Annotated in this window: 102 protein-coding genes and 1 tRNA gene (2 of these 103 only partly in view); 55 read left to right on the plus strand and 48 right to left on the minus strand. The window is 61.4% G+C overall.

What is annotated here, in order from left to right; all coding sequences use genetic code 11:
* Window positions 1-685, plus strand: partial view of an HAD-IC family P-type ATPase gene (locus L0U82_RS19895; protein WP_233833773.1) — the 3' portion only. 2,105 nt of this gene lie to the left of the window's left edge; the window shows 685 of its 2,790 coding nt (coding positions 2,106-2,790); its start codon lies beyond the left edge, outside the window; the stop codon is at window positions 683-685.
* A gap of 1 nt (window position 686) precedes the next feature.
* Here L0U82_RS19895 and L0U82_RS19900 read toward each other — a convergent pair whose 3' ends face one another.
* A complete protein-coding gene (locus tag L0U82_RS19900; RefSeq protein WP_233833775.1) occupies window positions 687-1,958 on the minus strand; it encodes an RNA polymerase sigma factor in 1,272 nt (423 codons plus the stop codon).
* Window positions 1,955-2,326, minus strand: coding sequence for a YciI family protein (locus L0U82_RS19905; RefSeq protein ID WP_233833776.1), 372 nt, complete (start codon window positions 2,324-2,326; stop codon window positions 1,955-1,957). Before L0U82_RS19905 ends, L0U82_RS19900 begins: the two co-directional genes overlap by 4 nt.
* Window positions 2,327-2,742: 416 nt before the next feature.
* On the opposite strand from L0U82_RS19905, the gene L0U82_RS19910 reads away from it, so the two are divergent.
* Window positions 2,743-3,648, plus strand: coding sequence for a lipid A biosynthesis lauroyl acyltransferase (locus tag L0U82_RS19910; RefSeq protein WP_233833778.1), 906 nt, complete (start codon window positions 2,743-2,745; stop codon window positions 3,646-3,648).
* Window positions 3,649-4,300: 652 nt separating this feature from the next.
* Window positions 4,301-5,095 carry an SDR family NAD(P)-dependent oxidoreductase gene (locus tag L0U82_RS19915; RefSeq protein WP_233833780.1) on the plus strand — a complete coding sequence of 265 codons (795 nt, stop codon included), beginning with the start codon at window positions 4,301-4,303 and terminating at the stop codon, window positions 5,093-5,095.
* Window positions 5,096-5,293: 198 nt separating this feature from the next.
* Here the strand turns inward: L0U82_RS19915 and L0U82_RS19920 are convergent, their stop codons facing one another.
* Window positions 5,294-5,626 carry a YciI family protein gene (locus tag L0U82_RS19920; protein WP_233833782.1) on the minus strand — a complete coding sequence of 111 codons (333 nt, stop codon included), beginning with the start codon at window positions 5,624-5,626 and terminating at the stop codon, window positions 5,294-5,296.
* Window positions 5,627-5,965: 339 nt separating this feature from the next.
* Between L0U82_RS19920 and L0U82_RS19925 the strand changes: the two genes are divergently transcribed.
* Window positions 5,966-6,598 carry a LysE family translocator gene (locus tag L0U82_RS19925; protein WP_233833784.1) on the plus strand — a complete coding sequence of 211 codons (633 nt, stop codon included), beginning with the start codon at window positions 5,966-5,968 and terminating at the stop codon, window positions 6,596-6,598.
* 82 nt (window positions 6,599-6,680) lie between these two features.
* Here the strand turns inward: L0U82_RS19925 and L0U82_RS19930 are convergent, their stop codons facing one another.
* A complete protein-coding gene (locus L0U82_RS19930) occupies window positions 6,681-7,019 on the minus strand; it encodes a hypothetical protein (protein WP_233833786.1) in 339 nt (112 codons plus the stop codon).
* Window positions 7,020-7,292: 273 nt separating this feature from the next.
* Here L0U82_RS19930 and L0U82_RS19935 point away from each other — a divergent pair, with 273 nt between their 5' ends.
* Entirely contained in the window at window positions 7,293-7,796 is a 504-nt protein-coding gene (locus L0U82_RS19935) for a hypothetical protein (RefSeq protein ID WP_233833788.1), read from the plus strand.
* 210 nt (window positions 7,797-8,006) lie between these two features.
* Window positions 8,007-8,825 (plus strand): class I SAM-dependent methyltransferase, encoded by an 819-nt coding sequence (locus L0U82_RS19940; protein ID WP_233833790.1) that lies wholly within the window; start codon window positions 8,007-8,009, stop codon window positions 8,823-8,825.
* A gap of 164 nt (window positions 8,826-8,989) precedes the next feature.
* Here the strand turns inward: L0U82_RS19940 and L0U82_RS19945 are convergent, their stop codons facing one another.
* Window positions 8,990-9,913 carry a hypothetical protein gene (locus L0U82_RS19945; protein WP_233837420.1) on the minus strand — a complete coding sequence of 308 codons (924 nt, stop codon included), beginning with the start codon at window positions 9,911-9,913 and terminating at the stop codon, window positions 8,990-8,992.
* Window positions 9,914-10,337: 424 nt separating this feature from the next.
* Here L0U82_RS19945 and L0U82_RS19950 point away from each other — a divergent pair, with 424 nt between their 5' ends.
* Window positions 10,338-11,441, plus strand: a complete 1,104-nt coding sequence (locus tag L0U82_RS19950; RefSeq protein ID WP_233833792.1) for an AI-2E family transporter — start codon at window positions 10,338-10,340, stop codon at window positions 11,439-11,441.
* A 111-nt stretch (window positions 11,442-11,552) separates the two neighbouring features.
* Here the strand turns inward: L0U82_RS19950 and L0U82_RS19955 are convergent, their stop codons facing one another.
* Window positions 11,553-12,539: a TRAP transporter substrate-binding protein gene (locus L0U82_RS19955; RefSeq protein WP_442793690.1), complete on the minus strand. Its 987-nt coding sequence runs from the start codon at window positions 12,537-12,539 to the stop codon at window positions 11,553-11,555.
* A 497-nt stretch (window positions 12,540-13,036) separates the two neighbouring features.
* A complete protein-coding gene (locus L0U82_RS19960; protein WP_233833795.1) occupies window positions 13,037-13,945 on the minus strand; it encodes a LysR family transcriptional regulator in 909 nt (302 codons plus the stop codon).
* Window positions 13,946-14,096: 151 nt separating this feature from the next.
* On the opposite strand from L0U82_RS19960, the gene metE reads away from it, so the two are divergent.
* The 3 genes from metE (at window position 14,097) to L0U82_RS19975 (ending at window position 18,846) form a co-directional block, all read left to right on the plus strand.
* On the plus strand, window positions 14,097-16,391 hold the full coding sequence (gene metE / locus L0U82_RS19965; protein WP_233833797.1) for a 5-methyltetrahydropteroyltriglutamate--homocysteine S-methyltransferase: 2,295 nt from the start codon (window positions 14,097-14,099) through the stop codon (window positions 16,389-16,391).
* A gap of 336 nt (window positions 16,392-16,727) precedes the next feature.
* Window positions 16,728-17,696, plus strand: a complete 969-nt coding sequence (locus L0U82_RS19970) for an alpha/beta hydrolase (protein WP_233833799.1) — start codon at window positions 16,728-16,730, stop codon at window positions 17,694-17,696.
* A 4-nt stretch (window positions 17,697-17,700) separates the two neighbouring features.
* On the plus strand, window positions 17,701-18,846 hold the full coding sequence (locus L0U82_RS19975) for a serine hydrolase domain-containing protein (RefSeq protein WP_233833801.1): 1,146 nt from the start codon (window positions 17,701-17,703) through the stop codon (window positions 18,844-18,846).
* A gap of 26 nt (window positions 18,847-18,872) precedes the next feature.
* Here L0U82_RS19975 and L0U82_RS19980 read toward each other — a convergent pair whose 3' ends face one another.
* On the minus strand, window positions 18,873-19,412 hold the full coding sequence (locus tag L0U82_RS19980) for a Spy/CpxP family protein refolding chaperone (RefSeq protein ID WP_233833803.1): 540 nt from the start codon (window positions 19,410-19,412) through the stop codon (window positions 18,873-18,875).
* A gap of 171 nt (window positions 19,413-19,583) precedes the next feature.
* A complete protein-coding gene (locus L0U82_RS19985; protein ID WP_233833805.1) occupies window positions 19,584-19,928 on the minus strand; it encodes a hypothetical protein in 345 nt (114 codons plus the stop codon).
* 328 nt (window positions 19,929-20,256) lie between these two features.
* Here L0U82_RS19985 and L0U82_RS19990 point away from each other — a divergent pair, with 328 nt between their 5' ends.
* Window positions 20,257-22,155 (plus strand): alkaline phosphatase family protein, encoded by a 1,899-nt coding sequence (locus L0U82_RS19990; protein ID WP_233833807.1) that lies wholly within the window; start codon window positions 20,257-20,259, stop codon window positions 22,153-22,155.
* A 223-nt stretch (window positions 22,156-22,378) separates the two neighbouring features.
* Window positions 22,379-23,491 (plus strand): cytochrome-c peroxidase, encoded by a 1,113-nt coding sequence (locus L0U82_RS19995; RefSeq protein WP_326489771.1) that lies wholly within the window; start codon window positions 22,379-22,381, stop codon window positions 23,489-23,491.
* A 79-nt stretch (window positions 23,492-23,570) separates the two neighbouring features.
* Here the strand turns inward: L0U82_RS19995 and L0U82_RS20000 are convergent, their stop codons facing one another.
* The 3 genes from L0U82_RS20000 to L0U82_RS20010 all read right to left on the minus strand — a co-directional run bounded on the left by L0U82_RS20000 (window position 23,571) and on the right by L0U82_RS20010 (window position 25,415).
* Window positions 23,571-23,831, minus strand: a complete 261-nt coding sequence (locus L0U82_RS20000) for a hypothetical protein (protein WP_233837424.1) — start codon at window positions 23,829-23,831, stop codon at window positions 23,571-23,573.
* Between the two features lie 66 nt (window positions 23,832-23,897).
* A complete protein-coding gene (locus L0U82_RS20005; protein ID WP_233833809.1) occupies window positions 23,898-24,374 on the minus strand; it encodes a RidA family protein in 477 nt (158 codons plus the stop codon).
* A gap of 93 nt (window positions 24,375-24,467) precedes the next feature.
* Complete coding sequence (locus tag L0U82_RS20010; RefSeq protein WP_233833811.1) at window positions 24,468-25,415, minus strand: LysR family transcriptional regulator; 948 nt, start codon at window positions 25,413-25,415, stop codon at window positions 24,468-24,470.
* Window positions 25,416-25,534: 119 nt separating this feature from the next.
* Between L0U82_RS20010 and L0U82_RS20015 the strand changes: the two genes are divergently transcribed.
* Window positions 25,535-26,356, plus strand: a complete 822-nt coding sequence (locus L0U82_RS20015) for an aldo/keto reductase (RefSeq protein ID WP_233833813.1) — start codon at window positions 25,535-25,537, stop codon at window positions 26,354-26,356.
* 151 nt (window positions 26,357-26,507) lie between these two features.
* On the opposite strand, the gene L0U82_RS20020 is transcribed toward L0U82_RS20015, so the two are convergent.
* The 3 genes from L0U82_RS20020 to L0U82_RS20030 form a co-directional block, all read right to left on the minus strand.
* Window positions 26,508-26,843 carry a hypothetical protein gene (locus L0U82_RS20020; RefSeq protein WP_233833815.1) on the minus strand — a complete coding sequence of 112 codons (336 nt, stop codon included), beginning with the start codon at window positions 26,841-26,843 and terminating at the stop codon, window positions 26,508-26,510.
* Window positions 26,844-26,918: 75 nt separating this feature from the next.
* On the minus strand, window positions 26,919-28,106 hold the full coding sequence (locus tag L0U82_RS20025) for a GGDEF domain-containing protein (protein WP_233833817.1): 1,188 nt from the start codon (window positions 28,104-28,106) through the stop codon (window positions 26,919-26,921).
* A gap of 248 nt (window positions 28,107-28,354) precedes the next feature.
* Complete coding sequence (locus L0U82_RS20030) at window positions 28,355-28,762, minus strand: GFA family protein (protein ID WP_233833819.1); 408 nt, start codon at window positions 28,760-28,762, stop codon at window positions 28,355-28,357.
* 515 nt (window positions 28,763-29,277) lie between these two features.
* Here L0U82_RS20030 and L0U82_RS20035 point away from each other — a divergent pair.
* The 6 genes from L0U82_RS20035 (at window position 29,278) to L0U82_RS20060 (ending at window position 38,528) form a co-directional block, all read left to right on the plus strand.
* Entirely contained in the window at window positions 29,278-30,774 is a 1,497-nt protein-coding gene (locus L0U82_RS20035; RefSeq protein WP_233833821.1) for a phospholipase D-like domain-containing protein, read from the plus strand.
* 421 nt (window positions 30,775-31,195) lie between these two features.
* Complete coding sequence (locus tag L0U82_RS20040; protein WP_233833822.1) at window positions 31,196-31,852, plus strand: peroxiredoxin; 657 nt, start codon at window positions 31,196-31,198, stop codon at window positions 31,850-31,852.
* A gap of 61 nt (window positions 31,853-31,913) precedes the next feature.
* Complete coding sequence (locus L0U82_RS20045; RefSeq protein ID WP_233833824.1) at window positions 31,914-32,978, plus strand: rhodanese-like domain-containing protein; 1,065 nt, start codon at window positions 31,914-31,916, stop codon at window positions 32,976-32,978.
* 703 nt (window positions 32,979-33,681) lie between these two features.
* Entirely contained in the window at window positions 33,682-36,018 is a 2,337-nt protein-coding gene (locus L0U82_RS20050; RefSeq protein WP_233833826.1) for an alkaline phosphatase family protein, read from the plus strand.
* A 198-nt stretch (window positions 36,019-36,216) separates the two neighbouring features.
* A complete protein-coding gene (locus tag L0U82_RS20055) occupies window positions 36,217-37,701 on the plus strand; it encodes a cytochrome-c peroxidase (protein ID WP_233833828.1) in 1,485 nt (494 codons plus the stop codon).
* A gap of 155 nt (window positions 37,702-37,856) precedes the next feature.
* Window positions 37,857-38,528 carry a hypothetical protein gene (locus L0U82_RS20060; protein WP_233833830.1) on the plus strand — a complete coding sequence of 224 codons (672 nt, stop codon included), beginning with the start codon at window positions 37,857-37,859 and terminating at the stop codon, window positions 38,526-38,528.
* A 126-nt stretch (window positions 38,529-38,654) separates the two neighbouring features.
* Here L0U82_RS20060 and L0U82_RS20065 read toward each other — a convergent pair whose 3' ends face one another.
* The gene (locus tag L0U82_RS20065; RefSeq protein ID WP_233833832.1) at window positions 38,655-39,542 is read right to left on the minus strand and encodes a 2OG-Fe(II) oxygenase; all 888 of its coding nucleotides are present in this window, start codon (window positions 39,540-39,542) and stop codon (window positions 38,655-38,657) included.
* 308 nt (window positions 39,543-39,850) lie between these two features.
* Between L0U82_RS20065 and L0U82_RS20070 the strand changes: the two genes are divergently transcribed.
* From L0U82_RS20070 to L0U82_RS20095, 6 genes are all read left to right on the plus strand, one after another.
* Window positions 39,851-41,188, plus strand: a complete 1,338-nt coding sequence (locus tag L0U82_RS20070; protein WP_233833834.1) for a hypothetical protein — start codon at window positions 39,851-39,853, stop codon at window positions 41,186-41,188.
* Window positions 41,189-41,529: 341 nt separating this feature from the next.
* The gene (locus L0U82_RS20075; protein WP_233833836.1) at window positions 41,530-41,931 is read left to right on the plus strand and encodes a hypothetical protein; all 402 of its coding nucleotides are present in this window, start codon (window positions 41,530-41,532) and stop codon (window positions 41,929-41,931) included.
* Between the two features lie 291 nt (window positions 41,932-42,222).
* On the plus strand, window positions 42,223-42,474 hold the full coding sequence (locus L0U82_RS20080; RefSeq protein WP_233833838.1) for a PAAR domain-containing protein: 252 nt from the start codon (window positions 42,223-42,225) through the stop codon (window positions 42,472-42,474).
* 7 nt (window positions 42,475-42,481) lie between these two features.
* Entirely contained in the window at window positions 42,482-46,447 is a 3,966-nt protein-coding gene (locus L0U82_RS20085) for a type VI secretion system Vgr family protein (RefSeq protein ID WP_233833840.1), read from the plus strand.
* A gap of 28 nt (window positions 46,448-46,475) precedes the next feature.
* Window positions 46,476-47,072, plus strand: a complete 597-nt coding sequence (locus L0U82_RS20090; protein WP_233833842.1) for a hypothetical protein — start codon at window positions 46,476-46,478, stop codon at window positions 47,070-47,072.
* A gap of 82 nt (window positions 47,073-47,154) precedes the next feature.
* Complete coding sequence (locus L0U82_RS20095; protein ID WP_233833844.1) at window positions 47,155-47,391, plus strand: type II toxin-antitoxin system ParD family antitoxin; 237 nt, start codon at window positions 47,155-47,157, stop codon at window positions 47,389-47,391.
* A 28-nt stretch (window positions 47,392-47,419) separates the two neighbouring features.
* Here L0U82_RS20095 and L0U82_RS20100 read toward each other — a convergent pair whose 3' ends face one another.
* Both L0U82_RS20100 and L0U82_RS20105 read right to left on the minus strand, forming a co-directional pair.
* A complete protein-coding gene (locus tag L0U82_RS20100) occupies window positions 47,420-49,372 on the minus strand; it encodes a sensor histidine kinase (protein WP_233833846.1) in 1,953 nt (650 codons plus the stop codon).
* A 221-nt stretch (window positions 49,373-49,593) separates the two neighbouring features.
* The gene (locus L0U82_RS20105) at window positions 49,594-50,295 is read right to left on the minus strand and encodes a response regulator transcription factor (RefSeq protein WP_233833848.1); all 702 of its coding nucleotides are present in this window, start codon (window positions 50,293-50,295) and stop codon (window positions 49,594-49,596) included.
* A 397-nt stretch (window positions 50,296-50,692) separates the two neighbouring features.
* On the opposite strand from L0U82_RS20105, the gene L0U82_RS20110 reads away from it, so the two are divergent.
* The 6 genes from L0U82_RS20110 to L0U82_RS20135 all read left to right on the plus strand — a co-directional run bounded on the left by L0U82_RS20110 (window position 50,693) and on the right by L0U82_RS20135 (window position 61,379).
* Entirely contained in the window at window positions 50,693-51,928 is a 1,236-nt protein-coding gene (locus L0U82_RS20110) for an efflux RND transporter periplasmic adaptor subunit (protein ID WP_233833850.1), read from the plus strand.
* A gap of 15 nt (window positions 51,929-51,943) precedes the next feature.
* Window positions 51,944-55,096, plus strand: coding sequence for an efflux RND transporter permease subunit (locus L0U82_RS20115; protein ID WP_233833852.1), 3,153 nt, complete (start codon window positions 51,944-51,946; stop codon window positions 55,094-55,096).
* Window positions 55,093-58,413, plus strand: a complete 3,321-nt coding sequence (locus L0U82_RS20120) for an efflux RND transporter permease subunit (RefSeq protein ID WP_233833853.1) — start codon at window positions 55,093-55,095, stop codon at window positions 58,411-58,413. The genes L0U82_RS20115 and L0U82_RS20120 overlap by 4 nt, the downstream gene beginning before the upstream one ends.
* Window positions 58,410-60,053, plus strand: a complete 1,644-nt coding sequence (locus L0U82_RS20125; protein WP_442793643.1) for an efflux transporter outer membrane subunit — start codon at window positions 58,410-58,412, stop codon at window positions 60,051-60,053. The genes L0U82_RS20120 and L0U82_RS20125 overlap by 4 nt, the downstream gene beginning before the upstream one ends.
* Window positions 60,054-60,155: 102 nt before the next feature.
* Window positions 60,156-60,782, plus strand: coding sequence for a chromate transporter (locus L0U82_RS20130; RefSeq protein ID WP_233833855.1), 627 nt, complete (start codon window positions 60,156-60,158; stop codon window positions 60,780-60,782).
* Window positions 60,783-60,842: 60 nt separating this feature from the next.
* Window positions 60,843-61,379 (plus strand): chromate transporter, encoded by a 537-nt coding sequence (locus L0U82_RS20135; protein ID WP_233833857.1) that lies wholly within the window; start codon window positions 60,843-60,845, stop codon window positions 61,377-61,379.
* 376 nt (window positions 61,380-61,755) lie between these two features.
* On the opposite strand, the gene L0U82_RS20140 is transcribed toward L0U82_RS20135, so the two are convergent.
* Complete coding sequence (locus tag L0U82_RS20140) at window positions 61,756-62,001, minus strand: hypothetical protein (RefSeq protein WP_233833859.1); 246 nt, start codon at window positions 61,999-62,001, stop codon at window positions 61,756-61,758.
* Between the two features lie 135 nt (window positions 62,002-62,136).
* Between L0U82_RS20140 and L0U82_RS20145 the strand changes: the two genes are divergently transcribed.
* Window positions 62,137-63,750 carry a hypothetical protein gene (locus tag L0U82_RS20145; protein ID WP_233833861.1) on the plus strand — a complete coding sequence of 538 codons (1,614 nt, stop codon included), beginning with the start codon at window positions 62,137-62,139 and terminating at the stop codon, window positions 63,748-63,750.
* A 35-nt stretch (window positions 63,751-63,785) separates the two neighbouring features.
* Complete coding sequence (locus tag L0U82_RS39745) at window positions 63,786-64,001, plus strand: 2Fe-2S iron-sulfur cluster-binding protein (protein ID WP_267929664.1); 216 nt, start codon at window positions 63,786-63,788, stop codon at window positions 63,999-64,001.
* On the opposite strand, the gene L0U82_RS20155 is transcribed toward L0U82_RS39745, so the two are convergent.
* The 7 genes from L0U82_RS20155 to coxB form a co-directional block, all read right to left on the minus strand.
* Window positions 63,998-64,402 (minus strand): YunG family protein, encoded by a 405-nt coding sequence (locus L0U82_RS20155; protein WP_233833863.1) that lies wholly within the window; start codon window positions 64,400-64,402, stop codon window positions 63,998-64,000. The genes L0U82_RS39745 and L0U82_RS20155 overlap by 4 nt on opposite strands.
* A 272-nt stretch (window positions 64,403-64,674) precedes the next feature.
* On the minus strand, window positions 64,675-65,391 hold the full coding sequence (locus tag L0U82_RS20160) for a hypothetical protein (RefSeq protein WP_233833865.1): 717 nt from the start codon (window positions 65,389-65,391) through the stop codon (window positions 64,675-64,677).
* A gap of 20 nt (window positions 65,392-65,411) precedes the next feature.
* Window positions 65,412-66,179, minus strand: coding sequence for a hypothetical protein (locus L0U82_RS20165; protein ID WP_233833867.1), 768 nt, complete (start codon window positions 66,177-66,179; stop codon window positions 65,412-65,414).
* Between the two features lie 213 nt (window positions 66,180-66,392).
* On the minus strand, window positions 66,393-67,718 hold the full coding sequence (locus L0U82_RS20170) for a ferredoxin reductase family protein (protein ID WP_233833869.1): 1,326 nt from the start codon (window positions 67,716-67,718) through the stop codon (window positions 66,393-66,395).
* 53 nt (window positions 67,719-67,771) lie between these two features.
* Window positions 67,772-68,110: a hypothetical protein gene (locus L0U82_RS20175; protein ID WP_233833871.1), complete on the minus strand. Its 339-nt coding sequence runs from the start codon at window positions 68,108-68,110 to the stop codon at window positions 67,772-67,774.
* A complete protein-coding gene (ctaD, locus tag L0U82_RS20180; protein ID WP_233833873.1) occupies window positions 68,107-70,644 on the minus strand; it encodes a cytochrome c oxidase subunit I in 2,538 nt (845 codons plus the stop codon). The genes L0U82_RS20175 and ctaD overlap by 4 nt, the downstream gene beginning before the upstream one ends.
* On the minus strand, window positions 70,641-71,294 hold the full coding sequence (coxB, locus tag L0U82_RS20185; protein WP_233833875.1) for a cytochrome c oxidase subunit II: 654 nt from the start codon (window positions 71,292-71,294) through the stop codon (window positions 70,641-70,643). The genes ctaD and coxB overlap by 4 nt, the downstream gene beginning before the upstream one ends.
* Window positions 71,295-71,378: 84 nt before the next feature.
* Between coxB and L0U82_RS20190 the strand changes: the two genes are divergently transcribed.
* Entirely contained in the window at window positions 71,379-71,891 is a 513-nt protein-coding gene (locus L0U82_RS20190) for a DUF2231 domain-containing protein (RefSeq protein ID WP_233833877.1), read from the plus strand.
* Here the strand turns inward: L0U82_RS20190 and L0U82_RS20195 are convergent.
* The 4 genes from L0U82_RS20195 to L0U82_RS20210 form a co-directional block, all read right to left on the minus strand.
* Entirely contained in the window at window positions 71,855-72,367 is a 513-nt protein-coding gene (locus L0U82_RS20195) for a CopD family protein (RefSeq protein WP_233833879.1), read from the minus strand. The two genes, L0U82_RS20190 and L0U82_RS20195, sit on opposite strands and share 37 nt — an antisense overlap.
* A complete protein-coding gene (locus L0U82_RS20200) occupies window positions 72,364-73,089 on the minus strand; it encodes a cytochrome c oxidase assembly protein (protein ID WP_233833881.1) in 726 nt (241 codons plus the stop codon). The genes L0U82_RS20195 and L0U82_RS20200 overlap by 4 nt, the downstream gene beginning before the upstream one ends.
* Window positions 73,090-73,642: 553 nt before the next feature.
* Complete coding sequence (yfcF, locus tag L0U82_RS20205) at window positions 73,643-74,287, minus strand: glutathione transferase (RefSeq protein ID WP_442793644.1); 645 nt, start codon at window positions 74,285-74,287, stop codon at window positions 73,643-73,645.
* A gap of 71 nt (window positions 74,288-74,358) precedes the next feature.
* Entirely contained in the window at window positions 74,359-74,766 is a 408-nt protein-coding gene (locus L0U82_RS20210; RefSeq protein ID WP_233833885.1) for a nuclear transport factor 2 family protein, read from the minus strand.
* Between the two features lie 103 nt (window positions 74,767-74,869).
* On the opposite strand from L0U82_RS20210, the gene L0U82_RS20215 reads away from it, so the two are divergent.
* Window positions 74,870-74,954, plus strand: a tRNA-Leu gene (locus L0U82_RS20215).
* A gap of 89 nt (window positions 74,955-75,043) precedes the next feature.
* Here L0U82_RS20215 and L0U82_RS20220 read toward each other — a convergent pair.
* A complete protein-coding gene (locus L0U82_RS20220) occupies window positions 75,044-75,997 on the minus strand; it encodes a LysR substrate-binding domain-containing protein (RefSeq protein ID WP_233833887.1) in 954 nt (317 codons plus the stop codon).
* A gap of 207 nt (window positions 75,998-76,204) precedes the next feature.
* Between L0U82_RS20220 and L0U82_RS20225 the strand changes: the two genes are divergently transcribed.
* A complete protein-coding gene (locus tag L0U82_RS20225) occupies window positions 76,205-77,110 on the plus strand; it encodes an MBL fold metallo-hydrolase (RefSeq protein ID WP_233833889.1) in 906 nt (301 codons plus the stop codon).
* 103 nt (window positions 77,111-77,213) lie between these two features.
* On the plus strand, window positions 77,214-78,395 hold the full coding sequence (locus L0U82_RS20230) for a porin (protein ID WP_233833890.1): 1,182 nt from the start codon (window positions 77,214-77,216) through the stop codon (window positions 78,393-78,395).
* A 36-nt stretch (window positions 78,396-78,431) separates the two neighbouring features.
* Here the strand turns inward: L0U82_RS20230 and L0U82_RS20235 are convergent, their stop codons facing one another.
* From L0U82_RS20235 to L0U82_RS20245, 3 genes are all read right to left on the minus strand, one after another.
* Entirely contained in the window at window positions 78,432-79,451 is a 1,020-nt protein-coding gene (locus tag L0U82_RS20235) for a D-cysteine desulfhydrase family protein (RefSeq protein ID WP_233833892.1), read from the minus strand.
* Between the two features lie 96 nt (window positions 79,452-79,547).
* Entirely contained in the window at window positions 79,548-80,849 is a 1,302-nt protein-coding gene (locus L0U82_RS20240) for a UDP-N-acetylglucosamine 1-carboxyvinyltransferase (RefSeq protein WP_233833894.1), read from the minus strand.
* Between the two features lie 190 nt (window positions 80,850-81,039).
* Complete coding sequence (locus L0U82_RS20245) at window positions 81,040-82,335, minus strand: L-fuconate dehydratase (RefSeq protein ID WP_233833896.1); 1,296 nt, start codon at window positions 82,333-82,335, stop codon at window positions 81,040-81,042.
* A 147-nt stretch (window positions 82,336-82,482) separates the two neighbouring features.
* On the opposite strand from L0U82_RS20245, the gene L0U82_RS20250 reads away from it, so the two are divergent.
* The 9 genes from L0U82_RS20250 to L0U82_RS20290 all read left to right on the plus strand — a co-directional run bounded on the left by L0U82_RS20250 (window position 82,483) and on the right by L0U82_RS20290 (window position 92,766).
* Window positions 82,483-83,244: a GntR family transcriptional regulator gene (locus tag L0U82_RS20250; protein WP_233833897.1), complete on the plus strand. Its 762-nt coding sequence runs from the start codon at window positions 82,483-82,485 to the stop codon at window positions 83,242-83,244.
* Between the two features lie 102 nt (window positions 83,245-83,346).
* Window positions 83,347-84,864, plus strand: a complete 1,518-nt coding sequence (locus L0U82_RS20255; RefSeq protein WP_233833899.1) for a sugar ABC transporter ATP-binding protein — start codon at window positions 83,347-83,349, stop codon at window positions 84,862-84,864.
* A 13-nt stretch (window positions 84,865-84,877) separates the two neighbouring features.
* Window positions 84,878-85,906, plus strand: coding sequence for an ABC transporter permease (locus L0U82_RS20260; RefSeq protein ID WP_233833901.1), 1,029 nt, complete (start codon window positions 84,878-84,880; stop codon window positions 85,904-85,906).
* Between the two features lie 109 nt (window positions 85,907-86,015).
* A complete protein-coding gene (locus tag L0U82_RS20265; RefSeq protein WP_233833902.1) occupies window positions 86,016-86,957 on the plus strand; it encodes an ABC transporter substrate-binding protein in 942 nt (313 codons plus the stop codon).
* Between the two features lie 366 nt (window positions 86,958-87,323).
* Window positions 87,324-89,273, plus strand: coding sequence for a putative bifunctional diguanylate cyclase/phosphodiesterase (locus tag L0U82_RS20270; protein WP_233833904.1), 1,950 nt, complete (start codon window positions 87,324-87,326; stop codon window positions 89,271-89,273).
* 20 nt (window positions 89,274-89,293) lie between these two features.
* The gene (locus L0U82_RS20275; protein ID WP_233833906.1) at window positions 89,294-89,713 is read left to right on the plus strand and encodes a hypothetical protein; all 420 of its coding nucleotides are present in this window, start codon (window positions 89,294-89,296) and stop codon (window positions 89,711-89,713) included.
* A 140-nt stretch (window positions 89,714-89,853) separates the two neighbouring features.
* Window positions 89,854-90,078 carry a hypothetical protein gene (locus tag L0U82_RS20280; RefSeq protein ID WP_233833907.1) on the plus strand — a complete coding sequence of 75 codons (225 nt, stop codon included), beginning with the start codon at window positions 89,854-89,856 and terminating at the stop codon, window positions 90,076-90,078.
* 306 nt (window positions 90,079-90,384) lie between these two features.
* Complete coding sequence (locus tag L0U82_RS20285; RefSeq protein WP_233833909.1) at window positions 90,385-92,091, plus strand: purple acid phosphatase family protein; 1,707 nt, start codon at window positions 90,385-90,387, stop codon at window positions 92,089-92,091.
* 225 nt (window positions 92,092-92,316) lie between these two features.
* The gene (locus L0U82_RS20290; protein WP_233833910.1) at window positions 92,317-92,766 is read left to right on the plus strand and encodes a hypothetical protein; all 450 of its coding nucleotides are present in this window, start codon (window positions 92,317-92,319) and stop codon (window positions 92,764-92,766) included.
* Window positions 92,767-92,880: 114 nt separating this feature from the next.
* Here L0U82_RS20290 and L0U82_RS20295 read toward each other — a convergent pair whose 3' ends face one another.
* Window positions 92,881-94,032 (minus strand): peptidyl-alpha-hydroxyglycine alpha-amidating lyase family protein, encoded by a 1,152-nt coding sequence (locus L0U82_RS20295; protein ID WP_233833912.1) that lies wholly within the window; start codon window positions 94,030-94,032, stop codon window positions 92,881-92,883.
* Window positions 94,033-94,204: 172 nt separating this feature from the next.
* Complete coding sequence (locus L0U82_RS20300) at window positions 94,205-95,095, minus strand: LysR family transcriptional regulator (RefSeq protein ID WP_233833914.1); 891 nt, start codon at window positions 95,093-95,095, stop codon at window positions 94,205-94,207.
* 112 nt (window positions 95,096-95,207) lie between these two features.
* Here L0U82_RS20300 and L0U82_RS20305 point away from each other — a divergent pair, with 112 nt between their 5' ends.
* Both L0U82_RS20305 and L0U82_RS20310 read left to right on the plus strand, forming a co-directional pair.
* A complete protein-coding gene (locus tag L0U82_RS20305) occupies window positions 95,208-96,287 on the plus strand; it encodes a nitrilase-related carbon-nitrogen hydrolase (RefSeq protein ID WP_442793691.1) in 1,080 nt (359 codons plus the stop codon).
* Between the two features lie 76 nt (window positions 96,288-96,363).
* Window positions 96,364-96,657 (plus strand): DUF1330 domain-containing protein, encoded by a 294-nt coding sequence (locus L0U82_RS20310; protein ID WP_233833917.1) that lies wholly within the window; start codon window positions 96,364-96,366, stop codon window positions 96,655-96,657.
* A gap of 124 nt (window positions 96,658-96,781) precedes the next feature.
* On the opposite strand, the gene L0U82_RS20315 is transcribed toward L0U82_RS20310, so the two are convergent.
* The 3 genes from L0U82_RS20315 to L0U82_RS20325 form a co-directional block, all read right to left on the minus strand.
* A complete protein-coding gene (locus tag L0U82_RS20315; RefSeq protein ID WP_233833919.1) occupies window positions 96,782-97,633 on the minus strand; it encodes a carbohydrate ABC transporter permease in 852 nt (283 codons plus the stop codon).
* Complete coding sequence (locus L0U82_RS20320) at window positions 97,630-98,520, minus strand: carbohydrate ABC transporter permease (RefSeq protein WP_233833920.1); 891 nt, start codon at window positions 98,518-98,520, stop codon at window positions 97,630-97,632. The genes L0U82_RS20315 and L0U82_RS20320 overlap by 4 nt, the downstream gene beginning before the upstream one ends.
* A 213-nt stretch (window positions 98,521-98,733) precedes the next feature.
* The gene (locus L0U82_RS20325) at window positions 98,734-99,966 is read right to left on the minus strand and encodes an ABC transporter substrate-binding protein (RefSeq protein WP_233833922.1); all 1,233 of its coding nucleotides are present in this window, start codon (window positions 99,964-99,966) and stop codon (window positions 98,734-98,736) included.
* Between the two features lie 390 nt (window positions 99,967-100,356).
* Here L0U82_RS20325 and L0U82_RS20330 point away from each other — a divergent pair, with 390 nt between their 5' ends.
* From L0U82_RS20330 to L0U82_RS20340, 3 genes are all read left to right on the plus strand, one after another.
* Window positions 100,357-101,130, plus strand: coding sequence for an SDR family oxidoreductase (locus L0U82_RS20330; RefSeq protein WP_233833924.1), 774 nt, complete (start codon window positions 100,357-100,359; stop codon window positions 101,128-101,130).
* An 82-nt stretch (window positions 101,131-101,212) separates the two neighbouring features.
* Window positions 101,213-102,295 carry an ABC transporter ATP-binding protein gene (locus L0U82_RS20335; protein WP_233833925.1) on the plus strand — a complete coding sequence of 361 codons (1,083 nt, stop codon included), beginning with the start codon at window positions 101,213-101,215 and terminating at the stop codon, window positions 102,293-102,295.
* A gap of 108 nt (window positions 102,296-102,403) precedes the next feature.
* Complete coding sequence (locus tag L0U82_RS20340; RefSeq protein ID WP_233833927.1) at window positions 102,404-103,267, plus strand: MurR/RpiR family transcriptional regulator; 864 nt, start codon at window positions 102,404-102,406, stop codon at window positions 103,265-103,267.
* 55 nt (window positions 103,268-103,322) lie between these two features.
* Here L0U82_RS20340 and L0U82_RS20345 read toward each other — a convergent pair whose 3' ends face one another.
* The 4 genes from L0U82_RS20345 to L0U82_RS20360 all read right to left on the minus strand — a co-directional run bounded on the left by L0U82_RS20345 (window position 103,323) and on the right by L0U82_RS20360 (window position 106,315).
* Window positions 103,323-104,165, minus strand: coding sequence for an IclR family transcriptional regulator (locus tag L0U82_RS20345; RefSeq protein ID WP_233833929.1), 843 nt, complete (start codon window positions 104,163-104,165; stop codon window positions 103,323-103,325).
* Window positions 104,166-104,178: 13 nt separating this feature from the next.
* Window positions 104,179-105,069, minus strand: coding sequence for an IclR family transcriptional regulator (locus L0U82_RS20350; protein WP_233833930.1), 891 nt, complete (start codon window positions 105,067-105,069; stop codon window positions 104,179-104,181).
* 189 nt (window positions 105,070-105,258) lie between these two features.
* Entirely contained in the window at window positions 105,259-105,564 is a 306-nt protein-coding gene (locus L0U82_RS20355; RefSeq protein WP_233833931.1) for a hypothetical protein, read from the minus strand.
* Window position 105,565: 1 nt separating this feature from the next.
* Complete coding sequence (locus tag L0U82_RS20360; protein WP_233833933.1) at window positions 105,566-106,315, minus strand: hypothetical protein; 750 nt, start codon at window positions 106,313-106,315, stop codon at window positions 105,566-105,568.
* A 319-nt stretch (window positions 106,316-106,634) separates the two neighbouring features.
* Between L0U82_RS20360 and L0U82_RS20365 the strand changes: the two genes are divergently transcribed.
* The 3 genes from L0U82_RS20365 to L0U82_RS20375 all read left to right on the plus strand — a co-directional run bounded on the left by L0U82_RS20365 (window position 106,635) and on the right by L0U82_RS20375 (window position 109,699).
* On the plus strand, window positions 106,635-107,594 hold the full coding sequence (locus tag L0U82_RS20365) for an MBL fold metallo-hydrolase (protein WP_233833935.1): 960 nt from the start codon (window positions 106,635-106,637) through the stop codon (window positions 107,592-107,594).
* Window positions 107,595-107,656: 62 nt separating this feature from the next.
* Window positions 107,657-109,477 (plus strand): FAD-dependent oxidoreductase, encoded by a 1,821-nt coding sequence (locus tag L0U82_RS20370; RefSeq protein WP_233833936.1) that lies wholly within the window; start codon window positions 107,657-107,659, stop codon window positions 109,475-109,477.
* A gap of 21 nt (window positions 109,478-109,498) precedes the next feature.
* Window positions 109,499-109,699 (plus strand): DUF2783 domain-containing protein, encoded by a 201-nt coding sequence (locus L0U82_RS20375; protein WP_233833938.1) that lies wholly within the window; start codon window positions 109,499-109,501, stop codon window positions 109,697-109,699.
* A 98-nt stretch (window positions 109,700-109,797) separates the two neighbouring features.
* On the opposite strand, the gene L0U82_RS20380 is transcribed toward L0U82_RS20375, so the two are convergent.
* Window positions 109,798-110,277 (minus strand): hypothetical protein, encoded by a 480-nt coding sequence (locus L0U82_RS20380; protein ID WP_233833939.1) that lies wholly within the window; start codon window positions 110,275-110,277, stop codon window positions 109,798-109,800.
* Between the two features lie 345 nt (window positions 110,278-110,622).
* Between L0U82_RS20380 and L0U82_RS20385 the strand changes: the two genes are divergently transcribed.
* Entirely contained in the window at window positions 110,623-111,855 is a 1,233-nt protein-coding gene (locus tag L0U82_RS20385; RefSeq protein WP_233833941.1) for a YbfB/YjiJ family MFS transporter, read from the plus strand.
* Window positions 111,856-111,880: 25 nt separating this feature from the next.
* Here L0U82_RS20385 and L0U82_RS20390 read toward each other — a convergent pair whose 3' ends face one another.
* The 4 genes in view from L0U82_RS20390 to L0U82_RS20405 are tightly spaced (at most 16 nt apart) and all read right to left on the minus strand, a layout consistent with a single transcriptional unit that may run on beyond the window.
* Window positions 111,881-112,255, minus strand: coding sequence for a GtrA family protein (locus L0U82_RS20390; RefSeq protein ID WP_233833943.1), 375 nt, complete (start codon window positions 112,253-112,255; stop codon window positions 111,881-111,883).
* Window positions 112,248-113,000: a class I SAM-dependent methyltransferase gene (locus tag L0U82_RS20395; protein WP_233833945.1), complete on the minus strand. Its 753-nt coding sequence runs from the start codon at window positions 112,998-113,000 to the stop codon at window positions 112,248-112,250. The genes L0U82_RS20390 and L0U82_RS20395 overlap by 8 nt, the downstream gene beginning before the upstream one ends.
* Window positions 113,001-113,016: 16 nt before the next feature.
* The gene (locus L0U82_RS20400; RefSeq protein WP_233833947.1) at window positions 113,017-114,090 is read right to left on the minus strand and encodes a glycosyltransferase family 2 protein; all 1,074 of its coding nucleotides are present in this window, start codon (window positions 114,088-114,090) and stop codon (window positions 113,017-113,019) included.
* Window positions 114,091-114,103: 13 nt separating this feature from the next.
* Window positions 114,104-115,343 carry the 3' portion of a glycosyltransferase family 87 protein gene (locus tag L0U82_RS20405; RefSeq protein ID WP_233833949.1) on the minus strand. It continues 47 nt past the right edge of the window, so only the last 1,240 of its 1,287 coding nucleotides appear in the window; the start codon falls outside the window, past its right edge — the gene reads right to left on this strand; it ends in the stop codon at window positions 114,104-114,106.

Genomic DNA, 115,343 nt, shown 5'->3' on the forward strand with positions numbered 1-115,343 from the left:
GATGCTGTTCATGCTGCCGACCAACATCGCCCAGGGCGCGGTGATCGCGGTGGCGATCCTGTTCGCGTTCACGCTGCCGATCACCGCGCCGCAGATTCTGTGGGTCAACATGATCACATCGGTTGCGCTCGGCCTGACCATTTCGTTCGAGCCGCACGAGGCCGACGTGATGCGCCGGCCGCCACGTGCGATCGACCGGCCGATCGTCACGCGCTTCGGCATCTGGCGCATTCTGTTCGTCGGCGCGGCGCTCGTGCTCTATACGCTGTCGACGTTCTTCTGGATGAAGGCGCAGGGCGCATCGGACCCGATGGCGCGCACCGCTGCCGTCAACGCGATCACGCTCGGCCAGGTGTTCTATCTGCTCAACATCCGCTATCTGCTCGACTCGTCGTTGTCGGTGCGCGCGCACATGGGCAATCGTTATCTGTGGTACGGCATCGCCGGCGTCGTGGTGCTGCAACTGCTGTTCACGTACGCGCTGCCGTTCAATGCGATCTTCGATACCGAGGGGTTGCCGTTGTCGGCGTGGGGGTGGCTCATCGCCGGAGGATGCGTGTTCTTCCTCGTCGTAGAGGTCGAGAAGCTCGTTATTCGTTCGATACCCGCGTTGCGGCACAGGGTGACGTCGCAGCAGGCGGGCGAGGCGATGCATATGACCGCTTCGCACGGCTCCAGGAGCTAGTCTAGCTGCCTGGAGCCGTCGATAGCGCCATGCGTCTGCGCTGCAGGAATCTCCGCGCCGCCGGATCGCGTTCGAGGCCGATCGCGAGATCGTAGGCACCGAGCGCTTCGGCCGTCGCGCCGGCGCGCGCAAGCAGATCGGCGCGCGCGGCCCAGTACGGTTGATAGTCGGCGAGCCGGGGATCGTCCGCATACGGTTCGAGCGCGGTGAGCGCCGCCCGCGGGCCGTCCCGTTCCGCCAGCGCGAGTGCACGGTTGACCGCGACCACCGGCGACGCGGCAATCGCGAACAACGCATCGTAGAGCTGCACGATCTCGGCCCAGTTCGGCCGCTGCGTGCGGCAGCGATAGATATGCGCCGACTGCAGCGCGGCTTCGAGCTGGAAGCGTCCGATCGAGTGGAACGCGCTGGCGCGCCGCAGCAGTGCGTCGGCGGCGTCGATCATCGGCGCGTTCCAGCTCGCGGGATCCTGCGCCGACAGCGGCACGTAGTCGCCAGCCGCGTTACGGCGCGCGGCGCAGCGCGCCTGCGCGTACAGCATCAGCGCGAGCAGGCCCAGCGACTCGGGTTCGTCGGGCAGTAACTCGGCGAGCAGTTGCGCGAGAAACAGCGCCTCGCCGGCGAGATCTCGGCGTTCGGTATCGCCGCCGAGCGGATCGGTCCAGCCTTCCGCGTACACCGCATAGACGGCCTCCAGCACCGCGGCGAGACGCTCGGGCAACTCCTCGCGTTCGGGCACGTTGAACGGAATGCCGGCCTCGCGGATCTTGGTTTTGGCGCGCACGAGGCGCTTGCTCATCGCGGCGGGCGACATCAGGAACGCCGACGCAATCGTCTTCGCGTCGAGCCCCAGCACGACCTGCAACATCAGCGGCGTGCGAATCGCGAGTTCGAGCGCGGGGTGCGTGCAGGCGAACAGCAACGCGAGCCGCTGATCGGGCAATGCGCCGGCGTCGCGTTCGTCGATTTCGTCGGCGAGGATCGCTAACTGATTCGTCACTTCGTCGCCGACCCGGCGATGGCGCGCGCCGTCGATCGCCCGGCGGCGCGCCACCGTCATCAGCCATGCTTCGGGATTGGCCGGGCAGCCGCGCGCCGGCCAGTCCGCGAGCGCGGCCGCGAACGCGTCGGCTAAAGCGTCTTCGGCGGCGGCGACGTCGCGCGTGCGCATCGCCAGCAGCGCGACGAGCTTGCCGTAGCTGCGGCGAGCGACTGCTTCGGCCACCGCGTGCGCGGCGGCGTCGGCGTCACGCTCGCCGCCGGCCGAACTCATGCGGTATAGCGCGCATCGGCACACGCAACCCAGATCGGGCGCACTTCCATCTGCCCATGCGCGGCGCCAGGACAGCGCGACGCCCACGCGATCGCCGCGTCCAGGTTGGGCACGTCGATCAGGTAGTAGCCGGCCAGTTGCTCTTTCGAATCGGAAAACGGTCCGTCGAGCACCTGCGGCTTGCCGTCGACGAGCCGCACGGTGGTCGCGTTGCTGGTGTGCTGCAAGCGGTTGGAGCCGACCAGCACGCCCGCCTTCGTCAGCGATTCGGTGTACGCCTGATACGCGGCGACGCCTTGCTGGCGCTCGGCGTCGGTCATCTTGTTCCAGCCGGATTCTTCCGAATAGATCATCAACAGGTATTGCATATGAGCCTCCGTCATGGGTTGAGGCGGTGGATTGCACCGAGCCGCCATTTCAATGACGCTCGGAAGATGGGCCGACGGACAAGGGGGCGAAAAAATAGTGGAATCCCGACAATTCTGGCGAGGATAGCCGAGTTTGAGCCGCCCCGGTTCTGCCGTCGCCCCCATGCGAACTCGGCGGCGGCTTTCATAGTAGACCGGCCGCCTAGTGGTCTATTGGTGGTGCGAGCGCTCGCTGGCTATGCGCAGTTGTTTTCGCCAGGGAGAACCCTTGGCGCGCCCACTTGGGTAGCCCGTCACAAAGTAGTGCGTGCGATACTTCTCCGTCATCGCTATCCTGCGCGCGCATTCCATACGACGCCGCCAGGCTCTAGGACGTTGCTAGACATCCGTAAGTATTCATATTTTTCCGAGTCGCGATGAGCGATTCTCACGAGCGGGGGAGACTCTTGCGGCGATTGGGCTATGTCTTGGTTGTGGTGGTGCTGCGCGTCTTCGCGGTTCTTCCCTATGCGCTCGTCGCAAGGCTCGGCAGCGCGCTTGGGGCGGCGTTATATGCACTTCCAGGTTCCCGAAAACATATCGCTCTCGTCAATCTGCGTCTCTGTTTTCCGGGCAAGAGCGAGTGCGAGTACGACGACCTTGCTAAAAACCATTTTCGCCACGTCGTTCGAAGCTATTTCGAACGAGGCATTCAATGGTTTGGCAGCGCGCAGAGGATAGAGAAGCTGGTGCACATCGAAAGTCGAATCGATCTGGAAGACAGGAATGCTCCACCAACCATCTTTCTGGGCTTCCATTTCGTGAGCATCGAGGTCGGCTGCATACTCTACTCAACGCGCCTGCCCGCCGCCTCACTTTATACGCGCATGTCAAACAGGCGCCTTTGCAATCTGGCCAAGCGGCAACGCGGCAGATTTGGCGCCGAGATGATTGAACGTTCGACAAGCGCCAGAAAGATTGTCGGCTTACTTCGGTCAGGCAAACCAGTGATGCTGGCTGCCGATATGGACCACGGCATACACAACTCCGTTTTTGTGCCGTTTTTTGGCGTCCCCGCGTGCACGCTCACTTCGGTTTCGCGCCTTGCCCGACTGGCCCATGCGCGGGTTGTACCATTCGTGACTGAAGTATTGCCCGATTACCGCGGATATAAGCTGACCATCTTTGAGCCGCTCAGCGAATTTCCTTCAGAAAGTGAGACGATCGACGCGCGCCGAATGAATGAGTTTCTTGAGACGCAGATCAATCAGTGTCCAGAGCAATATTACTGGGTACATCGACGCTTCAAGAATCGTCCCCCGGGCATACCAGGCGTGTACTGAGCACACCGTCCGTAAGGCATGAAACCATTCTTGGTTGTGTGCTTCCGTGAGGTAACGCGGTGAGCGTGACTGACAGGCATAGGTCCGCTATCTGAGTGGACCGGACGGTTGAGTGTCCGTCCGAATACTCGAGCGTATGGCCGCTCATGACCGAACCCGATCCGACGCTTCCGGCTAAGTTCGACCCACCGCGGACGGCCACATTTCTCCAGAGCGATCGTTCAAACGCCGCCACTGTTTGCCAAGGGACGACCTCATGACAACGCCGAGGTGCGTTCACTGGACATCGTGCAAGAGCGCAAGACGCGACGGGCTCTCCTGGATAGCCAGACGTTTTCTTATTGCGGCGGAGCCTACAAACGCCGCTTCGGGTTTGAAAATCCATCTTTCGCGGGCTGCCGGCCGGCCCCGAGGCGCAGCGGGTCGTCCATCAGCTTGACCACTGGCCCCATGTCGCTTGCTCGGCGGCGTTGTATTCGAAACGCACGACGACGAGCACGTCTTTGCGGATCGCCACCTTCTCGTAGACAATGCGTCATCTGGGCGTCAGACGGGCGGACGCCACGAAGCCGGACCTGCTTAGCTCATAAGAAACCTCGCATGGCGCACAGCCGGTCTCGTCGTCGCAGCGATTAATCAATACGGGATGTGAATGGCAACTTCTACCGAAAAATATTCGGGACAAGCACGTTACGCGAGCTATCCCAGCCTGGTCGACCGGGTCGTGCTCATTACGGGCGGCGCGAGTGGCATTGGTGCTTCGTTCGTCGAGCACTTCGTTGCGCAAGGCGCACGTGTGGGCTTTCTCGACATTGACACGAACGCGGGAACAGCTCTTGCCGAATCGCTCGGTAACGCGCGCCATAAACCGCTCTTCGTCGCCTGCGACGTCACCGACATTCCCGCGTTGCACGCGGCCATCGCCGAAGTGCGGGCTGCATTCGGACCGATCGAGGTGCTCGTGAACAACGCGGCGAACGATCGCCGCCACACGCTCGCCGACGTTACGCCTGAGTCGTTCGATGCAGGCGTTGCAGTTAACGTGCGGCATCAGTTGTTCGCAGCGCAGGCCGTGGTCGAGGATATGAAGGCCGCACGCGCGGGCTCGATCATTAATCTCGGCTCGCATTGCTGGATGCTCAAGAGCAGCCAGTTCCCGGTTTACGCAATGAGCAAGGCGGCGGTACAGGGCCTGACGCGCGGGTTCGCCAAGGACCTCGGCGCGTATGGGATCCGCGTGAACACGCTCGTGCCGGGCTGGGTGTTGACTGAGAAGCAGCGCAACCTGTGGCTCACCGACGAAGGCCGCGAAGAGATACGGCGCGGCCAGTGCATCGACGAGGAAATGGAGCCCGGCGATCTCGCGCGCATGGCGCTCTTCCTCGCGGCCGACGACAGCCGCATGATCACGTCGGAGGATGTCATGGTGACGGGTGGCTGGTCGTAATAAGGCCGATTCTCCCCCGGCGGCTTCGCCCATTGACGAGCGGTAGTGGCATGGCAACTTCCGAGGAAAGGTTGGCCGATGGTGGAAGCGCGTTCGCGACCTCGCGCAACCAGGCGAGGCCTCGAAGATTGTCGTTAGCTGTTGTTCGAAATTCACGCGCCAATTCCATGGCAGAACGAGGCCAGTGCGCTAGCGCGCTTATTGTGTTTGCTCGAGCGGCCACACCTCGACTACGCCGTATGCGACGGCACACGGCGTAGTCGACACAATCTCCAGCGCCTCCGCCAATGTGGCGGCTTCAATTATGGCAAAGCCAGCTACCGGCAACGAGGAAGACATGAAAGGACCGGCCCTGGTCTCGACACCTCCCTCATTGGGGTTTCGAACCTGAACGGGTGTGCCAGCGATCCCCATCAATACCCCTGATTCGAGGAGCTGTGCGTCATGCGCGTGCGCTGCATCTCGAACGCGCGCATCGGTACGGTCGTATCCTTCGCGGTCGCCGTACCCGATCGTTACGAATTTAGGCATGTATCAGTCTCCCTTGTGAGGGCTCCCCCTGGCGAACTCCGACCAGGGGACTGGTTCAATGCTGTCCCAAACGGCACTTGCCAAATCAAGGTAATGCAGCACCATGTGGCGAATTGTCGACGATTTGGCTGCGAGTATCGACCTTCCGCTCGCGGCCGGGAAGCGCACGACGATCAAGCGGAGCGATCGCCGCAGGCGCTGCCTATCATGCAAAAGAGCATAAACCGGTCCTGAGCGGACTGACGGCATGACGGAAATCGGCCAGTCAGACTGATTGACCCCCTCAACATTCGTTCATTAAACTGAGATCCCTTTTGTGCCGCCAACAAAAGGGATCTCATGCTCAGCCTTACTACACTCGGACTCTTCTCGGGCGCCTGTGCCGCTCTTACAATGACGCCTGGTCCGGACATGCTACTGATAGCGTCGCGGACCGTTAGCCAAGGGCGCTCTGCCGGCTTTGCATCGCTTGCGGGAATTTTGGTGGGAACCTACTGTCACGCAATGGCAGCAGCGTTCGGATTGTCCCGGCTGTTTCTCGCAGTTCCAATTGCCTACGATGTAGTCCGGTTCGCTGGCGCGACCTACTTGCTCTATCTTGCATGGAAGACCTTTCGCGCGTCTCCCGTCCTGAGCACACCGGAAAGGTATGAAGCTCGGTTTCCCACCCGAAAGATTTTTAGGCAGGGGTTGCTGACCAACCTGCTCAATCCGGAGATGGCGTTGTTCGTCCTTGCATTGTTCCCGCAATTCGTGCGCCCTCAGGATGGGGCAGTGGCCTTTCAGATCCTGACGCTGGCGACAGTGCTCAACTGCATCGGTCTGGTCGTGAACGGTGTCGTCATTCTCTTCGCAAATCGACTTAGCCAGCTATGGGCTTGCCGACGCAGTCGCTCGCGAGCTCCTCAATATTTGCTTGCGTCGGTTTTCGCTGGATTGGCAGCGAGACTTGCACTTGCGAGCCGTAACTGAAGACCGGAAGCCAAGGCATTCTTCATTTCGGTCTCGCTAGCAGAAATTGTCGCTGATCAAGGCCGCTCAATCGAATGTCCGTTCATGGCCGCGGATTCAAGCGGTCCTTCGACGGATTTGTGTCTACGGGGTAAATCTTCCGACCGTTGATGAGCAAATCAAGGACTTCATAGTCCTGCACGTAGACCCGCATGATGGCTCGCCCCCGGCTTTGCCATTCCCAATGTACAGGAGCAATGCGCTTTGTCACATTGGCCTCGCCAACTCGGGGAGTCACGCCTACGAAGTTGAAAATCTCGTAAATTGTCGCGCCGAATACGGAAAGCATGGCGACATAGGCAATCGAAACGATGATGCCAGCTGCAATTCTCCCACTCTCGAACACGTGAAATGGGAGCAGCAAAAGACCTGGTAGGTGCATATCGAATCCATACCCGAACATCGAACGATGACATCGTTTCTGCGGCAGCCGGGAGTAAAGCTCAAGAAATCGACCGGATGGCCGCTTTGGAGATGCAGCCGACGCCTGCGCGTCGCGGCGACGCTTCCGGAGCCGTCACATTGTTGGCCGAACACGGTCCGATGAGGAGCGGCTGAGGTTGACCCGGAGGAGACATCCATCGCCGCCGAAAGCGGTCATCCACGACAACGCTACGCCATAATGCCTCACGCCTGAGCTTAGCGAGCTACGTCAATGAAAATCGGTTGTGTTTGTGGTGTGGCCATTGTCGACCAGACCGACTATCTTCCCCATAAGGCCCATCTAGTGGCCGATCAAGATTGGGAGGATTTTGCCGAGTCAAGTCAAACCCTCGGGCGGATCGATCAGACATTCGTGCGGCATTGCTATCAATGTGTGTCGTGCGGCAGACTATACGTCGACGATCATAATCGTAAGCTGGTCCGTTTCATTCCCGAAGCGGAGGGTGCACGCCAGACACTGGGATCCATCAAGGGCACGCTTTGGAAGGCACCATTGATTGGTGCCTGGACTTCAGACCCTCCAGCTGGCAAGCCGAGTGGAGCTCTGTTTTGCGCTGGAACAAACGGGGTCGCCGAGCAATATGACACCTGGGAAGAACTAGAGCAGGCTTATTTTGAGCTATTCAATCGTCTGAAAGGCATGGGCCTGCTTAGATCGGCGCTGCTTCGTAAAGGCGGTGCTCAGATCCATTTCTGGCTGCACAGTGACCGTTGACAATACGGGGCCACGTCGTTCCCGGGATTCGCAATTCGTTCAGTTTCAACGGCTTCTCGACTGACTGTTACTAGCCGGAACCGTTCTACTGACGATCTTCTGAAACGATCTCCCGCATACGCCCGAAGTGCATCGGAGCATAGGTAGCAACATGACTGATAAATCTGCCCCCCAGGTCTAAGATTTCCGTAAGACAAGCAAGGAGGCGCCATGGCCAACTTTGGTAACGACACTCGCTTCGCCGGCTCGATCCCCGATATCTATGACAGTCACCTTGTTCCGCTGATCTTCGAACCCTACGCCGCGGATCTCGCGAAGAGGGTGGCCGCGCTTCATCCGTCACGCGTACTTGAGACCGCAGCCGGCACTGGCGTAGTGACCCGCGCGATGGCACATGCATTGCCCACACATGTCGACCTTGTTGCGACTGACTTGAATCAGCCGATGCTCGATCGGGCGGCGGCGATCGGCACCGCAAGGCCGGTAACGTGGCAACAGGCAGATGCAGCCCGGTTGCCGTTCGACGACGCGAGTTTTGACGTCGTCGTCTGCCAGTTCGGGACCATGTTTTTCCCGGACAAAACGCGCGCGTTTTCCGAAGCTCGGCGCGTACTCCGACGCGGCGGCTGGCTGCTGTTCAACGTCTGGGATCGCATCGAGGAAAGCGAGTTTGCCAATACCGTCACGGCGGCGCTTACCGACCTCTTCCCCGCGGACCCACCTCTTTTCATGGTACGCACGCCGCATGGCTACTTCGACCGGCAGATGATTTCGCGCGACATCGCGGATGCGGGCTTCAGTGCGGCATCACGCATCGAGACGATTGCAGCGCGTAGCCGAGCCGTATCGGCTCGCGTGCCAGCCATAGCGTATTGCCAGGGAACGCCCTTGCGCAACGAAATTGATGCCCGTTCTGGAGCAAGTCTTGAGGACGCTACGTCAGCGGCCGTGGCTGCGATCGCCAGGCGATTCGGTACGGGGCCGGTCGACGGAAAGATCCAGGCACACGTGGTTATCGTCCAGCGCTGAAGCCTTGCCGGAAGGTCGAGGCTGAACGCTCGTCCGCTACGTTGCTGGTACAGGGGAAACATGGGTGCGTCGGGATCACGCGGCGCTTGCCGATGCGTGTCGGCGATGCGCCGCCCGCGGCATGGCCGGATCAGGCGGCCGCGCAGCCGCTCCGCGCGTAACGTCTAGAAGCTCATCGCAAACCCGAACGACACGCCATGCACGTTGTTGCCGAACACGTATCGCACCATCGCGCGTGTGCGGGTGACGATGACCGGATATTTGCTGCTGTCGAGTTCCAGCCCGACGCCTACTGACGCAAGGTCGTTGAATCCCAGCACGCCGGCGCTGTCGCCGAAATAGTGCGAGTACGCGGCTTCGAGCACATAGCGGATGGGCCGATCGAGCGCATGCCAGCCGGTCGGCGCGCGCCAGCGTGTCCACAGGCTGATCTGCTGTGCCATCGCCGAACCTTGTACCCCCGCGGACGAACTGCCGAAGCTGCGTAGATAGATGTCGGTGGCGCGCAATTCCGCATCGATTTCATAGTTCTCGCGGTAATGCTCGTAGTCGAGCATCAGCGAGCCGCCATAGCCGTAAGCGTTCAGCGAGCCGTTTTCGAGAAACTGCAGGTCGGTGCCGGCTCGCTCGTTGAAGATCGTTTGCCCGATTTTCAGATCGCTCGACACGCGGCCAATCGTACCGTTGAGGATCGGACGGAATACCAGCTCGTCGGTGATCGGGAAATCCCAGCCGATGCCGACCGTGCTGCTGAACGTGTTCCATTTCGTCGGCACCGAACGCTGCTGCGCGCCATTCGTCGCGATAAAGATCGGATCGTAACGGCTGTAGGCGAGCGTGCCTTCCAGATACAGCGGAAACTTTTTGCTGAGCGTGAAGCCGCCGCCGAACTGGGTCTGGCCGAAGCCGGGGTTGCCGGTGCCGGCGCTGTTGATCGACAGGTTACTGGTCGTCACGTCGGGTACGGTCGTATAGGTCATGATCGCGAGCACGGCGTCGGCGTGCTGCTTCACGTTGCCGAGGATCACAGTATTGCCCGGTGGTTGACCCGGCGTGGACTGGGCTTGCGATGCACACGGCGACAGCATCGCAAGCAGGCCCGCGCAGGCGGCCATCCGTGCATACCGTGTCGCTTGCCGATGGCGACTTCGACGTCCGAGGTGGCGTTGCCGGCGCTGACGCGAATGGGCAACAGAGGTAACGGACCGATCATCCATCACACATTCCTGTTGTTGGAGCGCTGTTTGCACCGGCGTCGCGGGCGAGGTTGTGAATGAAGTACTTTCTGTCGACGCGTCGATCCGACGGGCGAACATGGCGTCACGATTTCGAATCGTTGGTCAGAATTCGCCGTCGGGATATGAGACCAAAGTCCAATTGATTCTTTGCGTGCGCGCTCCGATAGTTGAAATCACCCTGCCTTCGAGGCATGGGCCATTCCAGCTATCACGGTGACGGGCACGCCGGTTCGCCGTGAGCCGACCATCGAGGCGACTAGCGCGGAGACCAGTGATGCTGCACACACCGACTAACTCACGCGTGTTGTCCAGAGAACTTCTCGACGTGCTGATCCGCGCCGGCTTGATCGCGGTGCTGGCCTCGTTCTGCTTCCGGATCTTCGCGCCGTTTCTGAACCTGATGGTCTGGGCGATCATTCTCGCGATCACGCTGTATCCGCTTCAGGTCCGGCTGCGCGGTCCGCTAGGCGGCAAGGACGGCTTGATCGCCACGCTGATCATCCTCGTCGCGTTTACCGTGATTCTCGTGCCGACCTACCTGCTGGGCGTCGCGGTTGCCGCATCGATCGAGCGCGCGATGGAGGTCTTCAAAAGCGGCAGCTTCCAGATTCCGCCGCCGGCCGAGTCGGTGGCTGCGTGGCCGCTAGTGGGCCAACGCGTGTACGACTTCTGGGCGCAGGCATCCACCGATCTCACCGGGCTCTTGCAAAAGTTCGCGCCGCAACTCAAGGAGCTTGGCCTTGCTTTGCTCAGTGCGGTTACCGGTCTCAGCGCGGGGCTGCTGGTGTTCTTCCTCGCGCTGATCGTCGCGGGCATTCTGATGGCGCACGGCGACAAGGGTTATCACAGCACCGTGCAGATCGCGTCGCGCATCTCCGGCCCGGACAACGGCCGGCAGATCGCCGATCTGTGCACGGCCACCATCCGCGCGGTGGCGCAGGGGGTGGTCGGCATCGCCTTTATCCAGATGCTGCTGATCGGTGTCGCGTTCGTCGTGATGGGCATTCCGGCCGCGGGTCTGCTCGCGCTCGCGGTGCTGCTGATCGGCATTATGCAATTGCCCGCCACGCTGATCACGATACCGGTGATCGTCTTCGTGATCGTGACGAAGGGCGTGAGCACCGCGACGATCATCTTCTCGGTCTATGTGTTCGTCGCCGGTCTCGCCGACAACGTGCTGAAGCCGCTGTTGCTCGGGCGCGGCGTTGCGGTGCCGATGCCGGTCGTGCTGATCGGCGCGCTCGGCGGCATGGTGACGGGCGGCGTGATCGGCCTGTTCATCGGGCCGGTGATGCTCGCGGTGGGTTACCAGCTGTTCTGGCGATGGGTCAAAGATCAGCCGCAAGCCGAGCGGGTGCAGCAACGAACGCCATCGTGATGTTGTGGGAATCACGCGGTGCCGCGTTCAACGCATCGAAAATGAAAAGCGGTGGCAAAACACCCGCGAATTTTCCCGCCAGGCGCTTTACCACCGCTTGATGTCCAAGCCTTACTTGATCGCCTGGATTTCGTCGGCGATCTGCTTCATCTGCGGGGTCTTTTCATACTTCGCCCACACCGGCTGCATCGCCTTCACGAAGGCCGCGCGATCGACCTGCGAGGCCGGCACGATCGTTGCGCCGCCGCTCGTCACTGTCTTCTGCGCGTCGGCTTCGCGCGCGGTCCACAGCTTCTGGTAGTACGGCACCGAATCGGCTGCCGCCTTCTTGATGATCTGTTGCTCTTGCGGGCTCAGCGTGTCCCACACCTTCTTCGAGAACACCAGCACTTCCGGCGTCATCGAGTGCTGGGTCTCCGAATAGACCTTCGCGACTTCGTAATGTTTGCCTTCTTCGTAAGTCGGGATGTTGTTCTCGGCACCGTCGACGAGGCCGGTCTTCAGGCCCGTGTACACCTCGGCGGTCGGCATCGGCGTCGGAATGCCGCCCATTGCCCTGATTTCGTCGACCATCAGGTCCGACGGTTGCACGCGCACCTTCAGCCCCTGCATGTCAGCCGGCGACTTGATCGGTTTCTTCGCGTACATCGAGCGCGCGCCGCTCTCGTAGAACGCCAGTGCGATCATGCCCTTCGCGGTGAACGCATCGAGGATCTTCTGGCCTTCCGGGCCGTACATCACCTTGCGGAAATGGTCGATGTCGCGGAACAGGAACGGCAGCGACGGGATCATCGATTCCGGCACGATCTCGTTGAATGCGGCGCCGTTGGCGCGGGTCATGTCGAGTGCGCCGATGCGAACCTGGTCGATCGTGTCGGTTTCGGAACCGAGCGCGCTATTGCCGAAGACCTTGATTGAATCCTTGCCGTCCGTCGCCTTGCTGATTTCCTCGCCCATGTGCTTGACGGCCATGTTGGTCGGGAAGGTGTCGCCGTGCACGTCCGCGGAACGGAACACGCGCGCTTCAGCCGACATCGTGCCGAACGCGAGCGCCGCGGCCGCGACGATCATCGGAACACGGGAAGAGGCAAATTTCATTTTCGTCATGAGAATTTTCAAAAAGAGAGCATCCGACGGAGGGCAGATGCCGCGGCGTGATGGGTCTAATACGCCGCGCGGCTGAGAAAAAAGGCGCGGCATTGTTCAGTGCCAGCACCTTCATTTAAACGGGGCTTTGCGAACCGGCCAGTGTGATCTGTTTTGAAAGACAAGTCGGCAAAGTTGTACGATAACTTACAAAGTCTATACGCGGCGACAGAAGTTGTACATACCGTGTTTACCCGTGAATGAACGTGCTAATCGGAGTAGTGGGCGCTTATCTTCTTGATGACGATTTGCGTACCGTTGACGGAGATTCTTAGCTTGCGAGCGCGTGTGATAGACATTGTTTTCGTGAGGAAAACAATAGCGGCAATGAAGCGCGGCTTTGACGAAATGTTGTCAGATGACAGTTATCAAAAAGGCTAACGAACGAAAGGTCCGCACGATGACAACACGCGGCGCAGATCGCCGCGCAAGTCACCGCATTTGCCCATTCAACGTCGCACGCGCGGCGCCTTCCAGTTCGATCGCCGAGCGAATTCGACGAACGAACTCAGATAGTCGATCTCCGCATCCGCGTCGCGCGTGCCGAGAAAAATCTGCTTCGCGATGCCTTCCTTGCCGAGCTTTACGCTGACCAGCGGCATACGGTCCGCGTATTCATCCGCGAGCCATCTCGGCAGCGCGGCAACGCCGCGGTTGCTGGCGACCATCTGCAACATGATGTCGGTGGTTTCGATCGTCTTGTGGCGGCGCGGCGTGACACCGGCTGGCCGCAGAAACTGGTTGTAGATGTCGAGCCGATCCGTTTCCACCGGATACGTAATCAGCGTTTCATCGCTCAGTTGTTCTGGCTTCACATAGCGCACGTTCGCGAGCCGATGACCTTCGGCCACGACCAGCACCTGCTCGTAGTCGAACACCGGCTCGAAGCTCAGGCCGGGGCGCAACAGCGGATCGGGCGTCACCAGCACGTCGACGTCATAGCCGAACAGCGCGCCGATGCCACCAAACTGGAAGCGCTGTTTGACATCGACATCGACGTCGGTCCAGCGCGCCAGGTACGGCGACACCACTTTGAGCAGCCACTGATAGCACGGATGACATTCCATGCCGATGCGCAGCGTGCCGCGCTCGCCGTTCGCGTACTGCTTCATGCGTTCTTCGGCGAGTTCGAATTGCGGCAGCAGCCGTTCGGCGAGCGACAGCAGATAGTGGCCCGCCTGCGTGAGCCGCAGCGAGCGGCCCTCGCGGTCCCAGATCGGCGTGCCGAGTTGCTGTTCGATCTTCTTGACCGTGTGGCTCAGCGCCGATTGCGTCAGAAACAGCGCGCCGGCCGCCGCTGTGAGCGACCCCTGGCGCGCGACCTCGCGGACGATGACGAGATGAATACGTTCGAGCATGACGCGGACTCCCTAAATGCGTCCATCTGGTGAATGAACAAAACTAATCGATGAATGAAATAATGCCATTTTATTTCATCGATGGATCGCTCTATCATCGCTGCCAATTCGTACGTTTCTGAATGCATTTCTCTACCGAATGGCAGCGCATATGGTTACCACACACAATCTCGGCTTCCCGCGCATCGGCGCTAAACGCGAACTCAAGTTCGGGCTGGAACGCTACTGGAAGGGCGAATCGTCGCGCGATGAATTGAAGGCGCTCGGCGCGCAATTGCGTGAGCGTCACTGGAACGATCAGAAGGGTCTCGATTTCGTGCCGGTTGGCGATTTCGCGTTCTACGACCAGGTGCTCGACATGAGCTTTACGCTCGGCAATCTGCCGGAGCGCGTGCGCGGCTTTCATGGCGACAAGCTCGACAACTACTTTCGCGTCGCGCGCGGCCGTTCCGCGCAAGGAACCGAAGAGCACGCCGGTTGCTGCGGCGGCGTCGCGGCCGGAGAAATGACGAAGTGGTTCGATACGAACTATCACTACATCGTCCCCGAATTCACCGCCGATACGCAGTTCAACCTCGATACGTCGGGCTTTCTCGAACAGTTGCGCGAGGCACGTGAGCAGGGCGTGAAGGCAAAGCCCGTGATCATCGGTCCGATTTCGTATCTGTGGCTCGGCAAGGCGAAAGACGAGTTCGACAAGCTCGCGCTATTGCCGCGCATCATGCCGGTGTATCGCGCGCTGCTCGACTACTTCAAGGTGATGGACGTCGAGTGGGTGCAGATCGACGAACCCATTCTCGTGACCGAACTCGATCAGGCTTGGCGCGATGCATTCGTGACAGCGTACGAGGGCTTCGAAGAGCGCGGCGTCAAGCTGCTGCTCGCGACGTACTTCGGCCAGTTGAAAGAGAACCTGGACCTCGCATGCAAGCTGCCGGTGGACGGTCTGCATATCGATGCGATCAACGCGCGTGACGAAGTCGCACTGGCCGCGCAAAAGCTGCCCGCGCACAGCGTGCTGTCGGTCGGCGCGATCAATGGCCGCAACATCTGGAAGACGGATCTGAATGCCGCGCTCGAATGGCTCGCACCGCTCGCGCAGCAACTCGGTGAGCGTCTGTGGATCGCGCCGTCATGCTCGCTGCTGCATGTACCGGTCGATCTCGCGAGCGAACAGAAACTCGATCCGGAAATCCGTTCGTGGCTCGCGTTTGCGTTGCAGAAGCTCGATGAATTGCAAGTACTCGCGAGCGCGCTGAACGAAGGCCGCGACAAGGTCGCCGATGCGCTCGCAACGAATGCCGCCGCGATCGACGCGCGTCGCAACTCGCCGCGTGTGAACAACCCGGCGGTGAAGGCCGCACTCGCGCGTATCGACTCGAAGCTCGGCGATCGTCAAAACACGTATGCGCAGCGTGCATCGAAGCAGGCCGCGTTGCTGAAGCTGCCGGCCTATCCGACCACGACGATCGGCTCGTTCCCGCAGACCGCGCAGATTCGCGAGGCGCGCAGCCAGTTCAAGAGCGGCGCGCTCGATGACGTAGGCTACCGTGCCGCGATGTGCGCAGAGATCGAGCGCAGCGTGCGCGAGCAGGAACAACTCGGCCTCGATGTACTCGTGCATGGCGAAGCCGAACGTAACGACATGGTCGAGTACTTCGGCGAGCAGCTCGATGGCTACGCGTTCAGCCAGTTCGGCTGGGTGCAGTCGTACGGCTCGCGCTGCGTGAAGCCGCCCGTTCTGTTCGGCGACATCAGCCGGCCGAAGGCGATGACGGTCGAGTGGATCACGTACGCGCAATCGCTGACCGACAAGCCGATGAAGGGCATGCTGACCGGCCCGGTGACGATCCTGAACTGGTCGTTCGTGCGCGACGACCAGCCGCGCTCGGTGTCGTGCTACCAGCTTGCATTGGCGATTCGCGACGAAGTACTGGATCTCGAGAAGGCCGGCGTGCGTGTGATCCAGATCGACGAGGCCGCGCTGCGCGAAGGTCTGCCGCTGCGCCGCGCGCAATGGGACGAGTATCTGCGCTGGGCGGTCGAGTCGTTCCGTATCACGGCGAACGGCGTGGGCGACGAAACGCAGATTCACACCCATATGTGCTATTCGGAGTTCAACGACATCATCGCGTCGATCGCCGATATGGATGCGGACGTGATTACGATCGAGACGTCGCGCTCGGATATGGAACTGCTTGATGCATTCGATCACTTCAACTATCCGAACGAAATCGGTCCGGGCGTGTATGACATTCACTCGCCGAACATTCCGACCGAAGCGCATATCGTGCAACTGATGGAGAAAGCGGCGGAGCGCATTCCGGCCGAGCGTCTGTGGGTGAATCCGGATTGCGGGTTGAAGACGCGCCAGTGGGCGGAGGTGGTGCCGGCGTTGACCAATATGGTCGCCGCGGCGAAGACGTTGCGGGCGCAACTGCGCTAGGCGACGCGCTGGTCGCTGCTCGGGTTCGCGTCTTCGTGTTGGTAGCCTGTCAACGCGGAGACGACAGATACCGTTACTGTTACAGGCCATGGCTTCGCGCACGCGATGGCGGGTGACGTACGGTACGGTATCTGGACGACTCGAAGAAGGAGACCCTCTTTGTACTCATTGCGGTTTCTCGTTTGCGCATTACCCGCTGTTTTGAGTGTTCTGTCGGCGTCGGCGTCGGCGTCGACAGTCGCGGCTGCGAGCGCGAGCGCTGGGCATAGCGCGGATCCTGCTTCTGCCACGACCGCGACCGCGACTGCGACATCCCCCAAACGCGAACGCGACGTCGTGAATACGCCGGTGCCGCGTGTGCAAAGCGGCCGGTTGGAAATCACCACTCCGCGTGGCCGTTTCGAAGTACCGATTCAGGTATCGCGCGACTGGACGCGGCCACAGGATGACGTGACGAGAGCCGTGGTCGTCATCCCCGGCTGGCCGCGGCGCGATCTGCGCTCCGGTGAGCATGCCGCAGCCTTGGCGGGCGCGGCGGCGCAAGGGGTTATCGTGATTACCCCGCAGTTTCTGACCGCGAAAGATATCACCGCCCACCAGTTGCCGGACGATGTTTTGCGATGGCGTGAAAACGATTGGCCCAAAGGCAGACTATCCGGCGACATCGCATCGGTCAGTTCCTTTCAGATCGTCGACGCCATTTTCGCGAAACTCGCGAACCGGGCGATTTTTCCGAAGCTCGATACGGTCGTACTCGCCGGGCATTCCGCGGGAGGGCAATTCGTGCAGCGCTACGCGGCGATTAGCCAAGGGGACGCCGGGCTCGCGAATGCGCGTATCCACGTGAAGTATGTTGTCGCCAATCCGGCGAGCTACCTTTATTTCACGAGCGATCGCCCCGATTCAGACGGTGCTTTCACACCTTTCAATTCGAAATCGTGTCCCGCGTTCGATCACTGGAACTACGGGTTGCAGGACGGTGTGCCTCCCTATGACTCGCGTTCGGCGTCGGCGGGCGAACTGACAGCGCGCTACCTTCAGCGGGATATCGTCTATCTTCTTGGTGCCGCGGACACCGATGCCGCCGCGGATGGTCTCGATCGATCATGCGCGGCGGAGGCGCAAGGGCCGACGCGTTACGCGCGCGGGCTGGCGTTCGACGCCTATGTGCATTTGCTTGATCCAAACACGAAGCAGCATGTCGTCGAAGCGCCCGGCATTGCGCACTCCAGTTACCGGATGTTTTCTTCCGCGTGTGGGCTGGCAGTGCTGTTCGGCAAGGCGGGTTGCGATGCGGGACTTTGAGACAATGAAAAACAACATCATCGGTTCTTCCTTCCGGAGCGTGGCTTTCGCCATCGCGCTTGTATCGACGTTCAGCGCGTGCTCGACGGATGCGCCACGCCCATCCCCGCTCGACGACGATAGCGCGCAGTCACCATTTCCCGGCGCCAAATGGTCGACCGCCGCGCCCGCGACGCAGGGCTTCTCGCAGCAGGGTATCGACGAGGCCATCGCCTACGCGAAACAGAACGGCGCGACCTCCGGCATGATCGTTCATGGCGGACAGGTCATCGGCGAGTGGGGGGACGTGTCGAGGAAATCGAATCTCTATTCGGCGCGCAAGAGCCTGGTGAGCGCGCTGATCGGCATCGCCGTTGCGCGCGGACAGATACATCTCGACGACACGCTCGCGCAACTCGGTATCGACGACACTGCGCCTTCTCTATCGCCGAGCGAGAAGCAGACGACGATCCGGATGATGCTGGAGGCACGCTCGGGTGTTTATCATCCGACCGTCTACGAGACCGCTGCAATGCAGGCAGCCAAACCGCCGCGCTATAGCCACGCGCCGGGCACGTTCTGGTATTACAACAACTGGGACTTCAACACGGTCGGCGCGATCTACGAAAAGGCGACCGGCAATTCGATCTTCACCGCGCTGAAGACCGACATTGCGGAGCCTATCGGTATGCAGGATTACCGGCCTTCGGATGGGCATTACGTATCGGGTGGCACTGCCACGCGCTATCCCGCGTATCCGGTCGATATGAGCACACGGGACTTTGCCCGCTTCGCGCTGTTGTATCTGCATGATGGCATCTGGCGCGGCCGGCAGGTCGTCCCCGCCAGTTGGGTCGCCGAATCGACGCGCCCTTACTCCGACACGTCCACGGGCGGGTATGGCTATATGTGGTGGACCAGCATGCCTGCAATCGGACCGCGTGGCGCGAATGCCGCATTGTTACGGCCCACCTATTGGGCCGATGGTCATCTGGGGCAGTACGCGGTTGTCGTGCCGTCGCTGGACCTGGTGGTGGTGAGCCGGGTCGATGCGCGGTTGACCTCGAAACAGATCGGGCAACTCAAGATGGAGAAGCTTGTGTGGCTGGTGGAGGCTGCGGGCAACGCGAGCGGCATCGGTCCCGAACCCGGACGGAAGCCGCCGGCGTGACCGACGGCCTTCGCCTGGTGCGTGCTTTAGCTGGAAGCGGCCTCGGGTGCCGCAGCCTTGGCGGCCGCCGGCGTTTGATGCTTCATTGACTTCTTATAGTGTTCCGCGCGCGCATGCTCGTGCTCGTTGCGGAACAGCACGTCCGCGGTCTTCTTCTGCTCGTCGGAAAGCGACGCGTATAGCGTGCTGAACGCACTCGACAGCTTCTGCATGTTCTGTGCGCGCAGTTCGTCGAGCGACGCGTACGATTTCATCGCATCGTCGGCACTCATGGTCGAGAGTTTGCCGTTGCGCTCGTGGAACGCATCAGCAGTGCTCTGGGCGTTGTCACGCACGGTCTGCGCGAAGGCATCCCATTGCTGCGATTGCTGGTCGGTGATCTTCATCGCGCTATGGAGCTGCGCAATTCGCAGCTCAACCGCATCCTGGTGCTTCTGCGCGTGGTGGGATACGTTGGTCGAGGGCGCCGCGGCACCGCTCGCCGGGGTTTGCGCCCAGGCGGAAGCCGTGGCGAAAGCAACGCTCATCACAACAGATACGGCAATTTTATGAACGGTATTTTTCATTTCGGAAGTGTCGAACAGAAATGTCGGATTGACGCGGCCGGCTCCGGCAACAAGCGATGCGGGCTATAGGCGGCCAGGTATCTCGGTGAAGTGTCTCGGTGAAATACACGCGGCACCGCAATTGGGCCGCAAGTATTGCGTGGTCAAATCGTCAGCCTGGCAACGGTCAGTTCAGTAACCATTGGGATAGTAGGCGGTGCCGGGCGGCGGCGAATCATAGACCACGGCAGGCGGGGCCTGGTTCGCATTCGACATTGCCGCACCGGCCGCCACGGCCAGCAAGGCGCCGACAACCAGACCACCAACCAAGGCGCTTCCTCCATGATGATCGTGGGAATCGCCGTGGGAGTTGCCGTGATAACCGCCGTGGGAGTCGTTGTGATAACCGCCGCCGCCGTGGCCATGAGAATCACCATGATGCTGAGCCTGCGCGGGTAGCGCGAGGGCCGTGGCGGCGATTGCCACGATGGCCGTAGTGGCCACCCGGCGCAAGGATATTCGAGAGTGTCGAGTCATACGCGCTACCTCCTGTCGTGAATGGGATGCGGCAATAGCTTCGCTGTCAAATTGTTCCATCCGGTACAGCCTTATACCACGCACCCGTTGTACGGCCTCGTCGACTTGCCGGCTTGCTGGACGGCTAGACCGTCGCGCGATACTGATACCAAATCTGGCTGGAAGGTCGACCTCTCCTTTCTCTTCGAGCCTTTCAACTTTCCGGCCTCCGCGCATGCCAATGTTTAGAAATAATTGACAGTCCCTTAACGGACGCGTAACAAAACTTACATAAAATTTAGAAAGTCACAGACCGTCGGGTGTGTGCGATCCATAACGAGGGACAGTCGTGAAAAATATACGGTTGCGCAGGGGCGCGCTCGCGATGCTGGCAAGCATCGGCGTAATGGCAGGGTTGTCCGCTTGCGGAAGCAGCATCAGTAGTTCGGACAGCGGTAGTTCGGACAACAGCCAGAAGGTCGCTGGTCAAGTGCTCGGCAGCTATATTCAGAATGCGGCGGTCTGCCTGGATGTGAACAACAACGGCAAGTGCGACCAGGGCGAGCCTGTCGCGCGCTCGGATGCCCAGGGCAAGTTCTCGATCTCCGATACGAGCAATGGATCGTGGAAGTATGTCGTGGCCAACCTGAGCGGCGCCACGGAGAACGACGCATCGGGCAAGAACATGGGCACCGTGTTCAACAGCACGGCTACGTTCCGTTCGCCGCGCGGCGTCAGTTTCGTCAGCGCGATCACCACGCAGCTTTCGCAACTGATCGACAGCGGTCTGTCGCAGTCGGATGCGCAAACGCAACTTGCGAACAAGATCGGCACGACGCCGGACGCCCTGCTGGGCGACTTCAACACCAACGGCAACGCCGTGGTGAAGGCAGCGAGCGACCAGTACATTGCAACCGTCGCGTCGAGCAAGGCGATCAAGCACGTCTGGGTTATCGTGCTTGAAAACAAGAGCGCGGAATCGACGTACGGCACGACGGCCACGGACTCAAACCAGGACCCGTACCTGAAATCGCTGATGCCGCAGGGCACGTTCCTGTCGAACTACTTCGGCACCGGCCACGTTTCGCTGGATAACTACGTATCGATGGTGTCGGGTCAGCCGTCGACGCATGACACTGAATCGGACTGCTTCGGCGTGTGGTCCGATGTCGTGGATGCCGGCAACGACTCGGCTAACCCCAAAGTTCTCAAGGCAGGCACTGACGTCAACGGCCATCCGGGCGGCGGCTGCGTGTTCCCGGCTCGCGTGCAGCATCTTGGCAACCAGATGGAACAGGCCAAGCTCACGTGGCGCAGCTACAACGAGGACATGGGCAACGACCTGAACCGTGACGGCACGAGAACCTGTTCGTTCCCGCGCCGTACCGCGCAGCTCGCTGGCTCCGACCCGACGAAGGCCGTGGACGGCACGCAGTCCGCGCAGGCTCCTTCCTCTTCGGGTGACAAGCCGGGCGACGAGTACGCAACGCGTCACAATCCGTTCCCGTATTTCCATTCGACCATCGACGATCTGGCGAACTGCGACGCGCACGTGGTCAACCTGCAAGACGACCTGGCAACGGATCTTCAGTCGATTGCCACTACGCCGAACTTCTCCTTCATCACGCCGAACCTGTGTGACGATGGCCATGATGGCGACGGTACGGGTACCGCGGGCAAGGGCTGCGCAAACGGTCAGCCTGGCGGTTTGACTTCGATCGACGCGTTCCTGAAGAAGACGGTCCCGTTGATCCAGGCTTCGCCCGCTTACAAGCAGGACGGCCTGATCATCATCACCACCGACGAAGGCGTGGTAACCGGACTTAATCCGACAACGCAGGTCAGTTCGGATGGCAAGACGCTTTCCGTGCTGGAGCCGGAGATGGGCAACCAGTGTCCTGGCTGCAACCAGCAAACGGGTCCGAACGTGACGCGTCCGGAACAGGTCACGCTGTCGACGCTGCCGGTGGCTGAAGCAGGCCTGCTCGGTATCAACCCGGCGACGCTGCCTGCATCGGTGCAGACCGTGTCGATTGCGTTGAACTACCTCGGAGTCGGCGGCGATCAGATTGGTACGCTTCTGCTGTCGCCGTTCATCAAGGGCGGTCACGTGGATAGCACGGGCTACAACCACTACGCGATGCTGCGTTCGCTCGAGGACAACTTCGGCATTGGCTCGTATCTCGGCTACGCCGACGATGCATCGCTGAAGCCGATCTTCACGTCGGCCAACATCGATAACCGCTGATCGTTAGCGGTTTCGCAAGAGCTCTGTTGTGTCAGCCCGGTTCTCTGTTCGAACCGGGCTGTTTTCTTCATTCGCTATGCGCCAATTTCCTTCAAGGGCTGTTCTCGCAACGGCCCTTTGCATTTTCCTTCTGTCCGCATGCGACAAACATGCAGCGGACGCTCAGGTAGCCGCGGCAGTTCCGGCAGCCCCTGTCAAAGCAGCTGCTCCCGATCTGACGGCGATCGGCAAGGCCGCGTTCTTCGATCCGTCGCTGTCGGCTTCCGGCAAGCAGTCGTGTGCGTCCTGCCACAGCCCCGCGAATGCCTATGGGCCGCCGAACGGTCTGGCTGTCCAGTTGGGCGGCCCCAATCTCGATCGAGCCGGATTGCGTGCTGTGCCGTCACTGCGCTATCTACGCGCTGTGCCTTACTGGACATACACGCAGGCAAATAGCCTGAAAGAGCGCCTCGAGGATGGAGATAATCAGCCGATCGGCGGATACACGTGGGATGGGCGCTTCAACAGCCCCGCGGATCAGGCTGCATTTCCGCTGCTCAATCCGGATGAAATGGCAAACAGCGGCGCGGACGACGTGGCGAAGAAGCTGAGCCAAAGCAGCTACGCATCGCAGTTCCGGCAAGCATTCGGCGAGGACATTTTCTCGCGACCGGCAGACGCGCTGGCGGACCTTGGCAAGGTACTGCAGGCATTCCAGTTCAATGACCCTTCGTTCGCACCGTACTCCAGCAAGTTCGACCGTGTGCTCGACGGCAAGGATCAGTTCACGCCACAGGAAGCGCACGGGCTGGCGCTGTTCAGCGACCCCGACAAGGGCAATTGCGCAAGCTGTCATCTGATCAACAAAGGCGCTCACGGCTCGCATCCGGCATTGACGGACTACAACTTCCAGACGCTGGGTGTGCCACGCAACATGGACATTCCGGCCAACCGTGATCCGAATTTCTTCGACATGGGGTTATGTGGGCCGCTGCGTGAAGACCAGGCGAAGCTGCAGAAGTGGTTCTGTGGAATGTTCCGCACGCCGACGCTTCGCAATGTCGCCACGCGACGCGTGTTCTTTCACAACGGCAAGTTCCATACGCTTGAGGATTCGGTGCGCTTCTATGTCGAGCGCGACACGGACCCGAAGAAGTGGTATTCGAAAGACGCGCATGGCCACGTCGTGAAGTTCGACGATCTGCCGAAGAATCTGCGCAGTAACGTCGATAGCAAAACGGAGCCGCTGACGAACCACCTGGGCGGCAAACCGGTCTGGTCGGACTCGGATATCCGCGACGTGATGGCATTCATGAATACCCTGACCGACGCGGACGCACAGACAGTGCCTCGCTAACGTCGTGCAGAAAAAAGAAAACCCGGCTAGTTGTTGAGCCGGGTTTTTTTATGTGATTCGCTGGAGCCTCATCGAGAGACTACCGGTAGTTAACGAAGTTAATGATGTCATTAAGAAACCACGGCAGGATCAATTGCGTATCCGAATAGCTGGTACCAACTGTGAGCCGTGGCGGCCGCGAAGCGGCATCGCTGTCCGCCACCCCATTGGGCGTATGCAGGATGTAGCTATCGCTGCCAGGCGCGCCCGGTGGGACCGTCAGATTGTTCGTAGGCGACGATGTCGAAGTACAGCCGGCAGTGAGCACGACGAGAGCCGCGGCGAAGCAAAGGGACTTCATCATAGTGATGTGAACTCCGGCAACGTGACTTTGACAGTATGAGTGAATCGAATCCGAACCCGCGCGCTAAACAGACCGCACGCTGAAAATAAAGTCCACTTCCACCGCCGCTCCCTTCGGCAATTGCAGCACGCCAACCGATGTGCGCGTATGCACGCCGGCATCGCCCAGCACCGCATACAACACGTCGGACGCCCCATCGGCGACTTCGCTTTGCATCGTGAAGTCCGGCGCGCTGCGCATGAAGACGGTGATGCGCGGCACTGCCTGAATCGCGTCGAGCGTCCCGCATCTGTTCCTGATCAGCGTCAGCGCGCGCAGCGTCGAAATCGCCGCAGCGCGACGGCCGTCGTCCAGCGTGATCGATTCGCCCACCACGCCAACGAAGCGTACCACCTCGCCCACGCGCGGAACCTGGCCGGCAATGTAGGCAGTATTGCCGTCGATCAGAACCGGTGTGTACTTTCCGCCGATCTTGATTTCCTGTTCAGGATCGAATCCGAATTCGGCTGCCACCTGCCTGAATTTATCGTCTCTCGTCATAACGCACCTTCGCCGACGCTGTGGAAAGAGTAAAGAATAATGGAGTGTTCCGGGTTTGTATCGAATGATGCTTGTCGATCTCGAATGCGCTGATTATCTGATCCCCCGTTTGCCCACCTTACGCCGCTCAACCGGCTTCTCCGGCGCCAGCGATTCGCGACAGAAATCGATAAACGCCTCGACCTTCGCCGCCGGATGGCGTCGTGACGGCAGAAGCGCGTACAGCGGAAATTTCTCGTCCGGCCAGTTCGGTAGAACATCCAGCAGCAGGCCATCCCGCATCAGCTGCTCGACGCCGATTTCCATCACCTGGGCAATGCCAGCGCCCGCGACGCACGCGCCGAGCATCGCTCCTACATCGGACACGAGCAGCCGCCCTTGCGCATTGATCTTCTCGATCTTCTTGCCGTGATGAAACTCCCATTCGAACGGTTTGGCCGTGACAGGGTTATAGAACAGGATGCGTTCGTGGCTGGCCACCTCGCGAGGATTCGCGGGCCGTCCACATCGCGCGATATAGCCCGGCGACGCAACCGTAATGATGCGTGTATCGAGCAGCTTTCGCGCAACCAACGTCCCCACCGGCGGCGGACCGAAGCGCACCGCGAGGTCGAAGCCGTCGGCCACCAGGTCGCCGACGTTATCGCGCATCAGCAGTTCGAGCGAAAGATCCGGGTACTGCGCGAGGAAGTCCGGTAGTCGCGATGCCAGTACAGTCCTCGAAAAGAACGGATCGACATTGACGCGCAGTTTGCCTTGCACGACGTTCGCGGAACCGGAGGCCGCCGAAGCCGCCTCCTCGATACTCGTCAGATGCGGACTCACCGATTCGTAAAGGCGCCGGCCTTCGTCGGTCAACGTCAGCGAGCGGGTAGTGCGATCGAGCAGGCGCACGCCGACGCGCTTCTCCAGACGCGATACCGCGCGGCTCACGCCGGAAGGCGACAGGCCGAGCGCATCCGCCGCGCGCACGAAACTACCGCTCTCGGCCACCGCGGCGAGCACGGTGATACCTGCAAATAGCCGGCCGTCGAAGGGCATGCTCAGTCCTGTTCGTATGTCATTACGTGAATTTAATCACGAGTGATTTGAACGTCGGATACTTTTTTCAACAATCCCGACGTGGGAAATTACCTGTCTAACTGTTCGGGAGAACCTCAATGGAAGTTTTGAAAACGCAGGGTATCGAATTGCCACGTCTTGGTTTCGGCACATTCCGGATGCCGGGCGCGGATTGTCAGCCTGTGGTGGAGAGCGCGCTCGAACTCGGATATCGCCATATCGACACCGCTGAGATGTATCAGAACGAGGAGGCAGTGGGTGCCGCCATTGCATCGTCCGGCATCGGCCGCGAGCAGCTGCATCTGACGACCAAGGTATGGCATGAGAACCTGAAGCCGGAGTCGATCCGGCGCGCGCTCGAAAGCAGCCTTGCCAAACTCGGTGTCGATTACGTGGACCTGTATATGGTCCATTGGCCTTCCCGGGACATGAACCTTGGCGCGGTACTGGAGACCATGCAGAGTTTCATTCAACAAGGCACGGTACGCGCAATCGGTGTGTGCAACTTCAACATGACGTTGCTGAAAAGCGCAATCGATGACATCGGTGCTCCGATTGCCTGTCATCAGATCGAGTATCACCCGTTTCTCGATCAGTCGAAGATGCTGTCCTATTTGCGCGAGAAAGCGATTCCGCTCGTCGCCTATGCGCCGCTTGCGCAGGGCAGAGCCGCCGACGATGCGGTGTTGCGCGAAATCGGCGCGAAGCATGGCGTGGGCGCGTCGCAGATCGCGCTTGCATGGCTGCTGGATCAGCAGGGCGTCGCGGTGATTCCTAAAGCCGGCCGACGGGAAAATCAGCAAGCTAATCTGGACGCGCTGACAGTGAAACTCGACGACGAGGATCGGCAAGCGATTGCGCGATTGCCGAAGAATCAGCGGTTCGTTACGCCTCCGTTCTCGCCGGAATGGGATAAGTAACCGGCGTCGTCGGTTGGCGCGCGCATGCGCGTGTTGTGTTTTGACCGGCCGCGGCATCGGGGTGTGATAACTACGCCACACCCTAATGCGATTGATGCATCGGTTCTTTGTTATGCGCTTATTCGCGGCCGGTTGTTGCAATTAGCTCATGCTACTTATGAGCGGCCGGCGATACGACGCTCGGCGTCGCCAGCGTATTGTTGCTGTTGGGAGCCGGCGCGTCGGACGTCGAGCCGTTATTCGAACTCGGAAGACCCGAGTTCGGCGCCTGTCGGGTGGTCATGCCGCTGTCCGAATTGGTCGTGCCGGGCATGCCGTAGCCGCTATTCATGCCGCGCGTCTGGTCCATCTGGTTCATCTGATTCGACGGGCTGGCCGTGCTGCCCGACGTACCTCCGTTCGCGCCACCGGCTGTCTGTGCATAAGCACCGCCCGATAACGCGAGCGTGGCGACGGCCGCGATTAACATGCTGGTTGCCTTACTCATGGTCCGTTCCTCCTTGTCTGGGAAAGGAAATATCGACGCAGACGAACACCGCCTGCTTGACCATGAATTCAGCAATCACCGTGCCGCGCCCGTCTCCGTGGGTTCGGCCCATCGGCTATGTGACGCGCCGGCAAGCATCACGCAGTTTCTACCGCTGGCCTTGGCCGCATAGAGTGCCGTATCGGCTCTCGCCATCACCGACGCAACGGTATCGCTGGCCCCGAATTCGTCGATACCCGCGCTGAGCGTGCAGGTGACGTCACCGTTCGGTGCGCGCGAAACAGACTCCGCGACGATTGCGCGCAACCGGTTCGTCAGGCGGGCCGCATCCTCCTTGCCGGTCAGCGGCAGCAACAGCGCGAATTCCTCGCCGCCGATCCGGCCCACGACGTCGGTTTGCCTTATGCCGCTCGATATCGTCGAAGCAACCTGCGCTAGCGCTTTATCGCCGGCCGCGTGCCCGTATCGGTCATTGATGCTCTTGAAGTTATCGATGTCCAGAATAGCGATGGAGAGCTTCGATCGGGTCACCTTTGCCACATCGAACAGCGCCTCGCTCTGGGCGATAAAAGCACGCCGGCCGAGCACGCCCGTCAGGTCGTCGATGGTGGCGAGGCGTTCCATGCGCTCCGCCAGCCGGTCATGCGCCAGCATCACCATACCGACTGACAGCGCCGGCAATGTCATCGTGGCGACGCCGAGAAACGCCACGTTGATCGGCGTCGGCTCCAGAAAAACAGTTTCATGCGCGAGGCCGAATCCATAGATGACACAACGAACCGCATGGACCAACGCCCCGAGGATCGCGGCAGCGGACACGAAGTGATAGCCGTATTTCGGCCGGCCCGCCGGCCGGTGCCGTTGCACGATCCACGCGATAACGAAGCGGATGTAGGCGAGATACCCGGATATCAGCGCACCTCGGGCGTCCACGTCGGGCGATACGTAGGTCCAGTAGACGATCGCGGCGAGGATCGGGCCGATTGCGACGTATTCCCAGGTAGTCGATGGCCGCTGATGAAAGAATTGCCGAAAACCCTGCAACGCCATCAGCGATGCGACGATCAGCAATACGCTCGCGCTGACCACGACGATATCCATCCGCCGGAACAGCAGCAGCGTCGCTGTGACGACCAGCAGACCCGTTGCCCAGCACCAACGGTGTATTCCGGGGATTTGCGCGCGAAATAGCGAACCGAGAACGGTGACGCCCATCAGGCAGGACAACATTGCAATGCCGATAAGGGCGGTCGGGATGGACATGGCAGCTTCGGAATGGATATGACCCATGAGGGCGCCCAAGCGCGGCACGAGGTCGCGCAGCGATATTGGCCGCCTTCGCAAAGCGCATATCGTACCGGAATAAATTTCGGGCCCCGAGCAATCCGGCGGTCAAAATTTCACTGATGTTCGCTTTTTTCGTAATGGTCAGTAAGCGCCTGGTAAGCGGCCGGGCAAGCGCGCAGCCGGCTATCTAGCCGGCCGGCAGGTGCGAGCGGTGAGTGCGCGGATCAGAGATGCCGGCATTGCGCCGGCGGATTGCCCCAATCATCGTGCAGGCCGTCGTGGTAGGTGATGGGCGCATTCAGTGCTTCGTCGATGTCGAGCCCTTCGATGCACAGGATGTTGATGTTGATATACGGGTACCCCGTTCCGTTCGGCATATCGATGCGATCGAATACGTGCACGCCGCAACGTTTGCAGAACGGATGACGCGCGACCGGATTGTTGCCGCGATATTCCGTCAGCGCGGTTTCATCGGCAAGGAGACGAAACTCTTCCGGGCGAACCTTGACGTTCCAGAATCGCAGTCTGCTGCAAAAGCTGCAATTGCACTTCGACGTACCTTTGCCGAAATCGATTCGGGCTTCGAACCTGATCGATTGGCAATGGCAGCTTCCATGATATGTGCGCAGCATGGAGTTCTCCGGTGATGGCAGAGCCCATGCTGTCGCATGGCTTCGAGGTCGTCAAGCACGTCACTCGATGTCGATCGGCACGCATGTGCGAGTACTCAAATTTCCGTTGTGTCGGCACGAGTAAGCACCTAGTCTTTAGTCGATCGCGCGTGGTCCAATTTCCAACTACTCATGCCAGCGCGCCAACGCAGTCAATCCAATTTCAGTTCTATTTTGCGTGACGATTTGATGACGTCAGCGTGATGTGGCGCGCGTCCGAGACTGTCGATCAATGCGCATGCAAGTGCAGCATCCGGCGAAATGCTGTTCGCGGCATTTCGGAATAGCGAAGTGATGAATCAGGGACGAGTATGCGAAACAAAGTGACGCATGGCGGTTTGACCGCACAGGCTGTGGCTGGAACACATGTCGTTCTGCTCGGATGGGATGTCGAGTCGGAACTGGAAGCCGGCCTGTTGGGATTCGCTATTCAGCGAACCGATCACACCGAAGGCGAAACATACTGGCTACGCGGAATGAAAACGTTTTCAGCTACGACGCCCAAACTTCCGGCAGGCGGCACTGCATCGAGTCAAGACCAACCCTTCCAGTCATTTCAATGGGGTGACTACTCCGCGAAGCCCGCGCATAAGTACACGTACACGTTGATTGCGATGTACGGCAAGCCTGGCGCATTAGAGAAAGGCGTTTCGGTGGATATTTCGATCGACACCGAAGTCGAGGACGGCGATAGCCACAGCGTCTATTTCAATCGCGGCGCGATCGCTTCGCAGGAGTACGCGCGCCGCTTCCAGGACAAGGCGCCCGATGTGGTCGGCCAGGCCGCATACGACTGGCTATCGCGCGGTCTGCTCGAAGCGATTACGCGTTTCATCGGCAAGGCCACCGATCATACGTTCGCGCTGCGTGTTGCCATTTACGAGTTTCAATGGCCAGCGGTTCTCGATGCGCTGAAGGCAGCTTCGACGCGCGGCGTCGACGTGAAGGTGATTTTCGATGCAATCGAAAACGCGAAAGAAGATCCCGTTGCCAAAAACGAGGAAGCGATAGCACACGCCGGTATCGAGAACATTTGCCACGGCTTTACCAATGGCAAGATCATGCATAACAAGTTCATCGTGTTGATGAAAGACGATATTGCAATTGAAGTACTCACCGGCTCGACCAATTACACCGAGAACGGCATTTTCGGTCACTTGAATTGCGCGCACGTGGTGAGCGATAAAGCCGTAGCCGGCACATACCTTCAGTATTGGAGCGAGCTGTCGAAGAACCCGACGCTTGCGGAAATACGCAGCTGGGACGACGAGACAACGCCCGCTCCGAACGTACCGCCTGTTGAAGGGACCGGCCAGGTGTTCTCTCCGCAAAAAGGCACCGCGACGCTGACGACCTACGCGAATATCGCGGCGCTGGCCAAACGTGCGTTGTTCATGACTTTCGCGTTCGGGATGAATGCGGACTTCGTGCCGGTCTATAAGGAAGGCGGCGATGTATTGAGGTTTGCGCTGATGGACAAGGAAGGCACCGGTAAAGGCATCGCCGCCGCTAAAGAGCAAATTGCGGAAATCCGCAAGGTCAATGGCGCTGTCGTTGCAATCGGTCAGAACATCGCGACGAACGAATTCGATCACTGGTTGCGCGAACGCGATGGTCTGGCGCCGGGCGAATACGTGCGCTGGGTCCACACGAAGTTCATGCTGGTCGATCCGCTTTCGGACGATCCGATCGTCATTACCGGTTCGGCGAACTTCAGCAACGCGAGTGTCGAAACCAATCATGAGAACATGCTCGTGATTCGCGGCGACAAGCGCGTCGCGGATATCTACCTGGGCGAGTTCATGCGGCAATTCTCCAGCTATGCGTTCAGAGACGCAGTCGCGGCCTCGAATGCCGACGATCCGGAGAACTTCGAGCGGCAATCTCTTACCGCCGACAATACGTGGATCAATCGCTACGGAAAGCCCGGCTCGGCAGGGGCATTGCGTCGCAGCTATTTCGCGGGCGAGTAAATTCTTCGGCGGACGGCTGACCGCAGATGTCCGGATGAGATGAGTGGGGTTGGGCGTTCGAAACCAACCCCGCTTGCGCTCGCCAGCCCCGGCAAATCCGTGCGCTACCGTACAAACGCCGCGTGAGCAGACGCCCATGATCTGCCGATAGACATCTTCGCCGTCATGGTCCCGCGAAGAGCAACACATAGTCCGGCTATCATCTGTGGATACGGCGTCGACGCCAGGCCGATCGGCACCGCACGTCGAGCTGCTGTATTGGTCGCTTACGAACATCGCGCAGCTATTGCCAGAGGCGCCGAAGTTCGTCACTCTTAAGAATTCGGTGTTGATCACCGAGATTTTCCGGACCCGTGTCGGACCGTTGTTGAAAGCCCTGGGGCGGGTCTTCCGCTTAACCCCTACTTCACAGGACGGCAATATGTCACTCCGCATCAATGACGTCGCGCCCAATTTCACCGCGCGCACCACGCAAGGCACCATCGATTTCCATGACTGGATTGGAGACCAGTGGGCCATCCTGTTTTCGCATCCGAAGGATTTCACGCCGGTCTGCACCACTGAACTGGGCTACATGGCGAAGATCGAGCCGGAGTTTGCGAAGCGCAATGCCAAGCTGATCGGCCTGTCGGTCGATCCGGTCGAAGACCACGAGAAGTGGGCCGCCGACATCGAGGAAACCCAGGGCGCCGCTGTTAAGTATCCGATGATCGGCGACACCGATCTGGCGGTCGCGAAGCTGTACAACATGCTGCCGGCCGACGAAGCCGGCACCAGCGAAGGGCGCACCGCCGCCACCAACGCGACCGTACGCTCGGTCTTTATCGTCGGTCCGGACAAGAAGATCAAGCTGATGCTGACTTATCCGATGACCACCGGCCGCAACTTCGACGAAATCCTGCGCGTGCTCGATTCGATGCAATTGACCGCGAAACACCGGGTGGCGACGCCGGTCAACTGGAAGCAGGGCGACGACGTGATCATCACCGGGGCAGTCAGCAACGAAGAAGCGCAGCAGCTGTTCCCGGGCTTCAAGACCATCAAGCCGTATTTGCGCACCACCAAGCAGCCAGGCTGAAATGCGGGCGCGGCGCGCCCTTGCGGGCCGTCGCCGTGCCTTCTTTCCTCAGAGGTTCGCAATGATCTTTCGTCAGCTATTCGATCCGGTCTCGTCCACTTACACCTATCTGTTGGGCGACAGCGGCGAAGCGCTGCTGATCGATTCCGTCTACGAGCAGGTGCCGCGGGACCTGGCGCTTCTGGAGGAGCTGGGCCTGCGGCTGTTCGCCACGCTCGATACGCATGTGCATGCCGACCATGTGACCGGCGCGTGGCGCCTGCGTCAACGTTGCGGCAGCGATATCGCGCTGGCCGCGGTGGTCGAGGCCGACGGTCCGACGCGGCTGCTGCGGCACGGCGAGCGCATCGATTTCGGCACGCGTCATCTGACCGTGCGCGCGACGCCTGGGCATACCAATGGTTGCCTCACCTATGTGCTGGACGATCAGAGCATGGCCTTCACCGGCGACAGTCTGCTGATTCGCGGCTGCGGCCGCACCGATTTCCAGCAGGGCAGTCCGGAGCAACTGTTCGCCTCCGTGCGCGAGCAGATCCTGTCGTTACCCGACAATTGCCTGCTTTATCCGGCGCACGATTATCGCGGCATCACTGTGACGAGCGTCGCCGAAGAGCGGCGTTTCAATCCGCGCCTCGGTGGCGACGTGGATATCGGCGACTTCACCGGTTATATGAATAACCTGAACTTGCCGCATCCGAAGTTGATGGCCGTGGCGGTGCCCGCGAATCTGCGCTGCGGAAAGCCGGAGGGCGGCCCGGATCCGGCGGAAACGCCGGACTGGGCGCCGCTGACGCTGCGCTTTAGCGGGGTATGGGAAATCGAGCCGATGGCGCTGCTCGAACATGGCGCGGCGTTTCAGATCGTCGACGTGCGCGAGGCGCCGGAATTCATCGATCGTCTGGGGCATTTGCCGGGTGCGAGGCTGGTGCCGTTATCGCAACTGATGTCGCGCATCGATGAGCTGGATCGCGAGCGCCCGGTCGTCGCGGTGTGCCGCTCTGGAGTGCGCTCGGCTCAGGCGAGCGTGCTGTTGAGTAAAGCGGGTTTTGGCAAGGTGGCTAATCTTGCTGGCGGGATGTTGCGGTGGAAAATCGAAGGGCTGCCGGTAGCTTCGGATAGTGTTTGAAATAGAGTTGTATGCGGGCTGTCAGCGCTTTACCCCGAAAGACCGCACGGGTTGGGCAACCGGCGGGATGGCGGGAATATAAAAATGAGAAAATGCCGGGTGCGGTTAATCGATTGCAAATGCGTGTGATTAATCAAGAACGAATTAATTGCCTGTGTTTGTTTTGCCCGTATCGGGGCCTTACAAAGTTTTTCGAAAAATTCATAAATTCAGGTGAATATTCATTGATTCAATTTGATTTTATTTTATGAGCTGCTAATCGGATTTATTCGTTGATTATGCGGAAAACCTGCCCGCAACTTCATCGCGGCATCGCAATCACCTGACGTCAGCACCCGGTTCAGCGTGATGCCAAGCCCGCCCTTGCGCATCGAATTCCGCTCTCAACCCGGCGCGGCGGACCTTGCGCGGGTGTCGGATGTAAATTAATATTGCCTTACAAAAATATTTCGAAAAGACTTCACTCTCGCTATTCCCAATCCTACATATTGCCCACGCGCAAGTAGCAAATCCATATTTCATTTCGATGAATCACTTCGTTTTGTGATCTGTAAACCCTTGTAAAAAAGCGACTTCAGTAAAGACTACATGTCATAAAAAGGGAACATAGTCGCTCGATAATCTCGCTGCATAAAAATTCACGGATGTATTCCGTTTCGGGCGGCAATAGCAGTCTTGTTTTCAAACCAATAGGGGTCCCACAATGCCGGTCAGTCCACGTACCACCCTTCTTCTAACCTCCATCGCGGCAGCCTGCGTGCTGTCTGCTTGCGGCGGCAGCGACGATAACTCGTCGACGGCCAGCAACGGTGGCGGTAACAACAACCCGACGCCGACGACGTTCTCCGGTGTCGTGGCCGCTACGAACTTCGTGCCGGGCAATACGACGGGTAATCCGACGATCAAGGCTGGCTACTACGCCGGCGCGACCGTGTGCCTCGATGCCAACGGCAACGGCAAGTGCGATACGGGTGAAGCGAGCGCGACGACCGACAGCAAGGGTCACTTCTCGCTGCAATCGACGGCAACCGGTCAACTGATCGCCGACGTCAGCACGAAGGCCACCAACACGGCCAGCGGCGGCGCGGTTGCCAGCCACCTGATTCTGCGCGCTTCGGCTGCGCAGATCACCGACCAGGGCGACGCAAACATCGTGATCAGCCCGATGTCGAGCGAAGTGCAGCGTCTGGTCGAAGCGAACGGCTCGACCTACGCGACTGAGAAGGCCAACCTGTCGAAGCGCATGACCGGCCCGAGCCTCGGCGCATCGTCGGTGACGGTTGCCGCAGCGGACGTGCTCGGCGACGTCAACAAGCTGACGGGCGCCGAACAGCAAGCCATGCTGTTCGAAAACAATCAGCTCGAGAACCGCTATACGTACGCGACGACCAAGCTCGATCGCGGCGATCTGTACCCGGATAACCTCGCGGTGAAGGGCGGCGATCCGTCGCTCGTCGGCCAGTCGGGCGTGAGCACGGCAACGGCCGTCAAGCCGACGCAGACGCAGGCTCCGATTACGTTCGCACAGTCGCAGCAGGCTGCGTTCAACATCGAAGGCATTCCGCGCTACGACAACATCTTCATCGTGATGCTGGAGAACAAGAGCACGAACACGATTCTCGGTTCGCAGTTCGCTCCGAACATCAACAAGCTGTTGGCGGCCAACAACAACTTCCCGACCTACTACGCAACGGGTAACCCGAGCGAGCCGAACTACACGGCACTCGGCGGCGCGGACGACTGGGGTATCACCGACGACAGCTGGTGGGGTTGCGGTGCAGGCGCTCCGGGTTCGGGCACGAACGGTGCGCCGACGGACGTCGCATTCGCGGGCGGCACGGCATCGGACGGCCAGCCGCTGGTCGCGACCGGCGCAACGCCGCCGCTCGACAGCGCGCACCTTTCGAGCTTCGGCGGCGCGAGCTGTAACGTCGGCGCGAGCGCGAACCACAACGTGCAGGCACCGAGCCTGTTCACGCTGGTATCGCAGGCCGGCATGAACTGGCGTACGTACAGCGAATCGATGAACCCGGGTCAGGACCCGCGCGCGGACAGCATCACCGATCCGGCCGTGACGGGCACCTACACGGGTCCGGGCGCAGTGGCGGGTTCGGGTCCGTTCGCGATCGCGGGCGGTCTGTACAAGACTAAGCACCACCCGGGCATGGCTTACCAGAGCACGCGTAACCTGCCGGAGTTCATGGCGGATAACCGTACGGTGTTCGGTACGCAATTCACGCCTGCTGAGTACGCGAACCAGACGGTCTACAAGGTTCCGACCGGGTATAACTTTGACCAGTTGAGCACCGACCTCGCCACCGGCGACGTGGGTAACCTGAACTTCATCATGCCGGACCAGTGCGACGACATGCACAGCGTCGGTTCGGATCCGTCGTGCGCGGGCACCAACATCATCCAGCGTGGTGACGCTTACGTTCAGTTGCTCGTCAACAAGATCGAAGCATCGCCGCTGTGGATGAACCGTCAGCGCAAGGTTGCGATCGTCGTGATGTTCGACGAAGGCGGCGGCACCAGCACCTCGTGCTGCGGCTGGAACACGTCGGCGGCCAGCAACGACCAGCCGCTGCAGCAGAACGCGGACGGTACGTTCTCGCCGGTCGCGACGCCGCTGACCAAGTACTCGGGCGGCAACCATGGTCACGGCAACTCGATCTTCGGCATTCTGACGAACCAGCAGACCGCGTCGACGGGCACGACGGACAGCGATGCGTACAGCCACTTCTCGCTGGTGCGTACGATGCAGGACATGTTCCAGATTGGCGATCCGCAGAAGCCGGGTACGTACCTGAGCCGCGCGAAGTACACGGAATCGTTCATCGCTCAGAACATCCTGAACCTGCCTGAATTCGCGAGCAGCGCGGATACGCACTTCGACTCGGTGCGTCCGATGAACCACGCTTACGTGATTCCGGCGACGTACACACAGCGCCTGAACCCGGGTGACGTGAGCGGCACTTCGCTCTCGACCGCCCAGGTTGGTCCGGACAAGAATCAGATCAACGTCTGGACGCAGAAGTAAGCAGAACGGGCAGCAGCGGGAGGCGCAAGCCGGCCTCCCGCCCTCACTCGAATTGACTCTTTCGTAATACCAGTCAATGCATGGCAGGCCACGTTATGCGTGGCCTGCCAGTTGCGTTGTGTGACATCCACGTTTGTCCGCTCTCCGTGCCGTTATCGAATAGAGCCGGCAAGGAAAACGGACTAGCAAGGAATCGATATGCGCAAGCTTTACGTCGGCGTGCTCGCAGGTGCGCTTTCATTGATGCTCGCGGCCTGTGGTGGCGGGGGCGGGGATTCGTCCCAGACCTCGTCGAACGGCGGCGCGCCTTCGGGTGGCAACGGCACCGGCGCGGGCTCCGCACAGCAGGTCAAGCTGAGCGTGGCCGCTCAGGTCGGCAAGCAGTTGTTCTTCGACCAGAATCTGTCGGGCGGCAAGAACATGTCTTGCGCGACCTGCCATAGCCCGCAATTCGCGTACGGTCCGCCGAACAGCCTGTCGGTGCAGCTTGGCTCGGATCCTTCGGTGGCCGGTCAGCGCGCGGTGCCTTCGCTGCGCTATAAATCGATGACGCCGCCGTACGACGACGTCGCCGCCAACCCGGACGGCGTGACGGTCAACGCGCCGGGTGGTGGTTTCATGCTGGACGGCCGCGCGACCACGCTCGGCACTCAGCCGGCGCTACCGCTGCTCAATCCGCTCGAGATGAACAATGCGTCTTCGACGAGTGTGGTGCAGACCGTCCAGAACGCGTCCTACGCCGCGCTGTTCGAGCAGGCATACGGCGCTGGCGTGTTCGCGAATCCGGATACCGCGTTCGCCGACATCGGGCTGGCGCTGCAGGCATATCAGGAGGAAGATCCGAGCTTCCAGCCGTACACCAGCAAGTTCGATCTGTATCTGAGCAACAAGATCGGCGGCACGTTGACGCCGGCGGAGCTGCGCGGCCTCGCGCTGTTCAACAACACCGACGATGGCGCTGGTTGCGCGGCCTGCCATTACGGCGGCGCGAACTTCAACGGCTCGGTCGGGCTGATGACCGACTTCACGTATCAGGCAATCGGCGCGCCGCGTAATGACACGCAGATTCCCGACAATCCGGACCCGATCCCGAGCAATACCAATACCGCGTATTTCGACATGGGCCTGTGCGGTCCGCTCGCCACGCTGCATGTGCCGGGTACCGCGAACAGCGGCGCCGGTCCGGACCAGTTCACCGGTGTGAACGTACCTGATCCGTACTGCGGCCGTTTCAAGGTACCGACGCTGCGCAACGTCGCAACGCGCACCGCGTTCTTCCACAACGGCGTATTCCACTCTCTCGTTCAGGTGCTGAACTTCTACAACACACGCGATACGAACCCGGAATACTGGTATCCGAGCACGGGCGGCGACACCACTCAGATGGTTCAGAACCCGTCGTTCGCGCTGTTCCCGCAGGCAGCGTCGGGCGCCACGGCCACGCGTTTCAATGACCTGCCCGCGCAGTTCCAGGGCAACATCGACGAAGAGTTGCCGCTGGGCCAGGGGCAGACCGACGCGGGCGGCACGACCGCGGCGGACGGAGCGTTGCCGCGCGCGGTTCACTCGACGCCGCAAATGACGCCGCAGAATATCGCCGACGTCATCTGCTTCCTGAATACGCTGACGGACGGCTACCAGCCGCCCGCCACGCCACCCACGAGCGGTTCCTGCGTCAACTAACGACGAACGCGCGCAGCCTGCCCACATCGGGCCGGCCGCGCGTCGCATGTCGGCCCACCCTCCCCCGATATACTCCGCGTAGCTGAGTAACAAAGCCGGACTACGCAACTGAATCACCCAATCCAAGACGTTATTTAACCTGAGCAACGAAGACCATGATGCGACGTTCTACCGCCGTCCGCCTTGCTGGCGGCGCGCTTTCCCTGATCGCCCTGACACTGTTCGCTGGCTGCCACGACAAGAGCCAGGACGCCAGCCGGGAAAATTTCACCGCCGCCATCAACGGTTTCCTCGCGCAGCACGGCCATATGTGCCTCGCCAAATACGACTGGCCGATCTACGTGACGACCGATGACACCGCCAATGGCACGCGCGACGCGCTCCAGATGCCGGTGCTCGAAAAGCTCGGTCTCGTGAAGGGCAAGAACGTGCAGGCCGAGCGTACCGACGCGGACGGCAAGAAGATCTACGCGAATGCGCGTGTGTATGAGTTGACGCCAGAAGGGCAAAAGTACTATCTGCACATCCCCGAAGTGGTCGCAACGGCAACGAAGACCGTCACGCATCCGGCCGATTTCTGCGCGGCGTCGCTGACGCTCGACAAGGTGGTGGGCTGGGAAAAGCCGATGCAGCTGAACGGCAAGACGGTGTCGTCGGTGGTCTACACGTACAAGATCGATCCGGCACCGTGGGCGAAAGACGCCGACGCTCAGCGCGTGTTCCCGATGGTCAAGCGCGTGATCGAAGGCGCAGGCACGATGCAGCTGCGCGAAGGCGTGCATCTGACGTCGGAAGGCTGGGTTTCCGACGAAGTGTTCCAGCGCTGAGATTGCTGCTTCAAGCCGCCGCTTGCGGTGGCTTCAAGCAGGCTTTGAAGCAGGCCGAGGTGAATGCAGTGAACGAGGGACGCCGCGTGCGACGCGCCGTCCCTTTTGTCCTTGTTTAGAGCGTGCTCAGGCCATGCGCGGCACGAAGCGCCGCGTACGAATCCATTTAGTCGCCACCCACTTTTCATTCGAACGCAGCGGTGTGCTCGCGTGCAGCGAAGCGGGATCGCACAGCCCGAAGCGGTTGCCGTATTCGAAGTAAAGCGCGTGGCCGCGCTGCGGCGCGACCGACCAGCCGAGCTGCGGAAACACCGTTTCGCCGCCGTCTTCCACGTCGTTCAGATACATCAGCAACGTGCCCATGCGCTGACCGCTGCGCGCAATCGACTCGCGATTCGACTCGTTGCCCGCGACCAGATAGTCGACGTGCGGCGTCGACTCCGCGCCTTCCTCGTAATGCAGCATTTGCAGGCCTTCGCCGTTCTCGACCGGCGTGCCGGTCAGTTCGGCGATGCGTGCTTCGAGACGCGTGATCAGCGGCGTTTCGCCGAGGCGGAAAAACATCCCGTGACTGCTGCGATGGCCGGCGACGACATTGCGTCCCGTGACCGGATCGACGACGGTCGAGCGGTCGAGGCGCGGATACGCGAGCGCGATCAGTTGCTCGCATTCGTCGGCGCTCAGGAAGTTGGCGAGATGCACGGCGGCCGGCCGTTGCAAGCGCGACAGTACCCGCACCTTGCGCTCGCCGAGGCGGATCAGCGAACCGTCGGGCACGCGCAGCGGCTCGATCTGATAGCTGATCGGCGCACCGCCGACTTCGAGTTTGTCGCCCGGCAGCGGCGCGCCGTACATGAACGCGGCGGAGACCGCGTCGACCATCGCCGATGCAAGCTCGGCCGCGTTATTGCGGTTGACCAGTTCGTTGACGAGCGCTTGCGGCGGGACGCCGCGCGACAGGTTAGCGGCGATCCAGTCGCGCACTTCGGCCGGGAAATTGACGGTTATCGACATCGGGGGAGGGAGGTGCGGCTCGGGCGTGGCGCCGCATGGCCGACAGGAAAGACAGTATTAGTCGGAATGCTAGCGACAGATTGTGACGGGTTGATGGACGACGGCTCACGTCGCAACCGCTGCCGTTCCCGTATTCATCGCCGGCAACGATCAATCGGATTTATTTCGTTGTTTGTGTGCTGAAAATGCGCCGCCTAGTATCGCAGCAACGCTTTCCATGGACCTGCCTCGAGTTCATACGAGCTGCGCTGCAGAAAGGTCCCATCGGAAAGCCGGCCACACGCAATCGTCTGAAGAGGACTCGAACGATGAATACACGCGACGCCGTGAAGCTCTTTCTAATGGGCATCGGCATTGTTGTTTCCACGCATGCCGGCGCATGGACGCTGCCGGCGGATAACGCCACGGTTCCCGAAGCGGAAGTCGAGCAGATTCTCGCCGGCAAGGACTATCCCGAGACGACCGGCTTTACCCGGCACCTCGATTACATCGACTATCAGGCCAACGGCAAGACCTTCACGCAGGTCGTGATGCGGCTCGATCCCGACAAGCCGCTGATGCACAACGGCCGCAAGATCGTATTGGCGGCGACGGAGGAAGGCAGTTCGAGCGCGAACGGTTTCGTCGAAACCGACGAGGGCAAGGAGGGTATCGGTGTCTGGCTGGCGAAGCGGGGCGTGACCTTCATCGCGTTGAATCGCGTCGGGCGCTGGAACTTCTTTGCGCCGAATCGCAGCGGCACCTGGGAGACCATTCCGGTCGACGAGCGCATGCCGATCTTTTCGCAGCATCAGAAAGCCTATTGGTCGAAAGACGACTACGTGATCCAACCCGCGGGCAAGACGTCGAGTTCGAGCGGCAGCGAATACGTGCGCTTTCCGAAGCCGGGCACTGAACTCTATGACGAGATGGTCGCGTGCACGCCGGTCGCGATGGTCGACGGACTCGAAACCGGCTTGCGACATGCGCTGCCCGATGCCGAACGCAAACAGTCGTTGCTGCTCTATTGGGGCTTTTCGACCGGTGGCGCACTGATGTGGCCGCTCGCCGAGCGCATTCGCCCTGACGGTTATCTGAACTGGGGCTCGTCGCCGCCGGGCGTCGTCTACTACTACGGCATGGCGTTGGGCGGACGCTGGGACTGGCCGTACGAACACTCGGCCGAACGCGTGCGTGGCCGTGGCCGCTCGGACTTCGAGTTCTACAACAAGCGGGCCGATCCGGCGACGAAGGACGAACGTTGGCAGCGCGATTTGCGTGAGCCACGTTTCAAGGGCGTCGAAGATCCGATCATGTTCGACAATGCCGGCGCGCTGACCGAAGACGCGATGCGCCTTTACACCGCGAGCTTCGTGCCGCCAGAGATGAAAGCAGCGGGCTTCAACAAGATTCTCACCGACATCATGGCGACCACGATGCCTGGCCCCGCGTTGCATGGGCTGCCGGTGTGGGACATGAACGGCACGTTCGACGAGGTCTATTCGGTGCCGACGATGCAGGCCGCGCGCGTGATGATGCAGCCGTATGTCGGCAAGCACGTGCTGATCCGCATCGAGGGCTTCAATCACAGTATCGTCAACCGGCAGGTGCGCGTGATTGGTCCGATATGGCTGCGGGCGATCGACAGTGGGTTCTTTGATGGTTGATGTTCGTGGTGCGGCGGTATGGCGCAGTGAAGATGCGAGTGCTGTCGCGCACGTGTAGGCTATCCCAATAACACGGATACGGGTGCGCGCGTCTATAATCGTAGCCGCCGTCAAAACAGCGACGGCTCGAGCTTGGCAGCTCGATAGTTATGCCCCGCACGCCTGTTCAGACAGGCGTGCGTCTGTCGTCGCACGTCCATTTTCTGCGGGCGGGCCACGGAGAGGAGACCTTCGGGTCTGCCGGTTTGGGGCATAACGCCGGTCTGCCAACCTTTCCGCTGTGCCCGCTCACCACTTCCATACGCTGACCGGGCACCCCGCCACCCTAACCGGGACCGCGTATGACCGAAGCCATCAAGCAGCATTCCTCCTCTCGTCCTCCTGTAGACGCTCTCCAGTATGAAAAGCTTGCGCTAACCGCATTTCATCTCTGCGAGCGACGAAAGAAGCAACTCGACAAGCTCGTCACACTTGCATCCACGATCGTCAGTACTCCGGCTGCCACGCCTGAAGAAAGACACCACCAACGGACGTTGCTCGAAGTCATGGTGCACGTCGGCGAAGACTATCAGCGCACGGCCGAATGCGATCACGAGCTGCTGAGCGTGATTGCGCTCGACGCAAAGGGCGTTCAGAGCCGCCGCATGAGCGCTCATGATGTAGCCGGGCTTCTTGACGATGTTTTTCAAAGCCTGTCGGAGCCGAACAAGTCTCCCGGTACTGCCATCAGAAATATCCAATAAAAGAGATGGCAGGACGCACTGTCGATATCCGTGAGGGATCTCGCATTTAGGACTATTCGGATTGACTGCACGTGGTTTGGATGAAGAATTAACCGCGTTGCTTGCTGCCGCAGTGCAATTCGCACGCGCGCCGTATTTCTTCGGGGTCGTCTCGGACCGTTTCAGATAGATGATCTGAAGCGGTGACCGCTGCCAGGCATGCGCATCCGATTGGCGAGTAGTCGCGAGCCAGTCGGCTGACGAACCGTTTCATAGGCTGTCGTTGCGGACAGCGCATAACAGGGAGATGACATGAGGGACCGACAAGGGCGCGAAGTCGCGCGGCTGGGTGATGCAACCGATCATGGCGGCAAGATCATTCAGGCTGCCGACGATTTGACTCACATGGGAAGGCGCGTCGCGCTCGATGGCCATCTGGTCGAGTGTCCGAAATGCGGTGGCACATTCCCGATCAGGGCAACGGGCGAACGCACACATCGGGGCGTACGCGTCGCATTGCTCGGTGACGGGACCGGGTGCGGGGCGACGCTCATCGATGCGTGAGGCGTGTATGACGTGGAATACCCCGACGCGCAGCATCGAGTTCACCTGCCCGACGCTTCCTTATATGGTCAGCCGCGGACCCACCGGCGAACAGTTGCGCGAACCAATGTTAGCCATGCGCAGTATCAAAGGACGTGAAGCGGTTGGTGAACTGTTCGAATACGTCGTCGTCGCGGAGAGCCAGCCTGACTTCCTGCAAAAGCCCACCGACGCCGCGCAGATCGATCTGGAGCCGATCATCGGTACGCACGGGACCGTTGCGATCGAGCTTGCCGGTATCGCCGCGCACAGATCCGGTCAGCCCGGCAATGCCGGGCACGCAGATATCGGTGCCGATACCCGCTACATCAACGGCGAGATCGTCTCGGCTCGAATCCGGTGTGTCGAAGATCGCGCGGCGGTCTATGAGTTCGTGCTGCGCCCCTTCGTTTGGCGCGCGACGCAAAATTGCGATTCCCGTCTTTTCACGGGTTCGGTGACCGAGGTGCTGCGCGAAGTATTCGCGAAGTACGCGGGCACGGTCGAATGGCGTATCAATGGCCCAAAAGGCGGAAAGGGCTACTACCCAACGCGCGACATGATCCGGCAGGCATGGGAGTCTGACTGGACGTTTGCACTTCGTCTGATGGAGGAATGGGGCCTGGTCTTCTGGTTCGAGCACCGGGAAGACTTTCACAGCCTCGTCATTGCCGACTCGCCAGGCGGCTTCCGGCGGCACGGCATCGCATACGAAACGCTGCGTTATCACACAGGCAGCCGGATCGACGAGGAACACATTAGCGAACTGGCCGTGACGTACACCATCACCCCTGGCAGAGCGATGGTCAACGACCACGACTACATGCAGCCTCGCTTGGGCAAGGGCAATGAGCCGAACCGGGAGGAATACGAGGACGCGAGCGGCACGGCCAGCCGCGATATCGAAATCTACGCACCCGCCGAGTTCGCGCAGCCCGAAGCGCGGCGCGAGCTTGAAAGGCATGACATGCGTGAGGAAGGCCGTCATCTGGCGCGCGTGAAGTTGCAGGCGGCGAGGTGCTCGGGCCGGCGCGCCAAAGGCAAAGGTCATCTGCGGGGGCTTCAGCCTGGCCGCACGTTTACGTTGACGGGCTATCCGCAGGTGAGCGCGAACCGCGAGTATGTGGTGCTGGCCTGCGAGTTGGCCATCACCGAAGCGGGTACGTCGTCGGGTACGCGGCGCACGTACACGGTCAATGCGGACTTTGAACTGCACCCTGTGAACGAGCATTACCGGATGCCGCAGGCGACGCCGAGGCCGCGTGTCGAAGGCTACGAATATGCGGTGATCGTGGCGCCGCAGGATCGCGAGATGTGGATCGACCGCCGCAACTGCCTGTTCATCCAGTTCGACTGGGACCGTCAGGCGCGATATGACGCAGCGACGTCGATCTGGGTACGCGTGGTGACGCAGTGGCAGGGAAGCGAACTGGGCGTCGTCACGCCCGGGCGGGCCGGCCAGATGGTGGTGGTCTCACATGTTCATGGCGATCCGGACCGGCCGGTTGTCTCGGGGTTCGTCGTGGACAGCTTCAATACGCCGCCGTGGGAGCTGCCGGCCAACGCGGCGCTGAGCGGCATGCGCAGCCGGAGTCTCGAACATGGTACGGAGTCGAATCATCTAGCGCTCGACGATACGCATGGCCGGCAGCAGGCGCAGCTTGCAAGCGACCATGGCAAGTCGAGTTTGAGCTTGGGGTTCAATACGCGGATCGACGGAAACAAAGGGCGGCGGGATGCACGCGGGGAAGGGTTTGAATTGCGCACCGATCGTTGGGGCGTGCTGAGGGCCGCAAAAGGATTGCTGGCGACGACGTTCTCCCGGCTCCATGCGGCGGGCAAGGCGAAAGACATGGCGGAGGCGCATGCACGTCTGACCGAGGCACGCAGTATCCACGAAGAGATGGCGCAACTGGCTCGGCGACACGGCGCGCAGCACGCGACGGATAACCAGGGTGACGTATCGAAGGTCATCGGGATTGCCAATGCGGCCCTACGCGGCAAGGCCGCGTCCGGTTCCGACGATTTCCCTGAACTTGAAAATCCCGATATCGCGATTGCGAGCGCGGCTCACGTTCACGTGAGCGCGACGGGCAGCACGCATGTAGCGAGCCGAGAACATACAGCGCTGACCACGGGCGGGAATGTTGCGATTGCGGCGCTCAAGTCGCTGTATGCATCGGTAGGCGGCCGCATCGCGCTGTTCGCATCGAAGGCGGTCACGATTCTGACGCCAGGGCGCGTGCGCGTCGAGTCGCAGACCGATGATGTCGAGCTGATTGCGCGTAAGGTCATCAGCATTCTGAGCGAGCAGGATGAAATCAGACTGACGGCAAAGCGCATTGTGATGAATGGGGGTGGTACGCAGTTGACGCTTGGTTCGGAGGGAATTGTCGGCCGTACTCTCGGCGCGTTTCTTGTTCATGCCGGGTCGCATGCAACGGAGGGGCCGCTGGAGAGACTGGTCAAACCACCTATGACAGAAGTCGCAAAGGCGAAAGTGGCCGCACATTATGTGTTGGTAGATAACCGCTCGGGCTTGCGCATATCGGAGCAGCCGTACAGGGTTACGCTGAGTGATGGGCAGGTTATCAAAGGCGTCACAAGTGCGATCGGGGAGACCTCACTGGTACTCGCTGAGACCATGCAGGTAGCGACGATTGAGATCCTGCATAACGATGGCACCGGGAACGCAGCGGCGATCTTCCAACCCATGATGACGCAGTCCACGGACCGAGTTGAGCAAGCCGAGGGTAGCCCCGATATCGCCTCTGAAAAGCGCGCCATTCAGATCCATAAAATCGGATCGAGCAGATTGCAAGCCAACGGCGATCAACCGTCCACTTCGGGATTTGATATTCACTATGCGCTTTGCAGCCCGTACAACTGGGGCCTGCGCTATTCGAAGGCGAGTGCCAGAAAGCCCGCGCAGTTGGAGTTTCCTGTGGCAAGGGAATTTGCAGCGGCTCTTCGTAGAGTGCTGCTGGATGAAGTTCAGTGGGGAGATAACTACTACGGCGCGGCAGGCAGGAAGCCATCGCTTCGGCAAGTGTTTCCTTTGGACAGGGTTTCATGCAACAAACTCGCCGATCTTATAAATCCTGTTATTCAATCGGCGCTTACCGATTCATCCTCGGGTGCTTTCGCTCTTCCAGAAACATGTGTGCCCCAGGTGATAGTAAGCACCGAACCATTGTCGAATAATGAATCGGGCACATTCGATCCCGCGTCCTGGACATTGAGCGTGAGTGGCCCTGCGATATCACCGCTTTTTGAAGCCCGTTCAAATGACGCCCAGAACGTCGGGATTGCCGATGCAGTAGTAAAGCTCAAGGACTTCGTCAACACGATCTACCACGAGACGCGTCACTGTCAGCAGTGGTTCTGGATGTTCGCGATGCTGCAGCAGCAGACAGCAAACTTCAGCGATACGCCGAACGCTGCCAGATTGCCTGCGGCAGTGGCAGGAAATGCAGCAGCGCGGCTCGCCGTCAAAATGGCCGCGAGCCAGAAGATTCCGAGTGATAACCTGGCGCTGACCGGCATCAAGCGCATGGCGGCGGGAGCTTATCTTTTTGTGCTTTACAAGTACCACCTTGTGAACGCGCATCCGAGTTACCTATCAGACGATAGGTCGTTTGAAAGCGAGTATGCGAACGCACGCCAACAGGCAAGGAAACTACTAAGCGATGCAGGGGCCGGAGGAACGCCGATCGGTGTGGACAGGATGCTCACGGACGGTATTGGACAGGGATACCTGAGCCGGCCATGGGAGGACGACGCTTTTTTCTGTGGAGAGCTGGCCGAGATCTATTGGACTGGAAATGAACCTAAAAACATTGCTGATAATCAGTGCAGCCGTAAATATGCACTTTCCTACAACGCAAGCCGCGTCAGCGAACTTGCCGGCAAACGCCCTGCAGAACAATTCATCCGCGACAGTGAAGCTAAGTGAGATGCCAACGATGCGTCCGAAACATAACATGACGGAAGAGCAGCAGGCGCGTGTGCTTCAGGCCATGCAAACAGGTCTGCGATGGGCCGCCGGAGAAACTACTTTTGAAGATGTGAAGTGGATTCTCGGAAATCCTGCTGGTCCGATCAAGCGAGGTATCGAACGCGTCTATAGATATGAGCTCGTCGAAGCAACGCTGGAGTTCGCATTCGATGGAGCCCAATCGGACAGTAGCAACCAATCCCCCAGATATTTCCAACTACGGGTGGACGGTGGTCTGATAACCCACATTTCAGGGGAGGACTGTGAAACCTACCTTGGACTTCGTCCGCTCGTCTATGGCGAATTGATAGACGGGGTTAGAAAGGAACAAGGACATTTTCTTAATCCCGGCTTAGGCGATTTCCTCGGCGACCGCAACCACGTCGGCCTTTCGTATCGTTTGCCGCTGCCTGCTGATTTACTATTCGATGTCTATGCAGACTTCGATTTCGAAGGCCGGAATGATCCTCCCGATTACGCCAGCCTGAAAACTGCCGATAATTTGCGCTCGGTAACGATCACCCGTACTTACCTGACACAAAAAGAACTGGATGAACGTCGCACGGCAAAGCATTGGAGGTAACGCGAAACGTTATGACGCGATGGCTTCTATTCCGGCGTGATGCTTCCCAATTTTTCGCCATGCCCTGTTAGGCATGGCTCGCATGAGCACGATGAACATTATCCTTCCCGATTCGCTGAAAGAACACGTCGACGAGCAGGTCGGTAGCGGCGGCTACGTCACAAGCAGCGAATACGTCCGCGAACTGATCCGCAAGGACCATGATCGCAAACGCCTGCGCGCGATGATCGTGGAGGGCGCAACGTCGGGCCTCGCGGGTCCGGCCGATGCCGACTACTTCGAATCGCTGCGCGCCCGCGTGCGTACTTCGCGCAAATGACGGCGAGCTACATTGAAGCGCCAAATCCCTAAGCAGACCGCGCAACACGCTCCAACGGCAACCAAAGCGTAAACCGCGTTCCCTCCGGTCCCGATACCCAGGCAGCAGCACCGTCGACAGCCTGCGCCCGGCGCTGCTGATTTTGCAGACCACGTCCCTTGCCCTCGGCGGCCAGCGCGCGCTGCACATCGAAGCCCTGGCCGTTATCCTCGATGACCACCTGCACGCCGTCCGCCTGCGCGACCGTACTCACACGGATCTCGCTGGCGCGCGTGTGGTGCAGGATATTGGCGATGCTCTCCTGCACGATACGCAGGATATGCAACGCGCTGGAAGGGTCGAGCCACGCGAGCGGCGGCAGTTCCCGCACTTCCCATAACAAGGCGATGCCGGAACCCTCCAGCCGCGGTTCCAGCCGGAAGCGCAGCGTGGCCAGCAACAGCAGCAGGTCGGCCTCGACCGGCTCCATCGAATCGATGGTCAGCTTCAAATCTTCCAGGCAGCGTTTGAGGATGCCCGATACATCCGGGCTACTTGCGCCGCCGCGCTCGACGGAGCGGATCGCGCTGATCAGCGACGAGCCCAGGCCGTCGTGCATGTCCTGCATCAGGCGGCGCCGCTCGTCGCTGATAGTCTGGTGCCGCTCGGCCTCGCGCAGCAGCCTGTGGCTTTCCTCCAGCTCGGCTTCACGTTCTCGCAGACGCTGCGCCAGACTGGCGTTGACCCGTTCCACCTGGACAATCGCATTCACGTAGCGCCGGTACATCAGATAGCCGAACATCGCGAACGTGACGGCATTCATGTAGGCGCCGAGAAACCAGCCCTCCTGACTGACCACGTTGTTGTGCATCAGCCAGTCGGATACGCCCAGCAACGTACACACGCCGACGCCCGCCGCCAGCAGCCGGGCTTCCCACGAGCGGCGCCAGGCAATCAGCACGCCGACCACGCCGACCGTCGCGCCCATCAGAATGCCGACCCCGTAGATCAACGGAACGATCACGGGCGTGTTCGGCAGCACGGGCAAGATGCCGACCACGGGCAGCGTCAGCAGCGTGATCGCCGCGGTGGTGCCGACCACGGCGCGTGTGAGCCACTTCAGCGGACGGCCGTGTAGCTGGCACAAGAAAAAATGGATGACCATGATCAGCCAGAACAGCGCGTTCTGGGTCAGCCAGGCAAACCAGTCATCGGTGATCGGCACGCTCGCGTAGTAATGGAGGTGACCGACGAACGACGTCGCCGCGAGGTTGAAGAACAGCAGGTAGCCGGTTTCCTCGCGGCGCCAGAACCACACGCACAGCGCAAAGATGCCGACCATCAGAAACGACGTGCTCAGCATGACCGGCAATTCGCGCTGCAGCCATTGGCGCATGTAGTAGCGAACCCGCAGCGCATCGGCGGTGCCGAGCCACAGCGACGCGACGCCGACTTGCGCTGTCGGTGTGTGTTCGAGGCGGATCAGGATTTCATCGAGCGGGGCGTCGCCGTTGTGTCTGTCCAGTTCGACCCAGAGCGGCGTGAACAGGCTGTCCCACAGCGGCCCCTGCTTCTGCGCACGGTAGATCAACTGGCCATCGGCATAGATGGCGATGGTGCCGTCGGTCCTGATGCGGCTGCCGTACAGCACCAGCGGTCCGGCCGGCAGGGACAGCCCTCGGGTCGGGACGCGTATCCACGTGACGCCGCCGATCGTATTGACGGGGCTACCCGGTTTTGCCTTCGGGCGAGTCGCGGGCATCGCCTGGGGCAGCACGACAGGTTGCCAGGCATCGGGCAGCGACCGGGTGTCGAGCGTCAGCGGCGGCGGGGTCATGCCGTTTGCCTTGATCGTCTGCCAGTCGGCGCGTGTGAGGTGCACGCTCGCGTTGGATGGCTGCAGACCATCGGCGAACATATACCAGAGGCCAGCCGCAATCAGCAGCGCGACGGAAAAGACGAGCACGGCATTGGCGAGCAGCCGCGTGGGACGGGATCTCAACACATCACCATGGCTGGGAAATGAGCAGCGGCGCGGTACGTGTGGAGCGTGGCGGCAAATATCCCGGCTGGCCGGCCGCTGCGGCTTTGTTGTTTTGTCATAGATGGCTTTCGCGCTGGAGGTGATTTGCGCATGCCCTGGATACCCCGTACCGGGCTGCGCGCCGTGAAGTGCGACAGGCCAGCTAGTGTAGCGATTTCTTGTGTCGTGAAGCGCGCGGCTCAGTCGCCGAGCAGCCCCAACGTTCTGGCTTCGAAGATGGCTTCGGCTTTCGAGTTGACTTCGAGCTTGCCGTAGATGCGCCGAACGAAGCTGCGCACGGTGAAGTGGGACAGCTCCATCAGCCGGGCGATTTCCTGGGTCGTGAAGCCCTTGGTGATGTAGTCCAGCACTTCCTTCTCGCGCGCCGACAGCAAGCCGGCCGGCGCGGTGGCCGGTTCAGGAGCGGGAGCCGTCGCTGTGCTGACCGAACCCTGCTGGAACCGCGCGAGGATTTGCCGCGCGATGATCGGACTGATCGGGCTACCGCCACTGGCGAGGCTGCGGATCTCGTCGGCCATGCGGGTGGGGGAGCTGTCCTTGAGCAGGTAGCCGGCCGCGCCGGCCTCGATCGAGCGCATCACGTGCGTCTCGTCGCCGAAGTTGGTGCTGACCATGCTGCTGCAGCCCGGCCACTGCTGCGCGGCCGCGCGGATCACATCGATGCCGGAGCCATCCGGCAGGCCGAGGTCGACGAGCAGTACATCGGCGGGCGGCTCCCGCAGCATGGCGAGGCCTTCGGCGCGCGTGGTCGCGACGCCCGCCAGCCGCATGTCCGGCGCGGCCTGGATGGCCAGGCTCAGCGCTTCGCGGAAGCTGGGGTCGTCCTCGACGATCGCGACGTGGATGGAGCGCGGCTCGGAGCCGGCGTGGGTGGATTGCATGATGGAGCGATTGTAAAGGGACGCTCGCCGCGCCGCGTGGCGCATTTGTGCTACAGAAAAGATCGGCGCTGCCCTGTTACCGGATGTTGCAAGCGTCCGCCGCGTCGAATCCCGCCCATTCGCCTGTTATCCCCTGTGCGCAGTCCTCGCGGCACCCGGCCACAAGACCGTCCGCCCGACATGTTGCATCGCTGTAACTCAAACCTTGCGCAAGCCAGTTACATTGGCGCATGCCGGCATCCGGGCACAGGTCCGGTTCCTTACGTTCATATAACAACACATCCGGAGACCCGCGACTAATGACAACGCGCGCGAACCATGGCAATTTTGCGCAGTCCCGTCAGAGGACGGCCGTCCGCCCGATAGTCAACACACTTATCCGCACCCGGAGATCAACATGAGCGAAACCGTGTCCCCGCCGCCGAAGCGTTCCCGACGCGGGCTCATCGTGGTCGCGATAATCTTGCTGGTGCTGATCGTACTGGTCGTGGCTCACGTGCTGACCCGCAAGAAGCCCGCGCGCGAGAACCCGGCGATCGTCGTCACCGTGACCCGCGCGACGACCGGCTCGATGCCGGTCACGCTGAGCGAACTCGGCACCGTCACACCGACGGCCACCGTCACCGTGCTGCCGCAACTGAGCGGCTACCTGACCGAAGTCGGCTATCACGAAGGCCAGGAGGTGCAGAAAGGCCAGTTCCTCGCGCAGATCGATCCGCGTCAATACCAGATCAGCAAGCAGCAGGCCGAGGCGACCCTCGCGAAAGACCGCGCGTCGCTCGCGCAGGCGCGCGCCGATCTGGAGCGTTACACGCAGTTGAACGAGCGCAAGTCGATTGCGCAGCAGACCTTCGCGGACCAGCAGTTCCTCGTGCAGCAGGACGAGGCGGCGGTGAAGTCCGATCTCGCCAACATCGCCCAGTTCGATCTCGACCTCGCCTATTGCCGCATTACCGCGCCGATCGCCGGCAAGGTCGGCCTGCGGCTCGTCGATCCGGGCAACTACGTGACCGCGTCGTCGACCACGGGCATTGTCGTCATCACGACGGTCAAGCCGACCACGGTGCAGTTCACGGTGCCGCAGGATTCGCTCGCCTCGATCGTGCAGCGCCTGAACACCGGCGCGAAGCTGCCGGTGACCGCGTATTCGAGCGACAACGCGCGCGAAATCGCGACCGGCACGCTGTACGCGGTCAGCAACCAGATGGCTACCGCGACCGGCACGGTGACGTTGCGCGCGACCTTCGCCAACGACGACGAAGCGCTGTTTCCGAACGAATTCGTCAACGTGAAGCTGCTGGTCGACACGATGCAGAACGCGGTGCTGGTGCCGACCGCCGCGGTGCAGACCGGCGCGCCCGGCGATTTCGTGTATCTGGTCAATTCGAATAGCACGGTGTCGGTGCACAAGGTCAAACCGGGCCCGAGCGACGGTAAGAACACGGTGATCCTGTCGGGTCTCGCGGAGGGTAACGAGGTCGTCACCGACGGCATGGACCGGCTGTCCGACGGCGCGAAGATCCAGCCGGCCAGCGCGAAAGCCGCGGCCGCGGCCGCGGCTGGGGTGTCCAGCGCGAGCGCTGCTTCGGCGCCGCACGCATCGGCCGCCTCGACCGCGGCCGCTTCGTCGTAACGGACCGCCGCACCGATGAACATTTCCCGTCTGTTCATTCTCCGTCCGGTCGCGACGCTGCTGCTGATGATCGCGCTCGTGCTGATCGGTCTGATCGCGATGCGCGTGCTGCCGGTGTCGTCGCTGCCGAACGTCGACTATCCTACGATTCAGGTGCAGACCTTCTACCCGGGCGCGAGCCCGAGCGTGATGGCGACCACGGTCACCGCGCCGCTCGAAGTGCAGCTCGGCGAGATTCCGGGCCTGCAGCAGATGACCTCGTACAGCTCGGACGGCGCGTCCGTGATCACGCTGCAGTTCGATCTGTCGCTGAACCTCGATATCGCCGAGCAGAACGTGCAGCAGGCGATCAACGCGTCGAATAGCTATCTGCCCGCGGGTCTGCCGGCGCCGCCGACCTACGCGAAGGTCAATCCCGCCGACCTGCCGATCCTGACGCTCGCGGTCACGTCGAAGTCGATGTCGCTGACGCAATTGCAGGACGTCGCGAACAATCGCCTCGGCACGAAGATTTCGGAGGTGTCGGGCGTCGGTGTCGTGACCGCGAGCGGCGGCAACGTGCCGGCGATTCGCGTCGAAGCGGACCCGCACAAACTCGCTGCGTACGGCCTGAATATCGACGATCTGCGCACGCTGCTCAGCTACGTCAACGTGAGCCAGCCGAAGGGCAATTTCGACGGTCCCGATCTCGACTACACGATCAACGGCAACGACCAGATCAGCGACCCGAAGGACTATCTGAACACGGTGATCGCCTATCAGAACGGCTCGCCGGTGTTCATGCGCGACGTCGCGCGCGTGAGCCAGGCCGCGCAGGATGTCGAGCGCGGCGCGTGGTACAACGGCTCGCCGGCGATCATCCTGAACGTGCAGCGGCGCCCCGGCGCCAACGTGATCGCCACCGTCAACCAGATCATGAAGGAGCTGCCGCAGCTCGAATCGACGTTGCCGGCCGGCATGAAAGTGACGGTGGTGTCGGACAGCACCGGCGTAATCCGCTCGTCGGTCCGCGATGCCGCGTTCGAGCTGATTCTCGCAATCGTGCTGGTGGTCGCGGTGATCTTCGTGTTCCTGCGCAACGTGCCCGCGACGCTGATCCCGAGCGTCTCCGTACCGGTGTCGCTGATCGGCACGCTCGCGGTGATGTACCAGCTCAACTATTCGATCGACAACCTGTCGTTGATGGCGCTGATCATCGCGACCGGTTTCGTCGTCGACGATTCGATCGTGATGATCGAGAACATCGTGCGCTATCTGGAAGAGGGCATGACACCGCTCGAAGCCGCGCTCGAAGGCGCGGGGCAGATCGGCTTCACGATCCTGTCGCTGACCATCTCGCTGATCGCGGTGCTGATTCCGCTGCTGTTCATGGGCGGCGTGATCGGGCGTCTGTTCAGCGAATTCGCGGTGACGCTCGCGGTCACGATCGTGATCTCGGCGATCGTATCGCTGACGGTGGTGCCGATGCTGTGCGCGCGGATGCTGCGCGCGCAGGCCGAGCGGCATCCAAGCCGCTTCGAGCGCATCAGCGAGGGCCTGTTCGACAAGACGCTCGCCGCCTACGAGCGCGGCCTGAAGTGGGTGCTCGATCATCAGGTGCTGACGCTGATGGTGGCGATCGGCACGGTGGTGCTGACCGGCGTTCTATACGTAGTGATTCCGAAGGGTCTGTTTCCGGTGCAGGACGTCGGCGTGATCCAGGGGATCAGCGTCGCCGACAACTCGGCGTCGTACGCCGCGATGGTCAAGCGGCAGAGCGCGCTCGCCGAGGTGATCCTGAAGGACCCGGACGTCACGTCGTTGACGTCGTATGTCGGTATCGACGGTATCAATACGACGCTGAACAACGGCCGCTTCCTGATCAATCTGCGTGATCGCGACGAGCGCTCCGATACCGCGCAGGAAATCGCGCGGCGTCTCGCCGGGGAGGTCGCGCAAGTGCCCGGCGTGAAGCTCTATATGCAGCCCGAGCAGGATTTGACGCTCGACACGACGGTTTCGCCGAACCAGTACAGCTTCGTGTTGCGCGGGCCGAGCCAGCAGGCGTTCCAGAAGTACGTTCCGGATCTGGTCGCGCGGCTGAAGAAAATTTCGTCGCTCGAAGACGTGCAGAGCGATCTGAATACCGACGGCCTCAGCGTGAATGTCGAAGTGAACCGGCAACTGGCCGCGCGTTTCGGCATTACGCCCGCGACGATCGACAACGCGCTATACGACGCGCTTGGCCAGCGCATCGTATCGACGATCTTCGAGCAGTCGAACCAGTACCGCGTGATTCTGGTCGCGAAGCCGGAAACGATGCCGACCGTTCAGTCGATCGGCAATCTCTATCTGCCGAGCCAGACCAGCAGCACGGGCCAGGTGCCGCTGTCGGGTATCGCGAAGATCGAAATACAGAAGGCGCCGCTCGTCATCAGCCATCTTGCGCAGTTCCCGTCGGTGACGATCTCGTTCAATCTCGCGAAGGGCGCGTCGCTGAGCACGGCGGTCAGGGATATTCACGCGGCCGAGCAGGCGGTCAACCTGCCGCCGTCGATCACGTCATCGCTGCAAGGCGCGAGCGCCGCGTTCGAGGATTCGCTGTCCAGCGAGGTCTATCTGCTGATCGCGGCACTCGTTGCCGTGTATATCGTGCTCGGCGTGCTGTACGAGAGCTTCATCCATCCGGTCACGATCCTGTCCACGCTGCCGTCCGCCGGCATCGGTGCGTTGCTCGCGCTGATGCTCGCGGGCAGCGATCTCGACGTGATCGGCATCATCGGTATCGTGCTGCTGATCGGCATCGTCAAGAAGAACGCGATCATGATGGTCGACTTCGCGCTCGACGCCGAACGCAATCACGGCAAGCCGCCGCGCGAGGCGATTTTCGAGGCGTCGCTGCTGCGCTTCCGGCCGATTCTGATGACCACGCTCGCGGCGATGCTCGGCGCGCTGCCGATGCTGCTCGGCACCGGCACGGGCTCGGAATTGCGCCGCCCGCTCGGCCTCGCGATCATCGGCGGCTTGACGCTGAGTCAGGTGCTGACGCTGTTCACGACGCCGGTCATCTATCTGTTCTTCGACCGGATGGCCGCGCGCGTCAGGCGCTGGCGTGAAAAGCGTAGTGGACAGAAGGGCAACGAGCCGGATGCACAGCCGCCTGAAGGTGGCGCGGAGGGCGCGCCGTGAACATCCCGGCGCTTTTTATCCGGCGGCCGGTGGCGACCACGCTGCTGGCCATCGCGATCCTGATCTCGGGCACGCTCGCGTATTTCCGTCTGCCGGTCGCGCCGCTGCCGAACATGGCGTTTCCGGTGATCGTCGTGCAGGCGAACATGGCCGGCGCGAGCCCGGACATCATGGCATCGACGGTGGCCGAGCCATTGGAGCGCAGGCTCGGGACGATCGCCGATGTCGAGGAACTGACGTCGATCAACAACGTCGGCTCCTCGCTGATCGTGATCGAATTCGGTCTCACGCGCGATATCAACGGCGCCGCGCGCGACGTCGAGGCGGCGATCCAGGCCGCGCGCGCCGATCTGCCGACTACGTTGCGCGCCAATCCGAGCTATCGCCAGTACAACCCGGCCGATGCGCCGATCATGGTGCTGTCGCTGACGTCCGACACGCTGACCAAGGCGCAGCTCTACGATTCCGCCGATTCGGTGATCCAGCAGCAGTTGTCGCAGATACGCGGCGTCGGGCAGATCACGCTCGGCGGCGGCGCGCTGCCGTCGGTGCGCGTCGAGTTGCAGCCGGGCAAGCTGAACAGCTACGGCATCGGCATGGAGGACGTGCGCGCGGCGATCAGCGCGGCGAATGCCGATAGCGCGAAGGGCCACCTTGACGTCGGCGACCAGCGCTACGTCGTAACCTCCAACGATCAGATCACGCATGCGGCGCCGTATCGCGATCTTGTCGTCGCGTATCGCGACGGCGCGCCGGTGCAATTGCGCGATGTCGCCGAGGTGCGCGACTCGAACGAAAACATCCGAAACGCAGGGCTGTTCAACGGCAAGTCGGCGATTCTCGTGATCGTCTATCCGATGCCGGGCAGCAATGTCGTGCAGACCGTGCAGCAGATTCGCGGCGTGCTGCCGGCGATCGAGGCGACATTGCCGAGCAGCATTCATGTGGGCGTGGCGATCGACCGCTCGGTGTCGGTCACCGCATCGGTGGGCGATACCGAGCGCACGCTTTTTATCGCGGTGCTGCTGGTGGTCGGCGTCGTGTTCATCTTCCTGCAGTCGCCGCGCGCGACGCTGGTGCCGGCGGTGGCGTTGCCGCTGTCGATCGTCGGCAGCTTCGGGCCGATGTATCTGCTCGGCTATAGCATCGACAATCTGTCGCTGATGGCGCTGACGATCGGCACCGGCTTCGTCGTCGACGACGCGGTGGTTGTATTAGAGAACGTCGTGCGCCATATGGAGCTGGGGCTCAGTCCGAAAGAGGCCGCATTGAAGGGCGCGGGCGAAGTCGGCTTCACGGTGATCTCGATGACGCTGTCGCTGATCGCGGTGTTTCTGCCGATCCTGTTCTTTCCGGGCATCGTCGGCCTGATGTTCCATGAGTTCGCGATGACGCTGTCGATCGCGATCCTGATTTCGCTGGTGATCTCGTTGACGGTCACGCCTGCGATGTGCGCGTACGTGCTGAGCCGCAACAACGCCGGTCACTCGAAGGCGCGTTGGGCGCGCTGGGTCGAACGGTTGTTCGATCGATTCAAGGATGCCTATGCGCGCTCGCTGACGGCTGTACTCGATCATTCGTTGCTGGTGATTCTGCTGCTGTTCGGCTTGCTGATCGGCAATGTGTTCCTGCTGAAGCTGGTGCCGGCCACGCTGTTTCCCGAACAGGACACCGGCATCCTGATCGGCCAGATCATCGCGGATCAAAGCATCTCGTTTCCGGCGATGCAGAAGAAGCTCGCGCAATTGCAGTCGATCGTGCAGAAGGACCCGGCGGTCGAATCGGTTGCGGGCTTCACCGGAGGGCGCTCGCTCAATAGCGCCAGCGTGTTTATCGAATTGAAGCCGCTTGCGGAGCGTCACGCTACGGCGACGGACGTCGTGAACCGCCTGCGGCCGAAGCTCGACGAAGTATCGGGCGCGCGGCTCTTCTTGCAGGCGCAACAGGATCTGCGCATCGGCGGCCGGCAGTCGGCGGCCGAATACCAGTACACGCTGACGAGCGACGATTCCGCCGCGCTATTCAAATGGACGCCGCTGCTCGTTACCGCGCTATCGAAGCAGCGCGGACGGCTGCTCGACGTGAACTCCGATTTGCAGCAGCACGGCCTGCAGACCTACGTGACGATCAATCGCGCGACGGCGGCGCGCTACGGCTTCGCGCCGAACCAGATCGACAACGTGCTGTACGACGCGTTCGGGCAGCGCACCGTGTCGACGATCTATAACCCGCTGAACCAGTACTTCGTCGTGATGGAGGTGGCGCCCGAGTACTGGCAGTATCCGCAGACGCTGAACCAGATCTATCTGAGCGCGGCGTCGGGCAATCCGACCGGCACCGCGGCCACGCAGATGCCGGGCGGCACGGTGTCGGCGAAGAGCACGGCAAGTACGACCGCTTCGGCGAATACCAACTCGCGCAACTCGAACGCGCAGTCGAATGCGACCAACAACAGCATCGCCAACAGCAAGGGCGGCAGCTCGACCGGCAGCGCGGACAGTACCGCGGCCGAAACGATGGTGCCGTTGTCGGTGATGACGTCGTTTTCGAACAGCCATACGGCGACGCAGGTCAATCATCAGAGCGGTCTCGTTGCCGCGACGATCTCGTTCAACCTGCCGGCCGGCGGTTCGTTGAGCCAGGCGGGCGAGACGATCGACAGCACGATGCGCGAACTCGGCGTACCCGCGAGCATTCACGGTTCGTTCGCGGGCGCGGCGGCGGCCTATTCGCAATCGATGGGCATCGTGCCGCTGCTGGTTCTCGCGGCGCTCGGCGTCGTCTATATCGTGCTCGGCGTGCTGTACGAAAGCTCGATCCATCCGCTGACGATTCTGTCGACGCTGCCGTCCGCGTTCGTCGGCGCGACGCTCGCGCTGCTGATCTTCGGCACGCCACTGTCGGTGATCGCGGTGATCGGCGTGATTCTGCTGATCGGTATCGTCAAGAAGAACGGCATCATGATGGTCGACGTTGCAATTCAGTTGCAGCGCGAGGAGCGGATGCCGGCGCGCGACGCGATTCATTCGGCCGCGCTGATCCGCTTGCGGCCGATCATGATGACGACCTTCGCGGCCGTGCTCGGCGCGGTGCCGCTCGCGATCGGCGTCGGCCAGGGCGGCTCGCTGCGCCAGCCGCTCGGTATCACGGTGATGGGTGGACTGATCCTGAGCCAGATGTTTACGCTGTACACGACGCCGGTGATTTACCTGTACCTCGACCGCCTGCGCGCGAGGCTGGTCAGATGGTCCGACGGTTTGCGCTGGAACCGCGACGCGAGCGCGGCGGGAGAACCCCGACGACCGGATAAGGCATGACGATGAAGATTTCCATTGAAAGTTTGAGGCCTAAAGGTAGCGCGGGTGGCGCGACGCGCGCGGCGGATGTCGAGCGCGCCGGGTTTGTGAGCCTCGTGCGGCCGCCCGCCGCCGCGACGATCGCGGCGTTGCTGGCGCTGTTCAACGCCGGCTGCATGGTCGGCCCCGACTATCACCGGCCACAGGTGCGGGTGCCCGCCACCTACTCGGAGCTGCCGGGCTGGACGCAGGCCGAGCCGAATGCAAGCGGACCGAAGGGCGCATGGTGGACGGCCTTCAACGATCCACTGATCGACGAACTCGAACCGCTCGTCGCCGTGTCGAACCAGACGGTGCGCGCGGACTACGCGAACTACCAGGAAGCACTCGCCGAAGTGCGGGCCGCGCATGCGAGCCTGTTCCCGACGATCGGCGTGACCGGCTCCACCACGCGCGAACGCGCGGGCAGCGGCTCGGTCAGCGCGGCGGGCACGCTGGTGAATGGCGGCGCGGCGCGCGTCATCAACTCGGGCTCGCTCGAAGGCAACGTTAGTTGGGCACCGGACCTGTGGGGCCAGGTGCGGCGCACGGTCGAGGAAAACGCCGCGAATGCGCAGTCGAGCGAGGCGACCTTCGCCAATGCGACGCTGTCCGAGCAGGTCGCGCTCGCGACCGCCGTCATCGACTTGCGCACGACCGATGCAAACATCGACCTGCTGCAGAAAACGGTCGACGCCTATCAGCATGCTCTCGATGTCGTCACCGAACAGGATCGCGCGGGAACCGTGCCGCCGAGCGACCTGATCACCGCGCGCAGTCAGCTCAATACCGCGAAGTCGGATCTGATTGCGCTCGGCGTGTCGCGCGCGCAGTTCGCGCATGCGATTGCGGTGCTGGTCGGCAAGAACCCTGAAGAGCTGTCGATCGCGCATAGCACCGCGATGCCGGCGCTGCCGTCGATGCCGGTAGGCGTGCCGTCGACGCTGCTCGAACGCCGCCCCGACATCGCCGCCGCCGAGCGCAAGATGGCCGCGCAGAACGCGGCGATCGGCGTGGCGGTGTCCGCGTATTACCCGGAGATTTCGCTGTCCGGCGCGGCCGGCTTTACGCAGTCGCCATTGTCCGGGCTGCTGAAGATCGCGAACTACGTGTGGTCGCTCGGCGGCAGCGCGACCGAAACGCTGTTCGACGGCGGCCTGCGCAGCGCGGATGTCGACGCGGCGAAGGCGGCTTATGATGCGACCGTCGCCAACTATCGCGGTACCGTGCTGAGCGCGTTCCAGAACGTCGAGGACGATCTGTCCGGCTTGCGCATCCTCGCCGAGCAGGCGGACGTGCTCGATGCGGCGGTGCGCGACGCCGATCGCGGCGCGGAGATCGCGCTCAACGAGTACGAGGCCGGTACTGTCGACTACACGACCGTCGCGACCGCGCAGGCCACCCAGCTCAGTACGCGGCAGACCGCGCTGAACGTGCAGGAATCGCGCTTGCTGCATGCGGCTTCGTTGTTCGGCGATCTGGGCGGTGGATGGTCGGCCGATCAGTTGCATGATCCACGTCATCCGGCGGCGCCTACCGCTGCCGATGCCGACGCCGGAGCCGCGGTGTCCACGCAAGGTGATGCGAGCCCCGCCGGCATCGGTGCGGAGAAGGTGCAGTAATGGCGCTCGCGTCGAACGCCCGCGGTGCGTTCGGCGCCATCGCGGCTATGATGCGAGGCAGTTGAAACTACCAACAATCACAACAACGACACAGGAGGAGCCATGAGCGAAGCCACCCCCGCGGACGAAGTCGGCAACCCGCTGCCGATACGCGGCGACAGCGTGCAATACGGTAAGCCGCCACCCGGCGAGATCACAGCGTTCGCGCTATTCCTGATCTTTACGCGCATCGGTCTGACGAGTTTCGGCGGCGGGCTCAGCGGCTGGTTCATGCGCGAATTCGTGCATGACCGGCACTGGATGAGCGAGGACGAATTTCTCGACGGCCTCGCGTTGTCGCAGGCGCTGCCGGGCGTGAACGTGAAGAATCTGGCGATCTGGATCGGCTACCGGCTGCTCGGTTGGCGCGGCGCGTTTGCCGGCTTCTGCGGGATCATTTTTCCGCCGGCTGTCGTGATCATTCTGCTCGGCGTGTTCTTCTCGGCGATCGCTTCCTTTTCGCTGACGCATATCGCGCTCGCGGGCGCGGCGGCCGGCGCGATCGGGCTGTCGCTGTCGATGGCGATTACCGCCGCGCGCCGATTGCCGCCGGGCGTGTTTCCTTACCTCGTGCTGATCGCGACGTTTGCCGCCGCCGCGCTGTTTCGCGTATCGCTGGTTTGGACCGTGCTGATCGCCGGTGCGCTGAGCATCGGCTATGAATACATCCGCTTGCCGCGCGAATCATAGTTGGCCTGATCTGATCGCGAGTCGTTTCGTCATTCGTCAAAACCCGGAAAAGCTTCTCTCGTGTCCAGAACGCTCATCACACTGTTTTCGGTTTTCGCGCCGCTGTCGATCGTGACTGTCGGTGGCGGCCAGGGGATCATCGCCGAGGTGCAGCGGCAGGTTGTCGACGTGCATCACTGGATGACGCATGCACAGTTCCTCAGCGACTTCGCGATTGCGCGGCTCGCGCCCGGTCCCGGTTCGTTGCTCGCAACGTTGATCGGCTATCAGGTGGGCGGCATCCTCGGCGCGCTTGTCGCGACGATCGCGCTGTTCGGGCCGACTGCATTTCTGATGTACGCGGTCGTGCTCGTATGGAACCGGCACGAGGGCGCGCGTTGGCTGAACGCGCTGCAGGCCGGTTTGCGACCGGTTGCCGCGGGCCTGATTCTCGCGGCCGTGTATGTGCTGATGCAAGCACTCGAAGGCGGCTGGATTGCATGGCTCACCGCGGCGATCGCGACCGTACTCGTGATGACGACGCGCATCAATGCACTCGTGCTGATCGCGGGCGGCGCGGTGGTGTTCGTGCTGGTGCATTTTGTGGGGTTGCTGTAGGCCGGGCGATTCGCCGCCATCACGCCCCCGGTGTTCGTGCACGATGGGTTCTATTGTTGCCGGCGCATATATTTCATCGAATAAGAACATTTGATGTCGATATAAAAATTATTAGTCATTGTTGTCATTTCACGCACATTTCGGCTTATCTATTTGCAAGCAATTTTTCTAATGCTTGCCGCGCCTGATGTCCTGCTTTCCATACAATTCCACTAATTGGGCATTAGACGCTGTCCCCCAATTCATCTCTGGCGCAATCTTCCGGGTGGCTGGCCGGCTCTATAGAGGGTCGAAGTCGGAAAATTGCCGCGCATGTATCCTCTGATCATCTACTGAAATTGCGAATTCTTGCCGTATTTAAAAATATCAGCAAGATTTAACCTTTTTGCCCAAAAAGTACTGTTTTTTGTGGGATCAAACGTTTGTTCAGGGTACGATTTACCCCGGTCGCAGCGTTTTCGGGAATTTTTTGCCGATAAACGTTGAATGGCGTTGCGATCGGTAAAAAGGTTTGCATCGCGTTAGCCGCAAGCCTCTGCGCACCAGCACCTGTCAATCTGAACCATCGCAAAAAGCGATTTGCGGTCATCGGTTCAATCGGACATTCAAGACGTGCGTTCACAGCACTCCAGGGCAGTTGATTCCAAGGATTTGAAAATTCATTTTTTCAAATCCTTGTAATTGCCCGTCCGAATTCCCAGTCAATTCATTTCAGTCTTTTTATCGGGATTTTTCCCGACATCGGAAATTATTCGGCATGGTAAAACGACGTCAATTTATCAGCGGCCTTACGGCGCTCAGTGCAAGTTATCTTCTGGCCGCGTGCGGCGGCGGCGGGGCCGGCGGCGATACGGCCGGTACCCCCGGTTCTTCCGGTTCCAACGGCTCTTCAGGGACTGCCGACTCCGCTGCTTCTCCCAGTGCACCCGGTAACACAACACCACGCGCGAACGCGTCGTCCTCGAGCGGCACGGCAATTCCGCCGGCCTCGTCGATCACGGACAACACGGGTGCCGTGTGGACGCTGTCGGGAGGTTCGGTCTACCGGAACGGTGCAAAAGCGCAGAACACCTACAACGTCTCGTTGATCTTGTGGTACGGCGGCGCCATTTTTCACGAGGGCACGGGTGGCCAGTTCTACCAATGGAACGGTTCGGGCTGGATGCCGAGTAATGACCCACGTCTCGGCGGCACCTCGGTCGATGGTACTTCGCTGCCTACGTCGCCCTACATCATCGACAAGACGGGCGCGATCTGGACGCTGGTCAATGGCGTGATCTACAAAAACGGCTCGACCGTCGGCAACACGTACAACGTGTCGCTCGTGTTGTGGTACGGCGGCAAGATCTGGCATTGCGGCACCGGCGGGCAGTACTACGTGAATGCGTCCGTGTCCGGACAATGGCTGCCGTGTAACGACCCGCGCCCACCGATCGCACCGCCCAAGGGTATGTTCTATGGCATGAACGGCCACTTCGACTACACCTACACGCCCACGCAACTCGTTTCGATCCTGAAGGCGATGGGCTGTACCAGCTATCGCGTCGGTTGCACCAGCGATCCGAACCAGTTGAATGCGGTGATCAAGATCGCGCAGGCTTTCCAGTCGGCTGGCATGACGCTGCTGGTGCTGATCAATCAGGGCGTCTATGACGCGAACAACAAGCTGCTCGCCGGTGAATCGGCCGCGTACAGTCAGGGTTACAAGGTGGCCCAGACGATTGCCAGCGCGCTGAAGCCGTATGGCGTGATGCTATACGAATGCGGCAACGAGTTGACGAGACAGAACGCGACCGTGATGAACTTCACGTACGCGGGCACCAAAGCGTCCGACTTCAACAACACGAACTGGCCGGTGATGCGTGGCGTGATGCGCGGGATGATCGACGGCGTGAAGTCGGTGCAGTCCAACGCCAAATGCGGGATCAACTTCTGCGTGGCCGATATCGGTGCGTCGGACGCGCTGTGGGACGGCATGCAGCCCGATGGCACCGGCGGCTACCCGAAGGTGCGCTGGGATATCACGACGTGGCACAACTACGAAGTGTACGGCGACATGTTCTCGGTCGGTACGGACGGCGCGGGTCCCGGCTTCGATCTGCCGACCTATTGCAAGGCCCGCTATGGCGTGCCGTTCATTGTCAGCGAATGGAACACCGGACCCGAGCAAACGGAGACCTACCGGGCCAATTACGTGTCGACGAAACTGCCCGAGTTCTATCAGGCGCGGAAGACGCACAACATCCAGAGCGTGATGTACTACGTGCTCGACAGCGGTAACGACACGTACGGCATCATGCTCAATGGGACTGCGATAAATCCGACCTACAACGCGTTTGCGAGCTTTACGAAGGCCAATCCGGATAATTGATCAGCGAGAGTTTGCCTGGCTGACGGCGCTTCTCTTTGCGAATTATCGCGAAGGGAGGCGCCGTTTTTGTTTTCGATTGTTGGACTGGACGTCGTGCAACACGGATGCTAGGGGACGCACGACGCCCGCATGGCTGCACGCAAGGGCTGTGCGGCACATGCAGGACGCGCGTGCTGGCCGGTGAGCCAGATCATCGCGATTCGGTGCTCAGCGCGAGCGAGCGCGCCGAAGCGATGACCGTCTGCGTCTAACCGATATCCCGCAGCCTAGCCTTCAACAGTTCGTACTTTTGCGGTGACGTGTCCGCCAATGCTGCCTCACGACTCGAATGCGCATCGTCGTAGGGCACCGGTTCGGCGAACTGGCTGACGGTCAGATCCCATCGCCGGCCGTCGATCAGATTGTAGAAATGCGTGCCGCCCGTTGTGCGCGTTGTCAGAATCTCGCCGCCGAAGTGATCGTTGACGATCAGCGACGTGATGCTGCAATGATTCTGTGCCGGATTCGACGGCGACCACGCGTTGGTAGGGCTCGACGTGTCGCCGGACCACACGCGCGCAATAGCGCGATAGAGTTCGACGGGAGTTGCAAAGGCGCTGGTGTTCTTCGCGGAGTTGTTCGATACGGCAGGCACCTGATCTTGCTGGGTCATGGCGAAATTCCTTCGTTCGATGGTCGAATGGGAGTCGGAAAAACAAAAAGCCCCGTCGTAACCGGCGGGGCTTCGTGGCGCATGGTGCTTACTGAAAACCTAGCGTATGCACGTCCCCAACGGCAGTCCCGCGCGGGTATGCGCATGATGATGCGTCGCAATCGGGAGGGAGGTGAGGGCTTGCATGGTTGCTGAGTGTGCCTTCGATCGCGCAATGCGTCAACGAATTGTCAGTGACTTTATGTTCCGATTACGCGAGTACTTCGTGCTATTCAGTTGCCGGAAAGAACGCTATCGGTGATTTCATATCGCTCGTTGCCGATGGAAATCAGGCTAATGCCGGCGTTCTTCTGCGTAAGTGTATTGCCGGGTACCGGCTGATCGTCGGCTTTCACGCCCGTGCCGATTACCCGGCCATTGGCGGCAAAGAAGATGGTCTGCGTGCGGTCATCGGGCCAGAAGATCACGACCGCCGTCGATCGATCGCCGTGACGCACGACGCCGAACTTGCACATGGTTTTGGTCTGCCCGCCGCCGCGTTCGCAAGGCAGCGTACCGGTCGCGCTGAAAGGCGTCGGTTTGACCGGCGCGGGGTCGCTGTGAGAGACGGTAGAGCGATCGCCTTCGGTCGAAATCGAAATCAGCGTCACGCCATCGGCTTCTCCTACCACGCGCGCGTGCCGATGATCGAGGATCGCACGCGCCGCGGCACTGTCGCTGGATCCCGGGCAACCGACCAGCATCGCCGTATGGTCCAGATAGTTCGCGGTTGCGGCCGATTCGCCGAGCCGCCGGCATGCATCGCCGGCGTGCGGATAGCCGTTGCCCATCACGACAAAAGACGAAGGCCATGCGAAATGTTCGGCCGCCGTCGCGGCATGAGCGAAAGTACTGGTGAAGTTCAGTGCGATGGTAACAATCGACGCGAACAAAGCGGGCGCACCGAGCGGACGAAAGGGCAAACGAAAAAACGTCGTGTTGCATGCCATCGAACTTCTCCTCGCGTCGTTTATCGCCGCGTCACACCGCTCGCCATCGCGGCCTGCGCCCGCTGCAACCACTCGCGGTTATGCTCGCGCGCGTGACGTGGCCAGTGCCGTGCGTCCTGCACGATTTCCGCGTACAGCGTGTGCGCATGCTGGCGGTCGGCGTCGTCCGGTTGCGTGGCGAGCCAGTCCGCGAACAGACAGCGCGGCGCGACGTCGCTCGCGCAGGTGAGCGCCTGTTCGAAGGCCGCGCGCGTGCCGGGTGCGCCGAGCGCGGCCAACGTGCGCGCGTACAGCAGCGCTGGTTCGCCCTGGTTGCGTGCTTGCGGATTGACGCTGAACAGATTCGCCAGCGTCGAGTTCGTGGCGGTGTAATCGCCTAGCGCGAATTGTGAGCGCGCGAGGCCCAGCAGCAACGCGGGATCGTTGGCGAAAGGACCATTCGCCGCAGCCTGGAAATGTTCGAGTGCTTCGCGCGGATTGCCGGCTGCGAGCAATGCATCGCCGAGACGCATCCGATGCTGCACGGTCGGCGCGCGGTCGAAGTCGGCACGCGCCTCGCGCAATGCGCGATTCGGATCGACGAACTGCGTAATCGCTTGCGTGGCGACACGCGCGCCGCGCGATTGCCGCAGACTCGGCAGAAAGACCGCGAAGAAATACACGACGCTGCCGAGCAACGGAAAAGCAAACAGGATGAAGAGCCAGTAGATGCCCTGGTTATGACGTACCGCATGCACGGCAAAGAAAATCGCAATGAAAACGTGCAGACCAATTCCGGAATAAAGCATATCGATTCAACCTTCGAGCGTAAGGAAACGCCTGCCACCAATGGCCGCGCCAATGTTCGGAGCCAGTGTATTACAGCGCGCCCAATACGTGCGTATTGTGGCTAATGCAGCGTGCCCACGCGCAGCCAGGTGAATAGCAGCGACAGCGCCACGACGATGACGCCGGTCAGAACGACGAGGCGGTTGGCCAATAGTCGACGCATCGCAACTCTCCTAGACGAAGCTATAGCGCTCGGAATGGTAGCGGACTCGCGGCACCTGCATTTCGCCGAGCGCCGTTTCGATCGCATCCATCATCGGGTCCGGTCCGCAGATGAAGTACTCGTGATCCGCGTACTCGGGCGGCAGATGACGCCGGAACATCGCGGCGTCGATGCGCCCGGTTTCTCCGCTCCAGCCTTTGGGCGGGTCGTTCAGTACATAAACGATGCGTAGATCGAGCCGCGTGCTCAGCGTTTCGAGTTCCTCGCGGAAGGTCAGCGAGTCCCAGTTCTTGCCGCCGTACATCAGCACGAGCGGACGCTGATCGCCACGATCGGCGAGCGTGCGGATCATGCTCATCATCGGCGTGATGCCGATACCGCCCGCGATCAGTACATGCATGTCAGTCGGATGACCAATCGTAAAAGCGCCGTAAGGCCCATCGAGATAAATGCGCTGGCCCGCCGCGATCGTTTTCACTTTGCTGGTGAAATCGCCGAGATTGCGAATCGTCATTTCGACGCGGCCATTCGCGGCTTCCGCACTCGACGAGAACGAGAACGGATGCCCAGTGATCCGGAACGGACTGCCCCACACATTGAGCCAGCCGAATTGCCCCGGTTTGAAGCGAAACCCCGCATGGCCGTCGGGATCCATTACGAGCGTCGTGGTGTCGCCGCGCTCCGCGCGCACTTCGATGACGCGGTACGGCCGCCGCAGCATAAAGAGCGGCTTGAATAGCCGCACGTAGAGCAGCAGTGCGATCCAGAAGATCGTCATGCAGATCCATAGCGTGCGCTTGAACGGATCGGTCAGATAGAAGCCCCAGCCGATCATATGCAGCACACCGCCGAAGATCGCGGTCAGCGCCAGCACGATATGCGACAGATGCCAGAGTTCGTAGGGGATCTTCAGTTGCTGGCGCCATAGCGCGGTCACCACCAGTACGATCACCGCGCCGATCGACAGGAACGCGAACCACGCCCCCCACGGAACCTCGAGCAGCGAATCCGGCATCGCGAGCTTGTCGGAGCCGATTGCGAACAGAATCAGCGGGTGAACGACGACGAGTCCGACCGCGAGCAATGAAACGCGCCGATGGAAGTGATAGATGACGTCCTCGCCCCACGGCTCCGTCACGTGACGAAAACGCGCGGTGAGGCCGAATTGCAGGCCCATCATCGCGAGGCCGGAGTAACCGAGCGCAACCGAGAACTCGGTGCCGAAGCTGCGCGCGGGCGGCAGTGTGCCGGTCAGCAGCGCGAACAGCGGCGCGAGAATAAACAGCAGATAGATCGCGGACCAGATGGCCTTGCGTGCAAGATCCTGAGACTGCATGTCGTGCCTCTCCGTATCGCTGATCTATCGTTCGCAATCCAGCGTGACGCCGCTCAAACGCAGGTAGTCAGCAGCAACGCCGGTCCGAAGGTAATCACGGTGGCGGCGAGCGCCGCGATCAGCGTCCAGATCACGACGGTATGCATGAACGTGCTGATGCGCTCGGGGCCCGGATCGCGGATCGCGGCGGCGCGATAGCGCCATAGCCAGCCGATCGCGATCAGATGCAGCAGCAGCACGACCGCGAGACTTAGGCGCAGCGTCGTGGCCGGCCATCCGAACGCGCAGCCGATCGCGTGCAGCGCATAGAGGATCACGAACGCCAGGCACCAGATCGTGAAGCCGACGGCGAGCCACCACAAACGCAGCGGCGAAAGCGGACGTTCGTTCATGGCCGCGCTCCCAGCATCGCGACGAGGCCGGGCAGCGCGAGCACGAGGCCGAGCGCGATGATGCCCGTCGCGAGCGTGTAATCGACCCACAGACGCGTGAGGCGCAGGTCCGTTAAACGTCGCGCGGAAATGAAGCCGGCGCCAAGACGCAGCATGTTGCTGATCAGGAATAGCAAACCGATGCCCGCGTGGATCGCGATATAGGTGAGCAGCGCGGCGGCTGTCGCGCCGAGCGCATGTTCACGTGGATTCGGCGTGACGCCGTTGATCAGCATCACGTCGGCGACGAGCGCGACGATCAATGCGATCACCGTCAGTGCGATCGTGCCGTGCGGTTTGCGGCTCGCGGCGGCTGCGCGTAGCGAGCCGCGTGTCGTTGCGGCCGCAACCGCGAGCGCGACGACCGTGATCAGCGCGAGCAGACGGCTCGGCTGCGGCGTGACGGCGGCCGGCCAGTTCGGCGCGGCAATCCACAGATAGAACGTGCCGAACACGAGCGACGTGAACAGCGTGCCGTTCGCGACCAGCGCGCAGATCAGCGATAGCCATGACGGCGGGCTGGCCACCTCGGTATGCGGCGGCACGCTGACGCCGCGGCCGACCGGCAGCGCGCCGTAATCGCGCGCGAGGCCCGCGTTTTGTCCCGCATAGATAAAGAGGCCGAACGTGACGAAGGCGAACGCGACCGAAACCAGATAGAACTTGAACAGCATTGCGAGCACCGCCGCGCAGGTCACGATCGCGGTGACGAGCGGCAGATAGGTCGCGTTCGGCAGCACGATCAGCTGCTCCGGCTCGCCCGACGTCATATGAACACCGAGCGTTTCCTGCCAGCCGTTGCGCGTAAAGCCGAGATAGCCTTCGCCGCGCGCGAGCGAACTCGCGAGCTGGCCGGGTGGGACCTTTTCGGTTTGCGCATCCATGTGCGGGATCGACGCGAATGCGTACGGCGCGGGCGGTGTCGGCATCGCCCATTCGAGCGTAGTCGATTCCCACGGATTGCGCCGCACGCGCCGGCCGAAACGCACCTGCACGATGATGTCGATCAGCACGAGCGCGAAGCCGATCGTCATCACGAAGCTGCCCACCGACGAAAGCAGATTGAGCCAGTTCCAGCCTTCGTCGCCGCTATACGTGAAGATGCGCCGCGGCATGCCGAGCAGGCCGGTCAGGTGCATCATGAAGAACGTCATGTTGAAGCCGATGAACACCAGCCAGAATGCCGGCACCGACAGTTTGTATACGGCGGTGCGCCCGGTCAGCAGCGGCAGCCAGTAATAGAACGCCGCGAGCATCGGGAACGCGAGCGCGCCGGCCACCACGTAGTGCATGTGCGCGACGACGAAGTAGGTGTCGTGCGCCTGCCAGTCGAACGGCACCATCGCGAGCATCACGCCGGTCAGGCCGCCGCAGGTGAACACGAAGAAGAAGCCGAAGATATACAGCATCGGCACGTCCCAGCGCGGCCGACCGTGCGATAGCGTGGCGAGCCATGCGAAGAACTGGATTGCCGTGGGTACCGCGACGATCGCCGAGCCGGCCGAGAAGAACGCGAGCGCGAGGTGCGGAATGCCCACCGTGAACATGTGGTGAACCCAGATGCCGAAGCTCAGGAACGCGAGTGCGATGATCGCGACGACGATCGTGCGGTAGCCGACGAGGCGCCTTCTTGCGAACACCGGGATCATCGTCGACAGCACGCCGGCCATCGGCAGGAAGATGATGTACACGTCCGGGTGGCCGAACAGCCAGAACAGATGTTGCCAAAGCAACGGGTCGCCGCCGCGGGTCGGATCGAAGAACGGCAGGTTGAATGCGCGCTCCACTTCGAGCAGGATCGAGCCGAGAATCAGCGGCGGAAACGCGACGATCATCATCATCGCGGTCACGAGGATGTACCACGCGAAGATCGGCATGCGGTCGAGCGACATGCCGGGCGCGCGCATCTTCAGGATCGACACGACGATTTCCATCGCCAGTGACAGCGCCGAAATCTCCACAAACGTGATGCCGAGCAGCCACACGTCGGCATTCAGGCCCGGCGTATAAACGTTCGAACTCAACGGCGTGTACATGAACCAGCCACCGTCCGGCGCGCTGCGCAGAATCAGCGAGACGGTCAGGATCGTGCCGCCGAACAGATAGCACCAGTACCCGTAAGCAGTCAGGCGTGGAAACGCGAAGTCGCGCGTGCCGAGAATCTTCGGCGTCAGATAGACCGCGAAACTTTCCACCATCGGAATCGCGAACAGGAACAGCATCATTGAGCCATGCATCGTAAAGACCTGGTTGTAGGTCTCGACGTCCATAAAGGCCGCGTGAGGCGTCGCGAGTTGCACGCGCGTCAGCATGCCGAGAATCCCCGCGATCGCGAAGAACACGAACGAGGTGATCATCATGCGCATGCCGATCACCGTGTGGTTGACCGAGGCGAGCTTCTGCACGCCTTTGCCGGTGGCCCAGATCGCGGTGAGCTGGCGATGCAGCCGCAGCGCGGTCACGCCTTGTGACGGCGGCTCGATGGGCACACTCATTTCTTCACCTCCCCGGTGGCGGCGGCGTTTTTGACGGCGGCGGAAAAGTCTTCAGGACGATCGACGATCACGCTGAAATGCATCTGCGCATGACCGATGCCGCAAAACTCGTTGCATTGTCCAGCGTACTGGCCCGGTTGATCGGCCTGAATACGCAGCACGTTCTCATGCCCGGGCACCGCGTCGATCTTGCCGGCGAAGCGCGGAATCCAGAATGCGTGCACGACGTCCTTGCTGGTGACGGCGATATCGACCGGCCGGCCCGCGGGCAGATGCAGCACGTTCTCGGTTTCGACGTTGCCTTCGTCCGGATAGCGGAAGGTCCAGCGCCATTGCTGTGCGATTGCCTCGATACGCGCGGGTGCATGCGCGCGCAACGGTAGCAGTAACTCGCCCGCGTATAGCGCGTAGCAGAGCAGCGGAATCAGGATCACGGCGGGCAGCACGAGGCCGCCGAGCACGATCCAGCGCGCGGGCGACATGCGCGAGCCCCAGCCCGGACGGAATACCGTCAACAGGAACAGCACCAGCACCATCGCAAACAGGATCGCCGAGCCGGCCAGCATTACCCACCACAATCCCGCGATCGATGCCGCCGCGGGGCCGGACGGTTCGAGCGTCGACAACGGTCCCGCGCAGCCCGACAACATTGCGAGCAATCCTGCTTGGACCGCCACACGCGAGAAGCTATGATGGTTTGCGGAATCACTCATTCGACGCGAGGGCACTCCACCATGGCAAAGAGCGGCAATTCCGGATCGGAAGCAAAGAGCGAAGTACTGCTGGAGCTGTTGCGGCTCGACAAGGGCTCGGTCGTCGCACTCGTCGGCCATCCGATTCACGTGATGATGGTGCATTTCCCGATCGCGTTCGTCGTCGCGACGTTGGGTGTGGACCTGATCTACTGGTGGACGGGCGACCCGTTCTGGGTGCGCGTCGGCCTGTGGGCCGCCGGCTTCGCATTCTGGAGCGGCGTGGCGGCGAGCGTGGTCGGCACCGCCGAGTTGCTGCTGGTGCGCGGCATTCGCCTGAAGGAAGCGAGCTGGTCGCATGCGGTCGCCGCGATGACACTCGTCGCGATCGCCGGCGCGAACTGGGGCGTGCGGCTTATCTATCCCGACCAGATCCTGCCGCATGGGCTCGTGCTGTCGGTCATGGCCTCGGTGATGACGGGCTTCGCCGGCTGGCATGGGGGCAAGCTCGTGTTCGATCATGGCGTGGGCATTCTCGTTTCGCCGAAGGAATGATGTAGCCACCGGCCAAGTCCGCCGGGCTCGAACAGATGCGGGGCGAACATGTTCGAGTCGATAGTCGGCTTGGCCAGCACGATCCAGATAATTCCGACGATCACGACGATATACGCGATCGTCAGCACGATTCCCGAGCCGCGGCTGAATCGGCCATTGGGCAGATACAGGTCATGCAGCACGAGACCGGCCAGCACGTGCAGCATCGCCATGATGCCGACCAGCACCATCTTCGCGGTGAACCATTCGACGAAGGTGGCTTGCAGAAAAATCAGCGCGGTGCCGCTCGCAATCGCCACGAAGGCCGCCGGCGAAGTCAGCTCTACGTAAACGAGCCGCGTAATGCGATGCAAGCGGTCGACCTCGGTACTGGAGATGAGTCCGCGACGCTGCCAGAACAGAAACGGTAAGACGATCAGGCCGCCCGACCAGATTGCGATTGCGGCCAGATGGATGAATTTCAGAAGAATCGTCACAGGGCAGGCTCTCTGACATGCAGGCTGGACCACGCGAGCCGGAGGCCCGCCACGAGATAAGGGATCATGGCCAGTACCCACATCAACAGGCCGGCGAGCTGCTGATCGGCGAGCGGCGTGAGTCCCCATGCGGCGGTGGTCGCGAAGTGCACGACATAGAGCGGCACCGGTGCGAACACGATCAACGCGCCGAGCAGACCCATATGTCCGATCGTCGCCACGAGCGCCATCAGCGCGGCGCCGGTGGGCAGCAACGGCGAGAAGATGCTGCGCCACATCAACCAGCCGCTGCCGAGCAGCGTGAATTGCATCAACCAGTAGCCGGGCACGGTGGAAAGTCCCCACGCATAGGGCCCCGGCGCATGCCAAAGCCAGATAAAGACCGCGTGCGCGGCCACGACCGGTACGAGCGGCGGCTGCTTGAAGCGCGCCAGTGGAAACGCGAGCGCGAGCAGCGGCGCGACAGCGGCAATCAGAACGATGTGGTGAGTGACGCGCGCCGAGAACAATGCGGAAGACAGCGCGCATAACGGCGATACGAAGATAACGACCATCAGCGCGAGAGCTGCCCAGCCCGCTCGCGCATTAGCCGAACGGCCGCTCGCTATCACGAACGCGAGGACCGCGAGCGCCGCGAGCAACAGTGGGTCGGTATTCCAGCGCAACCAGAGGTTCTCCGGGATCGCGGCGGGACCACAATAGGCGACAGGAAAATATGGCATGGCGCAATATCTTCAACTCGTCCAGTGCTTCAATGCGCATGTACGGCATGCGAAAAGAAGTCACCGGAAAATTGTCGGGATGGCTCACGATCCGTTCGATCGCCCACGTACTGTAGCTCAAATATTCTGTTTAGGGACAGCTATCTGAGGGGAGTAGTCTCTTTAATAGAAAAAATGGCGGCTCATTACGACTCCATGTCAATTGTGAACTCAGTTGACGTTTAGCCGCATTACAGTATGAATGATGGTGCGCCGCAATACTTTTCAGATTATTTGCAGCGGGCGTAATATGAAGGGACCACGTGGCGGAGGTCCATCATGTTTGATGACCCTATTCGCATTCCTGCGATGATCGAATTAACATTGTTGGCTATCGTGCTGATTATCGTCAGCATTGTCCGCGCGCGACAGCAAAGGGAGCGGGCGCGCAATCGCGCAAGGACAGCGGGTGGATAGTGCGCGTGCCGCGCTCGGATGGAGAGTCCTGGGCGGCACGCAGTGCAGTGCAGTGCAATGCAATGGCTCGGCGTGGTGACCTTTCGGTATCGCGCCCTTACAGCGCGGGACGCTTCAGTTCGACCCACTGATTGACACTGGATCTTTCCCACTGGCGCGTCGCATAGTCCTTTAATCGTTGCGGCACGTCATCGCCATTGAGTACCAGGCGGTTCAGCATTAATGCGAGATCCGTATCGGCTATGCACCATCCGCCGAAGAGATTGACTGCATCGGCGGGCAGTAATGCGTCGGCCGCGGCAAACAGTTTTTGCGCGGCTTCCTGAGCGGCGGGCGAAAGCGGCGCGCCGCGCGATCCGTAGAAAATCACCTCAGTAGAGCGCTCCTGGCGAATCGGCATCAGATCGCTGCGAAGCCATGCCTGCACCTGGCGCGCTCGCGCCCGAAGATGTCGATCTTGTGGATAGACCGGTATTTGCGGAAAAGTCTCTTCGAGGTACTCGGTAATCGCCGATGACTCGGATAAGGCGAAGTCTCCGTGTGTCAGCGTTGGAACGCGTCGTGTCAATGAACGGGCTGCATATCCGGTTTGTTGGTTCTCTTTGCGCGCGAGATCGACAGTGGAAAATTCGAATGGCAATTGCTTTTCACGCAGAGTCACGAAAACGGACATTGCGTAGGGACTCGTGAATTGAGCGTCCGTGTACAGATGCAAAGGGTGTTGTTGCAAGGTACTCTCCATGATTGAGTGAATCGGCGCGCTCCGCAAAATGCGACGCGTGCGCAATACTTGCTACGGGAATGTGATGCGTATCAATCGCGCGGGTTATGAGTGCGAGTCGCCGCATCGAGCCTTGGTGTTCCGAGCTTGAACCACGCCTTCGTGATTTTGCCGTTTTCGACTTCATAGATTGCGAGTACGTCGACTTCGCCCGGACCTTCGGCAAAGGTACGTTGAACAATCTCGTGATCCACGACCAGATTGTCGATAACGCTGCGCTGGATCAGCTTGCCGAACAGATTGGGTTCCTTGAATCGCGCGACGTGGCGCTCGCGAATCTGCGCTGTTCCGCGCGCAAGCAGTCGCGATGGGAATTCATAGTATTCGCAGTCGTCGGCCCAGTGAGCGATGAATGCGTCGATGTCGCGCGCGTTGTACGCGTCGAGCTGCTGCTGGACGGGAATCTCGACGGCTGTCGTCGATACGGGAGATGCAGTCATGGTTGGCGATCGTCCTTGTCGGATCGAGCGAAGCCGCCCGCTGAAATTCGTCGCGACGGGGGCTTCTAAAAAATTAAATTAGTGGCTACAATGGCGCCCCTCTGCCCAGGTGGCGAAATTGGTAGACGCACTATCTTGAGGGGGTAGCGCCGCAAGGCGTGTGGGTTCAAATCCCGCCCTGGGCACCATTTCAAATCGTTCAACTGCCGCGTGCATTCTTCAGACAACCGCGGACTTGCCAGTCTATCGCGTTGTCTTTCGCCTGTCCGAAAGTCCGCTACTCACGCCCCCGCAATTCCCCAATCTCCTCTCCCACGCGCCGCACGAGCTGCGCGAAGATCTGCAATGCCGGCGCCGGGCGCGTTTCGGCGCGCGTAACGAGTCCCACCGCGGGCATCGTCCATTCATTCAGCGCTTCGAGTACAGCCAGCACGCCGAGTTTCTGATATTCGACCGCGATCTGATGCGGCAGAAACGCAAGCCAGTCGGTTTCCTGCAGCACTTGAAGGTTCACGAGTACCGAAACGGATTCCACTTTGGGAATTGGCGAAGGAATCTGACAGTCAGCAAAGAAGCTGCGGATCGATGCACGCAGCGGCGCGTCCGCGCCGGGAAAGATCCAGTCGGCGGCGGCCAGCATGGCCGGCGTGATCTTCTTGCGCTTCGCGAGCGGATGCCCAGCGCGCGCGACGATGCAAACGTCTTCCTCGAATAGCACCTCACGGCAGAACGGCGCGGCGGCCGTTCCTTCTCCGAGCCTGCCGACGATGCAGTCGAGCTTTCCCTGCGCGAGCCCGGCAAGCATCCAGTCGAGCGCGCCCTCGTGAAACTCGGTGACGACGCGCGGCGCCTCCTTGTCCATCAGCGCAAGCACGCGGGTCAGCAAGCCTGGAATCGCAACCGGCATGATGCCGACGCGCACTTTTCCCTGTGCGCCATTGGCGAGCAGTTCGAGATCGCCGCCGAGCTTTTGCATTTCGCTCAGCATGATGCGTGCGTGATCGATGACGATCTGCGTCGCCGCGGTGGGCCGCAAGCCATGCGAATAACGCTCGAACAGACGTGTTCCAAACAGTTCTTCCAGCTCACGCAGTGCCTTGCTCGCCGCGGGCTGTGTCATATGCAGGCGATCGGCGGCCCGATGGATGCTCAGCGTATCCGCGAGCGCTACCAGTAGCGCGAGATGACGCGCTCTCAATCGCGCGAGTAGATGCTGTTCGACGACGCTCATGGAATACCCCGATATCAGGAAGTTATCGCCCCCCGAAAACAAAGCATTACTGTGCGTCGGGATCTTCATGTCATTTTATCGCCGTGCATCAATCATTCAACGAGTCGATAAAAAACGGAGACATCTGTGCGTTACGCGTTACGTCAATTTGCCCTTCTGCTCGCATTCATCGCGGCTTCGAGCTGTGCCACAACTTTCGCCGCGACGATGAAAGTCACGCTTCTCGGTACGGGCACTCCCATTCTCAACATCAATCGTTTCGGCATTAGCGTGCTCGTCGAGGCGGGTACTCAAAAGCTGCTGTTCGATGCCGGACGCGGCGCCGCGATGCGCTTGCATCAGCAACAGGTGCCATTGCGCGATCTCTCCGCGATCTTTATCAGCCTGCTGAATTCCGACCATATCACCGGATTACCGGATATTTACGCCACCGCACCACTGCCGACGGATGACGGACGTCTGCGCAAGCCAATGCTTCTATTCGGCCCGGACGGCATCGATAACGTCGCGCGCGGCACCGAACGGTTCTTCAAGGATCAGAACCGCATGCGCATGCTGGAAGGCGAGGTAGTAGAGCCGGCCACGCATATCATCGCGAAACGCGTCGAGCCGGGTGTCGTCTACGAGAAAGACGGCGTGAAGGTGATTGCGTTTCTGATCGAGCATGGTCATGTGAAACCGGACTATGGTTACCGCGTCGAATACAGCGGCCATGCGGTGGTTGTCACTGACGACACAACCTATTCGGCGAATCTGGTTGCACACGCAAAAGATGCCGATCTGCTCGTGCAGAGTGTTGCAATCGGTAGCCGTGCACTCGAGAAGGCCGCGCCCGACTATGTGAATCATTTCTATGGCTATCTCGCGAGTCCGGAGAAGGCGGCACGGATTCTCAAGGAAGCGCAGCCGAAGCTGGCGGTATTCGCGCACATCTCGCTCTATAGCAAACCCGGAATACCGCGCGCGAGTGTCGACGAATTGCGTGAACGGATTCGGTCAGTCTATGACGGCAAGTTCGTTATCGGCGAGGACCTGATGTCATTCGATATCGACACAAGCGGTGTGAAGCAGGCGGACTATTCGCCCGAGATCCGCCAGAAAGAGCCCATCTAAACGTATTCCAGACGTCAATTCAATAAACGCGCAATAAACGCGCGGACCCGACGCAGGTCCGCGCGCGATAGCCCGTGCGCGGGCCGACATGGAGACTGACACGATGAAGAAGCGACTCGTTGCCGCGGCGGTAATGGCGGCTGTTTCGGGCATTGCCCACGCACAGAGCAGCGTTACGCTGTACGGCATCATCGATGACGGATTGCTGTTCAGCACGAACAGCAAAGGCGGCCACCTGTATAGCTTGTCGAGCAGCATTCTGCAGGGAAGCCGGTGGGGGCTGAGAGGCTCCGAAGATCTCGGCGGCGGACTAAAGGCGATTTTCGTACTGGAAAGCGGTTTCGATCCGAACACCGGCAAGCTCGCACAGGGTGGACTCGGCTTTGGCCGTCAAGCATTCGTTGGATTGGCCGGCAAATATGGATCGCTGGCGTTGGGACGCCAATACGATCTGGTTGTCGACTACGTCGGTATATTGGGTGTGGCGCGACAGTGGGGCGGCATCATCTCCGCGCATCCTGGCGACATCGATAACTTCAACAACGCTTATCGCGTCAATAACGCGATCAAGTACACGAGCGCGAACTATGTCGGTTTGACGTTTGGCGGCCTCTATAGCCTCGGTGGCTTGGCCGGAGACCTAACTCGCAATCAGATCTATTCGTTCGGTGCGCGCTATACGAATGGCCCACTGGAATTGGGTGCAGGGTATCTGAATGCACGCAACCCGAACGTCAGCTTCTTTGGCAATAGTACTTCCGGCGCGATTGCGACGAACGTATCGAACGTCACGTCGCCGGTGTACTCAGGATATGGGTCGGCGAATACCTATCAGGTGATTGCCGCGGGCGGCGCCTATACGTTCGGCTCGGCAACGCTCGGCGCGACGTATTCGAACATCCGGTTCCTGAATCTCGGCAGTTCGTATGCGTCCGCGTTTGCGGGGCAATCCGTCACGTTCAATAGCGCGGAACTCAATTTCCGCTATCAATTGACGCCCGCGTTACTGGTCGGCGCCGCGTATCACTATACGAAGGGCGGTGATATCGATGGACAGACCGGCGCCACGTATCAGCAGGGGCAAGTGGGCGTCGACTACTTTCTGTCGAAACGTACCGACGTTTATCTGATCGGTGTGTATCAGCACGCGTCGGGAAATGCGGTCGAGACTAATAGCAAGGGTGTCGACGTGGTGGTGCCGGCGGTGGCGGCGATCAATAATCTGACGCCATCGTCGAATCAGAATCAGGCGGCACTACGCGTCGGGATACGGCACAAGTTCTGATGAAGCGTGTGACATTGCCACACGCCACGTGTTGATTCAGAACTCGCTCCGATAGGCAAACAGACCGGGAAGTCCGCCGCTCATAACAAACAGAACTTTCTGTCCCGCCGCGTACTTCCCGCTGGTCACGTTTTCCACGACGCCCGCGAATGCTTTACCGCCATACACGGGATCGAGCAACAGACCTTCCTTTGAGGCCATCAGGCGAACAGCGGCGCGCATGCTGTCGGTCGGAATGCCGTAGCCCGGTCCTAACTGTGCTTCATCGATCGAGATCGCGTCGTCATTCACGCGCAGATTAGCGTTGATCAGCTGGACGGTCTGATTCGCCTTATCGAGCGTAACCGCATGTGTATGACTGCCATTGGCGAGTACGGTGAAGGCAGCAATACGCAACGGGTCAAGACCCATCGCGACAAAACCCGCGACCAGCCCCGCATGCATGCCGCCGCTTCCGTTAGGCACGACGATCCGGTCGAAAGACAAACCCTGCGCATGCGATTGAGCGACGATTTCCGCCGCGCAGTCCGCATAGCCGAGACAACCCGCCGGGCTCGAACCGCCGAGCGGACACACATAGACATTGCGGCCCTGCGCACGCAGTTCGTTGGCGCGATCCTCGGCGAATTGCAGTGCATTCGCGGAGCCGGGCAGATCGTGCACGCGCGCGCCGAACAGCGCATCGAGGACGATATTGCCGTTCTCTATATAGTCGTGATCGAACCGGGGTACGGCTCTCGTCAGCACGAGTTCGCAGGCGAGTCCGACGCGCGCGGCCGCGGCTGCCGTGAGCCGCGCGTGATTCGATTGCCGCGCGCCGACGGTGATGATCGTGTCGGCACCGCGCGCCAATGCTTCTCCGATCAGGAACTCGAGCTTTCTCAACTTGTTGCCGCCACCACCGAGTCCGGTCACGTCATCCCGTTTGACGTAAATGTCCGCGCCACCGAGATGCGCGCTCAGCCGTGGCAGATGCTGGATCGGTGTCGGGCCTTCGAGAAGCGCGCGACGCGGGAAGGCCGAAAGATCGAGAGTACGCAATGAGGCAGAGTTCATGGTCTTACGAAGTCGTTGAAATTGCTGAAGGCGCGACGAGCAATGTTATCGGCCGGCACACACGCGGAGTACAGCCGGTCCTCGCGATGTCTAAAACTACTCGCTGCTGGTCCATTCCACATTCGCGCCGACCGAACGCAGGTTCTCGACGAAATTCGGATGCGCACGCCGGATCGGTAGCGCATTGGTGATTTCCGAACGGCCGTCGATACTTGCGGCCACCATCAGCAGCGCGATCGCCACGCGAATGATGTAAGGGCTCTCGACTTTCGCGGGACTCAACGCGAGTCCACCGAACGTGATCAACCGGTGCGGATCGGACAGAAACACGTGCGCGCCGAACTTCGAAAGCTCGACGGACCAACCCATTGCGCCGTCATACACCTTGTTCCAGAACATCGCGCTGCCTTCGGCTTTCACGCCAAGCGCAATGAAGATGGGCAGAAGATCGACCGGCAGATACGGCCACGGCGCCGCTTCGACCTTGGTCAGAATGTTTTGCGTGAAAGGGCGGCGCACGCGCAGCGCGCCGTCGCGGACCGCACGCGACCAGCCATCGCGATGCTCGACCTGCACGCCGAACTTCGCAAAGGTTCGATCGATCAGCGGGAACTGCTCGGGCGCGGTATTTCTGACTGCGATGTCGCCGCTGGTGATTGCACCCAGCGCTAGGAATGTCGTGATCTCATGGAAATCCTCGCTAAAGCGGAATTCCCCGCCGCCGAGTTTCTGCCCGCCTTCGACGCCGAGGCGCGACGTGCCGATGCCGTCGATCGACACGCCCAGCATGCTCAGAAAGCGGCAAAACTCCTGCACATGCGGCTCCGACGCCGCGTTGACCAGAGTCGACACGCCGTTGGCCGCGACCGCGCAGAGCACGAAGTTCTCGGTGGTCGTAACCGACGCGTAATCGAGCCAATGGTGATTGGCCGTCATCCGCCCCGATGCGCGCACGATTAGCGAATCGGTCGTGCGTTCGACACGCGCGCCGAAACGCTCGAACACTTCGACGTGCGGGTCGATTTCACGCACGCCGAGCGTGCAGCCCTTCACATCGTTCTCAAGGCGCGCAACGCCGAAACGCGCAAGCAACGGCGGCACCAGCATGATCGACGAGCGCATTTCCTCAGGCAGGCGATGCACGGCCGGATCGAAGCGGGTCGCGTGATGATGCAGATCGAGGATGCCGGTGCGGAAATCCATCGACACCTCGCTGCCGAGCGTGCGGAAGATATCAAGAATCTTTTTGACGTCGGTGATCTCAGGCACGCCGATCAGACGCAGCGGCTGATCGGTGAGCAGCGTGGCGCAAAGAATGGGTAGAACGGCGTTTTTGTTGGCCGATGGCACGATCTCGCCGCGAAGCGGCAGGCCGCCATGTACGATCAGATTGGACATGTTGGGAATAGGTGGGAATAGGGCGCGCGAATGAGGAGGCGAGCCAATATGATGCCACCGGAGAACCAGCGGGAGATAGCCCGAAATTGAGTGCCGGGGTCGATATCGGCTTCTAAAGTTGATGACGTCGCAACGGGAAATTCGATTTCCCGTTGTCAGTACCCGCATTGTTCACGCGCTGCGCCTAATGCTATGCCTTCCAGGCTTCTCCGCCCGGAAACGAGTACTTTTCCAACGACTCCGCAAAGATCTCGATACTGTATCCCGGTCGTTGCGGCGGCATATAACGGCCATTGCGTATCACCACTGGATCGACGAAATGCTCGTGCAGATGATCGACGTATTCGAGCACGCGATTCTCCAGCGACGCCGATACGCAGATATAGTCGAACAGCGAAATATGCTGCACGTACTCGCACAAACCGACGCCGCCCGCGTGCGGGCACACCGGCACGCCGAACTTCGCGGCCATCAGCAGCACGATCAGCACTTCATTGAGTCCGCCGAGCCGGCAACTGTCGACCTGGCAAAAGTCGATAGCCTGCGCCTGCAGCAATTGCTTGAATATCACGCGATTGTGGCAATGCTCGCCGGTTGCGACGCCGATCGAGCCAAGCCGCCGACGAATGGCAGCGTGGCCGAGAATGTCGTCCGGACTGGTCGGCTCCTCGATCCACCACGGGTCGAATTCCGCGAGACGGCGCATGTTCGTGATTGCCTCATCGACGTCCCAAACCTGATTCGCGTCCATCATCAGTTTCAGGTTCTCGCCGATCTCTTCACGCAGAATGCGCGCGCGCCGTACGTCTTCTTCGAGATTGCCGCCGACCTTCTGCTTGAAATGCGTCCAGCCCTGCGCGACGCCTTCACGCGCGAGACGGCGAATTTTCTCGTCGTCGTAGCCGAGCCAGCCGGCGGAAGTCGTATACGCCGGGTAACCGAGCGCGGTCATTTCCTTTTCGCGCTCGCCTTTGGTTCTCGCGTGGCGGTGCAGTATCGCGAGTGCTTCGTGCGGCGTGAGCGCATCCGTCACGTAGCGGAAGTCGAGGCAACGTACGAGTTCTTCCGGACTCATGTCGACCAATAACTTCCATACGGGCTTACCAACAGCTTTCGCCCACAGATCCCACACGGCATTGACGACCGCCGCGGTGGCCAGGTGAATCGCGCCCTTGTCGGGGCCGATCCAGCGCAATTGGCTATCCGATGTGAACGCGCGCCAGAAGGCGCCCATATTCGCGGCGATATCTTCGAGCTGTTTGCCGACGATCAATGGTGTCAATGCATTGACGGCCGTCACGCAGATCTCGTTGCCGCGCCCGATCGTAAACGTGAGGCCGTGCCCCGTCAGATTTGGCGAATCGGTTTCGAGCGTAACGTAAGTGGCGGAGTAGTCCGGCGCGGCATTCATCGCGTCGGAACCATCCAGTGAACGCGAAGTGGGAAACCGGATGTCCCGAACGGACAGCCCTGTGATCGTAGTCATCTGCGCACCCTCCGGGGCTATGGCTATCGGCTTTTCGCCTGCAAACGCAGACGGATCGGCTGACTTCATCACTGACAAACGCACCGGGCATTACCAGGACATCCCAGGCATTTGTACGCGTTGACAACACGGCATTCGCTTTCTAGCATGCTAGCATGTCTTCTCAAAATCAAGAGCACTGTGAATTCGTCAGTCGATCTGGAGAATGCCGCGAGTACTCCGTATGCCGCACTGCAAAAAGTCAGAGGCGGCGAGCGCGGTAGCTTGACCGACGCGGTTGAAGCGGCATTGAGAGAGGCGATTCTGACGCTGGCGTTGGAGCCGGGTCTGATGATCGACAAGATCGCTGTCTGCGAACGGATGGGCGTATCGCGCTTTCCCGTTTCATCCGCGCTGGCGCGGCTTGCGCATGCGGGTCTCGTCGAGGTATTGCCGCAGCGCGGCACGCGCGTCAAACCGATCGCGCTCGACGACATCCGTCAGCATCTGTTTATCCGCAGCGCGCTGGAAGTCGAAACGGTGCGCGGTGTTGCGGCGATGCGCGACCGCGCGACGCTCGCTGCATTGGCAACCAATCTCGACAGGCAGCGCAGTCTGGCCGGCGGCGGCGAACGTCTGGCGTTTCATGAACTCGATCTGGCTTTTCACGAGATTCTGCTCGACGCGGTGAAACTGCCGCGCGTGAAGGAAATCGTCGCGGTCTCGCGCAATGCGCTGGATCGCGCAAGGCAATTGCTGGCAAGTCCCGAACGGCTGATGCACACGCTGGAAGAACACGAGCGCATCTTCAATGCGATCAGTTCCGGCAACGGCGACGCGGCCGCGAAAGCAATGCACGAACATCTCGAGCAGGTGGTTGCCGAGTTGCACCGGTCGGCGAAAGCGCGGCCGGATCTTTTCGAGCCGTAAATGAAAGCCGCTGTGGAAGTCGCAGGAAGGCCGTTGTAATAGCCGTCATGACAGCCCCGATACGAGTACTGGTGACATAGGCAGCCGTCGGCAAAACCGCACATGAATCCACTCATTTCCGTCAACAAGCTCTGCAAAAGCTTTCCGGGCGTGCGCGCGCTACATGACGTGCGCTTCGAGCTGATGGCAGGCGAGGTCCATGCGCTAATGGGTGAGAACGGCGCGGGCAAGTCGACACTGATGAAAATTCTCGCCGGCGTCTATACGCGCGATTCGGGCGACATCCTTTACGACGGCAAACCGGTCGACTTTCAAAGCCCGGGCGACGCGCAGGCAGTCGGCATCGGCATCATTCATCAGGAACTGCAACTGATGAATCATTTGAGTGTTGCGCAGAACATCTTTATCGGCCGCGAGCCGCGCAAGGGTTTCGGGCTCTTTCTCGACGAAGACAAACTGAATGCGCAGGCTCGCGAGATCCTCGCGCGCATGCATGTGAAGCTCGATCCGCGCAAGATGGTCGGCACGCTGACGGTGGCGAGCCAGCAGATGGTCGAAATCGCGAAGGCACTGTCTTTCGATTCGCGCGTGCTGATCATGGACGAGCCGACGTCCGCGCTCAATGACGCGGAGATCGCCGAGCTGTTTCGTATCATCCGGCAATTGAAAGAGCGTGGCGTTGGCGTCGTCTATATCTCGCACAAGATGGACGAGCTCAAGCAGATCACCGATCGCGTCACCGTGATGCGCGACGGCGAATACGTGGCAACCGTGCCGACCGAAGGCACCAGCGTGCAAACGATCATCGGCATGATGGTCGGACGCACGCTGACCGACGTGAATCCCGCGCAAAGCGCGCCGGCGACGGGCGATATCGCGCTGCAGGTGAAGAATCTCGTCGCGGGCCCATTGGTGCGCGACGTCAGCTTCGAATTGCGCCAGGGCGAAATACTCGGCTTTGCGGGCTTGATGGGCGCGGGCCGCACCGAGGTCGCACGCGCGGTGTTTGGTGCCGATCCGGTCGAATCCGGCGAAATTCTGGTGAAAGGCGTGAAGGCCTCGATCAAGCGGCCGAGCGATGCGGTCAAACGCGGGATCGGCTATCTATCGGAAGATCGCAAGCGTTTCGGCCTCGCGACAGGCATGGATGTCGAATCGAATATCGTGATGTCGGATCTCGGCAAGTTTCTGTCGTTCAACATGTTCCTGCGCGGCGCGCAAATCCGCAAAAGAGCGCAGCACTTTATCGATCTGCTGGCTATTCGCACGCCCTCCGCGACACAGCAGGTACGGCTTCTGTCCGGCGGCAATCAGCAGAAGATCGTGATTGCGAAATGGCTCGAACGCGATTGCGATGTGCTGTTCTTCGACGAACCCACGCGCGGTATCGATGTCGGCGCGAAAAGCGAAATCTACAAGCTGCTGCGCTCGCTGGCGGCGCAGGGCAAGGCGATCGTGATGATTTCATCGGAGCTGCCCGAAATTCTGCGCATGAGCGATCGCATAGTCGTGATGTGCGAGGGCCGTATTACCGGCGAACTCTCCGCCAGTGAGGCGACGCAGGAGCGCATCATGCATCTCGCGACGCAGCGCGAAATCCAGAAACCGGCGCAAGCCTGAAGAGGTTCCCGACATGACACTGCAAACGGATACGGCGGCGCTGGACAATGAAACACGCAGTTCCAGCCTGAAAGCCCGGATCTTCGCGCCCACCGCGCTGCAAAAGATGCTCGCATTCGCGAGCCTGATTCTGCTGCTGATCTTTTTCAGTTTCGCGTCGCCGGCTTTCATGCAGATGGACAACATCCTCGGCATTCTGCAAGCGACCGCGGTGAACGGTGTACTCGCGATTGCCAGTACGTTCGTGATCATCACCGGCGGCATCGATCTGTCGGTCGGCACATTGATGACGTTTACCGCCGTTATTTGCGGGGTGTTTCTGACCTTCTGGCATTTGCCGATGTGGGCGGGCGTGCTTGCGGCAATTGCGACGGGCGCGGTTTGCGGAACCGTGTCGGGAACGCTCGTCGCGAAGATGAAGATTCCGCCTTTCATCGCGACGCTCGGCATGATGATGCTGCTGAAAGGACTATCGCTCGTTGTGTCGTCCGATAAGCCGATCTATTTCACCGATACCGAGAACTTCTACCGGATCTCGCAAGACTCGCTAATTGGTTATCTGCTGCCGAGCGTGCCGATTCCGAACGCGGTACTGATCCTGTTCTTTCTCGCCATCGTGAGTTCGATCACGCTCAATCGCACGGCACTCGGCCGCTATACGTTCGCACTCGGCAGTAACGAAGAAGCGGTGCGGCTTTCGGGCGTCAACGTCGACCGCTGGAAAGTCGCGATTTACGGCGTGGGCGGCGCGATTTGCGGCATCGCGGGTTTACTGATCGCGTCGCGCCTGAATTCGGCGCAGCCGGCGCTAGGCCAGGGTTACGAACTCGATGCGATCGCCGCGGTGGTGATCGGCGGCACGTCGCTGAGCGGCGGCTCGGGCACGATTCTCGGCACCATCATCGGCGCGTTCATCATGAGCGTGCTGACCAACGGACTGCGCATCATGTCGGTCGCGCAGGAATGGCAGATCGTGGTCACTGGCCTCATCATCATCCTGGCCGTGTATGCGGACATTCTGCGACGCAGCCGGAGAAGCTGACGCGGGAAGAACACGCGGGAAGAACAACAGGAAACGCAGGAGCAAGAGAAAGGGGAGCACGTGGAGGCTCCCTCAATGGCTTGATAGCCCATCCTTAGGAGGAGGCCCCATGTTGAAGAGAAGACTCATCGGTGTCGTGGTCGGTGTCGGCGCGCTCGTCGGCGGAAGCTGTCTCGCGTATGCGGACGAGCCTTATATTCCGCTTATTTCGAAGGGCTTCCAGCATCAGTTCTGGCAAGCCGTCAAATCGGGCGCGGAGCAGTCCGCAAAAGCGAATAACGTCAGGATCACGTTCGAGGGACCGGAAACGGAAGCGATGGTCGACAAGCAGATCGATATGCTGTCGGCCGCGCTCGCGAAGAAGCCGCAGGCACTCGGTATCGCGGCGCTCGACAGCAAGGCGGCGATTCCGCTGCTCAAGCGCGCGCAGAACGACAAGATCCCGGTCATCGCATTCGACTCGGGCGTCGATAGCGACATTCCGCTCACCACCTGCGCGACGGATAACCTCGCGGCCGCCGCGCTCGCCGCCGACAAGATGGCCGAGCTGATCGGCAACTCGGGCGAAGTCGGCGTGATCGTGCACGACCAGACGAGCCGCACGGGTGTCGATCGCCGTGATGGTTTCGTGAATCAGATCAAGTCGAAGCATCCGAACATCAAGATCGTCTCCGTGCAATACGGCGCCGGCGACCACCTGAAGTCGGCGGAAATCGCCAAGGCGATGATTCAGGCGAACCCGAACCTGAAAGGCATCTTCGGTGCAAATGAAGGCTCGGCGGAGGGCGCTGCGATCGGTGTGAAAGAATCGGGCAAGAAACTCGTGCTGATCGGTTTCGACTCCGGCAAGGAGCAAAAAGAGAACATCATGTCGGGCTTGATGGCCGGCGCGATTACGCAGAACCCGGTCGGAATCGGCAAATGCGTGGTCGATTCGGCGGTGAAGGCGCTGCACGGCGAAAAGCTGCCGAAAAAAGTCGACACGGGCTTTTACTGGTACGACAAGACCAACATGAACGATCCGAAGATCGCAGCGGTGCTATACGACTAGACGACTGGAGCAACGTTGTTAACAAGCTGCTAAAAGAGGAAGAGTGCGCTCTTCCTCTTTTTATTTGCGGCTTTGTCCCGCGAGTTATCTCGTTGTGTTGCCGCCGCTCGCGTCGTCGCGCAAGCAACGTCAAACGCGCTACCACACGATCCCGCCTGCGGCGCCGCATCAACTCCAGCGTCAAACATTCGCAACGCCCAGACCGGGCGCATTGACTAGCGGATGGTACGGCGCTTCAAATTCCTCGTGCGTTAGTCATTTCCAGCCATTGCGCGAATTGGTCTGATATTTTACATTTGTTAAATCTTGCATCTCACGTCCATTTCGCACCCGGAGCGGACCCACTAACCGTCGAATGCGCAGGTCATGGCTTTTACCGAACCAAGGTCTCCATTTTTCAAGTGGGTCGTGTCTTCCGCTCAGAACCTGAGCCCAGACAACCGGCAGATTCTGCTTGCCAATCTGTTCACGCGAACTGCTTCGATCATCTTCGCGTCGATTTGCGAAATCAGCGTTTGCGTCACCGCGTACTACCTTTATCCGATTCCTCTTTACGCCGCCTGGGGCATTGCCGTCGTTGCATTGCTGATCGCGCGGCTCGCGCTGATCTGGCTGTGCCGCACGCGTAGCGCGCAAGGCCGCACCACGCCGACTTCCGCGTTTCTGTTCGCAAGCCTGCTGTGGAGCGTGCTGTTCGGCATCGGCACTTTGCTGTGCAACATCAGCGGCGATCCAACGCTGTTCCTGCTCGGCAATGTTTGCGCGGTCGGGGTGATCGGTGGATTGGCGGGACGCAATGCGAGCACGCCAAGACTCGCGCTGTTGCAGATCGTTTTTATTCTCAGCTTTCTGAGCATCGGCGCGGCGTTGTCGCCCGGTGACGGCAAGCTCGTGCTGCTATTCCAGGCACCGTTTTGCGCGGCCGGCTTTTTCACGGTCGCGTTGCGCAGCAATCGCGATACCGTCGCGTTGCTGCTCGCACGTGAAAACAGCCATCGACTTGCACGTCAGGACAGCCTGACCGGCTTGCCGAATCGCGCGCGTATCAGCGAACTGCTGGTCGATCGCACCAACAAGGGGGCGGCGCGGCAGGGTCAGCCGTTTGCCGTACTGCTGATCGATCTGGATGGCTTCAAGGCGATCAACGATAGTCTGGGTCATGCCGCGGGCGACCAGATTCTGCAGGAAACGGCGACCCGTATGCGCGATCTGCTGCCGGCCGGCGACCAGGTCGGCCGTCTCGCGGGCGACGAATTCGTTGCGATCGTGGACGGCGCTGCGCAGATTCGCGATGTGCACGTGCTGGCCGATCGCATCGTCAGAACGCTGGCGCGGCCGTTCGCGCTTAGCGACGCGCTCGTGCATATCGGCGCGAGCGTCGGCATTGCGATCTACCCGGAGCATGCGAACACGGGCCCACAATTGCTGATCTGCGCCGACCGTGCGTTATATGCGGTCAAGCGCAGCGGCAAAAGCGCGTTCGCAATCTTCGACTACGAGAAGCACATTTCCGACGAAAGCCTGAGCCTGTTGCGCAGTGATCTCGAAGGTGCGCTGAAGTCGTTCAACGGCTTGCGCATGGAGTACCAGCCGATCATCGATCTGAGCAACGGCATGGTGTGCGGTCGCGAGGCGCTGATTCGCTGGACGCATCCCACGCGCGGCGAACTCGCTCCATCGGCCTTTATTCCGATCGCGGAACGTACCGGGCTGATTCTCGCATTGGGCGAATGGGTGCTGCTGCGATCGTGCGCGGAAGCGGCGACGTGGCGCGACAAGGTGATCGTCGCGGTGAACGTGTCGCCAGTGCAATTGCGCGAGGAGTCGTTTGCATCGACAGTCGCCGCGATACTGCGTAAAACCAGACTGTCGCCGGCGCGACTCAATCTGGAGGTTACCGAAACGGCGCTGCTGAACGACGAGGAAGTGACTCGCCGCAATATCACGAGGCTGCGTGCGTTGGGTATCGGGCTCGCACTCGACGATTTCGGTACCGGCTTTTCGACAATGTCGACACTGGTGCGCTTCTCGTTCGACAAGCTGAAGATCGACAGCTCGTTCGTCAGGGAGGCCGTGCATGGCCGCGAGTCCGCGGCCGTTGTGCGCGGTATCGTTGCGCTCGCACGCGAGATCGGCATGCCGACCACTGCGGAAGGTGTCGAAACGCAGGAGCAACTCAATTTCGTGCGTGTGTGCGGCTGCACGCACGCGCAGGGTTATCTGTTGGGCAAGCCGATGCGCGGCGATGAGATCGAACAAAGCGAAGCGATATTCGATGCGTCCCTTGCCGCGAAGGCCGAGCGCACTAGTTCGTGAAATCCGCTGGCGAGGCGAGTATGTCTTCTCCGCTGGAATATCAACTGAGGATCACCGCGTCGCCCGAACTGGCGAATGCGTTGCGCGCGGATCCGTGCTGTACGTCGTATGCCGCGCTGCGCGAACTGCTGGGCACGCATCACGCGACATTGAAATGTCAGTTCGATGCATTCGCGGACTATGTGAGCGAAGCGGAAAGAATGGGCACGCAGCACTATCCACTCTATGAATGGACGCGGCAAACCATCGAGAATCCGCAGAAGAAGGCGAAGTATCTGCAATCGTTCACGATCTATGTGAACGGCGCTGACGTTTATGACAAGGATGTTGCCGACGCATTGGAAGCGGGCCTGTCGAAGCTCGGCGATACGCGCGGAATTCTGCGGGTTGCGCGCTTCGATACCAATCCTGCGAACAATCCACAGCCACCCGCGCACTAGCTTCTTTCACCTTCTTTACGGTCTTCATCGCACGAAAGAGGCTAACAGTAAGGTCGAAAGTAAAAATGTTTGACATTTAACGACACGGCCGAAAGTTCGTGAGACGATCCCATTTCACTTATTTTTTGTTGGAGCGCGACATGGGACTTCTGGACGAAGTGGGCAAGATTGCTGGCGCGGTTGCCGCCGTTGAAGCAGCAGAGAAAGTCGATCCGGAAGCGGGTCTTCTGACGAAAGGCATCGCTGCTATCGCCGGTTTCGAAGGTGCCGGCAAGCTGGAATCGATGGTCGAAAAGAAAGACGAAGACAAGCAGGACGACGCCGACAACGCGCAGGCCGCGGACGACACGAGCGCGCAGACCTGAGCAAAGCACACGGAGTTAGTTTCCGGTTGCAGGCGAGGGCTTGAACCACGCAATGCACCGGTAACTTTGCGTTGAATCGCGGCGGTTCTCCACGAACCGCCGCGTTGTTACGATCTTTTCAAAACCCCTGCAGCGCCGCTGGAACGAGCTTTCGTTTCGGTATCCCGTGTTTCCACTTATCCCGTCCGATGTTTTCATCGGGCTGTCATCGCCGTCCGGCTACGATCGTCCGTCACTTCCGTCCGCGCTCGCACCGCGGTGCGTTGTTTTGCGCTGGCGTCCTTCCACCTCAACAACAACACGGACATGTCGAACAGAAAAATCGTCAATGCAGCGCCGGCCGATGAGCAGGGCGCATCTATCGTCTCGCGTCGAGGTTTCCTGAAGTTTGCGGGCGCATCGAGTCTCGCGACCGCGGCGAGCGCACTGTCGTCGAGTGCGCGCGCCGCGAATAGCGGTGCACCCGACGGCACACCGGAACAGATTCATCTGACGTGGGGCAACGACCCGACCAGCGAAGTCACGGTGTCGTGGTCGTCGCCCGCGGCTGCGCTCAATCCGCAAGTACGTGTAAGCGGCTTCAATGATGGTGACCGCAACAGGCACACGGTGCATGCGGTGCAAAGCACGTACACCGATGGCATCAATGGCGAGGTGGTGTTCAACTACCACGCGCGCCTGCGCGACCTGAAGCCCGATACGAACTACCAGTACGAGGTGACGGCTGATAACGACAGCAACGCATCGCAGCCTTTCAGCGCGAGTTTTCGCACCGCGCCGCGCGGCCGCACGCCGTTTCGCTGGACCAGCTATGGCGATCTCGCGACGCCGAATACGAACTGGGTGCTGTCGTCGCCGCAAAGCCGCTTCGCGGTGCAGGCGGTCGAACGCTTTCAGCCGCTGTTTCATCTGCTCAACGGCGACCTCTGCTACGCGAATCTGAACCCGATGCAGCAGCCGGAAGTGTGGCGCGACTTCGGTAATAACGCGCAGACGTCCGCAGCGAAACGGCCGTGGATGCCATGCCCCGGCAATCACGAACTCGAATTCAACAATGGCGAGCAGGGGCTCGCGTCCTATCTGTCGCGCTATACGCTGCCGGATAACCACACGCGTTTTCAGGGCCGCTGGTATACCTTCCGCGTCGGCGCGGTGCTGTTCGTTTCGCTCGATGCGGACGACGTCATCTATCAGGATGGTGCCGCGTTCGTTGCCGGCCCCACACCGTTGACGCCGGTTGCAAGCACCGGCAATCCGCCGATTCCGCCGGGCACGTCGCTGTATGTGCGCGGCTATAGCAATGGCGAGCAGACTCGCTGGCTGGAGAAAGTACTGCAGCACGCCGAGCGCGATGACGACGTGGACTGGATCATCGTGCAGATGCATCAGGACGCGTTGAGTTCGTCGAAGACCGGCAATGGCTCCGACAAGGGCATTCGCGAAGCGTGGCTGCCGCTATTCGATCGCTATGGCGTGGACCTCGTGCTGTGCGGTCACGATCACGACTACGAGCGCAGCTATCCGGTACGCGGTTGCAATCACCACAAAGGCACCGACATCGCGACGGGCCGCCCGGTCGATACGTTGCAGCCGAAGCCGATCATGTCGGCGGTTTCCTCCGGTGCATCGACGTTCGATACCAGCCACGGCACGATCCACCTGATTCTCGGTGGCGGCGGCACCAGCGCGCCGCTCGACGTATACGGCGTCGATACGGGCACGGGCTTGCCGCAAGCGCGTATCTTCACGCGGCCCAACCGTCCGGTTCCATCGACGACGGCGGGGACATTCGTGCGCGCGAACGCGGACGCGGTGGAAGATGCGATCTGGTCCGCGCAACGCGACACCGGCACGGGCTACGGCATCGCGGTGTTCGATTACGATCCGGGACAGCACAACGGTGAAACGACGATCACGATGAGCTATTACCACGCGCCCGGCGCGGATCAGACGCCGACGCCCGACTACGAACTGTTCGAAACGATCGAGCTGAAAAAGAAGCGGCGCGGATAAACGCGCGAATGCGTGGTGTTTTCTGAAGACTGACTGACTCACTAGCAGACCGGCGCGGGCCGCTTATAACGAGCGGCCCGCGCTTTTTTATAGGCAGAGTTTGGGTCGCGACAACTCTCACTTCATTTTGTTACACGTCTTACTGCGGGGCACCGTGATGGTTACAAAGACCTTTCGAAAGCCTCGCTATACTCGGCGCCAACTCAACAAAACAAAAGAGCCGTTATGTCGAAGAAGATCATTCAGATGGTTGCCGCTGCAACGCTTATCGCCGCCGCTTCGTTGCCGGCGATGGCCGGCGATATGAACAACATGCTCGGCGGCGCGCTGGGCGGTGTAGCAGGCGCGGCGCTCGGCGGCGCAGTGGGCGGCAGCACAGGCGCGGTGATCGGCGGTGCGGTCGGTGGCGGCGCGGGTGGCGCGGGTGGCGCGGTGACGTCGAATCGCCGCGAACGCACGGGCGCGATCATCGGCGGCGCGCTGGGTGGCGGCGCGGGCACCGCGGCTGGCAATGCGATGGGTGGCCGTGGCGGTGGCCTGATCGGCGCGGCAGTGGGTGGCGGCGCGGGTGCGGCGCTCGGCGGCAACGTGTCGCGCTCGAACTCCTACGCTAACGACTACTCGCGCGGCTACTATTCGGGCAAACGTCATCACAAGCATCGTCACTACGATTGAAGCGGCATGCGCGTGTCGACCATCGGCGCGTCGTATCGCAACGGTGTACCGGATTAAAACGAAGCGGCCTGCTGCAATGTTGCAGCAGGCCGTTTTGCTTAGGATCGCAGTCGATCACGCATGCAGAACCAGCTTCTGAATTCGCCAGTTCAGCAGTTCCGCGACGAACAGCACGTTGTCCGCCGGACACGCCATTTCGTGAATCCAGCCGAACTGCTTCGGCTGCTTGCCCGCTTTGCCGAGCACACCGAGTACCTTGCCATCGAGCGATAGCTTGTAGATGCGGCCCGGAAATGCATCGGCGCTATAGAGTACCTGGTTCGGTCCCGGTGAAATGCAGATCGCCCACGGCGAACCCGGTGCGAAGGTGCCTGCTGCGATATCGGCTTCGCTCGGCATATTGCCGATCGCGGGACGCGCGTCGGGAGGGACCGGCACGTCGATCGTGAACTGGCGCAGGAACGTGCCTTCGGTATCGAACACCTGGATGCGCCGGTTGCTGCGATCCGCGACATAGACGTTGTCGTGCGCGTCAATGGCAATGCTATGCGGCGTGTGAAATTGCCCCGGACCCGTGCCGCGATCGCCCCACGACTTGAGCCAGTTGCCGTCGCGATCGACCTTTGCGACGCGCGAGTTGATATAGCCGTCGCTGATGTACGTGTTGCCCGCTTTGTCCCATGCAACGTCGGTCACCTGACGGAAGCGGCCAGGCTCGGAAGGCAGCGGCGGATTCGGATGTTTGAGCGGCGCGGTGTCCTCGTCCGAGGCTTCCTGTTTGCGGCCGAACACCATCGCGACGCGTCCTTCCGGCGTGAACTTGATCACCATATCGGAGCCTTTGTCCGTCACCCAGATGTTGTCGTGCCGGTCCACCTTGACCGTATGCGCGAACGACCACGCGTACAGGTTGTGGCCGATTTCGCGCACGAAACGTCCATCGGGTGCGAACTCCAGCAGTTGTGCGGCGGCCGCGCCATACGCGGGCCCGGTGCTGTTGCCGCGCGACAGCACGAAGATGTGTCCATGCGAATTGAGCGCGACACCTGAGCATTCGCCGAAATACATGTCGTTCGGCAAACGCACGGGATTGGCAATCGAGTCGTAAGCGATCGACGGCACGGCTGGTGTGTCCGCCGCGAACGCGGATGGCATCGCGAGTCCGGCGGCGCTGCCGGCGATCAGACTCATGAAAGTTCGACGGCTCATCGCCCGATGTTCCGCGCTGCCGCAGCACGGGCAAAACGACCCATATTGCTCGTTCATTCGGTGTCTCCTTAGTCCGCTGGCTATCGTTTGATTTGCTGATCCTCACCCAGAAAGTGCAAAAGCAATCGTAGTGCACAAAACGCTTAATAGCTAACGTGTGTTTTCGATTAACCGCAAACATGTGGCATTGCTATGCGCATCAGTTTGGCGTTGCCGCGCGTTTCATTGATTATTTCGCCGCGCGTTTCGCCGATTTCGCCGCGCCGCGCACGAACTCGACAAAGCGCTTCGTGACCGGATCGTCGCGCGTGGACTGCCATGCGAGTCCGACGCGCCAGCGTGCCGCCGCATCGCGCAACGGCATCACCGTGGCATCGCGCAGCAGATATTGCACACGTGATGGTAGAAACGCCGCGCCGACGCCGGCCGCGACCGCCGCGAGCACCGACTGGATATCGTCGGCCTGCTGGATCACGTGCGGCACGAAACCATGCGCGCCGCACCAGTGATCGATTTGCGCAGCGAGGCCCGGCCCGCGTCCGCGTGCAAGCGTAATGAAGCCCGGGTCATTCAAGCGGTTCAGATCGGCCAGCAGGCGCTTTAGGCCCGCGCGTTGCGGCAGTGCCAATGCCAACTGTTCGTCGAGCACGGCAAACGCCGTGAGTTCCGCCTCGGCGGGCAAGCGTACGAAGCCGACGTCGAGTTTGCCGGCGAGCAGACGCCTGGTTTGCTCCGCCGATGACAGATCGTTCAATGTAACGGTGACGTTTGGATAGAGCCGGCGGAATTCAGCGATCAGCGGCGGCGCGAAGTTCAGCGTGGACAGCCCCAGGCCGATACGCAGCGCACCGCGCTTACCTCCGCCCGCTTCGCGAGCGCGCGCGAGGATTTCATCGGCATCGCGCACGAGCGCGGTTGCGTCGGCGAGAAAACCTTCGCCGAACGTCGTCAGTTCCGCGCCGTGTCTGCCGCGCACGAAAAGCCGTGCGCCAAGGCTCGATTCGAGCGCGACGATCTGCTTGCTCAGCGCGGGTTGGCTCACGCAGAGATCTTCGGCCGCGTGCCCGAAATGACGCAGTTCGGCGACGCTCAGAAAGGCACGCAGCAGCTTCAGTTCCATTCCTTGCTCCTATCGAATACGTCAAAACTTTCATTTTACTTATCGAACCATCAAGGGTCCAATGTCCTCATTCCAGTTGTCCGTTGATGAGGTCGTTGCCGTGTCTGCTCCGATGTTGCGTGTTGCCGCCATTCCGCTCGTGTCGCCGGGTGGCGAAATTTCGTCGAACGTGACGAACGTCTCGCGTGTGACGGATCGGTTAGTGCTTGCCGCTCGCGAGGGGATCACGCTGGCGGTGTTTCCCGAAGCCTGTCTTACCGAGTGCGCGAATCTCGCGAAGCTGCCCCGGCGTGAGCTGGACGAGCTAGCCGAACCAATCGATGGACCATCGGTCAGCGCGGTGGCCGATGCGGTCGATGCGACCGGTGTTGCCGCGGGTGTCGGCTTGATCGAGCGGACGCCGGATGGGCGCCTGTTCAACAGCTACGTGGTGTGCATGCCGGGTGGTGTGCGCTACTGCCATCGCAAGCTGTACGCGTTCGAACATCGGCGTATCGAATGCGGCAACCGTTTCACTGTTTTCGACACCGCGTGGGGCGTTCGCATTGCGGTGCTGATCGGCGGCGACAACTATCTGATCGAGAACGTACGCATGACCGCGCTGATGGGGGCGACGCTGCTGGTCGCGCCGCATCGACGGTATCGAATGAATCGCGACAGAGCTTGCGAGCTTCAGCCGATTTCCGCGCGGCATGCGTCGCGAGCGGATGCCGCGCGAGACGTTGAAAACTCGAACGCAGGCGAGGGCAACGATTCCGGTGAAGCGGGTGACCTGCACCGCTGGTTGCCGGCGCGCGCGGCGGACAACGGCATGTTCGTCGCGTTCAGCGACAGCGCTGAAGCGGGCGACGAAGCTGGTGACGAAGCCGGCGATGAACCGCACAGCGCAATGATCGTTGACCCCAACGGCCGCGTTCTCGCCGACAACGCTGGCAACGCCGCTAGCGCCAATAGCCCCGCAAACACCCGCACCTTCGTTTCAGCCGAACTGGACTCGACGCTGATCGACACCAGCGCCGGCCGGCAATGGCTCGAAAACCGCCGCCCGGAACTGTACGGCCCACTGGCTCAAACGGAGAATCAGGCGCCGGCAATCTCGCGGACTTCAGCGCCGGTGCGAGGCGGCGCGGTGCCGGTCAGTTTCGCGGTGGTCGGCCGCAACCGGCTGAGCCGCGGCGGGAATCTGTGTTGATGGTCTCGCATGTCGATGCCGCTTTGCTACTATGTAAAGCCGCGACTGCTTTGAACCATCACACAAGGAGATTCGAATGAGCAAAGGTTATTGGGTGACGTCGTACCGCAAGACGAACGATGCGCAGAAACTGGCCGCCTATGCGCAACTGGCCGCGCCGGCCGTGGCGGCGGCGGGCGGCAAGTTCATCGTCCGTGGCGTGGCGGAAGAGGCGCATGAGCAGGGCCTGAAGGAGCGCACCGTCGTGATCGAGTTCGCGACTTACGAACAGGCCGTTGCTGCCTATGAGAGCGAAGCGTACAAGAAAGCACTTGCCGCATTGGGCGATGGTGTCGAGCGCGATCTGCGCATCGTGCGCGGCGTGGAATAACAGACCGCTTATTGCACGAAGAATGATTGACGCGCATTGCGCGCAATGAAACTTGAGGTCTGCGCGGCATCATCGGTATCGGCGGTTTCGATTCGCATCACCGCCGTTGCCGCGCAGAGCTAGCTCACTTCACCGCCCCCAGCGCCAGCCCCTTCACCATATAGCGCTGCAGCCACGCGAACACCACGGAAACCGGCAACGTCGCGCACAGCGTCGCAGCCATCACCAGGTGCCATTCGACCACATACTTGCCCGCTACCATATCGGTCACCTGCACGGTCAGCGTCTTGTTCTCCGGTGAGCGGATCAGCGTGTACACCACTGCAAATTCATTCCACGCATTGATGAACGTGAAGATCGCGGTCACGACGATCGCCGGCACCGCGAGCGGCAGAAACACCTTGAACACCGCGCGGGTGCGGCTGCACCCTTCGAGCCATGCAGACTCTTCGAGATCCTGCGGCACGGTCTGAAAGTACGACGACAGCATCCACACCGCGAACGCGATATTGAACGCCGCATACGACACGATCACGCCAATCTTCGAATCGACCAGGTTGCCGTCGCCCCATGGGATCATCGCGGCGAGACGGAACAGACCGACCACCAGCAGGATCGGCGACAGCATCTGCGTGACGAGCAGGAACTGACGATATAAGCCGCGTCCGCGAAACGGAAAGCGTGCGAGGGCGTAGGCGGCGGGCAGGCTGACCGCGAGCGCGAGCAGTGTCGATAGCGTGCTGATGATCGCGCTATTGCGCAGCGCGACGCCGAAGTTGGCCGCGTCCCACATGTCGATGAAATTGCGCCATTGCCAGTGCATCGGCAGCCAGCGCGCCGGATAAACGAAGATCTCGGAGGCCGGTTTCACCGCGGTGAAAAACATCACCGCGAACGGAAACAGCACGACGACCACGAGCGGCGACAGCGCGAGCCAGCACCACAACGAACGCTTTGTTTTGGCGTCGAGCGTCATGACGGCACTCCTTCTTTCGTGCGTTGCAGACGCAGATAAGCAATCGAGAACACGAACAGCATCACGAGCATGATCAGTGAAACCGCCGCGGCCTCGCCGGGGCGTCCGAGCCGGAAGCCGAGTTCGTAAAGATAGGTGACGAGAATATGCGTGCCATTGTCGGGGCCGCCTTGCGTCATCACCCAGATGATCGGAAACGAGTTGAACACGTAGATCACGTTCAGCAGGATCGCCATGTTGATGAACGGGCGCAGCAGCGGCATCGTCAATTGACGGAACTGCTGCCATGCGCTCGCGCCATCGATGCGCGCCGCTTCGTAGATATCGCCGGGCACCGACGACAGCCCACCGAGAAAAATCGTCACCGTAAATGGAATCGACACCAGTATGCCGACTGCGATCTCGACGGGAAACGCCAGCTCAGGCGTAGCAAGCCAATGAATCGGGCCGCCGATCAAACCGAGGCGCTGCAACGTGACGTTGACCATCCCGTAGTCGTCGTTGAAGGCCCAGCGCCAGACGACGGCGGTCATCGTCAGCGAAACGGACCACGGCAGCATCACGATCGTGCGCGCGATGCCGCGGCCGTGAAAGTCCTGATTCAGAATCAGCGCGACAGGTACCGAGATTGCGACGGTGCCGCCCACCACGCACACGGTCCAGACGATCGTGCGACGTACGGACGACAGAAACACCGGGTCCTGAAACACGTTGATGAAATTCTGCACCCCGGTGAAATCGCGAATTGCACCGAAGCGCGACACGTCGTGCAGCGATTGCCACACGATGTTGAAAATCGGATAGCTGATGATGAACAGCGCGAGCACGAGGCTCGGCGCAATCAGCAACCAGGGCGCGTGTGGGCGCGAAGAAACGGAACGGCTCATGCGTGCTCGATCGTAAGTCGCGCCTGCATTCAGCAGCGAGCGCGACGGGATGGGCCGGAGAGTGCATCAACGGGTGTAGCGGGTGAAGCAGGTGGAGAGCAAAACGCAACGCGCACCGCCGTCGCAACGGCGGCACGCGTTTCGTATCGGCCCATCACCTTCAAAGAACTACGGCGCAAAAAGCTGCACAAAACAAGCGTTGAAAACCGCGTATCAGTGGCCGAGCGATTTGTTCGCCTGCGCGGCCGCCGCGTTCAACGCGTCAGCCGGCTTCGCCTTGCCGAGGTAGATCGCCTGCATCCCATCGGTCACGGCCTTCGCGGTGTCTTCCCAGCCCGTGATGGTCGGCGCGAAGTGAGCGGTCGGCAGCAGCGCGACGAATGCCTTGGTGTCCGGATCGTTGAATGCCGGGTCGGCCGCTTCCGCCTTCGTGGTCGGCAGGAAGCCTTCGGTCGTCGTGAATTCGACGCGCGGTTCCTTCGTGAACAGATAGTCGAGGAACTTCCACGCGGTCTTCTTCACCTTCGAGTTCTTGAACATCACGATCGAATCGGTGACCGCATAGGTGGCGTGCGTCGTGCCCATCGGCACCGGATCGATGCCGTATTTCAGGTTCGGCGCTTCCTTCTTGATCTGCTTGGCGAGGAACGGTGCCGAGATCACCATCGCGACGCGGCCCTGCTTGAACAGGTTCTGCACGTCTTCGCGGCTATAGCCGGTCACGCCCGGTTGCGTCAGGCCTTCGTCGATCATCTGCTTGTACATCGTCGCGGCTTTCACGCCGGCCGGCGAGTTGAACGCGGCCTTGCCGTCCTTGCCGACCACGTCGCCGCCCTGGGTCCACAACGCGTAGTAATAGTAGACGTCGGTTTCGATTTCCTTGCCTTGCAGACCGAAGCCGGCAATGCCCTGAGCCTTCAGTTTCTTCGACGCGTCCATCACGTCGTTCCACGTCTTCGGGCCGTCCGGATAGCCGACTTTCGCGAGCAGATCCTTGTTGTAGTACAGCGCGCGAGCGGAAGCGGCGATCGGCAAGCCATAGGTCTTGCCGTTAATCTGACCGGGCGCGAGGAACGGGCCGATGAAGCGCCCCTTGAAGCTCGCGTCCATGTAGCCGTCGAGCGGCTCGGCGACATCGTCCTTCACGAAGTCGAGCAGCCAGCGCGTGCCGACGATCGCGAGGTCGGCGTTGGCGCCGCCGGAGATATCCGTTTGCAGCTTCTGTTGCAGCGTGTCCCAGTTCACGTCTTCGATCTTGATCGTCGTGCCGGGGTTGGCCTTCTCGAAGTTGCGGGCCATTTTTTCGAAGTAGGGCGCGGTGGCGTCGCTGTAGTGAGCGACGGTCACGCGCACCGTCTCGGCATGGGCCGACACGGCGATACCTGCAAACGCGAGCGCCACGGCGACTTTGCCTAGCGCGAGGGAAGCACGGGCATGCAACGACATTTCTCTCTCTCCTGTGGGTGGTTTGCCGCCGTCGCCGGCCGCCTTGGGTTGATTGTTTGAAAAAATCCTACATGACGCAAAATCGCTTGTCACGTAGGGTCTGCGATATTTCTTCTCGGCGAGTTTTGTGCATAAGATGCTGTAAAACATGGGGTATTCTGCATCGTGCGGTCACGTGAAAACCCACTCTTCGGGATTTTCGAGATTTGGTGATCGTCAGTTTTGTAGGAAATTTACAGGCCGGAGAGCCGGTCAGCCGCACGCGAGGTAAGCGGGGTGGGCGTTGCGGGCCGGATGGCGGCGCGGGCGTGCCAGCAACGCAGGTGGGCGGCGACCACGCGCTCAAGCGCGAAGCAGGCAATCACCGGCAGGCGGATTAGCGAGGCTCAGATGAATCGTGTGGTGTTGGTAACGGGTGCGTGCGGCGGCATCGGCAGCGTGTTATGCAAACGCTTCGTGGACGAGGGCGACACCGTGCTCGCGCTCGACATCGATGCGGCGGCATTGCAGACGTTGAGCGCGCAACTGGGCGCGGCGCAGGTCACGCCGATTGCGGTCGATCTCGGCGATGCCGCCGCGGTGCAGCAGGCGGTGGCCGCCGCGGTTGCCGCGCGCGGGCCGGTCGACGTGCTGGTCGCGAACGCGGGCGCGGCCTTTGCGACGACGCTCGCAACCACCGACGCCGCCAGCTGGCAGCGCGACATCCATCTGAACCTGAACGGCACGTATCACACGGTGGAAGCGGTGCGTGCGTCGATGATCGAACGGCAGCGCGGTGCGCTGGTGCTGATCGGTTCGGTGAACGGGCTCGCCGCGCTCGGGCATCCCGCGTATAGCGCGGCGAAGGCCGGACTGATCAGCTATACGAAGGCGCTCGCGATCGAGTTGGGCCGCTACGGCATTCGCGCGAACATCGTGTGTCCGGGCACCGTGAAGACGCAGGCGTGGCAGGCGCGCGTCGACAAGAACCCGCAGGTGTTCGAGGATCTGAAGAAGTGGTACCCGTTGCGCGACTTTGCGACGCCCGACGATATCGCCGACGCGGTGCTGTTTCTCGCATCGCCGATGGCGCGCGTGATTACCGGCGTCGCACTGCCGGTGGACGGCGGCCTGATGGCTGGCAATCGTCTGATGGCGCAGGAGCTGACGCTCGAATCGTTCTGAGCCGCAACGCGCACGATGACGCCAACAACGCCAGCAGCAAGCGCAACACAACACGCAGCAAACACAATGCAATGAGGACAGCATGGCAGCAGTGCAACTGAGCGGCATCTTCAAACGCTATGGCGACACGCAGGTCGTGCACGGCATCGATCTCGACATCGACGACGGCGAGTTCGTCGTGCTGGTCGGCCCGTCGGGCTGCGGCAAGAGCACGCTGATGCGGATGGTGGCCGGGCTCGAGGAAATCAGCGGCGGCGATCTGATGATCGGCGGCACGCGCGCGAATACGCTCGCGCCGCAGCAGCGCAATATCTCGATGGTGTTCCAGAGTTACGCGTTGTATCCGCATCTATCGGTCTACGAGAACATCGCGTTCGGTCCGCGCATTCGCAAGGAAGCATCGTCGAGCTTCAAGCCGCGTATCGATGCCGCCGCGAAGATGCTGAACCTCAGCGGCTATCTGGACCGGCTGCCGCGCGCGCTGTCGGGCGGCCAGCGGCAACGCGTCGCGATGGGCCGCGCGGTGGTGCGCGAACCGTCGCTGTTCCTGTTCGATGAGCCGCTGTCGAATCTCGACGCGAAGCTGCGCGTGCAGATGCGCACTGAAATCAAGGCGCTGCATCAACGTCTGAAGAATACGGTGATCTACGTTACGCACGATCAGATCGAGGCGATGACGATGGCCGATCGCATCGTCGTGATGAACGCGGGGCGTATCGAGCAGATCGGCCGGCCGCTCGAACTGTACGACCGTCCGGCGAATCTGTTCGTCGCGAGCTTCCTCGGTTCGCCGTCGATGAATTTCGCCGAAGGCGCGATCGTCAATCGCACGCAAGGCCAGGGCCTCGCGCTCAAGCTCGCGGACGGCAGCGAGATCGCGCTCGAACGCGCGCCCGCGTCGGCGGCGCCCGGTGCGAAGGTCACGCTCGGCGTGCGTCCCGAACATGTCGAGGTCACCACGCAGATACCGGATGCCGCGCTCGACGTCGAAGTGATCGAGCCGACTGGCGCCGAGACACATTTGTACGGGAAAATAGGCGGTTCCACGTGGTGCGTGACCACGCGCGAGCGCTCGAAGATCGAGCCTGGTCAGCGTGTCGCGCTGCGTTTGCCGGCCGAACACATTCATCTATTCGATACGGAGAGTGGACGCAGGCTGGTCTGAACCGCGTGTTGGCGCTCGTAGCCTCTTCGAACGATCGAGCCGATCGAAATCCGAACAGGCTGCGAGCGACGCGGATTCCCTATGTAAACAGGCCCTAAGGAATACCGGGTGTCCGCACCGAACTTGATTCCCCATATCCGCAGCGCGCTGACCAGTTTGCGGCCCGCCGAACGCAAGGTCGCCGACATGGTGCTCGCCGACGTCGACTTCGCGATGCGCGCGAGCATCACCGAACTCGCGCAGCGCGCTGACGTGTCGGAGCCTTCCGTCACGCGTTTTTGCCGCGCGATCGGCGCGCATGGTTTGCGCGACTTCAAGATGCAGCTTGCGCAGAGCGTCGCGGGCGGATTGCCGTATGCGTCGACCGCGGTCGCACGCGACGACGACATGCAGACGCTGATGGACAAGGTCGGCGAGGCTGCCGTCGACGGCATTACGCATGCGCGCGGCGCGCTCGATCCGGCAGTGGTCGAGAGCGCGATTGCGGCGCTGTCCAGCGCGCGGCGAGTGTTTTTCTTCGGCGTGGGGTCGGGTTCGGGTCTCGTCGCGCAGGATGCCGCATTGCGTTTTCTGCGCATCGATATCGCGGCGGCCGCTTTCACCGATGGTCATTTGCAACGGCTTTACGCGGGCCTGATGGAGCCCGGCGACGTGGCGTTCGCGATCTCGCATTCAGGGCGCAGCGTCGAAGTGAACGAGAGCATGCAGATCGCGAAGGAGCGCGGCGCGACGACGATTGCGCTGACCAATGTCGGCTCGCGGCTCGCGTGGCTCGTCGATATTCCGTTGCTGCTGCGCGTGCCGAGTCCCGTCGATCCGAATACGCCGGGCGTGTCGCGGCTCGTGCATCTGTGCATCATGGATGCGCTCGCGATCGGCGTCGCGTTGAAGGCCGGGCCGCGGACGTTGGAGAAGATGCGGCATGCGAAGGCGCGGCTTGCATCGCATGAGCCGGAAGGGGCTGGCGGCTAGCGGCCGCGTCACGTCGCGTTCGAAACTTCAAACCGCTGAAACATCAGAAAAGCGCTTACGTGTCGCTGTTTTCTGCGACGCTCGCCGCCGCGATCCAGCCGAATCGCCGCGACAATCTCGACGTCGCCGAACGCAATGTCAGCGCGGGTTGCCCTGACAGCTCGCAATCGAAACTGCCGCTGGGCCCCATCAACGCGAGCACGACGCAGATGCTGCCGGTGTGATCCAGCACGGGCGCGGCGAGTGTGTTGATGCCGGGAATCGGTTTGCTCAAAGCGGTATCGATGCCGTCCGCGCGAATCTGCGCGAGCCGTTGCGCGTAAGCGTTTTTGCGCGCGGCGATATCGGCGGTAGCGGCTCCCGCGAGACGCAGATGATCCTGCGCGAGCAGACCCGCGCGTACATCGTCTGCAACGTAGGCGGCGAACACACGGCCAATCGCCGTATTGACGAGCGACATCACGGTGCCGACGCGCAGACTCACATGCAAGGGCCGCGGCGATTCTTCCAGGCGCACCACGGTCGGTCCGAGCGGACCGAGCACCGCCATCGCGACACTCATGCCGGTCGACGCCGCGAGGTCGATCACTTCGGGCTCGGCCTCGCGCGTCGGCGATAGACGCTGCAAGCCGATCAAACCCAGTTCGAGCGCGAGCGGGCCGGCTTCGAAGCAGCCGGACGCATCGCGGCTCAGCAGGCCGATCTTCAGCAGACTCACCAGATGCGGGAACGCCTTCGCGGGCGGCATGCCGGCGGCGGCCGCGAGATCGCGCAGGTTCAGCGGACGCGCGGCGGCGACGAGCGCCGTCAGCAGTTCGCCGGTGTTGTCGAGCGATTGAATGCCGCGCTGCGGTTTCGTATCGGCGGAATCGGAGGGGAGCTTGGCGGAGTCGGTCACGATCAGAGACGCGTTACAGGGAGGGTGCAAGCACGGCGGTGGCGACCGCGAGTTCGGCCGCGATGTCGCGCGTCGTGTTCAACAGCGCGCGGGCAGTCTTGCCGTCGGGATCGACATCGATCGCGCCGGTGGATCCGATCACCGTCAGCGCGAGCGCGAGGCGTCCTTCGCTATCGAGCACCGGCGCGCTCAGACTGCTGATACCGGGGCTCGGCGCATCGACGCTGCTTTCGAGCCCGCGCGCGCGGATGCGCGTGAGCGTCGTATCGAAGGCCGCGCGTTCGGCGGGCGGTGTCATCGCGATGCCGGCGTCGCCCGACTGATTGGCCCACATCGCGTCGAGCACGTCATCGGGCAGATACGCGCAAAACACGCGCCCCGTCGATGTCGCCGGCAACGACATCACGGTGCCGACATGCAGATTCACGTGCAGAGGAAATCCCGCATGTTCATAGCGGACGATGGTCGGTCCTTGCGGCCCGGCAATGCAGATCGCGACGCTAAAGCCGATCGCCTCGGCGAGCGCCGCGACGCGCGGCACGGCGGCGCGAAACGCCGGCTGGCTTTCGAGGCGCAGCAAACCGAGCCGCAGCGCAAGCGGCCCCGGCTCGTAGCGGCCCGACAGTTCGTCGCGCTTGATCAGGCCCAGGCGGCTCAGGCTTACCAGATACGCGTGCGCTTGTCCGGGCGCGAGTTGCGCGGCGCTCGCGAGATCGGATAGCGCGAGCGGGGCGCGCGCAGCAGCAAGCACGAGCAGTACACGGCCGCTGACCTCGACGCTCTGGATGCCGCGTTGGGGTTTGGTGGGTTCGGTGGCGGGGGTGCTGTTGCCAATGCCGTTCGCGCCTTTGCCTTTGGCGGCACGTGCAACCGCAGTGGTGCCCGCGTCTGCTGTCGATTTCATCGCTTTGCTCACACCCGCAATCGCCCGTAAAAAGCGGTCCATGTTAATCGAATGATCACGTCTGCTCCAAGCCGTTGCCAACCAGGGGCCGCAACTGTCCTGACGCCAGGCACTGACATCACGTCCCCTCAAGCGTTGTTCTGACTTGACGCACGCTCCGCGCCAGCTTCGAAGCTTCGCGTTTCGCCATCAGTCCGTGGGCGGTTTCGCTGGTGCCCAGTCGACTGGATATTGCAGCGAGATCTGTAAGCGGTCGCGCAACTCGGGATGTACGGATGCCTGGTTAAGAACAGCCATGCCACCAATTTGCCGCAACGTTTCATCGGTAAGCGGAGCCGTTGGGTCATCGGAGCCAAGTGGCAAATTCATGACCGATCCGCGCGCGATCTGCCGATCTATCGCGCCTTTGATTTCGTCCCGGTGCACAGTACACAACTGGACTTGCTGCGTTTCCTCGTTATAAAAAATCACGGTGGCGCGGAGGCGCTTTGTCATGTCATAAACCTCTGCATTGCTGGTAATTCTTGAATGCCGTCTGTTTGCACATCGCATACGCACGGGGATCTTGAGTCATCGCTCGAACGAAATTACATTGATCCAGATCGAATTCGTATTGAGCAAAACAGTCTGCCTCATCTCTTTCGCTGACGCCACGCGCGGCCAGATCCTGCAGGTCATCGCTTACCGTATCCGGCGTGTACTCAAACGGTTGCGCGTCGGCCAGAGGCGTAGCAAGCGGTGTCGCGATGGTGCCATCGGGTAGCACATCGCCCGGTTTTGCAAACCATATCGCGATGCCATCGTCGGCTGGGAGCTTCGGCAATGCGCGCGCGGACGGTCTGAACGCACGTGCGACGCTGGCTGATTTCGCAGCGCCGCGAAATAACTGCGAAGGGCTGAAGGTAATCGACCGTGTTCGTGGTTCGTCGCCACTCCTTTTGCCTCCCGATGAGACCCGGCGCACCTCGGCGACCGCAAACACATCGCGACGGTCTATCGCTCGTTTCAGCGCGCGAATCAGACTATCCGCGGTTGCGTCCAACGGGTAATGCACACAGCGTCGAAGAAAGTCGCGTAAGCGCGCCAACTGCGCATCATCCAGTGCTAACGCGAAGGGACTGATAGCGCTGATCGTCTTTCGGCCAAACGACTCGGTTGGCGCATCCGAGGGAAATCGTTGTTGATATTCGCTGAGCGAGTAAAGCGTGCAACGTTCGCCAGGTCCCGTTGCGAGATTAAACGACATATCGTCTCCGCGTTGAGTGACTTTGCCTGAGGCAAGTAAGCAGGTGCGGAAAAATTACATCGGAACCCGACGGAAAAACGTCAGAAACGGCAAAGATCATGTCTCGTCTGAAAATTTGCGTATAGCGATACTTTTCGCTATTGACAAATAAAACGAGACAGCCATACCATGCCTCTACCCCGACAACATCGGCGCAACAAGCGCGGCGATCCAATCGACAAACGGGGCGAGACAACCCTCCAATACCGCTTGCCCGCCGGACTTCCGGCCGATGCCGCAGGCCGTCTCGCCTCTCGTCCAACTTCTGACGGAGACAAGCATGGCAAAGGCATTTGCATCGCAGGCCGACCTCGAAGCGAAGAAAGTCACGTGGACCCAGCTGTCCGAGAACGCGTACGCGTACACCGCCGAGGGCGATCCGAACTCGGGCGTGATCATCGGTGACGACGGCGTGCTGATCGTCGACACGACCGCGACGCCGGCCATGGCGCAGGACCTGATCGCGAAGATCCGCAGCGTCACCGATAAACCGATCAAATACGTGGTGCTGTCGCACTACCACGCGGTGCGCGTGCTCGGCGCGTCCGCGTACTTCGACGAGGGCGCGCAGCAGATCATCGCGAGCCGCGGCACCTACGAGATGATCGTCGAGCGCGGCGAAGCGGATATGAAGTCGGAGATCGAGCGCTTTCCGCGCCTCTTCGCGGGCGTCGAAACGGTGCCCGGCCTCACGTGGCCGACGCTCGTGTTCGAAAAAGAAATCACGCTGTTTCTCGGCAAGCTCGAAGTGCGCATCGCGCACGTGGGCGCCGGTCATACGAAGGGCGACACGATCGTGTGGCTGCCGTCGCAGAAGGTGCTGTTTTCCGGCGATCTCGTCGAATACGAAGCGGCCTGCTATTGCGGCGACGCGCAGCTCGAACAGTGGCCCGCGACGCTCGAAGCACTGCGCGCGCTGAAGGCCGACAAGCTCGTGCCGGGCCGCGGTCCCGCGCTGCTTTCGCCCGCCGAAGTCGACAAAGGCCTCGATTACACGAAGGATTTCGTCACCACGCTGCTGCAGAGCGGCCGTGAAGCGGTCGCGCAAAAGCTCGATCTGAAGGCCGCGATGGCGCACACGCGCACCGCGATGGATCCGAAGTTTGGCCATGTGTTCATCTACGAACATTGCTTGCCGTTCGACGTGTCGCGCGCGTTCGACGAAGCGAGCGGCATTACGCATCCGCGTATCTGGACCGCGCAGCGCGACAAGGAGATGTGGGCCGCGCTGCAAGTCTGACGCAACGAGCAGTACCGGATGGAGACGCCGCGGCGCAGAACGCGGCGCGACGGAGACACGAGATGACCATCGACTACCAGGCGCTGTCGTTCGAATACCGGCCGTGCCGTGAACAGCAAACGCAGCGTGATACGCAGCAAGCGCAGCAAACGACGCAGCAAAGCCAGCAGACAGAAGCCGCGCCCTATCCGGTGATCGTGGTCGGCGCGGGCCCGGTGGGCCTCGCCACCGCGATCGATCTCGCGCAGCAGGGCGTGCCGGTCGTGCTCGTCGACGACGATTGCTCGCTATCCACCGGCTCGCGCGCGATCTGTTTCTCGAAGCGCTCGCTCGATATCTTCGATCGCCTCGGCTGCGGTCAGCGCATGGTGGACAAGGGCATCAGTTGGAACGTCGGCAAGGTGTTCCTGAAAAACGACCTCGTTTATACGTTCAATCTGCAGCCGGAAGCGGGGCATCACCGGCCGGCCTTCATCAATCTGCAGCAGTATTACGTCGAAGGCTTTCTGCTCGAACGCGCGCAGGAACTGCCGAATCTCGAGATCCGCTGGAAAAGCAAAGTGGTTGGTGTGCAGCAGAACGGCACGTCGGGCTCGAGCGCGAGTGGGGGCGATGCGAGCGTCACGCTGAGTGTCGAAACACCGGACGGCATCTATGCGCTGCGCGGCCGTTATGTGGTGGCCGCGGATGGCTCGCGCAGCCCGATCCGTAACATGATGGGTCTCGACAGCAAGGGCGTCACGTTTCGCGATCGCTTCCTGATCGCGGACGTCAAGATGGAAGCCGAGTTTCCGACCGAGCGCTGGTTCTGGTTCGACCCGCCGTTTCATCCGAATCAGTCGGTACTGTTGCATCGTCAACCGGATAACGTGTGGCGTATCGATTTCCAGCTCGGCTGGGATGCCGACCCGGTGCTCGAAAAAACACCTGAACGCGTGATCCCGCGCGTACGCGCATTGCTCGGCGCCGACGCGAAGTTCGAACTCGAATGGGTCAGCGTCTACACGTTTTCGTGTACGCGGATGGAGCGTTTCCGGCACGGCAACGTGCTGTTCGCGGGCGATTCTGCGCACGGCGTATCGCCGTTCGGCGCGCGCGGCGCGAATAGCGGCGTGCAGGATGCGGAAAACCTCGCGTGGAAACTGGCGATGGTGCTCGACGGCAGCGCGTCCGATGCATTGCTCGACACGTATGCGAGCGAACGCGAATTCGCTGCCGACGAAAACATCCGCAACTCGACGCGCTCGACTGGTTTCATCACGCCGAAGAGTCCGGTCAGCCGGGTGTTTCGCGATGCCGTGCTGAAGCTGTCGAGGCATCATCCGTTTGCGCGTCAGTTAGCCAATAGCGGGCGTCTGTCGGTGCCGGCGGTGTTGCGCGATTCGCCGCTCAATACGCCGGATTGCGATAGCTTCGACGGCGCGATGGTGCCGGGCGCGGCCTGCGTCGATGCCCCGGTGCAGATGGAAGGCCATCCGGCCTGGCTGCTGCGGCAACTCGGCGAGCAGTTCACCGGTGTGCTGTTCTGCGATGGCCGTGCTATCGACGAGGCCACCCGTACCGCGCTCAATGCGCTGCGCGCGGGGCCGATTCCGCTGAAGCTGATGGTCGTGGTGGACGGCGATGCGCCGGCCGATGCGTGCATGAACATGCGGGTCGCGCGCGATATCGAAGGTCTTGCCACCGCGCGCTATGACGCAAAGCCCGGCACGTTCTATCTGATCCGGCCGGATCAGCACGTCTGCGCGCGCTGGCGGAAACTCGACGCGGACGCGGTCGAGCATGCGATGAGGCGTGCGCTGTGTGCGGAAGGCGGGGCCGAGAACATCAGCGCGAATGTGAGCCCGAGCGCAAGCGCGGACGCGATGCCGGCAGCGCATTGACGAACGGGAAAGGAAACGAACATGGCACTGAACACGCAACCCAATCTGTTACGCGCCGACGATTTCTACGAAGCGCTGATCGACATGCATCGCGGTCTCGACGATGCACAAAGCCAGTCGGCCAACGCACAGCTGATTCTGCTATTAGCGAACCATATCGGCGATCACACGACGTTGCTCGAAGCGATGCGCTGCGCGCGCGAAGGGGCGATCGAGGGCTAGCGTGTGCGTGAGCGTCCGGACACGATTTGCACGGACGGCAATGCCACGACGTCGAGATCCGGTTCCAATGACATAGGCACGCACATAAGCACGCGTTTTCAGTGCATATACGTGACGCGCCGCGCGTGCACGTCGAGTTCAACGCCGGCGTCCAGCAGGTCGATCGCGAACCAGCGAAGCAGCTTTAGCACGCCGCTCACCGCGGGCGCCGGCAGCCACTCGCTGAGCATGCGCAACGCGGCGCCGCTATGGGTTTTCTGCAGCAGCGCGATCGTTTGCAGCATCACCGCTTCGTCCTTGCCGAGTTCGATCGCGCAACGGCAGCGCATGTCGAGCGGGCGATACGACACGTGCATTAGCGAGCGCATCAGCAGATCGAAATGCTCGATGCCGTCCTTGCGCAAGCCGGCGTCGCTCAGGATGTCGCGCCAGTGCAGGCTGCCACGCGCGGATTCGCAGGCCGGCCGCAGCCATGTGCGCACCGCACTGAGTACGGTGTGATCGGGCGCGTGGGCGGTGTCGGCCGGATGATCGTCGATCAGGTCGGGGCGGCTGCCGTGTTGTGAGCGGAAGTTCATCGTTGCTCCTGATGGGACACAGTCCGGAGGTGCGCCGGCCGGCGCATCACGCAAGCGACAAAGCGGCGGTGACGCAGCGCGGGCGCCGGCGTTCGGTGTGTTTCGGTTGGACTGCCATGCGATGAATCATGGAGCAAATCTCTTTCAAATGCAAATCATTCTCATTTGCGAGGTATTGGAAAATCATTCATAGGCTCACAGGCGTCGCCCATAATGCAACTAATCGTCAGCCCCGCCCGGCGCCTCCGGCTATGATGACGAGCTACCGAATCGATCCGCGTCGAACCGCTTCGATCCACCGAACCAGACCCGGCTAGCAGCATCGCTGCCCACGTCCGCCCACTCATGTCTTCGTCACTCAAGACCGCTTCAAATCCCCCGTCCGCCGATTCGGCGCAGCGCTTGCCGACGCTGCGGCTCGCCGCCGCGCTATCGCTTGGCAGCGCGATAGCGCTCGGTTTTGCCCGTTTCGCTTACGCACTGCTGTTGCCGTCGATGAAGCTCGATCTCGGCTGGAGCTTCGCGCAGGCCGGCGCGATGAATACCGCCAATGCGCTCGGCTACCTGCTCGGCGCGCTGGTGTTTCCGCGGCTCGCGCGCCGCTGGACCGCCGCCGCGTTGTTCGCGAGCGGCTGCGCGCTCACGGCGTTGCTGATGGCGGGCAGCGGCCTGATCGCCGATACGAATTCGCTGCTGACGTTGCGGGTGATCACCGGCGCGAGCAGCGCGGCGATTTTTATCAGCGGCGGCGTGCTGGCCGCGCGGCTCGCCTCGGCGCGGCCGCGTGACGCGGGGCTGATCCTCGGTCTGTATTACGGCGGCACTGGGTGGGGCATCGTCGTGTCGTCGCTGCTGGTGCCGTTCACGATCGTCAGCGGTGCGCACGGTTGGCAGGTCGCGTGGTTCGCGCTTGCCGCCGCCTGCGCGCTGTGCGCGGCAGTCGCGATCGGCGCGGCGAGGCGGATCGACAGCGCGCATGCGAGCGCCGCATCCTCAGCACATGCCACTGCCAGCGACGATGCGCCGCGCTGGCCGCGTTACGCGGCCGCGCTCGCGGCATACGGGCTGTTCGGCGTCGGCTATATCGGCTACATGACCTTCATCGTCGCGCTGCTGCGCAACGCGGGCATGAGCGCGGCGGTCGTGACGGCCTTCTATCTGCTGCTCGGCGTGGCGACCGTGGTGTCGGCGCGGATCTGGTCGACGCTGCTCGATCGCATGCGCGGCGGCCAGGCGCTCGCGGTGCTCAACGCATTGCTCGCGGTCGCGACGCTGCTGCCCGCGCTATTCGCGCAGCCGTGGGTCGCGTTCGTGTCGGGGATATTGTTCGGCGCGACGTTCCTGTCGGCAGTTGCTTCGACGACCGCCTTCGTGCGCCACAACCTGCCCGTCACACATTGGGCGAAGGGCATTAGCGCGTTCACGATCGTGTTTGCGTTCGGGCAGATCGTCGGGCCGGTGGTGATCGGCTGGGTATCGGACGGCGCGGGGCTCGCGCGCGGTCTCGTGTATTCGGCGGCGTTGCTCGCAGCGGGCGCCGTGGCCGCTGCCTGTCAGAAGGCGTTGCGCGACGCGTGATGCGAGCGTCGCGCGGCAACGCAACTCAGCGATAAGTCCAACACCGGTGCGCGATGAAAGTAATCGGCGGCACCACGCACACGACCAGCGCGATACCGACGCCCGGCGTGCCGCCCGCCGCCTGCGTCGCGTGAGAGACCAGCGCGGTCAACGCAAGGCCGCCCAGCGACACCAGCGCGAAACGCCCGGCGTTCGTCAGCGCGGGCAGCGCGGAAAAACTCCAGAACGTATTGAGCAGATACGAGCCCGCGGTCGCCCACGTAAACGCGATCACGTTGGCCCACGGTGGCGACATGCCGGCCTGCGCGATCAATGTCATCGCGATGCAGACATGCAGTCCGGTCGCGAACACGCCGCTGAACGCGAAGCGCAGCAGCTTGACGCGATCGACCTTATTCATTCGGCTCACCCTGGCGCTTGCGTAACACCGCGAGGAGCGACACCCCGTACGGCAGCGGCGCATGCGCGAGCCAATGACGTTCCGCGCTGAAGATCCGGTACAGCGCGGCGTTGAGCGCGCGCGGCGGGATCGCATCGCCGGTCGAGCGTTTGCGTTGCAGCATGCGGTCGGCCCAGCGGGCAGCGACAGCGAGCGGATACAGTAGCGTGTTGAAGTAGGTGATGCGCTCGACCTCATAGCCGGCCGCCGCCGCACAGCGCATCAGCGATTCGCGGCTGTAGCGGCGGTGATGATGCAGAAACACATCGTGAGCGCTCCACAGCTTCTGACCGGCGGGGACAGTGACGACGACGCGTCCGCGCGGCGTCAGCAGTGCCTGCATGCGCGCGAGCGAACCGGTGTCGTCGGCGATATGTTCGAGGCAATCGAAGAAGCAGATCAGATCGAAGCGCTCGCCGTTGAACGGCACGTCGTCGGGACAACGGCCCGCGCGGATATCGAAGTGCGCGCCGGTTTTGCGCGCGCTCAGTGCGCGAGCGGTCGGATCCATTTCGAGGCCGCTGACCGTGCCGAAGCCGGCCAGCATGTCGAGATTGCCGCCGGTGCCCGAACCGACTTCGAGCACGCGCGAGCCGCGTGGCAGCGCGAGCCGGTCCAGCATCGTCTGCAGCACGTCGCGGCGCGCGCGAAACCACCAGTGTTCGGCTTCGGTCTCCGCCATTTCGAGGTAGGCGTCAGGGGACATGATGGGCTCCTCGTCGTCAATGGCCGACTACTCGCACACGTGGCGCGGCGCGCCTGCGAGCGATCTCGACCCGCGCAACATGCGGCGCGCGCGCTTCATGACGGATATCCGGACGCACGCCCGGCAGCATGCTGACCTTGCTCCGCGCCTGATAGCGGCGGCGCACCAGATACACGGGCCGCTCTTTCGACTCGTAGTAAATGCGGCCGATATATTCGCCGACCACGCCGATGCCGATCAGCTCGATGCCGCCCATGAACAGCATCACCGAAATGGTCGACGCATAGCCGGGCACCGGATTGCCGGACCACAGCGTATGGCCGATCACATAGCCGCCATAGATGAACGCAAGCGTCGCGATCAGAAGACCGATATAGGTCCAGCTACGCAGCGGCACGGTGCTGAAACTCGTGATCCCTTCGAGCGCGAAATTCCACAGCCGCCAGCCGGAGAATTTCGAGTGACCGGCGCTGCGCGGCTCGCGTTCGTATTCGACGATCACGGTGCGATAACCGACCCACGCGAACAGCCCCTTCATGAAGCGGCGCCGTTCCGGCAGGCTGCGCAGCGCATTGACGACCTGACGATCGATCAGCCGGAAATCGCCGACGTTCTCCGGCAGCTTCACTTCCGACAGCGCGTTGTGCACGCGATAGTAGAGCGCGGCCGCGGTGCGTTTGGCGAACGTATCGCAGGCGCGGTTGGTGCGTTTCGCGGCCACCACTTCGGCGCCCGCGCGCCAGTGTTCGACCATCACCGGAATCAGGCTCGGCGGGTCCTGCAGATCGGCGTCGATCGGAATCACCGCGTCGCCGGACGCTTCGTCGATGCCCGCGGTCAGCGCCGCTTCCTTGCCGAAGTTGCGCGTCAGATCGATCACGCGAATGCGCCGGTCGCGCGCGCTCGCCTCGACCAGACGATCGAGCGTCGCATCGCTGCTGCCGTCGTTGATACAGACGATCTCGAAGCGCGTGCCCTCGATCGATTCGAGCACCGGTACGACCGCGGCGAAGAAGCGCTCGACTGCATCCTGTTCGTTGTAGAACGGCGCGACCAGTGAGAGCAGTGGCTTGTTGATAGGTGTCGACATGGCGCTTCCCCGTTTATCGAATTGTTTGAATGGCGTGCGAATAGATGAGGGCGGCGCGTTCGTCGCGCTCGTCGCCGGTGAGCCGCACGCGGCGCACGATGATCAACAGCATCAGCAGCAGAATGGCCGGTCCGATCTGCGGCAACGAGAAGATGCGATTGAACAGTTCGTAAGCCGGCAATAGCCACAGCAGCGCGATCACCGATTGCTCGCCGCGCAGCCATCCCTTGTCGAGACCGAGCGCGACCATGCACGCTATCGCGATGCCGGCCCACGCGAGTTCGTAGTGCCAGACGTAGGGATTGGCCAGCAGTGTCGCGATGGTGAAACTCGCGGCGCGCAGGCGCATATCGCGCGACTTGCGCCATACGTGCCACACGGCCGTTGCCGCGATCAGCGCGACGCAGGCCTGCGCCGCATACGACGCCGCGATCGGTACGCCGCTGTCGCGCAGCGCCGCGAAGGTGGTCGGCGACGAGAGCCAATACGAGCGCTGATGTTCGAGCAGGGTTTCGCGCGCGATGCCGGTGTTGACGAGAAAGTCGCGCAGCGATTGCACGCCGCACACCAGCACGCTGAGCGCGCTGAACAGCGTTGCGCTGAATGCGGCCGCGACGAGCGCACGCCATGCGCGCGCGGCGATCAAGACGAGCGGAAACAGCAGCGCCAATTGCGGCTTGATCGCGAGCAAGCCGATGCATAGTCCCGCGAGCACCGGCTTGCGAGGCAGCCAATACAGCGCGAACACCGCGATGCCGGCTGTCAGCAGCGAGTTCTGTCCGAACATGGCCGGCACGAACGCGCACGGCATTGCCGCCACCACGAGCCACGCGAAGCGTGAGCCCTTCAGACTAGAGACGAGCCCAGATACGCGCAGCGTGCCCGCGGTGAACAGCGTGATGCCGCCGGCGGTGAACACGAAGTACATGGCGAGCGGCGGCAGCAGCGCGAGCGGCGCGATCAGCACGAGGAACGTCGGCGGATAGAGCCACGGCATCATGCTGACATGGCCGAGATTCGTGAAGAGCGTCTGCTGGATTCTGTCGAACGAAGGATGGTAGTAGACCTGCGCCGCCGACCCGTGCAGAAGCGCATACGAGGCCGACCAGAAAATCGAAAAATCGGCGCCGGGGCGCGAAGCGGTGTGGACGGTGAAGCCGTGACTCGTGACCACCCACGCCGTCATCATCACCACGTACAGCACGATCATCGCGATGCAGTAGAACACGATGCGCGCGGGCGTGAGCCAGTTG

Source organism: Paraburkholderia sp. ZP32-5 (assembly GCF_021390495.1).
In the GTDB taxonomy this organism is placed as follows: Bacteria; Pseudomonadota; Gammaproteobacteria; order Burkholderiales; family Burkholderiaceae; genus Paraburkholderia.

Coding starts and splice junctions, on each gene's coding strand:
- L0U82_RS19900 (WP_233833775.1), bottom strand. CDS start 1,958: ATGAGTTCGGCCGGCGGCGAGCGTGACGCCGACGCCGCCGCGCACGCG.
- L0U82_RS19905 (WP_233833776.1), bottom strand. CDS start 2,326: ATGCAATACCTGTTGATGATCTATTCGGAAGAATCCGGCTGGAACAAG.
- L0U82_RS19910 (WP_233833778.1), top strand. CDS start 2,743: ATGAGCGATTCTCACGAGCGGGGGAGACTCTTGCGGCGATTGGGCTAT.
- L0U82_RS19915 (WP_233833780.1), top strand. CDS start 4,301: ATGGCAACTTCTACCGAAAAATATTCGGGACAAGCACGTTACGCGAGC.
- L0U82_RS19920 (WP_233833782.1), bottom strand. CDS start 5,626: ATGCCTAAATTCGTAACGATCGGGTACGGCGACCGCGAAGGATACGAC.
- L0U82_RS19925 (WP_233833784.1), top strand. CDS start 5,966: ATGCTCAGCCTTACTACACTCGGACTCTTCTCGGGCGCCTGTGCCGCT.
- L0U82_RS19930 (WP_233833786.1), bottom strand. CDS start 7,019: ATGCACCTACCAGGTCTTTTGCTGCTCCCATTTCACGTGTTCGAGAGT.
- L0U82_RS19935 (WP_233833788.1), top strand. CDS start 7,293: ATGAAAATCGGTTGTGTTTGTGGTGTGGCCATTGTCGACCAGACCGAC.
- L0U82_RS19940 (WP_233833790.1), top strand. CDS start 8,007: ATGGCCAACTTTGGTAACGACACTCGCTTCGCCGGCTCGATCCCCGAT.
- L0U82_RS19945 (WP_233837420.1), bottom strand. CDS start 9,913: ATGCTGTCGCCGTGTGCATCGCAAGCCCAGTCCACGCCGGGTCAACCA.
- L0U82_RS19950 (WP_233833792.1), top strand. CDS start 10,338: ATGCTGCACACACCGACTAACTCACGCGTGTTGTCCAGAGAACTTCTC.
- L0U82_RS19955 (WP_442793690.1), bottom strand. CDS start 12,539: ATGAAATTTGCCTCTTCCCGTGTTCCGATGATCGTCGCGGCCGCGGCG.
- L0U82_RS19960 (WP_233833795.1), bottom strand. CDS start 13,945: ATGCTCGAACGTATTCATCTCGTCATCGTCCGCGAGGTCGCGCGCCAG.
- metE (WP_233833797.1), top strand. CDS start 14,097: ATGGTTACCACACACAATCTCGGCTTCCCGCGCATCGGCGCTAAACGC.
- L0U82_RS19975 (WP_233833801.1), top strand. CDS start 17,701: ATGAAAAACAACATCATCGGTTCTTCCTTCCGGAGCGTGGCTTTCGCC.
- L0U82_RS19980 (WP_233833803.1), bottom strand. CDS start 19,412: ATGAAAAATACCGTTCATAAAATTGCCGTATCTGTTGTGATGAGCGTT.
- L0U82_RS19985 (WP_233833805.1), bottom strand. CDS start 19,928: ATGACTCGACACTCTCGAATATCCTTGCGCCGGGTGGCCACTACGGCC.
- L0U82_RS20000 (WP_233837424.1), bottom strand. CDS start 23,831: ATGAAGTCCCTTTGCTTCGCCGCGGCTCTCGTCGTGCTCACTGCCGGC.
- L0U82_RS20005 (WP_233833809.1), bottom strand. CDS start 24,374: ATGACGAGAGACGATAAATTCAGGCAGGTGGCAGCCGAATTCGGATTC.
- L0U82_RS20010 (WP_233833811.1), bottom strand. CDS start 25,415: ATGCCCTTCGACGGCCGGCTATTTGCAGGTATCACCGTGCTCGCCGCG.
- L0U82_RS20015 (WP_233833813.1), top strand. CDS start 25,535: ATGGAAGTTTTGAAAACGCAGGGTATCGAATTGCCACGTCTTGGTTTC.
- L0U82_RS20020 (WP_233833815.1), bottom strand. CDS start 26,843: ATGAGTAAGGCAACCAGCATGTTAATCGCGGCCGTCGCCACGCTCGCG.
- L0U82_RS20025 (WP_233833817.1), bottom strand. CDS start 28,106: ATGTCCATCCCGACCGCCCTTATCGGCATTGCAATGTTGTCCTGCCTG.
- L0U82_RS20030 (WP_233833819.1), bottom strand. CDS start 28,762: ATGCTGCGCACATATCATGGAAGCTGCCATTGCCAATCGATCAGGTTC.
- L0U82_RS20035 (WP_233833821.1), top strand. CDS start 29,278: ATGAAAACGTTTTCAGCTACGACGCCCAAACTTCCGGCAGGCGGCACT.
- L0U82_RS20040 (WP_233833822.1), top strand. CDS start 31,196: ATGTCACTCCGCATCAATGACGTCGCGCCCAATTTCACCGCGCGCACC.
- L0U82_RS20045 (WP_233833824.1), top strand. CDS start 31,914: ATGATCTTTCGTCAGCTATTCGATCCGGTCTCGTCCACTTACACCTAT.
- L0U82_RS20050 (WP_233833826.1), top strand. CDS start 33,682: ATGCCGGTCAGTCCACGTACCACCCTTCTTCTAACCTCCATCGCGGCA.
- L0U82_RS20055 (WP_233833828.1), top strand. CDS start 36,217: ATGCGCAAGCTTTACGTCGGCGTGCTCGCAGGTGCGCTTTCATTGATG.
- L0U82_RS20060 (WP_233833830.1), top strand. CDS start 37,857: ATGATGCGACGTTCTACCGCCGTCCGCCTTGCTGGCGGCGCGCTTTCC.
- L0U82_RS20065 (WP_233833832.1), bottom strand. CDS start 39,542: ATGTCGATAACCGTCAATTTCCCGGCCGAAGTGCGCGACTGGATCGCC.
- L0U82_RS20070 (WP_233833834.1), top strand. CDS start 39,851: ATGAATACACGCGACGCCGTGAAGCTCTTTCTAATGGGCATCGGCATT.
- L0U82_RS20075 (WP_233833836.1), top strand. CDS start 41,530: ATGACCGAAGCCATCAAGCAGCATTCCTCCTCTCGTCCTCCTGTAGAC.
- L0U82_RS20080 (WP_233833838.1), top strand. CDS start 42,223: ATGAGGGACCGACAAGGGCGCGAAGTCGCGCGGCTGGGTGATGCAACC.
- L0U82_RS20085 (WP_233833840.1), top strand. CDS start 42,482: ATGACGTGGAATACCCCGACGCGCAGCATCGAGTTCACCTGCCCGACG.
- L0U82_RS20090 (WP_233833842.1), top strand. CDS start 46,476: ATGACGGAAGAGCAGCAGGCGCGTGTGCTTCAGGCCATGCAAACAGGT.
- L0U82_RS20095 (WP_233833844.1), top strand. CDS start 47,155: ATGAGCACGATGAACATTATCCTTCCCGATTCGCTGAAAGAACACGTC.
- L0U82_RS20105 (WP_233833848.1), bottom strand. CDS start 50,295: ATGCAATCCACCCACGCCGGCTCCGAGCCGCGCTCCATCCACGTCGCG.
- L0U82_RS20110 (WP_233833850.1), top strand. CDS start 50,693: ATGAGCGAAACCGTGTCCCCGCCGCCGAAGCGTTCCCGACGCGGGCTC.
- L0U82_RS20115 (WP_233833852.1), top strand. CDS start 51,944: ATGAACATTTCCCGTCTGTTCATTCTCCGTCCGGTCGCGACGCTGCTG.
- L0U82_RS20125 (WP_442793643.1), top strand. CDS start 58,410: ATGACGATGAAGATTTCCATTGAAAGTTTGAGGCCTAAAGGTAGCGCG.
- L0U82_RS20130 (WP_233833855.1), top strand. CDS start 60,156: ATGAGCGAAGCCACCCCCGCGGACGAAGTCGGCAACCCGCTGCCGATA.
- L0U82_RS20145 (WP_233833861.1), top strand. CDS start 62,137: ATGGTAAAACGACGTCAATTTATCAGCGGCCTTACGGCGCTCAGTGCA.
- L0U82_RS20155 (WP_233833863.1), bottom strand. CDS start 64,402: ATGACCCAGCAAGATCAGGTGCCTGCCGTATCGAACAACTCCGCGAAG.
- L0U82_RS20160 (WP_233833865.1), bottom strand. CDS start 65,391: ATGGCATGCAACACGACGTTTTTTCGTTTGCCCTTTCGTCCGCTCGGT.
- L0U82_RS20165 (WP_233833867.1), bottom strand. CDS start 66,179: ATGCTTTATTCCGGAATTGGTCTGCACGTTTTCATTGCGATTTTCTTT.
- L0U82_RS20170 (WP_233833869.1), bottom strand. CDS start 67,718: ATGCAGTCTCAGGATCTTGCACGCAAGGCCATCTGGTCCGCGATCTAT.
- L0U82_RS20175 (WP_233833871.1), bottom strand. CDS start 68,110: ATGAACGAACGTCCGCTTTCGCCGCTGCGTTTGTGGTGGCTCGCCGTC.
- ctaD (WP_233833873.1), bottom strand. CDS start 70,644: ATGAGTGTGCCCATCGAGCCGCCGTCACAAGGCGTGACCGCGCTGCGG.
- coxB (WP_233833875.1), bottom strand. CDS start 71,294: ATGTTGTCGGGCTGCGCGGGACCGTTGTCGACGCTCGAACCGTCCGGC.
- L0U82_RS20190 (WP_233833877.1), top strand. CDS start 71,379: ATGGCAAAGAGCGGCAATTCCGGATCGGAAGCAAAGAGCGAAGTACTG.
- L0U82_RS20200 (WP_233833881.1), bottom strand. CDS start 73,089: ATGCCATATTTTCCTGTCGCCTATTGTGGTCCCGCCGCGATCCCGGAG.
- yfcF (WP_442793644.1), bottom strand. CDS start 74,287: ATGGAGAGTACCTTGCAACAACACCCTTTGCATCTGTACACGGACGCT.
- L0U82_RS20210 (WP_233833885.1), bottom strand. CDS start 74,766: ATGACTGCATCTCCCGTATCGACGACAGCCGTCGAGATTCCCGTCCAG.
- L0U82_RS20220 (WP_233833887.1), bottom strand. CDS start 75,997: ATGAGCGTCGTCGAACAGCATCTACTCGCGCGATTGAGAGCGCGTCAT.
- L0U82_RS20225 (WP_233833889.1), top strand. CDS start 76,205: ATGAAAGTCACGCTTCTCGGTACGGGCACTCCCATTCTCAACATCAAT.
- L0U82_RS20230 (WP_233833890.1), top strand. CDS start 77,214: ATGAAGAAGCGACTCGTTGCCGCGGCGGTAATGGCGGCTGTTTCGGGC.
- L0U82_RS20235 (WP_233833892.1), bottom strand. CDS start 79,451: ATGAACTCTGCCTCATTGCGTACTCTCGATCTTTCGGCCTTCCCGCGT.
- L0U82_RS20240 (WP_233833894.1), bottom strand. CDS start 80,849: ATGTCCAATCTGATCGTACATGGCGGCCTGCCGCTTCGCGGCGAGATC.
- L0U82_RS20245 (WP_233833896.1), bottom strand. CDS start 82,335: ATGACTACGATCACAGGGCTGTCCGTTCGGGACATCCGGTTTCCCACT.
- L0U82_RS20250 (WP_233833897.1), top strand. CDS start 82,483: ATGCTAGCATGTCTTCTCAAAATCAAGAGCACTGTGAATTCGTCAGTC.
- L0U82_RS20255 (WP_233833899.1), top strand. CDS start 83,347: ATGAATCCACTCATTTCCGTCAACAAGCTCTGCAAAAGCTTTCCGGGC.
- L0U82_RS20260 (WP_233833901.1), top strand. CDS start 84,878: ATGACACTGCAAACGGATACGGCGGCGCTGGACAATGAAACACGCAGT.
- L0U82_RS20265 (WP_233833902.1), top strand. CDS start 86,016: ATGTTGAAGAGAAGACTCATCGGTGTCGTGGTCGGTGTCGGCGCGCTC.
- L0U82_RS20270 (WP_233833904.1), top strand. CDS start 87,324: ATGGCTTTTACCGAACCAAGGTCTCCATTTTTCAAGTGGGTCGTGTCT.
- L0U82_RS20275 (WP_233833906.1), top strand. CDS start 89,294: ATGTCTTCTCCGCTGGAATATCAACTGAGGATCACCGCGTCGCCCGAA.
- L0U82_RS20280 (WP_233833907.1), top strand. CDS start 89,854: ATGGGACTTCTGGACGAAGTGGGCAAGATTGCTGGCGCGGTTGCCGCC.
- L0U82_RS20285 (WP_233833909.1), top strand. CDS start 90,385: ATGTCGAACAGAAAAATCGTCAATGCAGCGCCGGCCGATGAGCAGGGC.
- L0U82_RS20290 (WP_233833910.1), top strand. CDS start 92,317: ATGTCGAAGAAGATCATTCAGATGGTTGCCGCTGCAACGCTTATCGCC.
- L0U82_RS20295 (WP_233833912.1), bottom strand. CDS start 94,032: ATGAACGAGCAATATGGGTCGTTTTGCCCGTGCTGCGGCAGCGCGGAA.
- L0U82_RS20300 (WP_233833914.1), bottom strand. CDS start 95,095: ATGGAACTGAAGCTGCTGCGTGCCTTTCTGAGCGTCGCCGAACTGCGT.
- L0U82_RS20305 (WP_442793691.1), top strand. CDS start 95,208: ATGTTGCGTGTTGCCGCCATTCCGCTCGTGTCGCCGGGTGGCGAAATT.
- L0U82_RS20310 (WP_233833917.1), top strand. CDS start 96,364: ATGAGCAAAGGTTATTGGGTGACGTCGTACCGCAAGACGAACGATGCG.
- L0U82_RS20315 (WP_233833919.1), bottom strand. CDS start 97,633: ATGACGCTCGACGCCAAAACAAAGCGTTCGTTGTGGTGCTGGCTCGCG.
- L0U82_RS20320 (WP_233833920.1), bottom strand. CDS start 98,520: ATGAGCCGTTCCGTTTCTTCGCGCCCACACGCGCCCTGGTTGCTGATT.
- L0U82_RS20325 (WP_233833922.1), bottom strand. CDS start 99,966: ATGTCGTTGCATGCCCGTGCTTCCCTCGCGCTAGGCAAAGTCGCCGTG.
- L0U82_RS20330 (WP_233833924.1), top strand. CDS start 100,357: ATGAATCGTGTGGTGTTGGTAACGGGTGCGTGCGGCGGCATCGGCAGC.
- L0U82_RS20335 (WP_233833925.1), top strand. CDS start 101,213: ATGGCAGCAGTGCAACTGAGCGGCATCTTCAAACGCTATGGCGACACG.
- L0U82_RS20350 (WP_233833930.1), bottom strand. CDS start 105,069: ATGAAATCGACAGCAGACGCGGGCACCACTGCGGTTGCACGTGCCGCC.
- L0U82_RS20355 (WP_233833931.1), bottom strand. CDS start 105,564: ATGACAAAGCGCCTCCGCGCCACCGTGATTTTTTATAACGAGGAAACG.
- L0U82_RS20360 (WP_233833933.1), bottom strand. CDS start 106,315: ATGTCGTTTAATCTCGCAACGGGACCTGGCGAACGTTGCACGCTTTAC.
- L0U82_RS20365 (WP_233833935.1), top strand. CDS start 106,635: ATGGCAAAGGCATTTGCATCGCAGGCCGACCTCGAAGCGAAGAAAGTC.
- L0U82_RS20370 (WP_233833936.1), top strand. CDS start 107,657: ATGACCATCGACTACCAGGCGCTGTCGTTCGAATACCGGCCGTGCCGT.
- L0U82_RS20375 (WP_233833938.1), top strand. CDS start 109,499: ATGGCACTGAACACGCAACCCAATCTGTTACGCGCCGACGATTTCTAC.
- L0U82_RS20380 (WP_233833939.1), bottom strand. CDS start 110,277: ATGAACTTCCGCTCACAACACGGCAGCCGCCCCGACCTGATCGACGAT.
- L0U82_RS20385 (WP_233833941.1), top strand. CDS start 110,623: ATGTCTTCGTCACTCAAGACCGCTTCAAATCCCCCGTCCGCCGATTCG.
- L0U82_RS20390 (WP_233833943.1), bottom strand. CDS start 112,255: ATGAATAAGGTCGATCGCGTCAAGCTGCTGCGCTTCGCGTTCAGCGGC.
- L0U82_RS20395 (WP_233833945.1), bottom strand. CDS start 113,000: ATGTCCCCTGACGCCTACCTCGAAATGGCGGAGACCGAAGCCGAACAC.
- L0U82_RS20400 (WP_233833947.1), bottom strand. CDS start 114,090: ATGTCGACACCTATCAACAAGCCACTGCTCTCACTGGTCGCGCCGTTC.